Raw genomic sequence first — 103,749 nt, forward strand, 5'->3', positions numbered from 1 at the left:
CAAGTTTGACCGCTACAACAAGAAAATCCAGCTGTTTGACCTGCCCTTCCTGTTTGACGACATGGCTGCCGTGGACCGCTTCCAGTCCAGCGCCGCAGGCAAGTCGCTGTTCGAGATTGGCCGCGGTTTCCGTGGCCTGGCCTACTGGCACAACGGCATGAAGCAGATGTCCAGCAACCGCGACAAGCTCACACGTCCGGAAGACGTCAAGGGCCTGAAATTCCGCATCCAGGCGTCTGATGTCCTCGAAGCGCAGTTCCGTGCCCTGGGCGCCAGCCCGCAAAAGATGGCTTTTTCTGAGGTCTACCAAGCGCTGCAAACCGGTGTGGTGGACGGCCAGGAAAACACCTGGTCCAACACCTACTCGCAAAAATACTACGAGGTACAAAAGACCATTGGTGAAACCAACCATGGTGTGTTGGATTACATGGTTGTCACCAATGCCAAGTGGTGGGATGGCTTGCCGGCCGATATCCGCACCGGCCTGAGCGAAGCCATGGCCGAAGCCACGGTCTACGCCAACAAGCTGGCGGGAGACTTCAGCAAGGAAGATCGCCAAAAGATTGTTGATGCCGGCAAGGCCAAAATTCAGACCCTCACCAAGGACGACGTGGCCGCATGGCGCAAGGCGCTGGATCCGGTGCTGCAAAAATTTGAAGGCCCTATCGGGCGAGATCTGATCCAGGCAGCCCAGAAGTCCAACCTCTAATCACACAGGAAGGGTCTGCTAGCAGACCCTTTATTCATCATGCGCTGGTTAAATTATTTTGAGGAGTGGATGATCACCTTCCTGATGGCCGCAATGACCTTGCTGACCTTCATGCAGGTGCTCTCCCGCTATGTTTTCAATTACAGCTTTGGCTGGGTGCTGGAGGCTACAGGCGTCATGTTTGCCTGGCTGATCTTCATCGGTATGGCGTATGGCGTGCGGGTCGGCGCCCATATTGGTGTGGATGCGATGATCCGGATGCTGGGTCGCAAGTCAGCCCGGGTGGTGGCCAGCATGGCCACGCTGCTGTGCTTGGCGTATGCCCTGATCGTGGCGTATGGCAGCTTTCAGTACGTCGAAAAAATGTACACCATCGGCATTGAAATGCAGGACATCCCGATCCAGTCGTGGATCCCTCGGATCATCCTGCCCGTGGGCTTTTTGCTGCTGGCGTTGCGCTTCATGCAAGTGCTGTGGCGCCTAGCCACCGGCCAAGACGCCCGCCTGCTGGGGGACGAAGCCGAAGATGCACTGAAACTCAAAGAGGACGTATTGCCCGAAGGAGCATCCAAATGACCATCGCTGCTCTTTTCATTCTGCTGTTCGTCTTCATGGTGATAGGGATGCCAGTGGCGATTGCGCTGGGTCTGTCTTCCATCCTGACGATCCTGTTCTTTGCCCAGGACTCGCTGGCTTCGCTGACGCTCAAGCTCTACGACACCTCCGAGCACTACACGCTGCTGGCGATTCCGTTCTTCATTCTGGGCGGCTCGTTCATGACCACCGGCGGCGTGGCGCGGCGCATGATCCGCTTTGCCAATGCCTGCATTGGCCATTTGCGCGGCGGTTTGGCGATGGCCTCGGTGCTGGCGTGCATGTTGTTTGCGGCAGTGTCGGGTTCGTCGCCAGCCACCGTGGTGGCCGTCGGCGCCATCGTGATTGCCGGCATGGTACGCGCCGGTTATCCGCAGGCGTTTGCCGCCGGCGTGATCTGCAATGCCGGCACGCTGGGCATCCTGATTCCGCCGTCCATCGTCATGGTGGTGTATGGCGCGGCCACCGAAACCTCGGTGGGCAAGCTGTTCATGGCCGGTGTCATTCCCGGCATCATGCTCGGCCTGATGCTGATGGTCGCCATTTACGTGCGCGCCCGGATGCTGGACTTGCCACGCAATCCGCGTGCGTCCATGGGCGAAGTGCTGGAATCGGCGCGTGATTCGCTGTGGGGCTTGCTGCTGATCGTCATCATTCTGGGCGGTATCTACGGCGGTATCTTCACGCCGACCGAAGCGGCTGCCGTGGCTGCCGTGTACGCCTTTTTTATTGCCGTGTTCGTTTACCGCGACATTGGCATGAAGCAGGTGCCGCACGTCATGCTGGAGGCCGGCAAGGTCACCGTAATGCTGATGTTCATCGTCGCCAACGCGCTGTTGTTTGCCCACGTGCTGACCACTGAGCGCATTCCGCAGCAAATTGCTGAAGTCATCGTCGGCTGGGGCATGCCAGCGTGGCAGTTCCTGGTGGTGGTGAATATCTTGCTGCTGATTGCCGGCATGTTCATGGAGCCTACCGGCATCATCTTGATCATGGCGCCGATCCTGTTCCCGATCGCTACGCAACTGGGTATCGACCCGGTACACCTGGGCATCATCATGGTGGTGAACCTGGAGATTGGCATGGTGACGCCGCCGATTGGGCTGAATCTGTTTGTGACCTCGGGCATCACCGGCATGTCGATCATGGGCGTGGCGCGCGCGGCCTTGCCTTGGACATTAGTGCTACTGGTGTTCCTGATCATCATCACCTACGTGCCAGCCATCACGCTGTTCTTGCCGAACATGTTGTTCTAAGAACGTGAACACATTCTGAGCGTCGCAACCGCTCTTGAACCCCGCCTCGATGGTGTCCCCATCCGGCGGGGTTTTTTTATAGAGGTGTGTGGGGTGGTGCCCGCTCAGCGCTGGCGCAGGTAGCGCACGAAGCTGAATGGCAGGCCGCTGGCACTCACAAGGTCTTCGCGTGCGGCTGGCAGCCATTCCGGGCCAAGCACGGGGGCGAAAGCGTCGCCGTCAAAGTCCTGCGCAATCTCGGTCACTTCGACGCGCGCGGCCAGCGGCAGCGCCTGGGCGTAGATTTGTGCGCCACCCATCACCCACACCGTTGTGTCGTGCTCACACATTTCTAGCGCCTGGCGCAGGCTGGCTGCGCGCTGCACGCCGTTTTGATGCCAATCTGGCTGGCGCGTGATGACGATGTTGCGCCGACCCGGCAGCGGCCGAAAGCGCACCGGCAGCGAGTCCCAAGTTTTGCGCCCCATGACGACCGGACAGCCGCTGGTGAGTTGCTTGAAGTGCGCCAGGTCTTCCGGCAGGTGCCACGGCATGGCGCCGTCTTTGCCAATGGTGCCGTTGGCGGCGCGGGCGTAGATAAGAGCGATTTCCACAAGATTTATAGAAAAAAATGCTTCTAGCCCAATAGATACGTGCGCTAGCAGCTATGAAATAAAGAGCGTTTTATACCGCCACCGGCGCTTTGATGGCCGGGTGGTGTTGGTAGCCGAGCACCTCAAAGTCCTCGTACTGGTAGTCGAAGAGGCTGTCGGGCCGGCGCTTGATATGGAGCGTGGGATACGCATAGGGCGCGCGCGCCAGCTGCGTTTCGACCTGCTCAAAGTGGTTGTTGTAGAGGTGGCAGTCGCCGCCGGTCCAGATGAAGTCGCCGACCTCCAGGTCGCACTGCTGCGCCACCATGTGCGTCAGTAGCGCGTAGGACGCAATGTTGAACGGCACGCCCAAAAAGATGTCGGCGCTGCGCTGGTACAGCTGGCAGCTCAACTTGCCTTTGCCGCCCGGCGCAGTCGGCGGTGCGACGTAGAACTGAAAGAAGGCGTGGCACGGCATCAACGCCATCTTGTCTAGGTCGGCGACGTTCCAGCTGCTGACGATAATGCGGCGCGAGTCGGGGTTGGTTTTCAGCGTCTCCATCACCTGGCTGATCTGGTCGATGTGGCCGCCGTCCGGCGTTGGCCAGCTGCGCCACTGCACGCCATACACTGGCCCCAAATCGCCATCGGCGCGCGCCCATTCGTTCCAGATGGTCACGCCGCGCTCGGTCAGCCAGTGGTTGCTGCTGGAACCGGTGAGGAACCACAGCAGTTCTTGGATGATGCTGCGCAGATGCACCTTTTTGGTAGTGACCAGCGGAAAACCTTCGCGCAGATCAAAGCGCATCTGGTAGCCAAACACGCTTTTGGTGCCGGTGCCGGTGCGGTCGCCCTTGTCCACGCCGTGCGTGAACACATGGCGCATCAGGTCTTCGTATTGGGTGGGGACGGGACGGGCAGGGGGGGCGGAGACGGAGGTGGTCATGGGTGTTGCAGGAAAACAGGGCGCTTCATGCGCTGGTGTGGGCTGCTGCGTGGGCCATGCCGGTGTCGCTGTCGGGCATGTCAAATGCGCTGGTAGCTACGGCGCTGCCATCGTCAAACACCAGCGTGCGCTCGGGCCAGCGCAGTGCCGCCAGTTTGTAGCGCGTGCCGACCGGTTGGCCGGCCTTGCGTGCAGCCCAGCGGGCACCGACCGAATAGTCGATGCAAAACACGTTGTTGCGCTGGCCGTGCCAGGCAAATGGTGGTGTGTGGCCAAACAGGCCGGCTTCTTCGGCAGTGGTGGTGTGCGGATCGGGTACAAACGGGCGGCGCCAGTAGTGGCCAAACACCACTGGAATGGTGTCGCGGTAGCTGTTCCACCAGGCCATGCGCTCGACAAAGCGCCATTTGCCGCCAGCAAAAAATGGCTGGCTGCCCAAGCGTTCGACACCCGAGGTCAGTACCTTGAGCGGGTTCAGCATGGCCTTGAGCAGTTCGTTTTCCCCATGTGCCGGTAAAAAAGGCGGGATATGGGTGGGGTCTTCCAAGCTGTGCGGCCAGCCTTGGCGCTCGCTGGCCATGCGCTGCGCCAGCGTGCCGGCACGTGCTTGCTGGCGCACCATGGTTTCCCAGTGGTCGTATTCGTCCCGGGTGCTGCCCAGTGGCAGGGACCGTGCAGCAGCGATAGGGGCGTCCAGCCAGGCGGCGTGGACGATGCGCAAATCAGTGCGTTCCAGCGCCACGGGCAACGGACGCAGAAATTCGACAATCGCTGCCCGTTCGGCGGCGCTAGGACGGGCAAAGGGCGCGTATTTGGGCTGGTCGCTGGCAATGCGCTCATCAAAGTACCAGCCGGCACCGTCTTTGGCATCGCCGCGCAGCAGGTTGATTTCGTGGTTGCCCAGCACCGCCACGGCGCGGCCGGCGCGCACCAGTTGGGCGATGCGCGCCAGCACGGCCGGGCTGTTGGGGCCGCGATCGCAAAAGTCGCCAACAAACACCAGCGTGCGTCCCTGCGCGTGCTCGCCCTGCAGACCGTAACCCAGGTGGGCCAGCAGTTGCTCCAGTGCCTCGTATTCGCCATGGATGTCGCCGACGATATCGAGCGGGCCGGGGGGAAGGGCTTGTATCAGGCTCATATTGTGTATGTTTTAGGCGTCTAGACCTTATGGATCATGCGCTTATAGCTATCAATCTTGATTTTCAAGGATGCGCCCCGGATTCATCAGCTGCTGTGGGTCGATGGCGTTTTTGATGGCACGCATCAGCGACAAAGCCACCGGCGATTGGTACTGTTCCAGCGTTGCCACCTTGAGCGCGCCGACGCCATGCTCGGCCGAGAACGAGCCGCCAAAATCGGCCACCGCGCGGTAAACCACAGCGTTGACGTGTTCCTCTTGATCGCGCAAAAAGGCTTTGGCGTCGCCGCCCTCGGGCGCTTGCACGTTGAAGTGCAGATTGCCATCACCCAAATGGCCAAAATTGACCAAACGCACGCCGGGCACTTCGCTCTCCAGCAACGCCTGCGCGTACACCACAAAGGCCGGAATGCGCGAAATCGGCACCGAAATATCGTGTTTGATATTCAGCCCCTCTTCGGCCTGCGCCAGCGGAATGCTTTCGCGGATATGCCACAGGTTGTGGGCTTGGGTCAGGTTCTCGGCGACGACGGCATCGGTCACGCAACCGGCTTCAAAGGCGGTTTCTAGCAGCGCTTCAAAGCGGGCGCGGGCGTGGTCTTCGGATTCGCTGTCGGAGTTTTCCAGCAGCACGCCATACGGCACGTCGGCTTGGTCGATGAACGGCACGCGCAGTTGTGGCATGTGTTTGTTGACCAGTTGCAGCGCAAATTGGCCCATCACCTCAAACCCGGTCAGCCCCGCGCCCAAGTGCTGGTGCGCCAGCCCGAGCAGCGCCACCGCTTGCTCCATCGACGGCACCGCCGCCCACGCGGTCAGGCGCGCGGCGGGTTGCGGAAACAGCTTCAGCGTGGCGGCGGTGATGATGCCCAGCGTGCCTTCGCTGCCAATCAGCAGGTTGCGCAGGTCGTAGCCGGTGTTGTCTTTGCGCAGACCGCGCAGGCCGTCCCAAATCTCGCCTTGGGGCGTGACCACTTCCAGCCCCAAGCACAGCTCGCGCGCGTTGCCGTAGCGCACCACTTGCGTACCGCCGGCGTTGCTGGCCAAGTTGCCGCCAATGGTGCAACTGCCCTCGGCGGCCAGCGACAGCGGAAACAGCAGCCCGGCTTTGTCAGCGGTGGTTTGGACGTTTTGCAGAATGCAGCCGGCCTCGACCGTCAGCGTCAGGTTGTCTTTGTCGATGGCGCGCACAGCGTTCATGCGGCCTAAATTAAGCACCACTTCGCGGCCAGAGCCGTCGGGGGTCGAGCCGACCGACAAGCTGGTGTTGCCGCCTTGCGGCACGATAGGCGCATTGGCTTTTGCGCAGGCTTTGACGACGGCTGCCACTTCTGCGGTGGTCGCTGGGCGCACCACGGCGAGTGCTTTGCCGATGCGGCGGCGGCGCCAGTCTTGCTCGTAGGCGCTCAGGTCGCCCTCGGTGAGTACGTGGGCAGCGCCGACGATGCGGCGCAGTTGTTCAATCAGTTCAATCGAATGTGGCATGGGATGTGGCTTTATCAGGCGGGCAATTTTTGGCTGCGCAGACGCTGGCGAATGTGCACCGTGCAGGCGGTAAACAGCACTACGCACAGCACCGCTTCCAGCAGCGCCAGCCAGTTGCTGGGGGCGCGGTCGCTCCAGGCGCGCACTACGCCTTCAGTGAAGTACAGCCAAATCATCAAACTGACCCATCGGTAGGTGTACATGCGGTTTTTCAGGAAGCCGGCCAGCGGAATGCACAGCGGTAGCGCTTTGAGCGCCAGCCACGAGCCGCCGGGGCGCAGCGGCGCCAAAAATAGCTCCCAGGCCAGACACAGCGCAATCAGCGCCAGCAAAGTGGCGACAGCGACGCGGCGCGCGCCGATGACCAGGGGCGCCGCAGTCGGCAGGGGGGCAATTTGTTCAGGATGCATAGCGCTGGGATCATAGCGGCGCACCAGTGATGGGGCTGCCGTGGTGTCAGGTCGCCCTGCGCAGCAAATACGTATCCATGATCCAGCCATGCGCCGCGCGCGCGGTCTGGCGTTGTTGCACGATGTGCGGCGCTACGTCAGCCAGTGGGCCGCTGAGCAGCAGTTGCTCTGGCATGCCCAGATACGCGCCCCACCAAATGCGGACGCCCGCCGGCTTGATATGGCGAAAAGAACATTCGCCGTCCAGCATCACCGCGACGGTGTCGGCGCTGGCCGGCCAGCCGTGCTCGCGCAACCGGCGTCCGGTGGTGATGGTGACCGGGGCGTTGATGTCGTTGAGCGGGATGGCGTGGGCGCCAGTGAGAGCTTGCAGTGCGGTGATGCCGGGTACCACGGAGACTTGCAGCGCCAGCCGCAGCTTCAGGCGCTGGGCAATGCGCAGCGTGCTGTCGTACAGCGACGGGTCGCCCCAGACCAGCAAGGCCAGCTTTCCTTCATGGGGCACATGCGCGCGAATTTTGGCGTGCCAGATCTCGGCAATGGCGTCGTGCCAGCGGTTGACAGCAGCGGCGTAGTGGGCTGGGTTGGCATCGGCGCTGTCGCGCACTGGCATGTCAAAGTGGACGATACGGGTGGTGGGATTGCTGACCACGGCCGCACAAAGGGCTTCGCGCAGCTCGGCCAAGTCGGCTTTGTTGTCGCCTTTGCGCGGAATCAGGATGACGTCGGCGGCGTTCAAGGCGGCCACGCCTTGGTGGGTCAGGTGGTCAGGGTTGCCGGTGCCGATGCCGACCAAGCTCAGCTCGATCACGGTGCCACGCTTTCGGAGGTTGGAAAACGCGGATGGGTGCCGACCGGCCGGTAGCGGCGGTCGTAGTCACCGGCGTACAGGCGGCTGGTGTCGAAGTCTTCCGCGCCCAGCGTGTGGCCGACCAGAATCAGTGCGGTGCGCTCCATGCCCTCGCCGATGGCGGCTTCGATGGTGGACAAGGTGGCGCGCACGATGCGCTCGTCCGGCCAACTGGCGCGCCAGACCACGGCGACCGGGCAGTCGGGGCCGTAAAGCGGGTGCGGGCTTAACTCTTGAACGACGCGCGCCAGCACATGCACCGACAGGTGGATCGCCAGCACCGCCCCGGTGGCGGCAAAGTGCGCCAGCGATTCGCTGTCAGGCATGGCCGAGGCGCGCCCCGAGGTGCGCGTCAGCACCACCGATTGCGCTATCCCCGGCAGCGTCAGCTCTGCGCCCAGCGCGGCAGCGGCTGCGGCAAATGACGGCACGCCAGGGGTGACGGTGTAAGGAATGCCCGCTGCGCGCAGGCGTCGCAGCTGTTCGCCCATCGCCGACCAGACCGACAAATCGCCCGAATGCAGGCGCGCAATGTCGTGCCCTTGGGCGTGGGCAGTGGCGATGGCGTGGATGATTTCGTCCAGCGACAGCGGTGCGGTGTTGAGCAACTGCACGCCCGGCGGACAGTGCGCCAGCACGCCTTCGGGCACCAGCGAACCGGCGTACAGGCACACCGGGCAGGCAGCGATGAGGTCGCGCCCGCGCAGCGTCAAGAGGTCAGGGGCACCGGGGCCAGCGCCGATAAAGTGAACGGTCATGGGTAGCAAGGGTGAAAGTGGAGGATGGCTATCGCGGCCGTGGCCATTTTGTCGGTGGACACGGCGCGCGCTGCCAGCAACTGCGCGCCTTGTCCTGCTGCGGCCAGCGCGGAGGATTCGGCCACGCTGCGCGCGCCGTAGCGTTCGGGGATGCGGTTGTTGGGCGGTGCGGTGGCTGCGCTGGATGCGGTCAATTGCGCCAACGGCACGGCGATGAGGGGCAAGGCTAATTCGCGCGCCAGTGCAATCAGCGCTGGGTGATTGGCTTTGTCGGCGGCTGTCGCCAGTGCGGTGAGCGCAAAGATGTTTTCGTTGCTGGCAATGTGTAAGGCCTTGCGCAGCGACTCCAGCGTGGCAGCAGTGCGAAGACCAAAGCCGGCGACGGCACGAGCAGTCACAGCACCGCGCTCCACTGCACCACCGGCCGGGCGGGCACCCAGCCGCGCATCCGACCCAAGGGCGCAGCGTGGGCTAGTTCAATGCGCAGCAACTCGCCGCCGTGACTGGCGTGCAGAGACATCAGCAGCGCTTCGGTTTCCAGCGTGACGGCGTTGACTACCAGCCGGCAGTCGCTTGGGGCAACGGTTTTCAGCACCTCAAACAGCGCCGCATTAAAGCCGCCGCCGACAAAAATCGCAGCCGGCGGCGCCAGTCCGTCCAGCGCGTTGGGCGCCAAGCCTTCGATGACACGCAGCGACTTGCCCAGTCCAAAGCTATCCCCATTGCGGCGGATATGGGCGACGCGCTCAGCGTGCTGCTCGATGGCGCTGGCGTGTCCGCCTGCCAGACACCACTCCACGCTGACCGAGCCAGAACCCGCGCCAATGTCCCACAGGTGCAGGCCGGGGCGCGGCGCGAGTGCGGCCAAGGTCAAGGCGCGTACCGGCGATTTGGTGATTTGTCCATCGTGGGCAAAGCCCGAGTCTGGCAGGCCGGTGCTGCGCGGCAGACCGGCGGCGCCCGCCACTTGCAAGGCGACAGCGACAGGGGGGGTCACGTCGGCAAAATCAAAACCAGCGGCCGTGGTCTGGCGCAGGCGCTCGCTTGGCCCGCACAAGGCTTCCAACACCCACAAGTCCGAAGCGCCAAAGCCGTGTTCCGCCAGCCAGCGGGCAAACTCGCCCACCGCTGCACCGTCGCGCAGCAGGCAAATCAACCGCTGGCCGGGGTGCAGCGCACGGCGGGTGTGGGCAAACGGCGTGGCGTGCAGGCCCCAGCAGGCGGTGTCCTCTAAGCGCCAGCCCAAGCGCGCGGCGGCCAAGCTAAAGGTAGAGGGCGCGGGAAATACCTGCCACTCTGCCGGTGACAAGTGCGCCGACAAACTGCCGCCCACGCCAAACCAAAACGGGTCGCCCGAGGCCAACACCGCGACCCGTTGCCCGCGCAGTGCCAGCACCGGCGCGACGTCAAATGGCACCGGCCAGGCGCGGCCACGCGTGCCCACCTCTGCCAGCGCCAAGTGGCGCGGGCCACCAAAAACCATCTCGGCCGCGTTGAGCGCCAAGCGGCTAGCATCGCCCAGCCCCGCCAACCCCTCTTCACCCAGACCAATGATGGACAACCAAGGTTCAGACATAGCTCGCACCGCTCCCCGTGTTTTGCTGCTGGGCGGTACCACCGAGGCCAGCCAATTGGCCCGCGCTCTGGCAGAGGCCGAGGTGGACGCTGTTTTTTCTTACGCCGGTCGTACCGCAGCACCGGTGGCCCAGCCGTTGCCCACCCGCGTCGGCGGTTTTGGCGGTGTGGCCGGTTTGCGCGACTGGCTGCAAGTGCAGCGCATCACCCAGGTGGTGGACGCCACCCACCCGTTTGCCGCGCAAATGAGCAGCAACGCGGTACACGCCTGCGCCGCAGCCGGCGTGCCGCTGCTGGCCTTTGAGCGCCCGGCTTGGCAGCCGCAAGCGGGCGACCGCTGGCAGTGCGTCGCTGATATAGACGGTGCCGTTGCCGCCCTGGCGCCCACGCCAGCGCGGGTATTTTTGGCGATTGGCCGACAAAACCTGCTGTCGTTTGCACCGTCCGCCCAGTGCGCGTCGCACCATTATTTGCTGCGCTTGGTCGATGCGGTGGCCGATCTGCCGCTGCCCAGTGCACAGGTGGTCATCGCCCGTGGCCCGTTCACGGTGGAAGGCGACCGCGCGCTGTTGCAGCAGCACGGCATTACCCATTTGGTGGCCAAAAATGCCGGCGGCAGTGGCGCCGCTGCCAAGCTGGAGGCGGCGCGGTTGCTGGGTTTGCCGGTGATTTTGATTGATCGCCCGGCAGTGCCGGCGCGCCGCATGGCGGCCACGGTAGAACAGGTGATGGCTTGGCTGGGCCATCATGGCGGCGCGGCGGGCAACGCCGAACGCGGCGTGTAAACAAAGCGCCCCACCCGGCGGGTAGCGGCGTTGCCAACAATCACCACCGTGCGCATATCGGCCATTTCTGGCGTGGCATCGCGCAGCGCCACGGTGTGGATGGCTTCTTCGGGCGTAGAGACGGCGCGGGCAAAAATAACCAGGCGTTCCGGCCCGCACTGCTGCCGCAACACTTCCAAAATACGGCCGAAAGTTTCGGATCGGCTGGCCGAGCGCGGGTTGTAAAACGCCATGGCAAAGTCCGCACCCGCCGCCGCGCGCACGCGCGCTTCAATCAACGCGGCGGGTTTCAGGTTGTCGCTCAGGTTGATGGCGCAAAAATCATGGCCCAGTGGCGCGCCGGCCTTGGCCGCTGCGGCCAGCATGGCGGTGATGCCGGGCAGCACGCGAATGTCGAGCGCTTGCCAAGCTGGTTGGCGTTCCAAGGCTTCAAACACCGCCGCAGCCATAGCAAATACGCCGGGGTCGCCCGATGACACCACCACCACTTTGTGGCCTTCAGCCGCCATGGTCAGGGCAGCACGAGCGCGGTCCAGCTCGACCCGGTTGTCAGACGGGTGCAACGTCAGCCCGTCACGTGGCGCAATGCGGGCCACGTAGGGGATGTAGCCGACCACATCGGTGGCGGCTGCCAGCGCCGCGCTCACTTCGGGGGTGATCAAGTGCTCGTCCCCCGGCCCCAGACCGGCGATGCACAGCCAGCCGGTCATTCCATCACCTCGGGGCGGCGACCTTGGCCGTGGACCAACACGATCGCGAAGTACGGGCAGTCGCCGCCCTCCACCTCGGCCAGCGGTACCACCCGCTGCGTCGGCATGGTGCCGCGCTCGACCAGCCAAGCGGCCTCCAAGCGGCCCGCTGCCGCCAGCGCGCGGCGCACTTTCGATAGGTTGCGGCCGGTTTTCATAATCACCAGCGCGTCGGCCGATTGCATGTGGCGCACCAAATCCACTTCGGGCAGGGTGGCCATCAGCACCGTCAGGACATCGTCACCCCAGGTGATGGGGGTGCTGGTACTCCACCAGCAGCCCACCATGCCCGGAATGCCGGGAATCACTTCTAGCGCCGCGCGCCCTTGCAGGCGGGTGTAGAGGTGCATGAACGAGCCATAGAAAAACGGGTCGCCCTCGCACAGCACCAGCACGTCTTCTTGCTGTGCCAACTGGGCCAGCTGCTGTGCCCAGTCGTCGTAAAAACCGGCCAGACAGGCGATGTATTCGGGGCTGTCAAACGGCAGCTCGGTGGTGACCGGGTACTCCATCGCGTACTCGGTCACGCCGGGCTGCAACATGCCTTCGACAATGCGGCGCGCTTGTCCGGGCCGGCCTTTTTTGCGGAAATAGGCGACGTGGCGGGCGCTGCGGATGGCGCGGTCCGAGCGCACGCTCATCAAATCCGGGTCGCCCGGGCCAAGGCCGGCACATAGCACGCGGCCCATTAAATTTCTCTCCGGCAGGCTAGCGCATTGACGGCTGCTACCGTGATGGCAGAGCCGCCCAACCGGCCGCGTACCGCCATCGACGGCACCGGTGGTGCGGCCATCAGCGCGGCTTTGGATTCGGCCGCGCCGACAAAACCCACCGGGCAGCCAATGATGGCCGCCGGGCGCGGGCAGGCCGGGTCTTGCAACATGTTCAACAGGTGAAACAAGGCGGTGGGCGCATTGCCAATCGCCACCACGGCACCAGCCAGATGCGGGCGCCACAGCTCCAGCGCTGCCGCGCTGCGGGTGGTGGACAGGGCTTGCGCCATCTCGCGCACTGCGGGGTCGTTCAAGGTGCACATCACCGCGTTGTTGGCGGGTAAGCGGCTGCGGGTGATGCCTTCGCTGACCATGCGCACGTCGCACAGGATGGGCGCGCCGGCCTCTAGCGCCGCGCGCGCCGCTTCGGCCATGCCAGGGCTGAACTGGATATAGGCCTCCAGCCCGACCATGCCAACGGCGTGGATCATGCGCACGGCGGCCAGCTCTTCTATTGGGGTAAAGCGCGCCAAGTCGGCCTCGGCGCGGATGATGGCAAAGGACTGGCGGTAAATCGCCGTGCCATCGGATTCAAATGGGTGTCGCATGCAAAAGTCGTTGTAGTTCTGTGGCTACCGTGTCGGCGGATAAAGCGCAGCGGTCTGCTGTGGAGGCGGCTGTGCCGTGGCGGATGAGGTCGATGCCATCGTTGGTGCCGACCAAGGTCAGCGCCGCTTTGGGGTGCGCGCAGCCTTTGGTGCAGCCGGAGATGTGCAGCAAGCGGTCGGCGGGAAGGTAGGGTGCCAGTGCACGCGCAACCGTGCGCGTGTCAATGGTGGCGTGCTGGCACTGCGGCGCACCACTGCAGGCAACAACCTGGAGCAGGGGGTCATCGGCGCGGGTGATGAGGCCGGGGGCCTCTGGAACGTGGTGGGCCGCTTCAATCAGCACCATGCGCCAAGGGGTGATGCGCAGCGCATTGATGTCCGCACACTCCGCCAGCGCGGACAAAGTCTGCGCCGACATCTGGCCAAAGGCGATCCCCACCAGCCAGCCGTGGGCGTTTGGCCCGACCTGCCACTGCGGGACGGCCACCAGCGGTGGCAACGGTGTTTGAAAAGCATCCGGCAGTGATTGACTTCCTACCAAAGCCGCCATGCGTCCGCTGCGTGGACTGGCTGCGTACCAGCGGGCCAGCGCCATCGCCGCAGGGACAGCTTCGTCAGCGGTGACGCGCGCACCCGTCGCAAAGCCGTCGGCGCGCACGAACAGTCCGCTGGCGGTGCGTTCGATGCGGATATCGGCGGAGGTGTCTTGCAGCACCGGCTGCGCGCCCGTGTCCACCGCAAAGCCGAATTTTTTCGGTAAGTTGGGCGCGTCGGGCTGCGCCAAGGCGTTGGCCTGGGCAGCGGCGATGTCCAGCGTGCCGTCGCCCGCACGCCAAAAGGGCGTGACGACGATATTGCGCCGTGCTTCTACTTCCGCGTTTGCGTCAATTAGCCCGAAAGCGCGCAGACCGTCGATGAGTTCTGCATGGCTGGCTTCCCGCACGCCGCGCAGCTGCACATTCGCCCGGCTGGTGATGTCGATCAGCCCGTTGCCATGGCGCTCGGCCAATTGGGCGATGCCTGCGGCTTGGGCAGCGCTCAGGCGGCCAGTGGGCGGGCGAATCCGCACCACCCAACCGTCGCCGGACAGCATCGGGCGCAAAGCACCGGGGCACCAGCCCTTGACTGAGGGTTTGCCCACGGGGGATGCTGTGGTGACGAAGTTGGCTGCGGGAGGGGTTGGAGCGGTGCGCATGCCTGGGCTGCTGAAAATACGGTGCGGGAAGAAACCCGCAAGTATCACACCTCGCGCGCTTGATTTTCTGGAGTTGCGCCAGTGCGCAACATGGTGTGGTTACGGCCGCAAAAAATCCCGAATCGCCATCAGCGTTTCATCTGGCGCTTCGCTCATCTGGTTGTGGCCGACCGGCAGGTGGGCGACTTGCACGCTTTTGCCGGCAGCGCGGGCGCTGGCGATCAGCGCTTGGGCGGCCTTGGGCGGGGTCATTTGGTCTTGCGTGCCCAAAGCGAACAGCACCGGGCAGGTGATTTGCGCTATCGCCGTGAGGCCGTTGGCGTAGCTGTCGCAAGCGACAAAGCCCCGGTGCAGCACATTCACCGCTGGATTGCTGCGCAACACGCGCCGCCCCAGTGCCAGCCCGGCGCCATAGACCCACATCCCCGCGCCCGACGGCGGCGATAGCGTGCTGCGCGAGAACACTTGCACCATCTTGATCGCTTTCTCGGGCGCGTTCAGTGCAGCATCCAGCATGGCGGGCGCTACCGGCATCGGAAACGCCGTGCCGACCAGCGCCAAGTGGCTGATGCGCGTTTGCAGGCGCGCGGCGGCTTCTAGGGCAATCAGCGAGCCCCAGCTGTGGCCGATCAGCGCGGCTTGTTTTTCCCCCGTGATACCGGCAGCGTCCAGCAGCGCAGCGATGAAATCAGCCGCCGCTTCGACGCTGGCCGGCGCTTCGCCCGCGCTGCGGCAGTGGCCGGGCAAGTCAATCGCCAGCACGTTCCAGCCGTGGTAGGCCAGATAGCGGCTTTGCAGCGCCCAGACGCTGTGGTCACACAGCACGCCGTGGATCAGCACCACCGTCGGTTGTGCGGGATTGAAGGCTTTGCCGCCGGTGTAGCAATAGGTGGCATGGCCGTTGACGGTCAGGTACATGGCTCAGTCTCCTGCTTTTTCTGCGGCTTTGAGGGCGCGCTTCAAGTCGTCAATCAGGTCGTCCGCGTCTTCCAGACCAATCGACAGGCGAATCGTCCCTTGGCCGATGCCGCCAGCGGCGAGCGCTTCGTCGCTCATGCGAAAGTGCGTGGTGCTGGCCGGGTGAATCACCAAGCTGCGGCAGTCGCCGACGTTGGCCAAGTGGCTAAACACCTTCAGCGTCTCAATGAACTTTTTGCCCTGCTCGCGGCTACCGTTGAGGTCAAAGCTGAACACCGAACCCGCGCCGCGCGGCAATAAGCGCTGTGCCAGTGCGTAGCTGGAATGCGATTCCAACATCGGGTGGCCGACGCGGGCGACAAACGGCTGGCTGGCCAAAAATTCGACCACCTTTTGCGTGTTGCGCATATGGCGTTCCATGCGCAGCGGCAGGGTTTCAATGCCTTGCAGGATTAGCCAGGCGGTGTGCGGGCTCATGCAGGCGCCAAAGTCGCGCAGACCTTCGCGGCGGGCGCGCAGCAAGAAAGCGCCGACGCTGGACTCTTCGCTGAACACCATGTTATGAAAGCCGTCATAGGCCTCGGTCAGCTCGCTGAACTTGCCCTGTGCACGTGGGCCGTCCCAGTCAAAGCTGCCGCCGTCCACCACCACGCCGCCAATCACCGTGCCGTGGCCGGAGAGAAATTTGGTGGCTGAGTGGTAGACCAAGTCGGCGCCATGCTCGAATGGTTTCATCAGCCACGGCGAGGTCAGCGTCGAATCGACCAGCAGCGGCACGCCGGCCTCGTGGGCCATCGCGGCGACGGTGGGGATGTCGAGCACTTCCAGTCCCGGGTTGCCCACGGTTTCGCCAAAGAAGAGTTTGGTGTTGGGTTGGATCGCGGCTTTCCAGCCATCGATGTCACCGGGCCGGACAAAGGTGGTTTCCATGCCAAAGCGGCGCAGCGTGTAGTGCAGCAGGTTGTGCGAGCCGCCATACAGCGCGGTGCTGGCAACGATGTGGCTACCGGCGCCCATCAGCGTGGCAATCGCCAGGTGCAGCGCCGCCTGGCCGCTGGACACGGCAATCGCGCCGACGCCGCCTTCGAGGGCCGCGACGCGTTGCTCCAGCACGGCGTTGGTCGGGTTGCTGATGCGACTGTAGACGTGGCCGGGACGCTCCAGGTTGAACAGTGACGCCGCGTGGTCGCTGGACTCGAAGACGAAAGAAGTGGTGAGGTGGATCGGCACGGCGCGGGCGCCAGTGGCCGGGTCGGGGCTGGCACCGGCGTGCAGCGCCAGGGTGTCAAAGCCGGGGTCGGAGTAGCCGGGCATCTGTCTGTCTCCCATGTTGTCAATGCAGCCGGGCATTGTGGGCTATATTTGTTGACCATCAGATTGACCTGTGCCTAGCGCACACCGCCTCCGGAGCTCCACCATGAAAGTCAGCGACATCCTTCGCGTCAAGGGAAATACCCTCTACACCGTCACTCCCAGCGAGACGCTGACCTCGGCCATCGAGATCATGGCGGAAAAAGACATTGGCTCTTTGGTGGTCATGGAGCATGGCGATCTGGTTGGCATGCTGTCCTTTCGCGAGGTCATCCAGGCGATGGCGCGCCAAGGCGCTGCCGGTACCAAAATCGTGCGTTCGGTGATGGACGATGCGCCTGTCACCTGCACGCTGGAAACCGATATGGACGAAGTGCGCCGCATGATGCTGGGCTGCCACGCGCGCTACATGCCGGTGATGGACAAAAGAATGTTGATGGGCGTGATCAGCTTCTACGACGTGGCCAAAACTGTGGTCGATAGCCAGAATTTCGAGAACAAGCTGCTCAAGGCTTATATCCGTGATTGGCCCGCAGAGGGTGAAAAAACACCGGATGAAGTCGAAAAATCTTGATAAAAATGGCTTGAAATGCTTTCGCATCAAGCGGTTGTAGCTATTTTTTTAGGAGCAGCATAGATGCGCTGAGCGCCTTCCTGGCGCCAGCATCCTGCTCGGGGATAATCTTGCCCCATGAGCGGCAATACCTTTGGAACCCTTTTCGCAGTCACCAACTTTGGTGAATCCCACGGCCCGGCCATTGGCTGCGTGATTGACGGCTGTCCGCCGGGCATGGAGTTGACGGAAGCCGACATCCAGGCCGACCTTGACCGCCGCCGCCCCGGCACCAGCCGCCACGTCACCCAGCGCAACGAGGCAGACGCGGTCGAGATTTTGTCGGGCGTTTACCAAGGCCTGACCACCGGCACGCCGATTGCGTTACTGATTCGCAACCAGGACCAGCGCAGCAAAGACTATGGCGATATTGCCGAGAGCTTTCGCCCCGGCCACGCGGACTACGCCTACTTTCACAAATACGGCATCCGCGACCCGCGCGGTGGCGGTCGTTCTTCGGCACGCCTGACGGCGCCGACGGTGGCGGCGGGCGCAGTCGCCAAAAAATGGCTGGCGCAGCAATATGGCACGCAATTTCGCGCCTGCATGACGCAGTTGGGCGAGGTGGAAATTCCCTTCGAGAGCTGGGAGCACGTACCCCACAACCCATTTTTTGCCCCAGTGGCCGATGTGGCGCATTTGGAGCGTTACATGGACGCACTGCGCAAAGCTGGCGATTCCTGCGGTGCCCGCATCCGCGTGCAGGCTACGGGCGTGCCGGTGGGGTTGGGCGAGCCGATTTACGACAAGCTGGATGCCGACATCGCCTACGCTCTGATGGGTCTGAACGCCGTCAAGGGTGTGGAGATTGGTGCCGGCTTTGCCAGCGTGGCGCAGCGCGGCACGGTGCATGGCGATTCGCTGACGCCGGGCGGTTTCCGCACCAACCACGCCGGCGGTGTGCTGGGCGGCATCAGCTCGGGGCAGGACATTGAGGCCTCGATTGCCATCAAACCGACCAGCTCCATCCTGAGTCCGCGCGAATCCATTGACATCCACGGCCAGCCGGCGCAAGTCGTGACCAAGGGCCGCCACGACCCGTGTGTCGGCATCCGCGCCGCACCGATCGCCGAAGCGCTGCTGGCGCTGGTGCTGATGGAGCACGCCCTGCGCCAGCGCGCTCAGTGCGCTGATGTCGGCCAAGTGCTGGCACCGATTGCAGCGATGCTGCCATGAGCGCTCTGGGGCTCCGCGCCGGTTGGGCAGGAGCCGCAGTAGCTTTGATGCTGGCGTTGCCAGGCTGCGGCGGCACCAGCACGCCGCCCGTCATCGACATTGCCCTGATTGGTTTTAACGACTTCCACGGCACCCTAGAGCCGCCCAAACAGTCCATCCGCGTGCCCGATGCCAGCGGCACTGGCACCGTCGCTTTGCCGGCCGGCGGCGTGGCGTATATGGCCAGCGCGATTGCCGCGCTCAAAGCGCGCACGCCGCACCATGCAGTGGTGTCGGCCGGGGATTTGGTCAGTGCTTCGCCGATGGTGTCGTCGCTGTTTCTGGACGAGCCGACGGTGGAGGTCATGAACTACATCGGCATCGATTTCAACGCCGTTGGCAACCACGAGTTTGACCGCGGCTGGCGTGAACTGCTGCGCCTGCAGCACGGCGGCTGCGAGCAGTTCACCGCGCGTGCACCGTGCCAAGTCAGTCAGCCGTTTACTGGCGCGCGCTTTGGCTTTTTGGCGGCCAACGTGCAGCGCGAAGATGGAAAAAACCTGTTGCCGGCCACTGGGATCAAGCACTTCACCCAGGGCGGCACCAGCGTCACCGTCGGCTTTATTGGCATGACGTTAAAAGGCACGCCCCGCATGGTGGTTCCAGCCGGCGTGGCTGGCTTGCGTTTTACCGACGAGGCCGACACCGCTAATGCCCAAGCGGCCAAGTTGCGTGCCGAGGGTGCCGACATCATCGTACTGGCTTTGCACGAGGGCGGCAGTACCACAGCGGGCGTGTTGGAAAGCAGCTGCGCCGGCCTGAGCGGCGACATCGTGCCAATTTTGGAGCGCCTCGGCCCGGCGATTGATGTGGTGATTTCGGGCCATACGCACCAAGCCTATGTTTGTGACTACGCCACGGTAAATCCACAGCGGCCATTTTTGCTGACCAGTGCCGGCCAGTACGGCACGCTGCTGACCGACATTGCACTGCGCTTTGACACCGGCACGCGCCGTTTGGTCGAAAAGACAGCGCGCAACGTGGTGGTGCAAAACGCTGGCTATTCCAGCGGTGCCACTGCGGTGCTGCCGAATGCGCTGTATCCCTCGTTTGCGGCGGATACCCAAGTGCAGGCCTTGCTGGCACCGTACCAAGCCGCCGTTGCCCCTTTGGCGAACAAGCCCGCCGGCCAAATGAACGGCACCGCCACGCGCCGTGAAGCCGCCTCGGGTGAAAGCTCGTTGGGCAATTTGATTGCTGATGCCCAGTTGTGGGCCACGCGCTCGCCCGAGACGGGCGGGGCGCAGTTGTCGTTCATGCACGCCGGCGGTATCCGCGCTGATTTAACGCCGGACGAACAAGGCTTGCTGCGCTACGGTCAGTTGTTTGCAGTGCAGCCGTTTGGCAACAATGTGGTGGTCAAAACCTACACCGGTGCCCAAATTCGCCAGTTGCTGGAGTTGCAATTTGAGTTGCCCATCAACCCGGCAGAGCGCACGCGGGTGCTGTCGGTGTCTAGCGGTTTTAGCTATCGCTACGACCTGTCGCAGCCGGTCGGTGCGCGCGTCAGTGCTATCACCTTGCATGGTCAAGCTTTGCAGGAGGTACGTGATTACCGCGTCGCCCTCAGCAGTTTCTTGGCGACGGGGGGCAGTGGCTACCGCACGCTGGCCGCAGGGCGTGACATGCTCGGCGGCGATCAGGATATGGATGTGCTGGAAGATTACTTTCGCCGCACGAGCCCAGTGGCGGTGCCGGCGACGGAGCGCATTACTAAAGCTGTAACGCAGTAAGCCTTTAGATTGCTATTTAAATAATAGCTTTTGGCGCACGTATCTAAAGGGCTAGAGGCCTAAAACACTGATATTTTAGCTTTCAGCGCCGCACTTCATCCACCAAGGTCTTGAACTCGTCAATGTCTTGAAAGCTGCGGTAGACGCTGGCAAAGCGGATGTAGGCGATGGTGTCGAGCTTTTTCAGTTCTTGCATCACCCATTCGCCGATACGGTGGGAGGCGATTTCGCGCTGGCCGAGGTTGAGCAGCGTTTCTTCAATCCGCTCAATCGCAGCGTCGATTTGCGCGGTGCTTACCGGTCTTTTGCGTAGCGCAATGCGCAGCGAACCGAGCAATTTGGCGCGTGCGTAGTCGGTGCGGCGGCCGTCTTTTTTGACGACCACCGGAAAGTTGACTTCGGGGCGCTCGTAAGTGGTAAAGCGCTTTTCGCAGGCGCCACATTGGCGGCGCCGGCGCACAAAGGCCCCGTCTTCAGACACCCGGGTTTCAACGACTTGCGTCTCCTGGTGGCTGCAGAAGGGGCATTTCATGGGTTTGTCAGCTTCAACCGTAGACCGGGAAGCGGGCGGTCAGCGCGTTGACCTTGGCACGCACGGCGGCAATGTGGGCTTCGTCGCGTGGGTTGTCCAGTACGTCGGCCAGCAGGTTGGCGGTGATGCGCGCTTCTTCGTCCTTGAAGCCGCGCGTCGTCATGGCGGGCGTGCCAACACGGATGCCGCTGGTGACCATCGGCTTTTCGGGGTCGTTGGGGATGGCGTTCTTGTTGATGGTCATGTGGGCAGCGCCTAGTACAGCCTCAGCCTCTTTGCCAGTGATGCCCTTGGCGCGCAAATCGACCAGCATCAGGTGGCTTTCGGTGCGGCCGCTGACGATGCGCAGGCCGCGCTCGGTCAGCGTCTCGGCCATGATTTGCGCGTTTTTCAGCACCTGCTGCTGGTACAGCTTGAATTCGGGCTGCAGCGCTTCTTTGAAGGCCACCGCTTTGGCGGCGATGACGTGCATCAGTGGGCCGCCTTGCAGGCCAGGGAAGATGGCGCTGTTGATGGCTTTCTCGTGCTCGGCCTTCATCAAAATGATGCCGCCGCGCGGGCCGCGCAGGCTCTTGTGTGTGGTCGAGGTGACGATGTCGGCGTGTGGCACCGGGTTGGGGTAAATGCCCGCAGCAATCAGACCGGCGTAGTGCGCCATGTCCACCATGAAAATCGCGCCGACTTCTTTGGCAATTTTGGCAAAGCGGGCAAAGTCGATGTGCAGGCTGTAGGCCGAGGCGCCCGCGACGATCAGCTTGGGCTTGTGTTCGCGCGCTTTGGCTTCCATGGCGTCATAGTCGATTTCTTCCTTGGCGTTCAGGCCGTAAGAGACGACATTGAACCACTTGCCGCTCATGTTGAGCGCCATGCCGTGCGTCAGGTGACCGCCTTCGGCCAAACTCATGCCCATGATGGTGTCACCGGGCTTTAAGAACGCCAAAAACACCGCTTCGTTGGCCGAGGCACCGCAATGCGGTTGTACGTTGGCGCAATCAGCACCAAAAATTTGTTTAACGCGGTCGATGGCCAATTGCTCGGCCACATCGACATATTCGCAGCCGCCGTAGTAGCGGCGGCCCGGGTAGCCTTCGGCGTATTTGTTGGTCAGCTGCGAGCCTTGGGCCCACATCACGGCGGGCGAGGCGTAGTTTTCGCTGGCGATCAGCTCGATGTGGTGTTCTTGGCGCGCGTTTTCAGACTGAATAGCGGCAAAGATTTCGGGGTCGGCTTGCTCGACAAGAATATTGCGTGGGTACATAGTGATGGCAGTCCTGTGAACTGGTGTCCCTTGAAACAAGGGCTGCCCAGGCGAACGGCTGAACACTCGGGCCAGAAGCCCGGGCGGTACGCTCCCTAGTGGTTTGGTAGCAGCCCCAATGGCCGCCGGGGAGATCCACGTCAGCGCCAATCACCCTGTAGCAGGGCGTAGCGCCTATCGCCAGTCGCGTACCCGACGAGTGTAGCTGAGTGTGCTGCTTGCCTGCGCAGTGCAAGGCGATCTCCTTTCAGAGTGGCGCCAGCAGAGCCACCTTTTCATCTGCTGCGGGGGCTGAAGCAGGCGATATTTGCAAAGGGGCCGCCTGGTCCGGTGCGGGTGCGCTGTCAGTGGCCGTCTTGGCCAGCACCATGCGTGGTGTGGGGCGTGCAATGCGCCGTCCGCCCGCAACTTGGCGCAGCTGAAAATGTTCAGCCAAGACCTTGGCGGCGTAGCCACCGTCGCTGGGCAGATTAGCGGCACCGACGTAATAGCGCAGACCACCTTCGATGGAGCCGGCGCGGGCAATACATTCTTGCAGTACTTTGACGCCGACACGCAGGTTGGTGACGGGATCAAACGCCGCCAGCTTACCGCCGACGCTTTCGTATTTGTCGGTGTGCACACGCGTCATGACTTGCATGAGGCCCTGCGCACCCACCGCGCTCTGCGCAAACGGGTTGAATTTGGACTCGATGGCCATGACGGCCAAAATCAGGGTGGGGTCAAGTTTGACGCGGGCACCGGTCTCATACGCTTCGGCCACCAACAAGCCTACGGGCTCAGGGGCCACGCGGTATTTTTTGCTCAGCCAGTAAGCCACGGTGGCCTGCTCCTTGGGCAGGCTCTTGGGGTTGACCGCCATGGCGCGTTCGCTGGGCTCGGGTTCAAGCTCTGCCGGGGTAACCAGTACCGCCACCTGCTCTTGTCGCGCCTGTAGCCAGCTGATCAGCTGCTCTTCGCCGGTCTGGCGCAGGTTGGGGCGTGCCACCAGAGCGATGGCCACAAAGGCGACCGCCAGGCCTAGCAGGGCGAAGCTGCTGTGAATGATTTGAAGAAAGCCGGCGGTCACGTCGCCTGCAAAGGTGCGTAAACCGGATTTCATTTTTTCAGGGGCTGTCATAGCTTCCTTTAAGTGGCGAGAGTCTGAGCGGGGAGCGCCTCCAAAGGGAGAGCGATCTACTCAAAACATGTCGTCTGGATGGGTACCCCTCAAATTCGTGTAGAGCGCGCGGCGCTTGCAAACATCGAATTGACTGAGCCGGGTTGGCAGCGCTTAGGGGTTTGTACTAGCCCATTTTGGGGGGCTGGCGAATTCTAAAAGCTCATTAAATAGCAAGTCAAGACTAAAGAATTTAATTTTTATACATTAAATGTATTTGTATACTGTATTTAAAAACAGGTAAAAGCTTATTGGCTCTGCTGGTCTGATGATGTGAGTGTCTTTTCGGGCAAGTGTTTGCCAACCTGCTGGCGTCTATGCTTTTTATCAAAATATTGCCATTTATTTCATTTTTTAGGCCTTGTACAGCAGGCTTTGTTGTGGCCATTCAGCAATCGATTGTGGCTTTAGGGCTGGTTTTTTCTGGTGCAATCAGGGGTTGGGCATGCATATGCCTTGGCTTTCTGGAATCAGGCAATGCAGCTCCCCTTCTTTCATTACCATCCTTGGGCCCGGCGTGCGGCCGGGGGGGTCGCCGGCATTTTGTTGTTGTGGGCGCTGGGCTGGCTGCTGTTGCCACCGCTGCTGCGCAGTCAGGGCGAAAAAATAGCCACGGAAAAATGGGGACGTCTAGTTTCGATTGGCCGGGTTGATTTCAGGCCTTGGACACTGGAATTGATCGTGCACGATCTGGCCATTGCCAGCAGCGATGGCGGTGGACCCCAGCTGTACATCCAACGTATCTATATAGATGCTGCCCTGCAGTCGGTACTGCGCTTGGCACCTGTGATCGATGCGATTGAAATCGACAATCCGACCGTGCGCTTGACACAGCTTGCGCCTAGCCACTATGACATCGACGATGTGCTGGAGCGCCTGCGGACAGCGGCGCATGAGGAGGAGGCAAGTTCGCCGCTGTACTTTGCGCTCTACAACTTGGTGGTGCGTGGTGGCGCAGTAGATTTCAAGGATGAGACCGTGGGCCGCACGCACACAGTACGCGCTCTGGAACTGAAAGTGCCTTTTTTGAGCAATCTGCCATCCCAGCGTGACATCAAAGTGGCGCCACACTTGTCGTTTCTGTTGAACGACAGTCCTTTTGACGCTCTGGCAGAGGCGGTACCGTTCACTGAAAGTCGCAAGGCCGAGGCCTCGATCCACGTGTCCGGCGTGGATATCGCGCCTTACCTGGGCTATTTGCCCGCCAGTGTGCCGGTGCGATTGCAGGCGGGTCTGCTGGATGCGCATTTACGCTTGGCGTTTGAGCACACGCCGACCACAGCGGTCCGGCTCAGCGGCAACCTGCAATTGCGCAAAGTCCAGGTGGCGCAAGCCTCTCAGAGTCCCTTGCTCTCATTTGATGAGCTGACGGTACAGGTTGAAGACTTTCAGCCGCTAGCCCGCCGGTTGCACATCGGCAGCGTGGTGCTGGAGGCGCCCCACTTGTCTGTGCAGCGCAGCCGTTCCGGACAGATCAATCTGGACTTGGCATCTGCATCCACCGCTACATCCACGTCCCCCAAGGTGCCGCCGGCCAGGCAGCAATCGGTCAAAGCCAAGATGGCTGTGCCTTTGATGGGTACGCCTGACCAGGGGGCCGACTGGTCACTGGCAGTGGATCGCTTGGCAGTGCGCGGTGCGCAGGTGGACTGGCTGGATGAGAGTGTGGTGCCAGTCAGCGCCCAGCTGGGTTTGCGCCATCTGGTGCTGGATGCCTCTGCCATGGCCTGGCCGCTGAGTCAGCCACTGTTGTTTTCTGGCGGTGCCGACATCGTTGGCACCGCATCCGCCGCAATGCAAAAAAAGACGCTGATGCCAGCGCCGGCGCGGCTGCTGTTTAGCGGCAAGGCCACAGAGCAAAAGGGCCAGATCGCCACTTCTATGCAGGATTTTTCACTGGCGCTGGTGGCGCCCTATCTGGGGCAATGGCTGACGCCCCGATTGACCGGCGCGCTGAATGCGGACCTGGGTCTGGCCTGGCAAGGCGCAGCGGTGGTGGCGCAGGTGTCGCGTTTGACCGTCGATGGGCTGGAACTCGCTTGTGAGGTGCGTACCGACTGCGTGCCACCCGCAGCCACCGGTTTAGCCATGCACAGTGCAGCGTCACTGGCCGAGTTGAAAAAATTTCAGGTCGATGATGCCCAGGTGAACTTGGCCCGGCGCAGCATCACTGTCGGCAAAATGGCGTTGACACAACCGCGTGGCTGGGTTGAGCGGGATGCAAAGGGCCGCTGGATGTTTGAGCGCTGGCAGGTCGCGCGCCCACAACCGATGCGCCCGGAGCCTTTACTGTCGGCCCCAGCCAAACGCCTGGGGGAGCCTGAAATTCCTTGGTCGGTGCAGTGGGCCGAGTTGACGCTGGACGCTGGATCGGCGGCCTTGAGCGATTTTTCCAAAGCTGCACCGGTGTCGTTGCTGGTCTCGGCCTTGCGGGTACGGCTGACGGACTTTGCTCCGCTGGCACAGGTGGCCAAACCGTCGCCCCTGGTGATTTCTGCGCGTATCGGTGCAGGGCGCGCCGATCCTGGGCGCCTTGAATACGACGGTACGTTGGGCCTGGCGCCGCTGTCGGCACAGGGCCGGTTACTGGCGGCTCAGGTACCGCTCCATGCATTTGAGCCGTATGTTGCCGATGTGCTCCAAGTGCGCATTCGCCGCGCGGATGGCAGTTTTCAAGGACAGGTGAATTACGCCCAGGGGCCTGTCGGGCCACAACTGCAGGTGAAGGGCGATGCCGCCCTGGACGATGTGCGGGTACGTATGGTGCAGGCCGAGGCTCAACCGCCAGGCGATGTCGGTACGCCTTGGTCCACGCCACGGCAGCAGGCGCCGAGTGACGACCTGCTCAACTGGAAGTCACTCCAGTTGCGCGGGGTCGAGGTGGCGCTCGCACCGGGCAAGCCGCTGTCAGTGGATGTGCGTGAAACAGTGCTGAGTGATTTTTTTGCACGTGTCATTTTGCAAAGCACGGGTCGCCTCAATCTGCAGGATCTGCTGAAAGCGCCCCCTGCAGCAGCGGATGTCCCCGCCGTTGTGGTGACATCCAGCGCTGCTCGCACTTCCAGTGAGCCCAGCCCAGTGCCCCCCATCATCCATATTGGCCCGGTACTGCTCACGGGAGGAAATGTCCATTTCAGTGATTACTTTATTAAGCCCAACTATTCGGCCCAGCTGAGTGGGCTGACTGGGAGACTGAGTGCGTTTTCGTCTGTTGCAGTAGCGCCAGGGGGGACTCCTGAGATGGCCGATTTGGAACTGCGTGGCCGGGTTGAGGGCACGGCATCGCTGGAAGTCGTGGGCCAGCTCAACCCTTTGACACAGCCCTTGGCGCTGGATATCCAGGGCCATATGCGCGATCTGGAACTGCCGCCGCTGTCGCCCTACACCGTCAAATATGCTGGCCACGGCATCGAGCGCGGCAAGCTCAGCATGGATATCACTTATCAAGTGCAGCCCAATGGCCAGCTCACGGCCAGCAACAAGCTGGTTTTGAATCAGTTGGTGTTTGGTGACCCGGTGGAAGGGGCGCCAGCCAGCCTGCCGGTGCGCTTGGCGGTAGCGTTGTTGGCGGATCGCAATGGGGTGATCGACGTTGAGTTACCGATCAAGGGCTCGCTCAATGACCCGGAATTTCGCTTGGGTCCGGTGATTTTCAGGATTTTGGGCAACCTCATCATGAAGGCCATTACTTCGCCGTTTTCCCTGCTGTCCAGCGCTCTGGGCGGTGGCGATGAGTTGGGTCAGGTGGAGTTTGCGCTGGGCAGTGCTGCGCTGGATGCGCCGGCGCGCCAGCAGCTGGACAAGGTGGCCCGTGCGCTGCTGGACAGGCCGGCACTCAAAATGACTGTCGTCGGCGAGGCTAGTAGTGATGCCGAGCGCAGCGCTTGGAAGCGCGAGCGCCTGCAAGACATGCTACTGGCGCAAAAACGTCGCGCCACGCTGCGCGCTGGCCAGTCCGCTGACGTGATCACGGCGGTGACTACCGATGACTATCCGGTGCTGCTCAAAGAGCTTTACCGCCGCACCGATATGGCCAAACCGCGCAACGTGGTGGGTATGGCCAAGGAGTTGCCGCAGAGCGAAATGGAAGCCTTGCTGCTGGTCAGCATCACGCTGCCTGACGATGCCATGCGCGAATTGGCGCTGGCGCGGGGTGTGGCCGTACGCGACTACTTGGCGCAGCAGCCGTTGCCGCTGGAGCGATTATTCCTGGGCGCAGTCAAAACGGTGCCGTCAGTGCCGGCGTGGACACCCCATGCTGAACTCACTCTCGGGACGCGCTGATGGATGTCTTAGCACCTCACTAGCACCTCAACATACTGCTCATAAAGAGTTGCATTGCAAATACCGGCGAAAATAGTCGTTTGGTCTACCATCCGGGCACTGATTGATTGCCCAGAAGGTGGCCGCGCCCGGGGTTGTTCCCGCGTGTTCGTCTTCTACTGAATCCATGTTTCCTTTTTTTTCTCGCAACAAAATGTCCGACGCACCCGAAATGACCCCGGTTCCAGCCAAAACTCCCGAAGCGCATCCCATGGATGGGATCACCGGTGGCGCTTTCTCGGCGGCCACCTCGGGTGAGCGCGCTGCGCGCATCCGCGAATGGCTCACCACCCAGCCTAGCCCTGATCAATTGCAGGAAGTGTTCAAGGAACTCAGTGGCCGCGATAAGGGCGCCGCCCGCGCCGTGCGCGAGCGCCTGGATGAACTGCGCCGCGCCAAGAACCAAGAGGCCATCGCCGCCGAATGGGCCGACAAGGCGACGGCGCTGCTGGGCGCCGCCAAACTCAATATTGCTGATGCTTTGGCGTGGCAACGCGATGCCGCCAAAGCCGGCGCGCCGCTGTCGCGCGAGCCGCTGTCACTGCTCAAGGTACAGCTGGCCGATCGCATCAAGGTGATTGAAGACCTGCAGCACCGCGTACAGGTGCAGCGCGAGGCTGCCGTCTTGCTGGCCCAGCGCATTGAAGTGCTGTCCACCAAGTCCTGGCGCGATGCGCAAGCGGCGCTGGAAGTGCTGCGGGTGGACGTGCAGCACTGGCAAGACCAGGCACAAGAGTTGGCAGGCGACGCTAGCTGGGCCAGCGTGGAAGCGCGCTTCCCGCCGCTGCTTGAATCTTCCCGTACCCAATTATTGGTAGTGTGGGATGCTTTCCAGCCGGCCGTGGCGCAAGCCGTCGCCGCTGCTGAAGATGCCAGCCTGCCCTTGCCTCCAGTGCCCGTGTGGGCCGACGAGCTGCGCGTGGCGCGCGGTGGTGTGCCGGTTGCTGAGGCGGCTGCTGTCGAACGCTCAGCGCGCCAGCCCAAACCCAAGGCACCGCCCGAGGCCATCGCCAAAGCTGCACAAATCGTCGGTGAAGCACTGGCCAAATTGGAGCAGGAAACCTCTGAAGGCCACGGCAAAGCCAGTGCCGGCGCTGCCGCAGAACTACGCGCTGTGCTCAAAGTCCACGGTAAACACATTGATGTTGCGCTGGAACAAAAAGTGCACGCTGCCCTGGTGGCGGCGGGCGAGCTGGAAGGCTGGCAGCGCTGGAGTGCCGACCAAGTACGTGAAGAACTGCTGGCCAAAGCCGAAGGGCTGCTGCAGCGCCCTGAAGGCCAGTCGCTGGGCGGACGCAAGATGCAGGAAACCTTGCGCCATCTGCGCGAGCAATGGAAGCAGGCTGACCAAGGCGGTGCGCCCAACCATGGTCTCTGGAAGAAATTTGACGAAGCCTGCAATGCGGCGCACAAAGTGGTGGAAGCCTGGCTGGACAAGATTCGCACCGAAGCGACCCAGCACAAGGCGGAGCGCCTGGCGTTGATTGAAGAAGTCAAAGCCTGGGCACAAGAGCACGCCGCCTCCGGCGACTGGAAGGCCATCCACCGTGCGCTGTACCAGTTTGGTGATCGCTGGCGCGCTGGCGGCCATGTCGGCGAAAAAATATTTACCGAATTGCAGCCTCTGTGGAAGCAGGCCATCGCACAAGCAGCCGCACCTTTTGAGGCAGCGCAAAAAGAAAGTTTGGCGCGTCGCCACGCCATGATCGAAGAAGCCACTTTGCTGGGCGCCGCGCCGGTGTTGCGTATTGACGCCGTCAAGACGCTGCAGCAGCGCTGGCAGGCCGAGGCGCAAAGCGTGCTGCTGGAGCGCAAGCACGAGCAAAAGCTTTGGGACGCTTTCCGTCAACCGATTGATGAGGCGTTCAACCGAAAAACCGCTGAACGTGAACGTGGCGTGGCTGAAGTCAGCGCCCATGACCGCGCTGTCATCGATGCGGCTAAAGCCCTGGATGCTGCCAACGCCAGCGGTGATGTCCAGCAAATTCGCAGTGCCATGGCGGCGCTGGACGCGGCTTTGCGCGGCCAAGCCCAAGCACAGGCAAGGGACCAAGCCAGTGCAGCTGAAAATAAACAGTCAAATCAGCCTCAAGCGCCCGAGCAGAAAGCGCCTCAAGCTATAGAAAAAGAAGCTGATGCCTCTGTCACAGCGAACGAAGAAGACAGCGCTGCGCCGGCAACAGACGCGGATACAGAGGCAGGCGCTGCTGCGGTAGAGGCCGCGCCTGTAGCTCCGCCTAAACCTGCGGCACGTCCGGTGGTGGCGGTGCGCGGTGACGATCGCCCCGGCATGAAGAAAGATGCGCCTGCACCGATGGGTCGAGGTGGCCGTCCCGGCGGGCGTGACGAGCGCCCCGGTCAAGGTCGCGATGCCGGTCGCCCCGGTATGCCGCGCGGCCCCCGCGACGATGCGCGCGGTGGTGGCCGTTTTGGTGACCGCCCAGTCTATGAAGACCGTGGTCCCCGCTTGGGTGATGCGGCTTTCCGCGCACAGCGCGAAGCCATGGAGCACGCACAGCAAACACTCAAAAAATTGGCAGCACAAGCCCATGGCGAGGCCTTGACGCAATTGCTGACGGCCTGGGAAAAACGTGATGCAGCCTTGCTGCCCTCGACCCAAGAGCTGGGCGCTGGTGTTACGGCATCGGTGCGCAGTGCTTGGACGCAAGCGCTCGAAAAACCACCGGCAGGCGATGCGGCACAGGCTTTGCTGCGGTTGGAAATGGCCTCGGAGACGCCGACGCCGGCCGATCATCTGCCGGAGCGCCGCATGTTGCAACTGCAGTTGCTGACGCGACGCAATGACCCCGCTCCAGCGCAAACCTGGGGGCAGGACACAGCCACGGTGCTGGCCAGCGCCAATGATGCCGCTAGCGCGCGGCGTTTGCAGAATGCTTTGAAGGCTTTGCTGCGCAAGCAGTGATGCATGGCTTTGCGGGTCAGGGCATGTGGATGCCCAGCCCGCAGAGTACACAGAGCCAGTGGAAATTTGCCAAGAAGCAAAAATACCGCTCAGAATGCTACTGGAAATGCAAAAAGCCGTTGCAAATGCAACGGCTTTTATTATTTTGGTGCAGAAGAGGACTCGAATTTTCCTCTGTAGATGTCGCATCCCGGACGATCATATGGTCGTTTATGGAACAAATGTGGGTGCTCGTGATACCAGTTTTTCATCGCCTGCATGGGTGTCTTGCTCTTGAGCGCTAACTCGTCTCTGTGAAACTTTGCTAATGCAATATCTTGAGAAGGCTTGCCGGATATAGCGCTGCTCTGCATTGACATACAAAGCAGCGCTTCTGGAGGTTGAACTCCCGGGTAATTTTCAATTGCCAAGGAAAATCCTTGTTCTACCCGCAGATGGATCGAATAGATTCTTCGCCAGTTATCTCCGTCGCCTACTGCTGTTGGGTCTATGCCAGCAATCAATGCTTCTGCTTCGCTATAGCCAAATTTATCTAAAAAATCCCAATGTGAAAAATTCGCCATCCCGTCCCCTATCTCGCCACCTGAAAAAGTAGCCAGCGCCGTCAAGTCAGGGTGTCCCGGTTGTCGCCTCGGGCAATTACTTCGGGGCTAGGCGTGGCTGCAAACTGTGCTGGCGTTGGTTGTCAGGCGTGCTCGGTCGCTCTGCGTGGAGCGCGCTTTGCGGATGCTGCCTTGGGCAGCGTTACTTGGATGGTGGGTGCCATGCCCGCCGTGGCGGCCATGTCCATCAGCGTGTCCAGTGAAAACAAACTCACCTTCCCACGCATCAGGTCAGACACGCGCGGCTGGGTCACGCCCAACAAAGCGGCCGCCTCCGCTTGGGTGATGCCTTGCTGGCGGATGACTTCGCTCAAACCCATCATCAGCGCGGCGCGCGCCTTCATGCTGGCTGCTTCTTGGGGCGTGTTTTCGATGGCATCCCACACGCTGGTGAATCGCTGTGCTGCGGTCATGGTGCAAGCTCCTTCATTAAATCCTTGAGCCGTTTCTGGGTCAGCTCAATATCCCGTTGGGCGGTTTGCTGCTTCTTTTTCTGAAAGCAGTGCAGCACGTAAATGGCATCGGCCAGCTTGGCCACATACATCACGCGGAACGTGCCCGCACCATCCCACACCCGCAGCTCAAGCACCCCTGCTCCCACGCTCGGCATGGCCTTGGCATCGTCGGGCGGCAGGCCGTTTTGCACCCGGTCGAGCTGGTAGCCCGCATCACGCATAGCGGCTTGGGGAAAGCTGCGCAGGTCGTCCAGTGCAGTGCCGCAAAACTCGATAGGCTTCATGGTCGAATTATATTGATTTTTGTATGGGATAGTCGGCGCACTGCCATCGTCTGAGTTACTGACTGCACGGTCAGCAGCGCCAGAGAGTGCTATATAAACATGAGCTATAACCGCACGCATCTAAAGGGCTAGATGACGATTTGACTGACATTTACACCAGTGGATTGAGCCTTTGCTGCAACGTCCTGCAACGGCTCAAAAATAATGACGTTGCAGGCCCAAACCCGCATGGTTAAAGGCTTGAACGTCTGCAACGTATGAAACGTCTATAAATATAAGTCGCGTGCGAATGTTTTTAAATCGGCGCTCATGCCATCTTTACGGCCAGTGGGATGACCTCCGCGCCAACACGTAGGCGGTCGAGGTAGTCGGCCCAGCGCTGCATCATCTGTTGGCGTGCGGGTAGGTGGGCGGTGCGGTTGTAGGCGCGGCCATTGGCATCTTTGACGGTGTGCGCCAACTGGTGCTCTATCAAGTCCACGCGCTCGCTCAGTACCTCGTCCATGATGGTTCTGGCAGTGGCGCGGAACCCGTGGGCGGTCTGCACTTCCTTGGTGTAGCCCATACCGCGCAGCGCAGCATTCACCGTGTTCTCGCTCATGGGCCGGGCGCCCGTGCGCAAGCTGCTGAAAACATACTGCCCCGCACCGGTCAACGGTTGCAGACTGCGCAGCAGCTCTATGGTCTGGGTCGATAGCGGGACGATGTGGTCAGCGCGCATCTTCATCTTCTCGCCGGGTATGCGCCACTCTGCGCTGTCGAAGTCCAGCTCCGTCCATTCCATGTGTCGCAACTCGCCGGGGCGCACCAACAGCATTGGCGACAACTTCAACGCCGCCACGGTGCAGGGGCTGCCGTTGTAGTCGTGCATGGCGCGCAGCAAGGCACCCAGCGCCAGCGGCTCGGTGATGGCGGCGTGGTGCTTTTTCTTGGTCTTGGGTAAGGTGTCGCGCAATCCAACGGTGGCATCTTTTTCTGTCAGGCCACGGCTCACGGCGTAGCGGAACACCAGCTCACAAGCGTTGGCTACCCGTTGGGCGGTATCAGCCACGCCACGGGCCGCTACCTTGTCCATCATGGCGCGCATGGTGGGTGGCTTGATGTTGGCAATGGGCAAGCGGCCTATCTCTGGGAAGACATCAATCTGTAGGCGGCGCTCTATCCTTGCGGCTGTGGCTTCGCTTCGCTTGTGAGCGGTTGCTTTGAGCCACGCTAGCGCCACAGCCTCGAAGGTGCTTTGCGCAGCGCTGGTGCTGGCCTGCTTGTCCTCACGCTTGGCGGTGCTGGGGTCGATACCTTGGGCGAGTTGCTCTTTGGCGCGCTTGCGGACTTCGCGTGCCTGCGCCAGCGAGACTGCCGGGTACACGCCGATATAGAGCGTCTTTTGCTTGCCGTGCATCCGGTAGGCCATGCGCCAGTATTTGCCTTCTGCCTTGACGTGCAGGTACATCGCGCCGCCGTCGGTGTGCTTGTCGCCAGCAGGTTTGCCGCTGTGCTTTGCTTTCTTGATGAAGGTGTCGGTCAGTGCCACGGTGCGCCCCTAGGTGGATGTGTTGGCTCCTGTTGGTGCGTCTGGCGTTAGGAACCAACAAAAGAACCAACAAAGTGATGGGCTTCCATGATGCCCTTTGACACTGTGTGACACAACAAAAAAGCCCCGCTCCTATGAAAGAGGGGGGCTTTGGCATGGCGTGACGTGCCATGAAACAGTGATTTGGTGCCCAGAAGAGGACTCGAACCTCCACGATGTTACTCGCTAGTACCTGAAACTAGTGCGTCTACCAATTCCGCCATCTGGGCATCTCAGGAAAGATTTGAATTGTATAGCAAGAAAATGATCGTTAAAGCCAATTGCAGCAAAACAGACAATAAAAAAGCCGCTGGAGTACAGCGGCTTCTCGTTAAACTTGGTGCCCAGGAGAGGACTCGAACCTCCACGATGTTACTCGCTAGTACCTGAAACTAGTGCGTCTACCAATTCCGCCACCTGGGCATCTCAGGAAAGAACAAGATTGTATATTAAAAAAATGAACTCCAGCACACACTCAGCCCATCCTGCCGACGAAATTGAAGGCGTCGTGCAAGGACACCGCGATGGCCATGGCTACGTGATCCGTAACGATGGTCAGTCAGATGTTTTTCTGCCTCCTAACGAAATGCGTGCTGTCTTGCACAAGGACCGTGTTCTGGTGCGTATCGTGCGTCAGGATCGACGTGGCCGGCCTGAGGGCCGCGTGGTCGAGATCATCGAGCGCCCACCTCAACCCTTGATCGGCCGGCTATTGCAAGAAAGCGGCGTCTGGCTGGTGGCGCCCGAAGACAAGCGCTATGGTCAGGATGTGTTGATTCCGACCGGCGCTCTGGCCATTGCCAAACCCGGCCAAGTGGTGGTGGTCGAGCTGACCGAGCCGCCGGCGCTGTTTGGTCAGCCGGTCGGCCGCATCACGGAAGTGCTTGGCGAAGTTGACGACCCCGGCATGGAAATTGAAATCGCCGTGCGCAAATATGGCGTGCCGCATGAATTTTCATCGGCCTGTCTGGAGCAGGCCAAAGGGCTGCCGGACCAAGTGCGCGCGCAAGACAAAAAACAGCGTGTTGACTTGACGGACGTGCCGCTGGTCACCATCGATGGCGAGGATGCACGCGACTTTGACGACGCCGTGTACTGCGAGCCGGCCAAAGTGGGGCGCGGCAAGGGTTGGCGCCTGTTGGTGGCGATTGCCGATGTCAGCCACTATGTGCAGACCGGCAGCGCCATCGATATCGATGCCTACGACCGTGCCACCAGCGTGTATTTTCCACGTCGCGTCATTCCGATGCTGCCGGAAAAGCTCAGCAACGGCCTGTGCTCGCTCAACCCCGAGGTCGAGCGCCTGTGTATGGTGTGCGACATGCTGGTCACCAGTACCGGTGAGGTGCATGCTTACCAGTTCTACCCGGCGGTCATGTTCAGCCATGCGCGCATGACGTACACCGAGGTGGCGGCCATCCTGGGCAACACGCGTGGCCCGGAAGCCGCCAAACGCCAAGAACGCATCCCTGATTTATTGAATTTGCACGACGTGTTTCGTGCCCTCCTAATTGCGCGGCGCGCACGTGGGGCGGTAGATTTTGAAACCACCGAAACGCAAATCGTTTGCGACGACAGTGGCCGTATCGAGAAAATTGTGGCGCGTACGCGCAATGATGCCCACCGCCTGATCGAAGAGGCCATGCTGGCAGCCAATGTCTGCAGTGCCGATTTCATTGCCCAGGGCAAGCAGCATGGCCTGTACCGCGTGCACGAAGGCCCAACGGCAGAAAAACAGGACATCCTGCGTACCTACCTCAAGGCCATGGCCGTGGGCCTGACGATCAGCGATAACCCGCGCCCGGCCGAATACCAGGCCATTGCCGACGCCACCAAAGACCGCCCCGACGCCCAGCAGATCCACACCATGCTGCTGCGCTCGATGCAACAGGCCATTTACACGCCGGAAAACAACGGCCATTTTGGTCTGGCGTTCGACGCTTACACGCATTTCACCAGCCCGATCCGGCGCTACCCAGACTTGTTGGTACACCGCGTCATCAAGGCCATTTTGGGGAATACCAAATACCGTTTGCCCGCCTTGCCGCTGCCCGGTGAAGCCCACGCCAAACTGGCCAAACGCCTTGCGGGTCGTGTGGCGCCGCCACTGGCACCCGGCGAAAAACCACGCAAAAAAGAAACTGGTGCGGCGTTGGTCGAAACCCAGTCGTGGGCGGCCGCTGGCCTGCATTGCAGCGCCAACGAGCGCCGTGCAGATGAGGCCAGCCGCGACGTCGAGGCTTGGCTCAAGTGCAAGTACATGCACCAGCACCTGGGCGAAGAGTTCAATGGCCTGGTCAGTTCCATCACCAGCTTTGGCATCTTTGTCACGCTCGACGAGATGTACGTCGAAGGGTTGGTACACATCACCGAGCTGGGCGGCGAATATTTCAAGTTCGACGAAACGCGCCAAGAACTGCGCGGCGAACGCAGCGGTATGCGCTTTGCCCTGGGTACGCCGGTGCGGGTGCAGGTCAGTCGCGTGGATTTGGATGGCCGGCGCATTGACTTTCGACTCATTACCGAGGGTGATACCGCGCTGCCCCGTGGCGCCAAAGAGCGCGGTGGCGCGCGCTCAGCCGGTAAATCTGTCGGAAAGGGCCGGGACAAGGAGCAGCGCCAGGAGCGTCAAGACCGGTCCGCGCGTCCGGTGCGCCCAGAGCAGCATTCTGACCGCCAGGACAGCAAGCGCCCGGCGCCGGTGTTGGCTGATGCAGTAGCAGCGGCACCCCTGCCACCAGCGCAGCAGCACGCCCGCCAGGCCCAGGAGTCTGCGCAGGACTACCCCAGCACCAGCAAGCCATCGACGCAAAAGGCGGCCTTGTTGAGCAAAGCAGTCCCTAAAAATTCGCCGCAGGCTAGCGCGTTGCCGACCGCTGAGTCCAGCAGCAAGCCCAGTAAGGGCGATAAGGGCGATCAGGGCAACAAAGTTGGCAAGACCGACCAAGCTGACAAAGCCCCGCCAGCGAAGAAAGCCAAAGAGCGTAAAAAGCGCGACTGACGTTAGCTGTCAAAATTTAACTATCAAAAAGATAGCTGTAACCGCTTGCTCAGCAAGCGTTTGCGGCTATTTTCATTAAAAATTCACAATTCCTGCGCGTTCCGCCAGCAGGCTGGCTGTCAAAGGCAGGTCTGCCGGCCACTGGTCGGCGGCCAAGCCGTGCGCAAAGACAGCGCTGGTGGCAGCCTCGAAGGGCGTGGCTGGGCTGGCGTTGGCAGCCCAGCGAGCGCCGATCATCCCCGCCAGTACGTCGCCTGTGCCGGCAGTGGCCAGGCGGGCGTTCCCGGTCGGGTTGATGTGCGGGGCCAGACCCGGCGCTGCTATCGCTGTGCCCGAACCCTTGAGAACGGTGGTGCAGCCAAAGCGCGCTGCCAGTTGCTGCGCCGCTTGCAGGCGGTGCGCCTGTACGCTGGCGGTGTCGATGCCGAGCAGGCGTGCCGCTTCCAGCGGGTGGGGTGTCAGCACGGTGGGCTGGTGCCGCTGTGCTCGGACTTGCAGGGCGGTTTGCAGACCTTCATGGGCGGCGATGGCGTTCAGCGCATCGGCATCCAGCACCAGCCGCGCCGCGCGCAACAGCACCGGCGCCAGCACGGCGCGTACAGCATCGCCCCCACCGCAGCCGCAGACCACAGTGAGATCTTCCAACTGCAAGGCGTCAAAGCGGCGAAACATCAGTTCGGGCTGCTGTGCGTCCAACTCCAACCCAGTGCTGTCCAGCGGCGCTACCAGCACCCGGCCAGCGCCGCTGTGCAAGGCCGCGCTGGCCGCCAGCAAAGCTGCGCCGACCATGCCCATGCCGCGCGCCTGCAGGCCTTCACCACCCACGATGGCTACGTCGCCATAGCTGCCCTTGTGGCTGGCATGGCAGCGCGTGACCGTTGGCCCGGGGCCGCTGAGCCAGGCGCTGGGTGCCTCGGTGCTTGGGGGGCACAGCAGATCGTCAAACCAGACCGTACCGGCGGCGTCGCGTCCGGCGCCGGTAAACAGGCCCGGCTTGAGGGTCAGCAGGCTCAGGGTGTGGCGGGCAGCAGGGACTGCGCCCCGGCTGTTGCTATCGCTGTCTGGCGCCAAGTCGGCTGTGTACTGGCCGGTATCTGCCTGCAGGCCGGTGGGCATATCGACCGCCAGCAAGGTGGCCGGACTGCAGCGCAGTTGCTGCAGCAGCTGGTGCAGTGGGCTGTCGGGCGCTGGAGCAAGGCGACTGTCGCTGGCTCCCAGGCCGATGCCTAGCAAGGCATCGATGCATAGATCAGCGGGACCCAAGTCTGACGGCGCTCGGTTGGCAAACCGCACGCCGGCGTTGCGGGCGCGCAGCCATGACTGGTGTGCATCTGGGGGAGCGTGTTCTGGCTGGCCCAGCCAAGTCACCACCACGTGCACACCGCAGCGCTGCAGGTGCAGTGCTGCTTCCAGACCGTCGCCCCCGTTGTTGCCGGGGCCGCAGGCGATCCAGATGGTGCGGGCGTGCGGTGCGAGTGCCCGTGCCAATTGGGCTATGGCCAGGCCGGCGCGTTGCATCAGGGTGTGCGCTGGTAGCTGGGCTGCGGCGTGGTGTTCGAGGCGCTGCGTAGCCACACTGCCAAACAGCGCATAAGACTGGGTAGGCTGTATGCGTCGCATGGCAGTGCTGTTGGCCAGGAGAGGGCGCGCTTAAAGCTTGTGCGTTACGAGTTTGAAGTCTGGATCTTCTGCGTAGGACTTGATGGCGAAGCCGAGGCGGCGCATGAGTTTGAGCATGTCCGGATTGTTTGCCAGCACCAGACCATCGATCTCGCTCAGGCCCTTGTCACGCGCCACGTTCATGATGCTGAGCATGAGCCGCGAGCCCAGACCCTTGCCGTTGAAGTCGTCGGCCACCACCAGGGCGAATTCGCAGCTGGAGCTGTCCGGATTGGTGACGTAGCGGGAGACGCCGACCATGCGTTCGGTTTCCACGATCTGGCCATCCGGGGTGGCGCTGCGCTGCTTGAAAATGGCGACCAGTGCCATCTCGCGGTCGTAGTCGATCAGCGTGAAGCGCGCCAGCATCGACGGTGGCAGCTCGGCCATGGACGAGACAAAACGGTAATAGCGGCTTTGCGATGAGAGGCTTTGCACCAGCATCTGCAGCATCTGGGCGTCGCCAGGATGGATCGGTCGAACGGTGTATTCGCCGCCGCCGCTCAGGGGCCAGGTTTGTTCGTAGCGTGCCGGGTAGGGCAGGATGGCCAAGTGGCCATAGCGGTGGCTGCCACGGCCACCGGCGGTTTGTGGAGCGTGCTTGATGGCGATGCGGGCGTCCACGGCGACGGCACCGAATTCGTCCACGATGATCGGATTGATGTCCATTTCGCGCAGCTGGGGCAACTCGCACGCCATTTCCGAGACGCGCAACAAAATCTGTTCCAGCGCTTCGATGTTGGTGGCGTTGGCACCGCGCCAGGCGCCCAAGGTGGTTGCGACGCGGGAACGATTGATCAGGCTGCGCGCCAGAAATGTGTTCAGCGGTGGCAGCTCCATCGACTTGTCGTCAATCAGCTCGATCATGGTGCCGCCGGCGCCAAAAGAGATCACCGGGCCAAACGGATCATCGGCTACCAAGCCAATACAGATCTCGCGTCCGCGGCGCACGCGGGCCATGACTTGCACCGTGACGCCGTTGATGCGTGCGTTGGGTTGCAGCCGGGTTACGCGCTGCACCATGTCGGTATAGGTGTCGCGTGCAGCGGCGCCATTCATGATATTGAGGGCCACGCCGCCGACATCGGATTTGTGCGTGACATCAGGCGAATCGATCTTCAGCGCCACCGGAAAGCCCAACTGCGTGGCGATCATCATGGCTTCGTGGGCACTGCGCGCCAAGATGGTCTGGGTGACTGGAATATGGAACGCCGCCAGCAGCGTTTTGGACTCCATCTCGGTCAGGATGTTGCGCCGTTCGGCGAGTGCGCTTTCAATCACCAGGCGAGCGCCTTCGATGTCGGGTTTGGCCAGGGTCGAAAGGGGCGGCGGGGTCTGCTGCAGCAGCTGCTGGTTTTGATAGAACGAAGCGATATTGCCAAAGGCGCCGACGGCCGCTTCCGGGGTGCGAAAAGTGGGGATGTTGGCCGCTTTCAGGGTGCTGCGTCCGGTGGCCACCGTAGCATCGCCCATCCAGCAGGTCAGCAGGGGCTTGCCCATGCGCTGCTTGGCGTTGGCCAATGCCTGTGCTATAGCGTCCGGGTCGGTGCCCGGGCGAGGCGAGTAGATGGCCAGTACGCCGTCGATCTGGCGGTCCTTGTCGGCGGCTTCAATGGCCGCTTTGTAATCGTCCGGGCCGGCATGTTCCGACAGATCGATGAGGTCGGTCAGTGAGGCCAGGGGCGGCAGCAGGGGCTGCAGGGCGGTGATCGATTCAGAAGACAGGCGACCCAGTTCGAGCGAGATTTCATTAACCCAATCGGCGGCCAGCACGCCAGGGCCGCCGCCGTTGGCAATGATGCCCAGGCGCCGGCCGACCGGGCGGTAGCGTGAGGCCAGGCATTTGGCCGCCGAGAACAGTTCGACGAACGAGTTCACCCGCACTGCACCGGCGCGGCGCAAAGCGGCATCAAACACATCATCGCTGCCGACAATGGTGCCGCTGTGCGTCTGCGCGGCTTCGTTGCCGGCCGGTTTGCGGCCGGCCTTCAGAACCACTACCGGCTTGGCATTGGCTGCCGAGCGCAGCGCACTCATGAAGTTGCGCACATTGCTGATGCCCTCCATGTAGACCACGATGCTTTGGGTCTGCCGGTCGTGCGCCAGAAAGTCCAGCACTTGGGCAATATCGAGGGCCGTGTTGGGCCCCAGTGAGACGACGGAGGAGAAGCCTACGCCGTTGCTGCTGGCCCAATCGAGGATGGCCGATGTCAGTGCGCCGGACTGTGATACCAGCGCCAGTGGGCCGGGGTGGGCCAGGGGGCCGGCAATACTGGCATTGAGTTGCAACAACGGGCGCTGCAGGCCCAGACAGTTGGGGCCGAGCAGGTGGATGTTTTCGCGCTGGGCGATTTTTTTCAGTTCGGCTGCTTCGTCCGGGGTGGTGCCGTTGGAAATGATCAAAGCCGAGCGGCAATTCATGCGGGCCGCCAATTCCAGGGTGCCGGCGATGTCGGCCGGCGGCTGTGCAATGATGGCTAGGTCGGCCCGGGTTTGCGCCAGATCGGCCAGCGTACCACTGGCTTTGGTGCTCAGGAATTGCAAAGTGCCTTTGAACTGCTGGGCGCGCAAAGTCTCGTGCAGCATGGCTGCCTGGGGCGTTTGCGTGGATGGGTCATCGTGCTCACCGGCAAATACGACGATGGATTCCGGGGTGAAAAGCGATGTGAGGTAGTGTTTGTCCATGGTGTTTCCAGCGTGATTCGATCCGGGCTGCGCGCAGGCCCTCAAGCAGCCCGTGAGCAGCGCCCCATGTGCCGTCCCTTGGCAAAAATGGGGTGCTTTGGTGTATTCGCATGTCGCACTGTAGCCAGTCTTGGTGTGCACGAACCAACTTGCCGCTACTTTTTGTGACGCAGCTCGCTGTAGCTGGTGGACAGGTTATCGAAAGCGCTGCGCGTCCAGTCCTTCGAGGCTGATGTCGGGCGTCCGTCCGGCCAGCGTGTCGGTCAGTGCGCGAGCGCTGCCGCAGGCCAGGGCCCAACCGCTGGCGCCGTGGCCCAGATTCAGCCACACACCGGGTAGGCCACTGGCGCCGATGATGGGAGGGCCGTCCGGCAGGGCAGGGCGGGCGCCGCGCCACTCCTGCACGCTGCCCGAGAGTTGGGCACCGCCCGGAAACCAGTCGTTCAACACTTGGTAGAGCGTGCGCAAGATGCTCGGGTGCGCGGCTGGGCCAGTGCGGCCCAGTTCGGCGCCGCCCGAGACGCGTATGCGTTGCCCCAGGCGTGTGATGCTGACCTGGTGGCGTGCATCAATGACCGCGCTGCACGGGGCGTACAGCGCTTCGCGCAGCGGTGCACTGATCGCGCAGCCGTGCAGGGCCACCAGCGGCAGGCGCAGGCCCAGCGGTTGCAGCAAGGCGGCCGAGGCGACCCCGGCGCACAGCACCACGGCATCAAAACGCCGCGCCTGTGCTTCGCCACTCAGCTGCACGCTGGCCGGGGTATGGCCTAGACGGGTAACGGTGGTGTTGAACTGAAACTGTGCTCCTAGGTGCTGTGCCTCCTGACGCAGCAACAGCGCAAACTGGCGGCAGTTGCCGACTTCACCACTGGGCACATGCAGGGCGCCGACCAAGGGTGTTGCGGCGCACAGTCCGGGTTCGATATGGCGCGCTGTGTTGGCGTCTACCTCGTTGGCCGCGGTGCCCGCGTCGCGCAGCGCCTGCACCATGGGACGCAGTGCGATGGCATCGGCAGGGCTGCGCAGCAGCAACAAGGCGCCGGCACTGCGCTCAAATTGCAAGTCCAGCTCGTTGGCCAAGGTGTGCAGGTGCTGGTGGCTGTAGCGCGCCAGGCGCTCCAGTGCGACCAAGGGCGGCTGCGGCGCGTGGCTGCGGGTGTAGGCGCGCGCGGCCCGACGCCAGCGATGCAACCAAGCCAGATCGGTAGTGGTGATGCTGCGCCCGATGCGCAACGTCGCTTGGCGACCCCACACCGAGAAGGCTTGCGATGCGCCCGGTGCTGACCAGGGGACGAGAGGGCCAGGAGCGAGCAGGCCGCCGGTGGCAAAACTGGCTTCTTCGGCGATGGCGCTGCGTTGTTCAAAGACGGTCACGCTGTGACCATCACGGGCCAGCTCATAGGCAGTGGTGACCCCGACAATGCCGGCGCCCACAATGGCAATATTCATTAATAAGAGTATTTTTGGCTTCTAGCGCACTGTTTATCTGCGCTATCAGCTATTGTTTTTATAGTGATCGGTCGGTTTTCAGGCCGACATTCCGCACGCCATCATCGTGCAGTGCGGCATGTCAGGCCATGCGACCGATGGGAAAATCGTCGCTGGCGTGGCAAGGCAGCGACAGTACGCAGCTGGGCGAAGGCGATGCAACGCTTCTTTTTGGCGTTGGTGCTGCTGTTTGCGGCCTGTCGCCTGCGCTGAGTGGTGTACCGCTGGTCGCGCATGGGTGTGCTAAAATCTTTCGGCTTTGTTGGCCTGAAGTGTCGTTTGCGCAGTGCGCTGCGGTTCAGGTGGAAGTGAAGTAAATAGCAAACCAGCCCTATCAAGGTGTTGCTGGCCCTTGGTGGGCTGCAATGAACGGGCTGGATTTTAGACCCAACCTTTGGAGAATTTTCATGTCCGTTACCATGCGCGAAATGCTTGAAGCCGGTGTCCACTTTGGCCACCAGACCCGTTTCTGGGACCCCAAGATGGCTCCGTACATCTTCGGTCACCGCAACAAGATTCACATCATCAACCTGGAAAAGTCGCTGCCACTGCTCCAGGAAGCCACCAAGTTCATCCAGCAATTGACTGCCAACGGCGGCACCGTCATGATGGTCGGCACCAAGCGCCAAGCCCGTGACACCATCGCCGCTGAAGCCGCACGCGCTGGTGTGCCGTTTGTCAACCAGCGTTGGTTGGGCGGCATGATGACCAACTTCAAGACGGTCAAGACCTCGATCAAGCGCCTCAAGGATATGAAGACCCAGCAAGAAGGCGGTCTGGAAGCCCTGAGCAAAAAAGAACAGCTGATGTTCACCCGCGAAATCGAAAAACTCGAAAAAGACATCGGTGGCATCCAAGACATGGTTGCATTGCCTGATGCCATCTTCGTCATCGACGTCGGCTTCCACAAGATTGCCGTGGCTGAAGCCAAGAAGCTGGGTATCCCGTTGATCGGTGTGGTCGATACCAACCATTCGCCCATCGGCATCAACTACGTCATCCCTGGTAACGATGACTCGGCCAAGGCAGTTGAGCTGTATGCCCGTGCCATCGCTGACGCGATCATCGAAGGCCGTAAAAACGCCGGTAACGAAGTGGTTGCTGCTGCTCCTGCCGCCGAAGGCACGGATGAGTTTGTGGAAGTGCAAGAGTCCGCCGCCTAAACACAGGCCGCGCGACCCATCGCGAGAAAAAGCGGGGCTCTTTTGGCCCCCTTTTTTTATCTTGAATCGATTGAATTGAATACGGAGAAATACACATGGCTGCAATTACCGCAAGCATGGTCGCCGAACTGCGCGCCAAGACCGATGCCCCGATGATGGAGTGCAAAAAGGCTTTGACTGAAGCCGAAGGCAATATGGACAAGGCAGAAGAGTTGCTGCGCGTCAAGCTCGGCAGCAAAGCCGGCAAGGCCGCTTCGCGCATCACCGCCGAAGGCGTGGTCGCTAGCCAGCTCATCAGCGGCACGAGCGGTTCGCTGATCGAAGTGAACTGCGAAACCGACTTCGTCACCAAAAACGACAGCTTCCTGGCGCTGGTGCAAGCCGCTGCCGACCTGATCGCTGCGCACAACCCGGCCGACATCGCCGCCCTGGGCGCACTGCCCTATGAGCAAGACAGCTTCGGTCCGACGCTGGAAGACGTGCGCAAGGGTCTGATAGGCAAGATCGGCGAGAACATGTCGTTCCGTCGCTTTCAGTATTTCGGTGGCTCCAGCAAACTGGCTTCTTACCTGCACGGCACGCGCATTGGCGTGGTGGTCGAGTACGAAGGTGACGAAGTCGCCGCCAAGGACGTGGCCATGCACATCGCTGCCATGAAGCCCGTCGCTCTGACCAGTGCCGACGTGCCCGCCGAGTTGATCGAAAAAGAGCGTTCGGTGGCGGCTGCCAAGGCCGCAGAAGACAAGGCCAAGGCCGTGGCTGAAGGCAAGCCGGTGCAGTCCGACGAAATTGTTGCCAAGCGCATCGATGGCGGCGTGCAGAAGTACCTGAAAGAAGTGTCGCTGTTCAACCAGTCTTTCGTGAAGAATGACAAGCAGACCGTCGAGCAGATGCTCAAGGCTGCGGGCACCACCGTCAAGGGCTTCACGCTCTACGTGGTCGGTGAAGGCATCGAGAAGAAGGTGGACGACTTCGCTGCTGAAGTGGCTGCCCAGGTCGCTGCCGCCAAGGCCGGCGCCTGATCGCTGATCCCGTTTGCCATCCAGTCAACCACCCCCCCCTTCATTCCGGAGAATTCCCCATGCCCATTGCAACACCAGCCTACAAGCGCATCCTGCTCAAGCTGTCTGGTGAGGCGTTGATGGGCGAGGATTCCTTCGGTATCAACCGCACCACCATCGTGCGCATGGTGGAAGAAGTCGCCGAAGTCACCCGCATGGGTGTCGAGGTGGCGGTGGTGATTGGTGGCGGAAATATTTTTCGCGGTGTGGCGGGCGGTGCGGTCGGTATGGACCGCGCTACGGCCGACTACATGGGCATGTTGGCCACGGTCATGAATGCCTTGGCGCTGGCCGATGCCATGAACAAGCAGGGCCTGACAGCGCGCGTGATGTCGGCCATTTCGATTGACCAGGTGGTCGAGCCGTATGTGCGTCCCAAAGCCTTGCAGTACCTCGAAGAGGGTAAGGTGGTGGTGTTTGCGGCGGGTACCGGTAATCCGTTTTTCACCACCGATACGGCCGCTGCGCTGCGCGGTGCTGAAATTGGTGCCGAGTTGGTGCTCAAGGCCACCAAAGTGGACGGTGTGTACACCGCTGATCCGTTCAAAGACCCCACTGCCACGCGCTACACCAAGCTCAGTTTCGACGAGGCCATGGCGGGTAACCTGGGCATTATGGATGCCACAGCCTTTGCCCTGTGCCGCGATCAGAAACTGCCTGTCAAGGTGTTCTCCATCATCAAGCCCGGCGCGCTCAAGCGCGTGGTCATGGGTGAAGATGAAGGTACGCTGGTTTACGCTTGAGGGAAAAACATGACTGCTGATATCAAAACCCATATGGAAGCCAAGATGGACCAATCCATCACGGCGTTCAAGAACAACCTGCTGAGGATTCGTACCGGTCGGCCTAGTCCGGCGCTACTGGACTCGATCCATGTGGATTACTACGGTTCCATGGTGCCGCTCAGCCAAGTGGCCAATGTGCAACTGCTCGACGCCCGTACCCTGAGCGTGCAACCCTGGGAAAAAAACATGGGCGCGAAGATTGAAAAGGCCATCCGCGAGAGCGATCTGGGCCTGAACCCGGCCTCGATGGGTGACCTGATCCGCGTGCCGATGCCTTCCATGAGTGAAGAGCGTCGCAAGGAAATGACCAAGCTGGCACGCAACGAAGGCGAGTCGGCCAAAATCGCTGTGCGCAACCTGCGCCGCGATGCCAACGAGGCCGTGAAAAAACTCGTCAAGGACAAGTTGGCCTCGGAAGATGACCAGAAGCGCGCCGAAGCCGAGATTCAGAAGGTCACCGATAAGCACATTTTGACTATTGATGCGCTGGTGATCGGCAAAGAGCAAGACATCATGGCCGTGTGAGGCCAAGCGATGTGTTGAACTTCCCTGCTGGCGTGCCGCGCCACATCGCCATCGTCATGGACGGTAACGGCCGCTGGGCCAAGCGCCGCTTCCTGCCGCGTCTGGCCGGCCACAAACAAGGCGTGACCGCGCTGCGCCACTGCACGCAGGCCTGCGCCGAACGCGGTGTGGCGGTGCTCACCGTATTCGCTTTCTCCTCTGAAAACTGGAATCGGCCCAACGACGAGGTTTCAGGCCTGATGGATCTTTTGGCACTGGCGCTGTCGCGCGAGGTGCCGCAGTTGTGCAAAGACGGCGTACGCGTGCACTTTGTCGGCAACCGCCAAGCGCTGTCTGACAAAGTGCGTACTGGCTTGGAGCAGGCCGAAGCTGCCACCGCGCACAACACGCGCTTGGTGCTTAATGTGTGCTTTAACTATGGGGGCCGCTGGGATATTGCTCAGGCTGCTGCCGCCTTGGCCGCACGGGGCGAAGCCATCACTGAAGCCAGTCTGAGCGCCGCCATGGCGCTGGCCCATGTGCCCGATCCCGATTTGCTGATCCGCACTGGCGGTGAAATGCGCCTGAGCAACTTTTTGCTGTGGCAGGCCGCCTATAGCGAGTTGGTGTTCAGTGACCGCCTCTGGCCCGAATTTGATGCGGCGGCGCTGGACGAGGCGATTGCCGCCTACCATGCACGCGAACGCCGTTTTGGTAAAACCTCCGAGCAAATTGCCCCTGCGCAACCAGATGCGGCGCATGCCTGAAAGGTTTTTATGCTGAAACAGCGTGTCATTACGGCTTTGGTGCTACTGGCCATTTTGTTGCCTGCCTTGTTTTATCCGTCGCCCTGGCCGTTTGCCATCGTCGTGCTGGTGATGATGGCCGCTGCTGCCTGGGAGTGGGGACGTTTGAATGGCTGGGGGCAAATGGGCTCACTGGTGCTGGGCGCGGTCTGCGTGTCGCTGTGTGGTGTCAGCGCTTGGCTGGGGTGGCTGCAGCGCCCGTTGACCACCGTCTGGGTAGTGGGCGGTGCACTGTGGGTACTCGGCGGCGCGGCCTTGCTGCGCGCGGGCGTGCCCGGCTGGCCGCGTATTCCGGCGGGGCTGCGGTTGCTGGCTGGTGTGCTGGCGCTGTGGCTGGCGTGGTTGGCGGTGGTGCAGGCGCGCATGATCGGCATCAATTTTTTACTGTCGGTGCTGGCGCTGGTCTGGATGGCGGACATCAGCGCTTACTTTGCCGGCCGCGCATTCGGCCTGCGCTTTACCAAAAACAAGCTGGCACCGGCCATCAGCCCTGGCAAAAGCTGGGAAGGTGTGTGGGGCGGCGCTCTGGGTGTCGTTGTGCTGGCGCTGGTGTGGGTGGCGGCAGACGCTGCTTGGCAAGCCAGTGTGGCGAGTTTTTATAGCGTGCTGGCACGCCGGGGCTGGTGGCTGCTGCTTTTGGCCGCCTTGTTCATGACGGCGATGAGCGTGGCTGGTGATTTGATTGAGTCGCTCATCAAGCGCAGTGCCGGTGTCAAAGACAGCAGCCAGTTGCTGCCAGGCCATGGCGGTGTGCTGGACCGTGTCGATGCGCTGCTGCCCACGCTGCCGCTGGCCCTGATGCTTCATTCCTTGGTGCAACCATGACGCGCATGAAACAACGACTGACGGTTTTAGGTTCCACGGGTTCGGTGGGTGTCAGCACGCTGGATGTGGTAGCGCGCCACCCCGAGCGTTTTGAGGTATTTGCTCTCAGCGCCGCCACCCAAGTCGAGGCTTTGCTGGCGCAATGCGCGCAGTTTCAGCCGCGCTATGCCGTCATGGCCAGTGCGCCCCATGCGCAGTTGTTAGCGGAGAAAATAAAGTCAAATGGCCTTGTAACGCAGGTGCTGCAAGCGGTAGACGCTCTTGAAATAATAGCATCTCATGCCGATGTGGATGCAGTGATGGGTGCGATTGTCGGTGCTGCTGGTCTGGCGCCCTGTCTGGCGGCGGCACGGGCTGGCAAGCGTTTGCTGCTAGCCAATAAAGAAGCGCTAGTGGTCGGCGGTGAGTTGTTCATGCAGGCGGTGCGCGACGGGGGCGCCACGCTGCTGCCGATCGATAGCGAGCATTCGGCCATTTTTCAGTCGCTGCCCGAGGACCCCAACACCTGGGCGCAGCGGGTCGATAAAATTATTCTGACCGCTTCCGGTGGCCCGTTTCGCCAGCGTGCGCCCGACACCCTGCGCCATGTCACGCCCAGCGAGGCTTGCGCGCATCCGACTTGGGTGATGGGGCGCAAGATATCCATCGATTCGGCGACCATGATGAACAAGGCGCTGGAAGTGATCGAAGCGCGCTATCTTTTTGGGCTGGCTCCTGCGCAGCTGGACGTGGTGATCCACCCGCAAAGCACGATCCATTCGATGGTGCAGTACCGCGATACCTCGGTGGTGGCGCAACTGGGTACGCCCGATATGCGGGTGCCGATTGCCTACGGTCTGGCTTGGCCTGAGCGGGTGGCTTCTGGCGCCGCAGCACTGGATTTTCATGCCCTCAGTGCCATGACTTTTGAAGCTATCGACGACCATGGCCACCCTGAGCGCTTCCCTGGTCTGCGTCTGGCGTGGGACGTACTGGCCGCACCTACCGGTACTACGGCGGTATTGAATGCAGCCAATGAGATCGCCGTGGCTGCATTTCTGGAGCAACGCATTCGCTTTGACCAGATCCATGCAGTGAATCTTGCAACTTTGGCTGCTGTACTGCCCTCCAATCCCGATTCTCTTGAAGCCTTGCTGGCGCTGGACGCGAGTGCGCGTGATTGCGCCGAGCGCAGTGCCGCTCGCATGGCGGCCTGAGTGCTTTTGTTGTTTCTGGAGTAACCCCCTACCATGCTGTTGACCCTCGTTGCTTTTATCGTGGCGCTGGGCGTTCTGATTGCCGTACACGAATACGGCCACTACCGCGTGGCGGTGGCGTGCGGCGTCAAGGTGTTGCGCTTCTCCGTTGGCTTTGGTAAACCACTGCTGCGTTGGCAGCCTAAAGGGTCGCCGACCGAATTTGTCTTAGGTGCCTTTCCTTTGGGTGGTTATGTGCGCATGCTTGATGAGCGCGAGGCGCTGGTGCCCGAGCACGAGCGCCACCTGGCTTTCAATACCCAGCCGCTGCGTGCGCGCGCCGCCATCGTGGCGGCAGGGCCGATAGCCAACTTGCTGCTGGCGATCCTGCTCTACGCCACCGTCAACTGGATCGGTATGCAGGAGCCCATGGCCTACCTGGCGCACCCGGTACAGGGATCGATTGCAGAAGCCGCTGGTCTGCAAGGCGGCGAGTTGGTGCGCAACGCTGCTTTAGGAGACGAAGAAATTCGCCCAGTGCGCTCGTTTGACGATCTGCGCTGGATGCTGACACGCGGCGCGTTGGATGCCACGCCGGTGCGGTTGGAGTTGGAGGCTACGCCCGGTGCATCGCTGCGCACGGTGGTGTTGCCGCTGGATCAAATCGATGCCAGTCAGGCCGATGCGCAGCTTCTGCATAAAATTGGTTTAGTCGGACCGTGGACACGTCCGGTGATTGGCGAATTGATGGAAGGCGGCGCCGGCCAGCGCGCGGGTCTGCACAACGGGGATGTGGTGTTGAAGGTGGGAGCTGCCGATGTGCGCGATGGGCAGCAACTGCGCGCACTTATCCGCGCCTCGGTGCGCGCTCCACAAAACAATGCCAAGCCTGCCTCCACTACTACCCAGCCTTGGCGCATTGAACGCGATGGCCGCCTCCTGACGCTGGACGTGACCCCCGATGTGCACACCGATGACAGCGGTACCTTCGGTCGGATCAGCGCTTATGTTGGCGCGCCACCGCAATTCACCACGGTGCAATACGGCCCGGTAGAAGGCTTGTGGAATGGCGTCACGCGCACTTGGGAAGTGTCGCTGCTGTCGCTGCGCATGATGGGGCGCATGGTGATTGGCGAGGCCTCGCTGAAAAATCTGAGTGGCCCGCTGACCATTGCCGACTATGCTGGGCGTTCTGCCAGCATGGGGCTGACGCAGTATCTGGTGTTTTTAGCGCTTATCAGCGTGAGCCTAGGCGTGCTCAACCTGCTGCCGCTGCCCGTTTTGGATGGCGGACACCTGATGTATTATCTTTGGGAGGGTATTACTGGCAAAAGCCCCTCTGACGTCTGGATGGAACGCTTGCAGCGCGGCGGCATTGCAGTGCTGCTGCTCATGATGTCCATCGCCATGTTCAACGATATCACCCGGCTTTTTGGCTAACCTTTTGTCCACTGTGCTTGCAACGGTGGCACCGGCTTCATTCATGAAAAAAAACCTCCATCGCTTTGGCGTACGTACCGCGTGTGCCGTGGCCGCCATGATTTTTGCTGCTCAGGCGGCGTGGGCACTGGAACCTTTCAAGGTGCAGGATATTCGGGTCGAGGGTCTGCAGCGCGTTGAGCCTGGCACCATCTTTGCCTCGATGCCGATGCGCGTCGGTGACGACTACAACGACGAAAAAGGTGCCGCTGCCATTCGCGCCTTGTTTGCTTTGGGCCTGTTCAAGGATGTGCGCCTGGAAGCCAATGGCAATGTGCTGGTGGTAGTGGTGCAGGAGCGCCCCACCATTGCCGATGTCGAGTTTTCCGGCGCGCGTGAATTTGACAAGGAAGCGCTCAAGAAAAGCATGCGCGACATCGGCCTGACCGACGGCCGCCCTTTTGACAAGGCGCTGGCCGACCGGGCTGAGCAGGAACTCAAGCGCCAGTATCTCAACAAGAGCTTTTATGCCGTCGATGTGGTCACGACCGTGACGCCCATCGAGCGCAACCGTGTCAATCTGACCTTTACCGTGATCGAAGGCGAGCCGGCACGCATCAAGGATATTCGCGTCATTGGCAATAAGGCGTTCAGCGAATCGACCCTCAAGGATTTGTTTGAGCAAAACACCGGTGGCTGGCTGAGCTGGTACACCAAGTCAGACCGCTACGCGCGCTCCAAACTCAACGCCGACCTGGAAGCCTTGCGTTCGTACTATCTGCAGCGCGGCTACCTGGAATTTCGCATCGATTCGACGCAGGTCGCCATTTCTCCTGACAAGGAAAGCATCTCCGTCACCGTGAATGTGACGGAAGGCGAGCGTTATGTTGTCTCGGGCGTCAAGCTGGAAGGCAATTATCTGGACCGTGAAAACGAGTTCAAGTCGCTGGTCAAGATTGTGCCCGGCGAACCCTACAACGCCGATCAAGTGACAGAAACCACTAAGGCTTTCTCAGACCATTTCAGTAATTTTGGTTTTGCTTTTGCCCGTGTCGAAGCCGTGCCTGAGATCGACCGCGAAAAAAATCGCGTGGAACTGGTGTTGCAGGCAGAGCCGAGTCGGCGTGCTTATGTGCGCCGCATCAATGTGGTGGGCAACAACCGCACCCGCGACCAAGTGGTGCGGCGCGAATTTCGCCAGTTTGAAGCCTCTTGGTACGACGGCGACAAAATCAAACTCTCGCGCGACCGTGTCGACCGGCTGGGTTACTTTACGGACGTCAACGTGGAGACCCAGGAAGTGCCGGGGGCGCCGGATCAGGTGGATCTGATCGTCACCGTGGCCGAGAAGCCCACCGGTTCATTGCAGCTGGGCGCAGGCTTTTCCAGTGCGGAAAAAGTGTCCCTGTCGTTTGCCATCAAACAGGAAAATGCCTTTGGCTCGGGCAACTACCTAGGGGTGGAAGTCAACACCAGCAAATACCACCGCACCTTGGTGTTCAGCACCACCAACCCGTATTTCACCGCCGATGGTGTCTCGCGCACCCTGGATGTGTACTATCGCACCGACAAACCCTATCAAGACCAAGGCGGCAATTACGAACTGGTCACCAAGGGCGCCAGCATCCGCTTTGGTGTGCCGTTCAGTGAAACTGATACCGTGTTCTTTGGTGGCGGTTTGGAGCAGACCTCGATCAAGCCGGGCACCAATATTCCGGCCGCGTATCTCGACTATGCCGAGCGTTTTGGCTACAACAGCACGTCGGTGCCGCTCACCATTGGCTGGTCGCGCGACGACCGTGACAGCGCTTTGGCGCCCAATTCAGGACGTTACCAGCGGCTCAATTCGGAATGGTCAGTAGCCGGTGATGCGCGCTATGTCCGCGCCAATTACCAGTATCAGCAGTACGTGCCGCTGAACAAGAAATTCACCCTGGCCTTCAACGGCGAGCTGGGACTGGGGCAGGGCATGAATGGCCGGCCTTTCCCGGTATTCAAGAACTTCTATTCGGGTGGCCTGGGTTCGGTGCGTGGCTTTGACCAAGGCACCCTGGGGCCGCGCGATGTGACGGGAGCGTCGCTGGGGGGGCCGAAAAAAGTCACCCTCAATGCCGAGTTGATAGCGCCTTTTCCGGGTGCTGGCAACGACCGTACGTTGCGAATCTTTACCTTTGTGGACGTTGGCAATGTGTATGGGGATAACGAAAAAATTAACTTCAATGACATGCGCGCTTCTGCGGGCGTCGGCCTGAGCTGGATTTCCCCACTTGGCCCCCTGCGCATTGCGTTTGCCCAACCAGTACGTAAGTTCGCCGGCGATAGAATCCAGAAACTGCAATTCCAGATCGGAACATCTTTCTAATGAAATCCCTTTCACGCCATTTTCCCCTGGCCCTCCTGTTGGGTTCCCTGGTTGCCGCAGTGCCGGCATATGCGCAGGAATTCAAGGCAGGGTTCGTCAATACCGACCGTATTTTCCGTGAAGCCAACACGGCCAAAGCGGCACAAGCCAAGCTGGAGCAAGAATTTTCACGCCGCGAAAAAGAGCTGGTTGAAATGGGCAATACGCTCAAGACAGCCACCGAAAAATTTGAGCGCGATGCCCCGACCATGGCTGAAAGCCAGCGTTCGACGCGTCAGCGCCAGCTGGTGGATCAAGACCGCGACTTTCAGCGCAAGCGCCGTGAATTTCAGGAAGACCTGAACGCGCGCAAGAACGAAGAGCTGGGCCAAGTGCTGGAGCGCGCCAATAAGGTGGTCAAGCAGGTCGCTGAAGCTGAAAAATACGACGTGATCCTGCAAGAGGCGGTCTACATCAACCCTAAGCACGACATCACCGACAAGGTGCTCAAGGCCTTGAATGCTGCACCCTCCAAATAAACGCTGGCAAGGCGGGGTAGATCATCGGGTGGATCCGGGGTGAGCTTACGTCTTGCGCAGTTCATTGAAGCGCTGGGCGGGACTCTTGAAGGCGATGCGGCACAGTCCATTGAGGGGCTGGCGTCGCTGGAAACCGCAGGTCCCCACAACCTGAGTTTTTTGAGCAATCCGCGCTACCAGCAGCAACTGGCCGCCTCGCAGGCGGCCTGTGTCATTGTGGCACCGGCCTTGCGGGAAGCGGCGCGCGCGCGCGGTGCGTGTATCGTCGCCGATGATCCATATGTCTATTTTGCCCGGGCCACCCAGCTTTGGAAAAAGCACCACAGCCCACCTGTGCATCGTGGTGTGCATCCGAGTGCTGTGGTCGATACTGCTGCCGTGGTACATCCCAGTGCCTCGATTGGCCCGCTGTGCGTGGTGGAGCGCGGCGCGCGGATTGGTGCCGACACCGTGCTCAAGTCGCGTGTCACCGTCGGTGAAGATTGCCACATCGGCGCGCGCTGCATCGTGCACGCCGGCGTGGTGATTGGTGCCGACGGTTTTGGCTTTGCCCAGCAAAAAGGCGCGTGGATCAAGATTGAGCAATTGGGCGCAGTGCGCATTGGCGATGACGTCGAAATTGGTGCCAACACTTGTATTGATCGCGGCGCATTGCAAGACACGGTGATTGAAGACGGCGTCAAACTCGACAATTTGGTGCAAATTGGCCACAACGTGCGCGTTGGCCGTCACAGCGCCATGGCCGGTTGTGTCGGCGTCGCCGGCAGTGCCCAGATTGGCGCGCACTGCACGCTGGGCGGTGGCGCGATTGTGCTGGGCCACTTGGCACTGGCCGACAACGTCCATATTTCAGCGGCGACGGTGGTGACGCGATCGCTGCACCGGCCGGGGCATTACACCGGAATGTTTCCCATCGACGACAATGCGCGCTGGGAAAAAAACGCTGCCACCCTCAAACAACTGCACAGTTTGCGTGAGCGCATCAAGGCGCTGGAACAGTCTCTTAAAGCTAAAGCAGCATGAACGGAAAAACAATTCGATGATGGATATCCACGCAATCCTTAAGCAGCTACCGCACCGCTATCCATTTTTGCTAGTGGACAAGGTCATTGAGCTGGAGCGCAACACCCGTATCAAGGCGATCAAAAACGTCACCTTCAACGAACCCTATTTCATGGGGCACTTTCCAGGCCATCCGGTGATGCCGGGCGTATTGATTTTGGAAGCTTTGGCGCAAGCGGCTGGCTTGCTGGCGTTTGACGCCATGGGCAAAGTGCCTGATGAAAACAATATTTACTACTTTGTTGGCATTGACGGTGCACGCTTTAAGCGCCCGGTCGAGCCCGGTGATCAGCTGATTTTGTCCGTCACCATCGACCGCGTGCGCGGTGGCATTTGGAAGTTCAAGGGCGTCGCCAGCGTGGTGGACGAAGTCGCCTGCGAAGCTGAGCTGATGTGCACCATGCGCAACGTGAGCGGATCGAAATCTGACTGACATCCCTGACGGGCCTCTTTGACTGACATTTTCTTGCTGTGAGCCTTTTTCACCCTACCGCCCTGATTGCAGAGGGCGCCTGCCTTGATCCTTCGGTCAGCGTGGGGCCTTATGCCGTGATTGGCCCTGATGTAGTGATCGGGCCAAACACCACCGTCGGTGCGCACTGCGTGATCGAAGGCCACACCCGCATTGGTCAGGACAACCGTATTTTTCAGTTTGCCTCGCTCGGAGCGGCGCCACAAGACAAAAAATACGCGGGTGAGCCGACCCGCTTGGTCATTGGCGACCGCAACACCATCCGGGAGTTCTGCACCTTTAACACCGGTACCGCGCAAGACCGGGGTGTGACCACCATCGGCCACGACAACTGGATCATGGCCTACGTGCACATTGCGCACGATTGCGTGGTGGGTGATCAGACTATCCTGGCGAACAATGCCACTCTGGCTGGCCATGTACAGGTGGGTGACTACGCCATCATTGGCGGGTTGACTGGCATCCACCAGTTCACTCAGGTTGGCGCGCATGTGATGGCCGGCTTTGCCAGCCACATCTCGCAAGACGTGCCGCCCTTCATGATGGTGGACGGCAATCCGCTGGCGGTGCGTGGACTGAATTTGGAAGGTCTGCGCCGGCGCGGCTTCTCGCCCGAGCGCATGGCTGCCACCAAGCAGATGCACCGTCTGTTGTACCGCCAAGGCTTGACCTTGGATGCGGCCCGCAGTGCGATTGCCGTGCTGCCAGCGCAGTACCCGCAAGCCGCTGCCGATATAGTCGCCATGCTTGAATTCTTGAACACTTCTGCGCGCGGCATCGCGCGCTGACACCATGATCCATTCCACCCCCCGCGTCGCGATGGTGGCGGGCGAGACGTCGGGCGATCTGCTGGCCGGCCTGCTGCTGGATGGGCTGAAAAATCTGTGGCCGGACTTGTCGGCGCATGGCATTGGTGGCCCACAGATGGCGCAGCGCGGCTTTGACGCCTGGTGGCCGAGTGAAAAATTGGCCGTGCACGGCTACAGCTTTGAAGTGCTGCGCCGCCTGCGCGAGATTCTCGGCATCCGCAAACAGCTGCGCGCGCGTCTGCTGGCGGACAAACCGGATATCTTCATTGGCGTCGATGCACCGGATTTCAACCTGGGCCTCGAAGCCGACTTGCGCGCTGCCGGCGTCAAGACCGTGCATTTCGTCTGCCCCTCGATTTGGGCGTGGCGTGCTGATCGCATCGAGAAAATCCGCTGCAGCGTCGACCATGTGCTGTGCATTTTTCCGTTCGAGCCCGAATTGCTGGCGCGCCACGGCATTGCTGCCACCTACGTCGGACACCCGCTGGCCGGTGTGATTCCAATGGTGCCCGACCGGGCTGGCGCACGGGCACAGCTGGGGTTGGGGCTGGCAGATGAGGTGCTGGCGATTCTGCCGGGCAGCCGCCGCGCCGAGGTGCAATACATTACTTCAGGCTTCTTTCAGGCTGCAGTGCTTATCCAGAAAGCGCTGCCAGCTATAAAAATGATAGTTCCGGCAGTGCCGGCACTGAAAGAACGCATTGAACAGATGGCACAGCAGTGCGGCTTGGGTGATGCGCTCCAGGTGGTGGCGGGCCAATCGCATACGGTGCTGGCGGCGTGTGATGTGACGCTGATTGCCAGCGGTACCGCCACGCTGGAGGCCGCGCTGTTCAAGCGCCCGATGGTGATTGGCTATCGGATGCACGCCCTGAGCTGGCGCCTGATGCGGCGCAAGCAGTTGCAGCCGTGGGTCGGGCTGCCGAATATTTTGTGCGGCGATTTTGTCGTGCCCGAACTGATTCAGGACGCTGCCACACCCCGGGCGCTGGCCGCAGCGGTGCTGCAATGGTTTGACGCACGCCAGAGCGATCCGCAGCGCATGGTGGCGCTGGAGCAGCGTTTCACTGCGCTGCACCACAGCCTGTTGCGCAACACCCCCCAATGCGCTGCCGATGCGATCCGCAAAGTTATTTATGACTGAGCAACACTGTCTGCAATGGCACCCGCCCGGCCTGATGGCCGGGGTGGACGAGGCCGGGCGGGGGCCACTGGCCGGGCCGGTGGTGGCGGCAGCGGTCATCCTCGATGATTTGCGCCCGATTGCCGGTTTGGCCGACTCCAAGAAGCTGACGGCAACGCGGCGCGAGGCGCTGTTTGACGAGATCCGCGCCAAGGCGCTGTGCTGTAGCATTGCCGAGGCCAGCGTCGAAGAAATCGACCGTTTGAATATCTTGCAGGCCACGCTTCTGGCCATGCGCCGTGCCGTGCTCGGTTTGCGTCTCAAACCTGTCATGGTGCTGGTCGATGGCAACCGCCTGCCGGTACTCGATGTGCCGGCCGAGGCCATCATCAAGGGCGATGCGCTGGTGCCCGCCATTTCGGCGGCGTCGATCCTGGCCAAGGTGTACCGCGACCGCTGGTGTGCGCAGGTCGATCACGACTATCCCGAATACGGCTTTGCCGGCCACAAAGGCTACGGCACGGCAGCGCATCTGGCGGCGCTGCGCGCGCACGGCGCCAGCCCGCTGCACCGCAGTTCGTTTGCGCCCGTGGCGGCGCAGCTTTTGCTTCGCCCCAGAAATACTGAATGACCTCTTCTTCCATCACCCACATCCAGTCGCGCGACAACGCTTTTGTCAAGGATCTGCGCCGTCTGGCGCAAGACAGCACGGCGTATCGCAAACAGGGCCGTGTCTGGCTGGAGGGCGACCACCTGTGCCGCGCTGCGCTGGCCCGGGGGGTGGTGCCTGCGATAGCGGTATTTTCAGCGTCTTTTTGGCCTCTAGTGCCCGCACAATATGCGCAATCAGCTATCAAAATAATAGTTTTAGCAGACGCGCTGTTTGCTGACATCAGTGGCTTGGAGTCGCCGGCGCACATGGGCTACCTGATGGATTTGCCCGCCGCTCCGGCGCTGGCGCCATTGACCGCCGCCGTGGTGCTCGATCGCGTGCAGGACGCCGGCAATGTTGGCTCCATCCTGCGCAGCGCCGCTGCCTTTGGTTTTGGGCAGGTGTTGGCGCTCAAGGGCACGGCAGCGCTGTGGGCACCAAAAGTGCTGCGCGCCGGTATGGGAGCACATTTGGGCTTGCGACTGGTCGAGGGGCTGGAGCCCGAAGCGCTGGCCGCGCTGCAGATGCCGCTGATCATCACCAGCTCGCACCAAGGCGCGCTGGTGCAGCACCAGCGCCTGCCTTGGCCGTGCGCCTGGGCGCTGGGCCATGAAGGGCAGGGCGTGGGCGAAGCTGTCGCGGCGCGTGCGGCGCTGTCGGTGCGTATTGGCCAGCCGGGCGGTGAAGAGTCGCTCAACGTCGCCGCCGCCGCCGCCATTTGCCTGCATGCCAGCGCCGTGGGCGCCACGGCGGCGCCCACACAAGCCCATTGAAGACCCGGGTTTTCCCGAAGTTGGGCGAATGCAGGTAAATCGCTGCTGGCTATAATGGGCGGCTTTTCCGCACCCTCATACGCCTAGCGCAGCTCCCAAGCCGACCCCCACAAAAGCTTTTGCAAGAGACTTGTTGTCTTTTGCTCCGCTGGGCGTAACCGTAACCAAACCGGAGTACCCAGTGCTTTTGTCTCTCCAGGGAATCTTCCCGCCCGCCATCCTGGCGCTCGCAGACGGCACGGTCTTTATCGGCAATTCGATTGGTGCCCCTGGCACCACCGTCGGCGAGGTGGTGTTCAACACCTCCATGACCGGCTACCAGGAAGTCCTCACCGACCCCAGCTATTGCCAGCAGATCGTGACGCTCACGTATCCGCACATTGGCAACTACGGGATCAATACCGAGGACGTCGAATCCCATAAAGTCCAAGCCGCAGGCCTCGTCATCAAAGACCTGCCCTTGCTGGTCAGCAACTTCCGCTCCACCGAATCCTTGCCCGCCTATCTGGTGCGCGAGGGCACGGTGGCGATTGCCAATATCGACACGCGCCAACTCACCCGTCTGCTGCGCAGCCAGGGTGCGCAAAACGGCGCCATCGTCGGTTTGGCCGCTGGTGAAGCCGTCACGCCAGAGCGCATCGATCGGGCCATTGCCGCTGCGCAGGCAGCGCCCAGCATGGCTGGTCTCGATCTGGCCAAGGTGGTCACCACCGCCAAATCCTACGACTGGACCGAATCGCAATGGACGCTGGGTCAGGGTTATGGCCAGCAGACTGCGCCGCGCTTTCATGTCGTGGCCTACGACTTTGGCGTCAAGTACAACATCCTGCGCATGCTGGCCGAGCGCGGCTGCCAAGTGACGGTGGTGCCGGCGCAAACGCCTGCCGCCGACGTGCTGGCGCTGAAGCCCGACGGCGTGTTTTTGTCCAATGGCCCGGGTGACCCGGAGCCATGCACCTATGCCATTGAGGCGGTGCGCACCCTGGTGGACAGCAATGTTCCGACTTTCGGCATCTGCCTGGGCCACCAGATCATGGCCCTGGCCGCAGGCGCCAAGACCTTCAAGATGGCCAATAGCCACCACGGTGCCAACCACCCGGTGAAAGAGCTCAGCACCGGCCGCGTCAGCATCACCAGCCAGAACCACGGTTTTGCGGTGGCGCTGGATTCGCTGCCGGCCCATTTGCGCGCCACACACTTGAGTTTGTTTGATGGCACCTTGCAAGGTCTTGAGTACACCAACCACCCGGCATTCAGCTTCCAGGGGCACCCCGAGGCGTCGCCTGGCCCGATGGATATCGACATCCTGTTTGACCGCTTCACGGACCTGATGGAGAGCAACAAAAATGCCTAAGCGCACCGACATCAAAAGCGTCCTGATCATTGGCGCCGGCCCCATCATCATTGGCCAAGCCTGTGAGTTTGACTACTCCGGCGTGCAGGCCTGCAAGGCACTGCGCGAAGAGGGTTACAAGGTCATCCTGATCAACAGCAACCCGGCGACGATCATGACCGACCCGGCCACCGCCGACGTCACCTACATCGAGCCGATTACCTGGCAGACGGTCGAGAAGATCATCGCCAAGGAGCGCCCTGACGCCATCTTGCCGACCATGGGCGGTCAGACAGCGCTGAACTGCGCGCTCGATCTGTGGCACAACGGTGTGCTCGACAAATACAAGGTCGAGCTGATTGGCGCCAAGCCTGAAGCCATCGACAAGGCCGAGGACCGCCTCAAGTTCAAGGACGCCATGACCAAAATTGGTCTGGGCTCGGCGCGCTCGGGCATTGCTCATACCATGGACGAAGCGTGGGCCGTGCAAAAGGAGATGGGCTTTCCAACGGTGATCCGTCCGAGCTTTACGCTGGGTGGCACCGGGGGGGGCATTGCCTACAACCCGGAAGAATTTGAGACCATCTGCAAGCGAGGCCTCGAAGCCTCGCCGACCAACGAGCTGCTGATCGAAGAGTCGCTGCTGGGCTGGAAAGAGTACGAGATGGAAGTGGTGCGTGACACCGCCGACAATTGCATCATCGTCTGCTCGATTGAAAACCTGGATCCGATGGGTGTGCACACCGGTGACTCGATCACCGTGGCACCGGCGCAGACGCTCACCGACAAGGAGTACCAGATTTTGCGCAACGCCAGTTTGGCCGTGCTGCGTGAAATTGGCGTGGATACGGGCGGCTCGAATGTGCAGTTCGCCATCAACCCAGACGACGGTCGCATGGTGGTGATTGAGATGAACCCGCGTGTGTCGCGCTCCTCGGCACTGGCCTCCAAGGCTACGGGTTTTCCGATTGCCAAGGTCGCCGCCAAACTGGCTGTGGGCTACACGCTCGATGAGCTGCGCAACGACATCACCGGCGGTGCCACGCCGGCCTCGTTTGAGCCGTCGATCGACTACGTGGTCACGAAGATTCCGCGTTTTGCCTTCGAAAAATTCCCTACGGCGGACAGCCATCTGACCACGCAAATGAAGAGCGTGGGTGAGGTCATGGCCATGGGTCGTACCTTCCAGGAATCCTTCCAGAAAGCCTTGCGCGGCTTGGAAGTCGGCGTGGATGGCATGAACGAGATGACGCAGGACCGCGAAGTGCTGGAGCGCGAGCTGGGCAATCCTGGCCCCGAGCGCATCTGGTACGTGGGCGATGCCTTTGCCATGGGCCTGTCGGTGGACGAGGTGTTTGAACTCACCAAGATCGATCGCTGGTTCTTGGTGCAGATCGAGCAGATCGTGAAAATCGAACTGGACATTGACCAACTGGCGGCTGAAAAAGGCGAGGGCGCTTTGGCCGCGCTCGATGTGGCCACGTTGCGCACGCTCAAACAAAAGGGTTTTTCGGATCGCCGTCTGGCCAAGCTGCTCAAGACCACTGAAAAAGCCGTGCGCCAAGCCCGCCGCAGTCTGAATGTGCGTCCGGTCTACAAGCGCGTGGACACCTGCGCGGCTGAGTTTGCCACCAACACCGCCTACCTGTATTCGACCTACGAAGGCCACGGCAGCGACAACGGTGAATGCGAGGCCGAGCCGACCAACAAGAAAAAAATCATGGTGCTGGGTGGTGGCCCGAACCGTATCGGCCAGGGTATCGAGTTCGATTACTGCTGCGTGCACGCAGCGCTCGCCATGCGCGAGGACGGCTACGAGACCATCATGGTCAACTGCAACCCTGAGACGGTGTCCACTGACTACGACACGTCCGACCGCCTGTATTTCGAGCCGGTGACGCTCGAAGACGTGCTGGAAATCGTTGATAAAGAAAAACCGTACGGTGTCATCGTGCAATACGGGGGCCAGACGCCTTTGAAGCTGGCGCTGGACCTCGAAGCCGCTGGCGTGCCCATCATTGGCACCAGCCCGGACATGATCGACGCCGCCGAAGACCGCGAGCGCTTCCAAGCGTTGCTGCACAAGCTGAACCTGCGCCAGCCCGCCAACGCCACCGCCCGCACTGAGCCAGAAGCACTGGAAAAGGCGGCTGCCCTGGGTTACCCGCTGGTGGTGCGCCCCAGCTACGTGCTGGGTGGCCGTGCCATGGAAATCGTGCACGAGCAGCGTGATCTGGAGCGCTATATGCGCGAAGCGGTCAAGGTCAGCCATGATTCGCCGGTGTTGCTGGACCGCTTTTTGAGCAACGCCATTGAGTGCGACGTGGACTGCGTACGCGATTCGGCAGGCGTTACCTTCATCGGTGGTGTGATGGAGCACATTGAGCAGGCGGGCGTACACAGCGGTGACTCAGCCTGCTCGCTACCGCCGTACTACCTGTCGGCTGCGACGGTGGCGGAAGTCAAGCGCCAGACCGCTGCCATGGCCGAAGGCTTGAATGTGGTGGGCCTGATGAACGTGCAGTTTGCTATCCAGGAAGTCGAAGAAGACGGCGTCAAGCAGGATGTGATCTACGTGTTGGAAGTGAATCCACGCGCCTCGCGCACGGTGCCGTTTGTCAGCAAGGCCACCGGCATTCAACTGGCTAAGGTGGCAGCGCGCTGCATGGTTGGCCAGACGCTGGCTTCGCAAGGCATCACCAAGGAAGTGACGCCGCCGTACTTCAGCGTCAAGGAAGCCGTGTTCCCGTTCGTCAAGTTCCCGGGCGTCGACACTATCCTCGGTCCAGAAATGAAATCGACCGGTGAAGTCATGGGCGTGGGCAAGACTTTTGGCGAGGCTTTCGTCAAGAGCCAACTCGGCGCCGGCACCAAGTTGCCGACCTCGGGCAAGGTGTTCTTGACCGTGAAGAACGCCGACAAGGCGCGCGCGGTGGACATTGCGCGCCAACTGGTCACGCTGGGCTTTGAATTGGTCGCCACCAAGGGTACAGCGGCGGCCATCGAGGCGGCCGGTGTGCCGGTGAAGCTGGTCAACAAAGTGACCGAAGGGCGTCCACACATCGTTGACATGATCAAGAACAATGAAATTGTCATGGTCATCAATACGGTGGAAGAGCGCCGCAACGCCATCGCCGATTCGCGCGCGATCCGCACCAGTTCGCTATTGGCGCGTGTTACTACTTTCACCACCATTTTTGGTGCGGAAGCGGCGGTGGAGGGGATGCAGCACATGGAGCAATTGGGAGTGATTTCGATCCAGGAAATGCACGCCCAGCTGTCGGCCTGAGAGATAGCAAAAGCGGCATAATTGCTGCTGAATCAAAACCGCCGCGCGGCAACGTGCGGCGGTTTGCTTTTGGAGCGTCGCAAATCCTGTTTTTCAAGGTGCGGCGCGGCATACACCATTTGAGGGAGATTGAGTCCATGGTCACCATTCCAATTACCAAGCGCGGTGCAGAGAAACTGAAAACCGAATTGCACCGTTTGAAGACGGTGGAGCGCCCCGGCGTGATTGCTGCCATTGCCGAGGCGCGCGCGCAAGGCGACCTGAGCGAAAACGCCGAATACGACGCAGCCAAAGATCGCCAAGGCTTTGTTGAGGGCCGTATTCAGGAAGTCGAAGGCAAGCTCTCGGTAGCCCAAATCATCGACCCGACCACGCTGGATGCCGGTGGCCGTGTGGTGTTTGGCGCTACGGTGGAGCTGGAAGACGAAGAATCTGGCGACACAGTGAAGTACCAAATCGTCGGCGAAGACGAAGCCGACCTGAAGTTGGGTCTGGTCAACATTTCCAGCCCGATTGCGCGCGCGCTGATCGGCAAGGAACAAGGTGACACGGCAGAAGTGAAAGCTCCAGGTGGTCTGCGCCGCTATGAAGTCATGTCTGTCAGCTACACCTGATGGCCTCTGCTGCCGCCCAGTCGTCACGTCTGCCGGCACTGGTGGCGGCACTGTGGTGGGGCAGCCTGAGTACGGTCGGCTTTCTGGTCGTGCCCTTGTTATTTGCCTATTTGCCCACGCCCACGCTGGCCGGTGGCATGGCGGCGCGCCTGTTTGCGGCGCAAACCTGGGTTTCGGTGGTGTGCGCGCTGCTATTGCTGCTGATTTCAAGACCAAAAGGCTCGGTAAACCAATACTCATGGGCGCAAGCAGCTATCATTTTTATATTGGGTGGCATGCTGCTGGCGCTGTTGTCGCAGTTTGGCGTCGCCCCGCGCATTGTTGCGCGTGACAACTTGCGCCTGTGGCACAGCGTGGGCAGTGTGTTGTATGTGGCGCAGTGGGGCTGCGCGTTGGCGGTGTTGTGGCAAACGCAGCGCAGTGCGCCGCTGTCACCACTGGATTGAACTGCCGACGTAGTACGGCGCCGGGCAGGCCTCTCGTGCCTATTCGTGCCAGTGCTCGGCCACCCAGGTGGCGGGCTTGATAAAGCGAAAACGGCGATTGCGCCGTCCCGCCAGTGCATCGGGAGGGTTGCACTCACCATGAAAAATCACGATGCGTGCGCCCGGGGGCACGAACGGTGCCGTCCAATAATTGCTCGGCCACGGCGGGATGCCGTCGTATTTGAAGCTCGGGCACCACGCTTTGGGCCAGTAGGTCAGCTTGCCTTGCTGATGCAAAAAATCCGACAAGTACGCCTGTTCGTTGCGAAATTTATGCCGGATTTCTTCGAAATGGCCGCGAAAATACGCCAGTACATCCGGATGGGCTCCCAGCTCAAAGCGGTACACCGACGAGTTGCCGGTGATGCGCCAGGGCCGTTTGTAGTCGTGGATGATTAAGAATTCGCCCGGCTGGGTGAAGAAATCATCCAGGCTGCCGGTGATAACCACGTCTACATCCAGGAATAGGGCCGTGCCGCGCAGGCCATACAAGTCGCCGCTGAAGCTGGCCAGCTTGTTCCAGCCGCGCTCTGGAATGCCGGGTGGCAAATCCAATGGCGGAATCGGCAGGCATCGCACTTCGCTGCGGATGCCAGTGCTGTCGTCGGTGAGGCAAACGAGGTTGAAGTCGCCGCTGAGGTGGCGGCGCACCATTGCATAAAGGCGGTTGACGTATTCAGGGCCGTATTTGCGGCCCCATTTCATGCAGATCACGTGGCGCTGGTGCGCCACGGTAGCTGTTGCACCCATGGCCTTAATCGGACTGGCGTTTTTTGATGGATTTCTGCTTGGGTTTGGCACGCTTGATCTGGCCACCCGAGGTGAGGCGCTGGTTACCCAGTACGCGCAAGGTTTTGATTTCAGGGCGCTGACCACCGCGCTTGCTGTATTTCATCACCTTGACGTCTTTGGGGCCGGCCATGCGGTCTTCGTTGGCGGAGCGTTCTTTTTCTTTTTCAAGTGGCGGGCGCCACAGCACCAGCAGCTTTCCGATGTGCTGGATAGGCGCAGCATTCAGCTCTGCAGCCAGTTGCTGGTACATCAACTCACGTGCGGCGCGGTCATCATTGAAGACGCGCACCTTGATGAGGCCGTGGGAATTCAGCGCGGAATCAATTTCCTTGCGCACGTTAGGAGTAATGCCGTCGCTGCCGACCATGACGACAGGGTCAAGGTGGTGGGCTTGGGCGCGTTGTTCCCGGCGCTCGGCCGGAGTAAGTTCAATTTGGGGCATAGCCGTATTATCGAGGCAGGAAGAAAGAAATATGAAAGTCAAAACCCAAAGCAAAAAGGTCAACAAGGCATGGCTCAACGACCATGTCAACGACACCTACGTCAAATTAGCTGCCAAAGAGGGTTTTCGTGCCCGCGCCGCTTACAAATTGAAAGAAATTGATGAACAATTTGGCTTGATTCGCCCTGGTCAACTGGTGGTGGACTTGGGCTGTACGCCAGGCGCCTGGAGCCAGTACCTGCGCCGCAAAATGTCGCCTGCGGGCGCTGCAGCAGGCGCCCTGAACGGCTGTATTATTGGTCTTGACCTGTTGCCGATGGTGCCAATCGAGGGTGTGCTGTTCTTGCAAGGCGATTTTAGTGAGCCTGAAACATTGCAGCAACTGGAGTTGGCCATGCAGGGCCGCCAAGCCGACTGTGTGGTGTCGGACATGGCGCCCAACTTGTCTGGCAATGGAGCCACTGACGCTGCGCGCATTGAAAATCTGGTGGATCTGGCGGTCGATTTCGCCTGTCATCACATGAAACCTGAAGGCGCGTTGGTGGTCAAATTGTTCCATGGCGGCGCCTATACCCCGCTGGTACAGTTATTCAAAAATACCTTTCGTGTGGTCAAAGCCGTCAAGCCCAAGGCATCACGCGATAAATCTTCTGAAACTTTTTTGGTCGGTATCGGGCTCAAGGTGACCGTGTAAAGTTGGCGCCACGACAAAAACAGGCCGAGCTGACGCAAAGCCCGCGTGCAGTCCATGGCTGCCAGGGGACATTTTCGAATCCCATGGGTTGAAAAGCCTAAAATCAATCGTATATAAATCGTACCCTTTTCGCTACTGTCTCTGGAGTCCCGCTTGAATAATCAGTGGTTTTCAAAAATAGCCGTGTGGCTGGTCATTGCCATGGTGCTGTTCACCGTGTTCAAACAATTTGACACACGTACTGGCGCGGCTGCAGGCCATGTCGGTTACTCAGAATTTCTTGATGACGTGCGCAGCAATCGCATCAAGAGCGCCGTCATTCAAGAAGGCCAGGGTGGCAGTGAAATTCTGGCCGTCACCAACGATGATCGCCGTATTCGCACCACTGCCACCTATCTTGACCGGGGGCTGGTGGGCGATCTCATCAACAACAACGTCAAGTTCGACGTCAAGCCGCGTGAAGAGGGCTCGCTGCTCATGACGCTGCTGGTCAGTTGGGGGCCGATGCTGTTGTTGATTGGCGTGTGGGTGTATTTCATGCGCCAAATGCAGGGTGGCGGTAAAGGCGGTGCCTTCAGCTTTGGCAAGAGCAAGGCGCGCATGATGGATGAGAATAACAACACCGTGACCTTTGCCGATGTCGCCGGTTGCGATGAGGCCAAGGAAGAGGTCAAGGAGGTTGTGGACTTCCTGAAAGATCCGAACAAGTTCCAGAAGCTCGGTGGCCGTATTCCCCGTGGCCTGCTACTGGTCGGGCCTCCCGGTACCGGTAAGACGCTGCTGGCCAAGTCGATTGCTGGCGAAGCCAAGGTGCCGTTTTTCTCCATCTCGGGTTCTGATTTTGTCGAAATGTTCGTTGGCGTGGGCGCGGCTCGCGTGCGCGACATGTTCGAGAACGCCAAAAAGAATGCCCCTTGCATCATTTTTATCGACGAAATCGATGCCGTCGGTCGCCAGCGTGGTGCCGGTGTCGGCGGTGGCAATGATGAGCGCGAGCAAACGCTCAATCAGATGCTGGTCGAGATGGACGGTTTTGAAACCAATCTCGGTGTCATTGTGGTCGCTGCGACCAATCGGCCGGACATTTTGGATGCCGCCTTGCTGCGCCCCGGTCGCTTTGACCGCCAGGTATATGTCACGCTGCCCGACATCCGTGGCCGCGAGCAGATTTTAGGCGTGCACATGCGCAAAATCCCGGTCAACCAAGACGTCAACCCCGGCGTGATTGCACGCGGCACGCCTGGTATGTCGGGTGCTGACTTGGCCAACTTGTGCAACGAGGCGGCTTTGATGGCTGCACGCCGCAATGCGCGCACCGTCGAAATGCAGGATTTTGAAAAGGCCAAGGACAAGATCCTTATGGGCCCTGAGCGCAAAAGCATGGTCATGCCCGAAGAGGAACGCCGTAACACCGCGTACCACGAGTCTGGGCACGCGCTGATTGGCAAGCTATTGCCCAAGTGCGATCCGGTACACAAGGTCACCATCATTCCACGCGGCCGCGCGCTGGGGGTGACGATGAGCTTGCCCTCGCAAGACCGTTACAGCTACGACAAAGAGTTCATGCTGAATCAGATCAGCATGCTGTTTGGTGGCCGCATTGCCGAAGAAGTGTTCATGCACCAGATGACCACCGGTGCCAGCAACGACTTTGAGCGCGCCACCTCGATTGCCCGTGACATGGTGACGCGCTATGGCATGACCGATGCGCTGGGCCCGATGGTCTATGCCGAAAACGAAGGCGAAGTCTTTCTGGGCCGCTCGGTGACCAAGACCACTACCATGAGTGAGTCAACCATGCAAAAAGTGGACGATGAAGTGCGCAAGATCATCGACATGCAATACGCTTTGGCACGCAAGCTGATTGAAGAAAACAGCGATAAGATGCACGTCATGGCCAAGTCGCTGCTGGAGTGGGAGACCATTGACTCCGATCAACTCGACGACATCATGGCCGGGCGTCCACCGCGTCCGCCAAAAGACTGGACGCCGCGCACGCCTCCGTCGGGCGGCGATCATCCGAGTGGTGGCACGCCGGCAGTGAGCGCTGTTGAGCCGGTTTCTGAGTCCGTGGTCAAACCTGCACCAACCGGCGCCTGACAGCGCGCTCAGGTCCAGCCAAGCCGCCATATCACCACCAAACGGGGCTTCGGCCCCGTTTTTACGTTCAGCGATATTTTTCAGTGATCCTTCCTCAGTGAGTGCGCCCATGCTTTGGCAAACCAGCCGCTTTGTGCTTGATCTACAGCGCCCGCACACCATGGGCATCGTCAACGCCACACCAGATTCGTTTTCTGATGGCGGCAGCCATTTTTCTGTTACAGCGGCCCTGCGCCATTGCGAGCGGTTGTTGCAAGAGGGGGCTGATATTTTGGACATCGGCGGTGAATCCACCCGCCCCGGTAGTCCCAGCGTGCCGTTGCAAGAGGAATTGGCGCGTGTCCTGCCCATCGTGCGTGGTGCCGTGCGTCTGGGGGTGCCGGTTTCGGTCGATACCTATAAGCCTGAGGTGATGCAGGCGGTGCTGGACGAGGGTGTTGATATCGTCAACGATGTCTGGGCCTTACGCCAGCTAGGCGCTGCGCAGGTGGTGGCGCAGCATCCGCGCTGTGGTGTGTGTTTGATGCACATGCACGGTGATCCGCAGACCATGCAGGCGGTCCCGATGGTGGGTGATGTGCTAGCGCAGGTACTCTCATTTCTAGAGCTACAAGCGCAGATTGTGTATGGGTTTGGGGTGGAAAAGACCCGAATTGTGCTGGACCCGGGCATTGGTTTTGGCAAGACGGTCGAACAGAACTTTGCTTTGCTGGCTCGCCAGCGCGAACTGCTCAGTCTGGGTTATCCGCTGCTGGCGGGATGGTCGCGTAAGTCTTCGTTGGGTGCGGTGACTGGGCTGGAGGTCGGTGAGCGTCTGCAGCCCAGTGTGGCTGCGGCTTTGCTGGCCGTGGAGCGCGGCGCGCGCGTGCTGCGCGTCCATGATGTACGTGCCACGGTGCAGGCGGTGGCAGTGTGGCGCGCGATGGCCGCAGCAGAGGTCAGCGCAAGCTGTATCGCTGCCGTGCCAAGTGTCCCTGAGCAGGGTGTCGGAAGTAACGGCACCTCTGGGTTGCAGGCGCGTACGTAGTGGGAGCGCAACCCTGGCCTGGTTGCCGCAGGCACTGCGATAAACTGGAAAATTCATAGCAACCCAGCCCCAGGTACACCCATGAACCGTAAATATTTTGGTACAGATGGCATTCGTGGCACGGTCGGTCAGGCCCCGATTACGCCCGATTTTGTCCTGCGTCTGGCCCATGCCGTTGGGCGCGTGCTCAAGCAGACCGAAGAACGCCCGTTAGTGCTGATTGGCAAAGACACGCGCATTTCAGGCTACATGCTGGAAAGCGCGTTGGAATCGGGCTTTAATTCTGCCGGTGTTGATGTGTTGCTGCTGGGGCCGTTACCAACACCAGGGGTGGCCTATCTGACCCGGGCGCAGCGTGCCAGCCTGGGCGTGGTTATCAGCGCCAGCCACAACCCCTATCCCGACAATGGCATCAAATTCTTCAGTGCCCAAGGTGCCAAGCTGCCGGACGCTTGGGAGTTTGCCGTGGAAGCCGCTCTGGATGAGCCGCCCATCTGGGCCGACTCTGCCTCGCTCGGTAAAACCCGCCGCCTCGAAGATGCGGCTGGGCGCTATATCGAGTTTTGCAAAAGCACTTTCGACCATGACCTGACACTCAAGGGCATCAAGATCGTTGTCGATGCTGCCCATGGCGCGGCCTACCATATTGCGCCGATGGTATTCCATGAGTTGGGGGCTGAAGTGATTGCCATCGGCTGCGCGCCTGACGGCCTGAACATCAACCACGAAGTGGGTGCCACCCATCCCGAGGCGCTGGTGGCTGCAGTGCTCCAGCACCAGGCCGATTTCGGCATTGCCCTGGACGGCGACGCCGATCGTGTGCAAATGGTGGACGGCGCGGGGCGTCTGTACAACGGCGACGAACTTTTGTACTTGATGGTGTGCGACCGTATGGGGCGCGATGAGCCTGTGCCAGGGGTGGTCGGCACCTTGATGACCAATATGGCGGTGGAGTTGGCTTTGCAGGCGCGTGGTGTCAAATTTGTGCGCAGCAAAGTGGGTGACCGCTATGTGTTGGAAGAGTTGACGCGTCAGCGCTGGGTGCTGGGCGGCGAGGGTTCGGGACACCTGCTGGTGCTGGACAAGCACACCACGGGTGACGGCTTGATCAGCGCATTGCAGGTGTTGCAGTGCTGCATACGCCAGCGACAGCGCATGGGGCAGGCGATGGCGGATCTGGTGTTGTTTCCCCAAGTGCTGGTGAATGTGCGCCTGCAACCTGGCCAGGACTGGAAAAGCAATGCCCTTTTAGCCGAGGAAACCTTGCAGGTGGAGCGTGATTTGGGACAGAACGGCCGTGTGCTGGTGCGCGCCAGTGGCACCGAGCCTTTGTTGCGCGTGATGGTCGAAGCGCGCGATAACATCCAGGCACACGCCTGTGCCGAACGCTTGGCGAGCGCCGCACAGCGTGGTTGATCAATTCAATATAGATAGCTGCAGGCGCTTTACCTGTATGGTTTTGCGGCTGATTTAATCAAAATCACCAAGTGCCCGGCAGCGCCTCGGCCAGCCTGCCTGCAGGCTACGTAAAGAGGGTGCTTTCAGTTCTCTGATGCATCAGCAAGCTATGCATTTGCTCTGCGGGTATCGGGCGGCCGCAGAGGTAGCCCTGCACATCAGAGCAGCCTTGCTCGTGCAAAAAATTCATTTGCTCCTGCGTTTCCACCCCTTCTGCCGTGGTGTGCAAACCCATCGCCTGTGCCATACGGATGATGGCGCTGACGATGGCCCGGTCATCGGCGTCTTCGCCCAGGTCACGCACAAAGGACTGGTCGATCTTGAGTTTGTAGATTGGAAAACGCTTGAGTTGGCTCAAGGAGGAATAGCCCGTCCCAAAATCATCTATGGCCAAGCGTACGCCGCAGGCATGCAGTTGATCCATGGTGGCAATGGCTGCGCGGGGATCTTCCACAGCCACGCCTTCGGTCAGTTCCAACTCCAGCGAGTCTGGTGCCAGTCCGATGTCAGTGAGTATTTGCGTGATCAGCTCGGGCAACTGGGGCTGGCGAAATTGCACTGCCGACAGATTGACCGCCATGGTTTCCAGCACCATGCCTTGGGCGCGCCAGCTTTTCAGTTGCGCCAATGCCGTGCGCAGCACCCATTCACCAATTGGCAGAATTTGGCCACAATCTTCAGCAATCGGGATGAATTCAGCCGGCGAGATGTTGCCCAACTCTGGATGGCTCCAGCGCAGCAAGGCTTCGACACTGCGGATTTCGCCGCTGGCAATGCAGAACTGCGGTTGGTAGACCAAAGAGAATTGCCCGCGCTCCAGGGCGCGGCGCAGGGCGTTTTCAAGCAGCAGCGCACGCAGCGACTGCGCCTGCATTTGCGGCGTGAAAAACCGGTAGGTGTTGCGCCCATCCAGCTTGGAGCGGTACATGGCTACGTCGGCGCATTGGCTCAAAGTGTCAAAGTCGACGCCATCGTCTGGAAACAGTGCGATGCCCATGGAAGGCGCCATGGTCAACTCATGCGTATCGATCTGGTAGGCGCGGCGCGAGGCCTCCAGCAACTTGTTGGCGACGCGCGCTGCTCCGTTGGCATTGGCTCCGGGGAGCAGCAAAATGAATTCGTCTCCGCCAAGCCGGCAGACGGTGTCGTTTTCACGCACCAGCGCACGCAGGCGATTGGCGATGGCCACCAGCAAGGCGTCGCCCACGCGGTGCCCCAGGGAGTCGTTGATGTGCTTGAAGTGGTCCAGATCCAGAAAGATGACCGCCAACGGGGTGTGGCTGCGCTGTGCTGCTGCAATGGCGTCGCGACTGCGCTCGGCCAGCAAGGTGCGGTTGGGCAGGCCGGTCAACGGATCGTAGTGGGCCAGCCAGTAGATGCGCTCCTGATCCTGGCGCCGATTGTGGATTTCCTGGTGCAGGTTTTCGACGGTTTCGCTCAGTTCATGGGTGCGCTGTTGCACCACTCTTTCGAGCTCGTGGTGCATGTGCTGCAGCGCTGCTTGCGCTTGCTGGCGTTCGGTGATGTCCATGGTGATCCAGACGCTGCCGTTGTTTGGCTGCGACGGGTCAATGGCCTTGCTGCGCACTTCACACACTACGATGGAACCGTCTTTTTTGCAGAGCTTTAATTCGGCGGCAAAGGCCAGTCCCTGCGACAGCGGCCCTTGGCTGCGCTGGCCAACGTCTTCCCAGTCGGCATCATTGGTGTACCAGCGCCGTGACAGGCAGCCTTGCAGTTCACCCGGCTCGTAGCCGAGCATCAGCTCGAAATGGTTGTTGCACCGCGTCAGGCGCCGGTCACGCAAGAAAACAATGCCCACCATGGCATGGTCAAACAACACCTGTTTTTCCCACACCGCTGCATCGAGCTGTTCTTGCGCCTGTCGTTGGTCATCGATGTCATCGATGATCCAGATGGAGCCTTCGGCGGTGTCTTCCGGGTTGAGCAGGCTGCCTGTGAGACGCGCCCAAAAAAGAGTGCCACAGCGCCGGCGCATCAGCCGCTCGACACGGTAGGGCTGGCCGGCAGCCAGCACCGGATAAGCAGCGCGTCCCAGTGCACGAAAGGCGGCGCGGTCAGGGTGAAAAGCGTCGCTTTTTTCACCGACCAGGCTTTGGTGCGTCTCGTAGCCAAAAATCTCGGCGTAGCGCTGGTTGCAGCGCACCACCATGCGTTGGCGCAGGAAAACGATGCCTACACCCGCATTGTCCAGCAGCGCCTGTTGCTCGCGCAACGTGCGTTCCAAGGAGGTGTCGGGCGATGGAATGGATTTCAACAATCCAAGAGTGTCTGGCAAAGGGGGCATGTCACCGGTAAAAGGTGGGCAATCAGAGAGGTACCGTGAGAGGTCTGACGCATTGTGCCAAAGTGTATCAGCAGGAGGCAAGACCAAATTAGCAGCAGCCAAAGTCAATACAAAGGCTATAGGCTTTTAGTAGACAGTGCAACTGTCACGAAAATGTCATGGCAGCCATCAATACTAAAGAAGTTTTGTACTTTTTCTGGAATGTGTCCATGCCTTCTTTTAGCTCCTCCCATGCCGTGATGCAGCCGCTTGGGGAGCCGCCGGCAGTGCTTGCTGATGCCCCCCTTGCGCTGCGCGCAGCTTTGTCGGTGGCGCTGCTGAATCGTGACCACAGCATCTTGGCATTCAACGAGCGCGTATTTGACTGGGCTGTGCGCGCAGATGTGCCTTTGCTTGAGCGCCTGCGCTACCTGTGTATCGTGTCGTCCAACCTCGATGAATTTTTTGAAGTGCGCACCGCTCCGTACGTGGCTGCCGCGCGCAATGGGGAGGCTAAAGGGGTCTATACCACTGCGTCGTTCGAGGCCTTGTCGGCCAAGGCGCATGCCCTGGTGGAGCGTCAGTACGCGCTGTATAACGACGAGCTGGTACCGGCGTTTGCCGCCCACGGCATCCGCATTGTTTCGCAGGGGGCGCGCAACGCGGCGCAACGCCGCTGGGTGCAGGGCTACTTTCAGCGCGAAGTTCGCCCTTTGCTGGTACCCCTGGGGCTGGACCCCGCGCATCCGTTTCCGCAGGTGGCCAACAAATCGCTGAACTTCATCGTGCGTCTCAAGGGCTGCGACGCTTTTGGGCGTGAGAACGAGATTGCCATCGTGCGTGTGCCGCGCGTGCTGCCGCGCCTGATCCGCATGCCCGCCAGCGTTGCGCCCCAAGGGGCGCAGTTTGTCAGCCTGTCGAGCGTAGTGCGTGCGCACTTGGCCGAGTTGTTCACCGGACGTCAGGTGACGGAATTTTCGCAGTTTCGTGTCACGCGCCATTCCGACCTGGCTGTGGACGAGGAGGACGTGCGCAGTCTGCGCACCGTACTGCGCCAGGGCCTGCACCAGCGCAACTATGGTGCGGCGGTGCGACTGGAGGTTTCAGCCGGTTGTTCGCGCTTTCTGTCGGATTTCCTGCTGCACCAGTTTGATCTGCCGGTCGGAGCGCTGTTTCGGGTCCATGGGCCGGTGAACTTGGTGCGCCTGGCGCAACTCGTGGACTTGGTGGACCAGCCTGCGCTGCTGTTTGCGCCTTGGCAGGCCTCTGTGCCGCAGCAGATGCAGGGCCGCGGCAGCCTGATGGCGCAGATGCGCCAGGGTGACCTGCTGATCCACCAGCCGTTCGAGAGCTTCGATGGTGTGCTGGCCTTTTTGCGCGAGGCGGTGTACGACCCGCAGGTGGTGGCCATCAAGCAGACCATCTACCGCACTGGCTCGGACCCGCAAATGATGGAGTTGTTGCATGAGGCCGTGCGCCGCGGCAAGGAAGTGATGGCTGTGGTTGAACTCAAGGCGCGCTTCGATGAAGAAGCCAACATCAATTGGGCTGAGGCGCTGGAGTCGGTGGGTGCGCAGGTGGTGTATGGCGTGGTGGGGCTCAAAACCCACGCCAAGATGCTGCTGGCGACGCGGCGCGAAGGCCGCAATCTGCGCCGCTATGGCCATTTGTCCACCGGCAACTACAACCCGCGCACGGCGCGCCTGTACACCGACCTCGGCTATTTCACGGCCGACGAGGACACCACAGCCGATATGGACAGCGTGTTCAACCATCTGGCCAGCCAAAACCGCCTGCCCCGCATGCACCGCCTGCTGGTGGCACCGTTTCATCTGCACCGGCGCACGCTGGAAAAAATTGAAGAAGTGGGGCTGGCGGCCAGTGAGGGGCGGGGCGGGCGCATCGTGGCCAAAATGAACTCCCTGACGGACGAAGCCCTGGTGCGGGCTCTGGTGCTGGCGGGCCAGCGCGGCGCGCAGATCGATCTGATCGTGCGCGGCGCCTGCATCTTGCCGGCCCAAGTGGCGGGATGGACTGACAACATCCGCGTGCGCTCCATCATTGGCCGCTTTCTGGAACACTCGCGCGTGTTTTATTACCGCTGCGGCGAGCGCGAAGAGCTTTACCTGTCGAGCGCCGACTGGATGAACCGCAATATGCTGCGCCGCGTGGAAGTGGCGTGGCCGGTGACGGATCCGGTGCTCAGGCAGCGCATCATCGATGAATGCCTGGTGGCCTACTTGCACGATGACCGCGACGCCTGGGACCTGCAGGCCGATGGTACCTATGCCCGGGCCAACGCGCCGGGGGTCGGTACTGGTGTGCAGGATGCACTGATGCAGCGCTATGGCGCAGTGCCGTGCGGCTGATTGTCTATAGCGCTGGCGCTTCTTGCAGCACTAGCTCCCAGGGAGTTTTTTGCCATGCTGCCACCTCTTCGCGCAGCAGATGGGCCGACTGGGGGTAGTGGGCCGACCAGCCGGCGTACGCGGTCAGCAAGAAGCGCTGTCCCTGGCGTGTCAGGCGAAGGCTTTGCACTTCGGGATCGCGGCGCGCGTGGCACAAAGCCACGGCCAGGCGCAGGCACAGCAGTTGCATCGCGGTGCTGGCATCGTCCAGTTCGGCTTCGATCTTGCGCAGCTTGCCCCGGTGGCCCAACACCAGGCGGCCCAGTCGGTGCATTTCCGGCATGGCGAACCCAGCGGCATCGGTGTGGTCCAGGATATAGGCGCCGTGGCGGTGGTAGTCGCTGTGGGAGATGCGACAGCCCACTTCGTGCAGTTGACCAGCCCAGGCAAGCTGGCGCTGCGCCGGCCCGTCGCTGGGTTCTGCCACCTGCGCAAACAGGGTGCACGCCGTTTGTGCCACCCGATGGGCTTGCGCGCCATCGACGGCAAAGCGCTGCATCAGTCCTTGCACTGTGGTGCTGCGCAAGTCGGTCTCGGGCTGTTCGCGATCCAGCAGGTCGTACAGGGCGCCCTGGCGCAGCGCGCCCTGGGCTACCTGCAGGGTGTCGATGCCCAGCAGATCAAACACGGCGCGCAGCACGCTGATGCCGCCGCCAATGACGGGACGGCGGTCTTCCTTGAGTCCATCCAACCGCACGTTGCTGGCACTTTGGGCGCGCAGCAGGCGCTGTTGCAGCCAGTCCAGGTCGGCGCGGGTGATGCGTCCCGGGGGATGGCCGGCAGCGGTCAGTATTTCGCCCACCGCCCCGACAGTGCCTGACGAACCGTAGGCCACCTCCCAGGCACTGCGGGGGTAAGCGTTCAGCGCTTCGTCCAGCACGGCCTTGGCGGCAATTTCCGCACTGGTGAAGGCTTGTGCGGTGAAGAGGCCGTCGGCAAAGTAGCGTGACGACCAAGCCACGCTGCCCACTTCGAACGAGGCCATGGCGTGTGCGCTGAACTGCTGGCCCAGGATCAGCTCGGTCGAGCGCCCGCCAATGTCCACCACCAGACGCCGCTCGTTCGACTGCGGTAGCAGCCGTGCTACGCCCTGGTAGATCAGGCGCGCTTCTTCGGTGCCCGATACCACCTCGATGGGAAAGCCCAGGATGCTGTTGCCGCGCTGCAAGAAAACCTCGCGGTTGCGCGCTTCGCGCAGAGTTTGCGTGGCCACTGCGCGCACTTGGGTCGGGGCAAAGCCGGCCAAGCGCTCGGCAAAGCGGGCCAGGCAGTCCCAGCCACGCTGCATGGCCTGGATGCTGAGGTGGTGTTGCTCATCCAGTCCGCTGCCCTGGCGTACCGTCTCCTTGAGGTATTCAACGCGCTGGATGTGACCGTGCTCGAAGCGGCCAATTTCAAGGCGAAAGCTGTTCGATCCCAGATCGATAGCTGCGAGCAGTGTTCCGTGGTGCATGGGAGAGCGTAGGGGGCTGGTGGGAGGCGGCGCAGCATAGCACCGCCTTGCGGGTTCGCCGCAGTTTTAGCCAATGATCCGCCCGTCCGGCGTGAGCATGGTTTGCGTGACGTGGCTGCTGATGCGTTTTTTGTTCTGGAAGGTGAGCATGAAGCCGCCAATATTGGCGTCGCTGCGCCGGCGCAGGGCCGTCAGCACGCTGGCGCGGGTGATGGCGCCGTTGATGCTGGCCAGAGCGATCCCGGTGTAGCGCGCCGCAATGAATCCGGCCAGGCCCAGGGGCGAGGCAGGTTCGTCGTACAGGCGTGCCAGCGCTGTGCGGTAGGCGCGTACTACCGGCAGGCTGGACGTGAGCAGCGGCACGGCCTGCGTGGCAATCACCGAGGTATTGCGCGGCAGGCCGCCCAATTGCGCCAGTACTTGCAGGTTCACGTCGGCCAGCGCCACCACATAGCATTGGCGGCCTGCGGGCAGCACCAACTGGCGCATGAAAACATGTAGCTCCGGCGTGCCGCCGATGAACAGAATCAGCGGGTGCGGTGGCGCGGAGCGACTGGCAGCTGACAGGGCTTGTGTACGCAGGCCCATGGTCTGGGCCACCTGGGCGATGTCGGCTTGCGACGCCTGCTGCAGGCGGGCGCTGCCATAGACCACTCCGATGTCGTGTGCGCCCAGGGTGGCCAGCGTCTTGAGTGCATGGGTTATCTGCGCTTGGTCGCCAGCAAAGATGTCAAACACCGTGTTGTCTGCTGTGTGTGCTGCGCTGCTGTGCAGCCAGGGCGCTATCTGGGCCAGAGGCGAACTGGTAGCGGCATGGGCCTGGAGTGTGGCCAGACCCGCAGCGGCGGCGTGACCAACACAGCCCGACAGGGCCACGCAGTCCGGCGTGGCATGGGCTTTTTGCCAGGCGGCTTGCAGGCTGGCGGCGCTGCCATCGGTCTCCAGCACCAAGTGTTTTACGGGCCTGCCCAGCAGACCACCGCGTGCGTTCAGGTCTTGCCAGGCGGCGCGCGAGCCCATCAGAAAATCGCGGCTGACATCTTGCTGGGTGGCCGACATGTCTGCCATTTGGGCGATGGTCAGGGCACGGCCAGCCTCTGCTGTGCGGGCCGTGGCCGTTTCTTGGGCCTGCAGGGTAGTGGCGCCGGCCAGGGTCGCCATGGCCGTGCACTGCAGCCAGTGCCGGCGGCTCAGGCGGGGAGGAGAGGAGCGGTCATGGTGCATGGCAAGGAGGGTGTGGAGTGCGGGGGATGAAACGTGTTGGCGGCTTGGTTGTCGCCTGCATGGCAGTGCAGACATATTTAAAAAAGTGAGCTACTTGCGCTTATCTATGCTTGCTTTCGAATACTTTTATATCTGTAAGCCACGTTTAACAAGCGCTAGCAGCTATTTTTTTAATAGTGCATTTGGTGCGCCAAGGCGTAGCACCAGAGGCCAACCTGGCGTTCAGTTGAGCAGCTTATGCAAGTGCCATGTCAATGGCGTGACAGCGCTGCCAGGGAAATAGGGTGTTGCATGACAAAAATTTCTGCTGTCACGACAATGTCACAAACGCCTTTTAAAGTGACCTCAGTTCCACTTTTTCAACCCAAAGGCTTCTTCATGAAAATGTCTGCAATTCGAGTTCTGGTGGCGGGTGTGCTGTCTGCGGGAGCCGTCTCTGGCGCCTGGGCGCAGCAGGAGGCCACCGGTGCCGGTGCCAGCTTTCCGGCGCCGCTGTACGCTAAGTGGGCGTCCGACTACTACAAGGCCACGGGCGTGAAAATCAATTACCAGTCGGTCGGCTCGGGCGCCGGCCTGCGCCAGATCGAAGCCAAGACGGTGGACTTTGGCGCCTCCGATGCGCCGCTCAAGGACGAAGACCTGGCCAAAAAGGGCCTGGTGCAGTTCCCCACCGTGATCGGTGGTGTGGTGCCGGTGGTCAACATCAAAGGCATTGCGCCCGGCCAGATCAAGATGAGCGGCCAGGTGTTGGGCGACATCTACCTGGGCAAGATCACGCGCTGGAACGATGCGGCGCTGACGGCGCTCAACCCCGGCGTGCCGCTGCCCGACGCCGCCATTGCGCCGGTGCGCCGCGCCGATGGCTCGGGCACCAGCTTTATCTTCACCAACTACCTGAGCAAGGTGAACGCCGAGTGGCAAGCCAAGGTCGGTGAAGGCACGGCCGTGAACTGGCCCACCGGCGCTGGCGGCAAGGGCAACGAAGGCGTGGCCGCCTTTGTCGGCCGCCTGCCCAATTCGATCGGCTATGTCGAATACGCCTACGTCAAGCAGAACAAGATGACTTATGTGCAGCTGCAAAACGCCGCCGGCAGCTTTGTCTCGCCCGATGATGCCGCCTTCAAGGCCGCTGCGGCTGGCGCCGACTGGAGCAAGAGCTTCCACCAGATCCTGACCCATCAGCCCGGCAAGGAGGCCTGGCCCCTGACTGGCGCCACCTTCATCCTGATGCACAAGGTGCAGGACAAGCCGGCGCAGGCGGCGGCGGCGCTCAAGTTCTTTGAATGGGCCTATCAGTCGGGCGACAAGACCGCCGGTGATCTCGATTACGTGCCTATGCCCGACAGTGTCAAGAGCGTGATCCTGAAGTCCTGGGCGGATATCAAGGACACTTCTGGCAAAGCCATTGCTTTGAAGTAACTCCTGTCAGGGTCCGCTGCGATGCGGGCCCGGCTTTATTTTTCTGATCCAAGGCGCCCACCGTGTCCATACCCTTGACCGTGCACTCGACCCTGTCCAGCAGCAGCGGCGGCGCAGCAGGCGCTAGCGCCCGCAAGCATCTCCCACCCGCCCGCCGTCCGCTGCTGTCGGGGACCATGGCCGATCGGCTTTTTGGCTGGTTGGCGCGCGCCGCCGCGCTGCTAACGCTGGCACTGCTGATAGGCATCCTGACGTCGCTGGTCATTGGGGCCTGGCCAGCACTGGAGCGCTATGGCCTGGGGTTTTTGACCAGCAGCGTTTGGGACCCGGTGCAGAACGAGTACGGCGGCCTAGTGATGATCTATGGCACCTTGGCCACTTCGTTCATTGCCCTGCTGATTGCCGTACCGGTCAGTTTTGGCATTGCGCTGTTTTTGACCGAACTCTCGCCGGCCTGGCTCAAGCGCCCCTTGGGCACGGCCATCGAGTTGCTGGCGGCGGTGCCGTCGATCGTCTACGGCATGTGGGGGCTGATGGTGTTTGGCCCCATCTTGGCGCAATACGTGCAGCAGCCGCTGCAGTCGTGGTTCAGCGGCATTCCCTATCTGGGCGCGTTTGTCTCGGGCCCGCCCGTGGGCATCGGTCTGCTGGCGGCGGGCATCATCCTAGCCATCATGATCATTCCGTTCATCGCTGCCGTGATGCGCGATGTGTTTGAGGTCACGCCCGCCCTGCTCAAGGAGTCGGCCTATGGCCTGGGCGCCACCACTTGGGAAGTGATGTGGAAAGTGGTGTTGCCGTACACCAAGACAGGGGTGCTGGGCGGCATCATGCTCGGGCTGGGGCGCGCGCTGGGCGAGACGATGGCGGTGACGTTTGTCATCGGCAACATGAATCAGCTCAACTCGCTGTCGATTTTTGAAGCCGCCAATAGCATCACTTCGGCGCTGGCCAATGAATTTGCCGAAGCCGGCGAGGGCCTGCACCAGGCCTCGTTGATCTACCTGGGTCTGGTGTTGTTCTTCATCACCTTCGTGGTGCTGACGCTGTCCAAGATTTTGCTCAACCGCCTGCAAAAGGGCGAGGGAAGCCGCGCATGACCGCCACCACATCGCAGCAACTGCTGCACGCTGCCGAGCAAACCCGGGCACGCCAAGCCATGTATGCGCGGCGCAAACGCACCAACCGCATGGCGCTGGCACTGTCGCTGGCGGCGATGGCGTTTGGTGTGTTCTGGCTGGTCTGGATTCTGTGGGAGACGGTTCGCTTGGGGCTAGGGGGCCTGAGTCTGGCGCTGCTGACCGAAATGACCCCGCCACCGAACGAGGACGGTGGCTTGGCCAACGCCATTTTTGGCTCGCTGGTGATGGTAATGTTGGCCACGTTTGTCGGCACGCCGATTGGCATCATGGCCGGGGTGTACTTGGCCGAATACGACGTGCGCGGCTGGCTGGCGTCGGTGACGCGCTTTGTCAACGACATCTTGCTGTCGGCGCCCAGCATCGTCATCGGCTTGTTTGTCTATGCCGTGGTGGTGGCGCGCTTTCGCAGCTTCTCGGGCTACGCCGGCATTCTGGCGCTGGCGCTGATCGTCATTCCGGTGGTCATCCGCACGACAGAGAACATGCTGGTGCTGGTGCCGGCCAGCCTGCGCGAGGCGGCCTATGCATTGGGCACGCCCAAGTGGAGAGTCATCACCCTGGTGACGCTGCGTGCGGCGCGCTCGGGTGTCATCACCGGCGTGTTGCTGGCGGTGGCGCGCATTGCCGGTGAGACGGCGCCGCTGCTGTTTACCGCGCTGAACAACCAGTTCTGGAATGGCGACCTGTCCAAGCCCATGGCTAGCCTGCCGGTGACTATTTTCAAATTTGCCATGAGTCCCTATGAGAACTGGCAGCAACTGGCATGGGCAGGCGTGTTTCTGATCACCGTGACGGTGCTGGGGCTCAACATCCTGGCGCGCGTTTTGACCCGCCAGAAATAAAGAATAAGAGAAGGAAACCTTCATGTCCACCCGTCCGCAGACGACCAACGACGCCAAGATCACGGTGCGTGATCTCAATTTCTACTACGGCAAATTTCATGCCTTGAAGGGCATCAACCTCGATATTCCCGAGAACAAGGTAACCGCCTTTATTGGCCCTTCGGGCTGTGGCAAGTCCACGCTCTTGCGCACTTTCAATCGCATGTTTGAGCTGTATCCCGAGCAGCGCGCCGAGGGCCAGATCGTGCTCGATGGCGAAAATCTGCTGACCAGCAAGCAGGATGTGGCGCTGATCCGCGCCAAGATCGGCATGGTGTTCCAGAAACCGACACCGTTTCCGATGTCGATCTACGACAACATCGCCTTTGGCGTCAAGCTGTTTGACAGGCTGAGTGCCACCGACATGGACGAACGGGTCGAATGGGCGCTGCGCAAGGCGGCTTTGTGGAACGAGGTCAAGGACAAGCTGGGGCAGAGTGGATCGGGCTTGTCGGGCGGGCAACAGCAGCGCCTGTGCATTGCGCGCGGCATTGCCATTAAGCCTGAAGTGCTGCTGCTGGACGAGCCGTGTTCGGCGCTGGACCCGATTTCGACGGCCAAGGTGGAGGAGCTGATTGCCGAGCTCAAGAGCGACTACACCGTGGTCATCGTCACGCACAACATGCAGCAGGCAGCGCGCTGCAGCGATTTCACGGCGTATATGTACCTGGGCGACCTGATTGAGTTTGGCTGCACCGAAGAGCTGTTTTTCCAGCCCCAGCGCAAGGAAACCGAAGACTACATTACCGGCCGTTTTGGCTGAAGGAGACTGACATGGCCGAAAAACATCTTTCATCGCAGTTCGACAGTGAACTCAACAGCGTCACCGCCCGTGTCATGGAGTTGGGCGGCTTGGTGGAGACGCAGATCCAGCACGCGATTTATGCACTGTCGCATTTCAGCCTGGAGGCCGTGGCCAAGGTGCAGGTGATCGAGCAGCGCGTCAACACCATGGAGGTGGAGATTGACCACGAGCTCTCGACCATCATTGCCCGGCGCCAGCCCACGGCGCGTGACCTGCGCCTGTTGATTGCGTTTTCCAAGGCCACGGCCAATTTGGAGCGGATGGGCGACGAGGCCAGCAAAATGGCGCGCATGGTGCAGTCCATCATTCAGACGGGCGCACCGCGCTCTTTGCCGACCATGGATCTGCGTGTGGCGGCCGACCTGGCATCGGGCCTGCTGCGCAAGGCGCTGGATGCCTTTGCGCGGCTGGATGTGCAGGCAGCGGTGGCGATTTTGAAAGAGGACGATCTGATCGACGAAGAGTTTGATGGCTTTGTACGCAAGCTCATCACCTACATGATGGAAGACCCGCGCACCATTTCAGCCAGTCTAGATCTGCTGTTTCTGGCCAAGGCCATTGAACGCATCGGCGACCATTCCAAAAATGTGGCCGAGCTGATCATTTATCTGGTCAAGGGGATGGACGTGCGCCATACCTCGCTGGACCAGATCGAATCGGCCCTGCTGTAAGCGCAGGCCCACCGCCATGAAAAATCTACCCCGCGTCTTGATCGTCGAAGATGAACCGGCGATTGCTGAACTGATTGCCGTCAACCTGCGCCACAACGGCTTTGCGCCGATCTGGTCAGAAGATGGCGAATCGGCCCAGCGCGAGCTGGATGCCGTGCTGCCGGACGTGATCCTGCTGGACTGGATGCTGCCCGGCCAGAGCGGTCTGCAACTGGCGCGAAAATGGCGTGCCGACAGCCGCACCAAAACCGTCCCCATCCTGATGTTGACCGCGCGCGGCGACGAACCCGACAAGGTGGCCGGCCTGGACGCTGGTGCTGATGACTACATTACCAAGCCGTTTTCTACACAGGAGCTGCTGGCGCGCATCCGTGCCGTGCTGCGTCGGCGCGCACCGGAGCAGGTGGCAGACAGCGTGGCTATCGGCGCCCTGGCGTTGGACGCCGCCACGCACCGCGTCACCTGGCAGGAGCAGCTGCTCAAGGTAGGGCCGACCGAATTCAAACTGTTGCATTACCTGATGAAGCACGCTGAGCGCGTACACAGCCGGGCGCAGTTACTCGACAAGGTGTGGGGCGACCATGTGTTCATTGAAGAGCGCACGGTGGATGTGCATGTCAAGCGCCTGCGCGAGTCGCTCGGTGCGGGCGGGGTGATGGTCGAGACCGTGCGCGGCGCCGGTTACCGCTTTACAGCCCAGCCGCAGGCGTTGGCTCCAACGAGGGCCTGAGCGCTATGTTTTTTCGCGTCATGGTTTTTCTCTGCTGCCAATTAGCGGGCGGGTTGCTGGGTTGGTGGCAGATGGGGCCGTGGGGCGCGGCTGTTGGTGCCGCGGTAGCGATTTGGGTTTGGTTTACCTGGGACATGCTGCGCGGCACGCGGGTGGTGCGTTGGCTGCGCCAAGGTGAATTGGCCCAGGCGCCGCGCCTGCACGGTCTGTGGGGTGAAGTCAGCGACCGCGCACGCCGCCTGCTGCGCCAGATGCAAGGCCAGGTGCAAGAGAGCGAGCAGCGTTTGCAAGAGGTGCTATCGGCGCTGCAGGCCTCGCCCAATGGCGTGATTTTTCTGAATGCCGCAGGCTGCATCGAATGGAGTAACCAGATTGCAGCTGCGCATTTCGGCATCGATTTGGAGCGTGATTTGCTGCAGTCGATTGGCAACCTAGTGCGCCACCCGGACTTCAGTGCCTATTACGCGGCGCGTGATTTCTCCAGCGCGGTGGTGATGGCAGGCCGCTACAGTACGCCCGCGTGCCCGGTACGCCTGTCGGTACAACTGCATCCCTATGGTCAGGGCCGCTGTCTGCTGCTGTCGCGCGATGTGACGGCGCTGGAGCAGGCCGAGGTCATGCGACGTGATTTTGTCGCCAATGTGTCGCACGAAATCCGCACCCCGCTGACGGTGCTCAGCGGTTTTGTCGAAACGCTGCAGACCCTGTCCCTGGCGCCCGAAGAGGAGAAGCGCTATCTGGCACTGATGGCGCAGCAGGCGGCGCGGATGCAAAGCGTGGTCCAGGGATTGCTGACGCTGTCCCGTCTGGAGGGCAGTCCGTTGCCCGGTCTGACCGAGTGGACACCAGTAGGGCAACTGCTGCGCGCCTGCGAGGATGAGGCGCGCGCGCTGTCGGCCCTGCTGGCGCCAGCATCGCAGCGGGTGCATGTGCTGCAATTTCCATCGCTGCAGGCGTTGCAGGGGATGGGCGAGATCGCCGGTGCGCAGACGGAATTGCAAAGCGCACTGTCCAACTTGGTCGGCAATGCGGTGCGCTACACGCCCGCTAGCGGCAGCATCACGGTGACGTGGACTCGGGACGCACAGGGTGGCGCGGTGTTTGCGGTGGCGGACACCGGGCCAGGCATCGATCCGGTGCACATTGCACGCCTGACCGAGCGCTTTTACCGCGTCGATCGCAGCCGATCACGGGAGACGGGGGGCACCGGGCTGGGGCTGGCCATCGTCAAGCATGTGCTGCAGCGCCATGGCGCGGTGCTGCAAATCGACAGCGTACCAGGCAAGGGATCGGTGTTTTCAGTGTGCTTTCCAGCTTCTCGGCTGCGCCCGACAGGTTGGAAGGCAGACGGTGTTGTGCCCACGCTCACGGCGCTGTAACCGGACTGCTGCGGCGGTACAGCGCTATGAAGTCGGTTTTGTCCGTTGGTCGTGCCAGTTGCGTCTGCAATGTCCAGTCTTGTCCTTGCAGGTGTCGCACCGCAACTGGCATGGGCGTGTTGCCGGGTGTCAGAAGCCAAGAACACTCGGCATTGCCGGGAGTGGTTTGCAGGTGCAGTGCCCCGTGGTATTGCAGGGCCGCGATCTGGCTGCGGTTCAAGCCATCGACGAGGACGCAGGGGGGGTGCCCGATGACCGCTGTGATGCTGCGCACCTGCGGGGCATCGCTGCGTGCGTAGTCGAGCATCGGTAGCCACAGCGTCATCAGTAAAAACCAGCCCAGGGTGGCGCCTGCGGCAGGCAACACCAGACTTTTCCAGATGGCGGCGCGGTGGCGGCCGGTGCGCCAGGCGACCAGTGCACACCAGGCGATGCTGGCGGCCAGGGCCAGCGCCAGAGTGAAACCTGAAAAAGATGCCATAAATCCGGGCGCCAGCTTGGCTACGTTGGCTGCTGGTTTGGCCGGGATGCCGGTTTGTGTGGCGAGCCAGATCACCCAAATGGCAATCGCCGAGACCGAGAAAAAAAGCAGCGTAAACCAGTCGATCAGTGCTGCCACGCTGCGGCTGAGCGTCGGTAACGCAAACGCGGCCAAAGTGGCCAAGGCCGGCAGGCCCAGCAGCAAGGCGCGGTCTGACGGCTGGGTGCTGAGTGCGGCACCGATGGCCACTAAGGTGAACCATAGGGGCAGCAACAGGTGACGGTGCACTTGCCGACTGGTGATGTGCTTGCGCCAGCGCCACAGCGTCCACAAGGCCAAGGGCCATGCCGGCCAGGTAAACCACAGCAGCAGACGGCCGAAATTGACCCCATCGTGCGCGCTGGCGTAGTGCCACACGATGCGCCAGCGCCACAGGTCGAGTTGCCAGGCCAGCAGCGCTGCCGCTGCACCTGCCAGCACCAAGCCGAGGCCGGCATGGCGCATATGCAAGGGGGAAAATGTATCGGAGGTTTGAGTTTGAGTGCCCCACCAGCAAAACACGGCGCCGCCCAGGCTGTAGAGCAGCGCCAAGGCGGGCGCACCGCTCAAGACCAAGCCGAGCAAGCCCACGAAGAGTGCCATCCAAGGCACCACCGCACGATAGGGCAGGGCTGCCAAGGCAAAAAATACCAGGGTGGTGCAGGACAGCTGTGTCAGGTACGAGGTGGCTTCGTGCGAGGGTTGGGCCAGTCCCAGGCATGCCAGCAGGGCTAGCAAACCACCGTCGGCCATGGCCCGGGCGTAGTCGTGGGGCTGTGCCTCACCGCCAAAAGCAAACGCCACTGGCTGTGCACGGGGGCTCAGGGCCAGGTAATACACGCCATACCAGGTGGCCCACAGCGTCAGCACCAGGAGGGCAATAAAAGGCATGCGCGCCGCCAGTTCAGGCGCCATGGCGGCGGGCGCCATCTGCAAGGCCCAGGCGCCCATCCAGTAGGGCAGCAAGCCGTCGGTGTCAGGGGCAAGGTTGCCTAGGACGGGGGCCAGCCAGGGGGTATGGCCTTGTGCCAATTCCAGCATGTAGCCAAAGGCCGTCATGTCATCGCCCCGCCAGGGCCCACGCCCGATAAAGCCCGGCACGATGTAGGCAAGGCACAGCAACAGCAGTGCCCAGCGCGGTAGCCGGCGCACGGCACTTTGGGGAACGATGGCGGGGGTGGGTAGGTTCACGCGTTCAGGAGAGTAGCAGGGTCGTCAGGAACAAGAGCGGGCCAAGGCAAACAAAAAGGCAGCACGGTTGCCCGAGCTGCCTTTGGAGGCGAAAGACGCAGCAGGATTATTCTGCTGTCGGTGCTGTTGCCGTTGCCGTGGTCTTGCCAAAGCGGTTGCGGAAGCGCTCGACGCGGCCACCCATGTTGTCCACCGACTTTTGTGTGCCGGTGTAGAAGGGATGCGACTCGCTCGACGTATCGAGTTTGTACATGGGCAACTCGCGACCGTCTTCAGTCTGGCCCATTTCTTTGGTGTTCACGCACGAACGCGTAACAAACTTGAAACCGTTGGACAGGTCAACGAAGAGAACTTCGCGGTAGTTGGGGTGAATGCCTTTTTTCATGGCGAATCCTTTGATGGGTGGGTCAACTGCGTCAGCCACTGCAGCACGTATTTGCCGCAGCACTTCTCGCGAAAAGCTTTCAATTATTGCACGAATTGGAGCATCAGCCGCCGCGGCGCATCATATCGAAGAACTCGACATTGCTCTTGGTGGCCTTCATGTTCTTGATCATCAGTTCCATTGACTCGATTTCGTCCATGTTGTACATGAACTGGCGCAGGATGCGTGTTTTTTGCAGGATTTCGGGTGCCAGCAGCAATTCTTCACGGCGCGTGCCGCTCTTGTTCAACTCGATGGCCGGGAATACGCGCTTTTCGTACAGGCGGCGGTTCAGGTGAATTTCGCAATTGCCGGTGCCCTTGAATTCTTCAAAGATCACTTCGTCCATGCGGCTGCCGGTATCGACCAAAGCGGTGGCAATGATGGTCAGCGAGCCGCCTTCTTCCACCTTGCGTGCAGCGCCAAAAAAGCGCTTGGGGCGTTGCAGCGCGGCTGCATCGACACCGCCCGAAAGTACCTTGCCGCTGGAGGGTACAACGTTGTTGTAGGCACGGGCCAAACGGGTGATGGAGTCGAGCAAGATCACTACGTCTTTTTTCAGTTCGACCAAGCGCTTGGCGCGCTCGATCACCATTTCAGCCACGTGGACGTGGCGGGCAGCGGGTTCGTCAAAGGTCGAGGCAATGATCTCGCCCTTCACGGTGCGCTGCATTTCCGTCACTTCTTCCGGGCGCTCGTCCACTAGCAGCACCATCAGGTGCACGTCGGGGTTGTTGGCCGTGATAGCGTGGGCAATGTGCTGCATCATCACCGTCTTGCCGCTCTTGGGCGGCGCAACGATCAGGGCACGTTGACCACGCCCCAGGGGCGCAATGATGTCGATGATGCGGCCAGTGATGTTCTCTTCGCTCTTGACGTCGCGCTCCAGCCGCATCTGTTCCTTGGGGAACAGGGGCGTGAGGTTTTCAAACATCACCTTGTGTTTGTTCTGCTCGGGCGGGCCGTCGTTGACCTTGTCGAGTTTGGTCAGGGCAAAGTAGCGCTCACCATCTTTGGGCGTGCGCACTTCGCCTTCGATCATGTCGCCCGTATGCAGGTTAAAGCGGCGCACCTGGCTGGGCGAGATATAGATGTCGTCGGTGCTGGCGGTGTAGCTGGTGTCGGGGCTGCGCAGAAAGCCGAAGCCATCGGGCAGGATTTCGAGCACGCCGTCGGCAAAAATTTGTTCGCCTGTCTTGGCCCGCTTCTTGATGATGGCAAACATCAACTCCTGCTTGCGCATACGGCCGACGTTTTCAATATCAAGCTCTTCGGCCTGCTTGAGGACTTCAGACACATGCAGTGCCTTGAGTTCGTTGAGGTGCATGGGGTGACTCCTTGGCGGAGTGGGTATGAATCAGGGAGAGAAGGCGGTGCGTCGAGAGGGCTGCTGTTGGCAGTTCTGGCTTGCCTGGGGGCTCGAACTGGCCAATGCGTGTGGGCCAGCGATCAAATGGGATTATGCAGGAAAATTTTTAAAGACCCGCTTGCGCGCAAGCAGGGGGGCAGAAAAACAGGTTCACACTGCAGGTACTGCGTGGCCGCGGTGCAACAAGGTTGCGCAGCGGCCAAGGAATGTCAGGCCAGTTGTTCGTCGATGAAAGCGACGAGTTGCGATTTGCTCATGGCGCCGACCTTGGTGGCAGCCAGCTGACCATCCTTGAACAACATGAGTGTGGGAATGCCGCGGATACCAAATTTGGCGGGAATTTCCCGATTTTCATCGACGTTCATTTTGGCAATTTGCAGCTTGCCCTGGTAGGCGCCCGCCACTTCATCGAGGATGGGGGCAATCATTTTGCAGGGACCACACCACTCAGCCCAGTAGTCAACCAGCACGGGAACGCTGGCTTGCAGTACGTTCGCTTCAAAATCGGTGTCAGAAATATGTTTGATGAGTTCGCTTGCCATTGCGCTTTCCTTAGAGAGGGCCGATCGGGATAAAGTGCGTCCATTGTGACAGAAACCAGTGTTTGCCCCGCGCCAAGTCTAGGCTTGAGTGCTATGACCGTGATAGCAAAATAAGTGTGCTGCAAGCACGATCGAAAAATTTATGAATTCAATATCTTCCTCTCCTGTTTCTTCCTCTGTTTCTTCCCTTGTTTGTGAGGCGGTCGTGATCGGTGCGGGACCGGCGGGCCTGATGGCTGCGCAAATCCTGGCCCAGGCGGGCGTATCAGTGCACGTGTTTGACGCCATGCCCAGCGTGGGACGCAAATTTCTGCTGGCCGGCAAGGGCGGCTTGAATCTGACCCACTCCGAGTCGATGGAGCCGTTTGTCAGCCGCTATGGCGCGCGGCAAGCGCAGATGGCGCCGCTGTTGGAGCAGTTTGGTGCGCCGCAAGTGCGCGGCTGGGCACAGGATTTAGGCGTCGAGACGTTTGTCGGCACTTCCGGACGGGTGTTTCCGGCCGACCTCAAGGCGGCGCCACTGCTGCGCGCTTGGTTACAGCGTTTACGCAGCCAGGGCGTGCAGTTTCATATGCGCCATCGTTTTGGCGGCTGGGACAGTGCCGGGGCGCTGCAATTTCACACGTCCGGTGGTGACATCAGTGTTCAGGGCCGCGCCGTGGTGCTGGCGCTGGGGGGGGGCAGCTGGGCGCGTCTGGGCTCGGATGGCGCATGGCTGCCCTGGCTGGCCGCACGTGGTGTGGCGACGGTGCCGCTGCAGCCGAGCAATTGCGGCTTTGACGTGCCGCGCCAAGGCGGTGCAGTCGAGACACGCCGCGAATTTCTGCAGGAGCTGATCGGCCAGACGCCGACTCCAGCCGTTGGCTGGACGGCGCACTTTGCCGAGCGATTTGCCGGCCAGCCGTTCAAGACCGTGGCACTGGCGTTCACCGACAGCGCAGGCCGGCATTTCAGCCGCCGGGGTGAGTTTGTCGCCACAGCGACCGGCGTCGAAGGCAGCTTGGTCTACGCCGTCTCGGCGCTGCTGCGCGATGAAATCGTTGCCCACGGCCATGCCACCTTCACGCTGGATTTGTTGCCTGACCACACGCCCGAGCGCGTGCTGGCTGAGGTACGCCACCCGCGTGGCACGCGTTCGTTGTCGAGCCACCTCAAAAGCCGGTTGGGGTTGGACGGTATCAAGATGGGCATCCTGTACGAGCAATTGGGCAAGGAGCGCGTGGCCGACCCGTACCTGCTGGCGGCTGCCATCAAGGCGCTGCCGATCACGGTGGTGGCGATGCGGCCCCTGGACGAGGCGATCAGCACGGCGGGGGGGGGGACTTTTGAGGCGCTGGATGACCAGCTGATGGCGCAGGCTTTGCCGGGGGTGTTTTGCGCTGGTGAAATGCTCGATTGGGAGGCGCCCACCGGCGGCTATCTGCTCACCGCCTGCATGGCCAGTGGCGTGCGCGCCGGCCAAGGCGCTGCGCAGTGGCTGGCGCAGCAAGCCCGCGATTGATAGCGGGTTTTCCAGTCCATTCGCAAAGGATCGTGCATGTCGTCCATTGTTTGGAATGCCCATCCTGGGCACCGTGCCTGGTACCGCGTGTGGATGTGGGTCGCGTCATACCTTGTGATGCTGGGGTTGACGGCCTGCACTGCCAGCTTGCCCATTCTGGTGCCCGATTTGAAGCTGCGCCATGCCCGACCGGTGCAGCTAGAAGGCGCGCGCGGCCCTTTGACCAAGGCGCAGAGCAAGGCGGTGCTTGATCGCCTGCGCAGCCGCAGTTCCGATACCGATATCTTTACGCGCCACTTGGCGCTGGAAGAGGCCATCACCGGCAGTCCCTTGACGGTGGGCAACCGCGTACAACTGCTGCGCGACGGGCCGGCGACCTATGCCGCCATGCTGGCTGCCATCGCTGCGGCTACCGACCATATCCACATGGAAACCTACATCATTGAAGACGATGAAATGGGTCGGCTTTTTTCCGCTGCACTGATCGCCAAACAGCGCCAGGGCGTGCAGGTGAATCTGATGCATGACAGCGTCGGCACCATTGGCACGCCGGCGGTCTTTTTCAAGCCACTGACCGATGCCGGTATCCGCGTGCTGGAATTCAATCCGATCAACCCGCTGCTGGCACGCAAGGAGTGGGAGCTGAACCAGCGCGACCACCGCAAGCTGCTGATCGTCGATGGCAAGATCGCTTTTCTGGGTGGCATCAACATCAGCAGTGTGTATTCGGGCGGCTCGTCCACCGGCTTGGGCTCGCACTCGGGCTCAGGTGCACGCTCAAGCAAGGCCCGCGCGCCGGATGCTGGCACGTCCTGGCGCGATACCGATATGCAGCTGCAAGGACCGGTGGTGGCCGAGTTGCAAAAACTGTTTCTGGACGCCTGGGCATCGCAAAAAGGCGAGTCGCTGGAAGTGCGCAACTGGTTTCCTGCGCCGCGCAGTGTGGGCAAGGACGTCGTGCGTGCCATTGGTAGCTCCCCCGAGGAGCCGTTCAGCCTGATCTACGCCACGCTGCTATCGGCCATTGAAAGTGCCGAAACCAGCGTACTCCTGACCAATGCCTACTTTGCCCCTGACCCGCAATTGATGGCCGCCCTCAAAGCCGCAGTGGCGCGCGGCGTGCAGGTGCATTTGATCTTGCCCCAACACACAGATTCGCAACTGGTGTTCCATGCCGGGCGCAGCCACTACGATGAATTGCTGAGCGCCGGTGTGCAGATTTACGAGCGGCGCGGACGCGTGCTGCACTCCAAAACCGCGCTGATCGATGGCGTCTGGGCCACGGTCGGCTCTACCAATCTGGACTGGCGCAGTTTTTTGCACAACTACGAAATCAATGCGGTGGTGTTGGGGCGCGAATTTGGCCAGCAGTTGGCAGACATGTTTGCCCATGATCTGGCGCTGTCAGACCAGATCACGCTGGAGCAGTGGCGCCGCAGACCTCTCGGTCAACGTTTGCAAGAGGGATTTGCGCGACTCTGGGAGTACTGGTTGTAAACCTGCCTGCCGCATCTGTTTTTAGATAAAACAGGCTGAAGCGCTTATGGGATAAGCGCTTATAGCTATCAAAAATAAATTAACTTGGCCTTCAATTGTCGATGGCTGCAATGCGCAGCAAAGCTGCACGGTCGCGCACTACCAGGCCGGCTGGCTCGATGCGGATGGCGTCTTCGCGCTCCATCGCCTTGAGCTCCTGGTTGACGCGCTGGCGCGAGGCGCCCAGCAACTGGGCCAGTTCTTCTTGCGCCAGTTGCAGGCCAATGCGCACTTCGTCGGCATTGGAAAGGCTGGAAATGCCGTAGCTGCGCACCAGATGCAGCAATTGTTTGGCCAGGCGCGCGCGCAGCGGCAGGGTGTTGAGGTCTTCCACCAGGCCGTAGAGCTGGCGAATACGCCGTGCGTTCAGGCGCAGCATGGCGTCGGATAGTTCGGTATGGGCCGTGAGGATTTTTTTGAAATCGGCCCTGGCCACGCACAGTGTCGTGGTGTCGCCATGGGCATAGGCGTCGTGCGTGCGCCGATCGCCATCGAAGATCGACACATCACCAAACCAGATGCCCGGCTCGACATAGGTCAGCGTGATCTGCTTGCCAGAAAGCGAAGTGGAACTGACGCGCACCGCGCCCTTGGCGCAGGCACCCCATTCTTCTGGGGGGTCGCCACGGGCGGCGATGAGGCTGCCGTCCTTGAAGCGCCTGACATAGGCGCAGCGCAGTATGTCGTGGCGCAGCGAGGGAGAGAGGGTGGAGAACCAGCGGCCGGAGTTGATCGCTTCACGTTCTTCGATGGTCAGAATGGGTTCGTCCATGGGGGTGTCTGGTAGGTGGCGGGAGCGCGCTGATTGTCGCCCGTGCAGTGGCTGTGGTGCCATCTCCCCCTTTTCACAATGCCGCAGTGACGCTGTCTCTTATATGACAAGGTGTGCCAAAATTCATGCTAAATATCAGATACAAAAGTGAAATTTACTAACACATTGTTGGGCCTTGGAGTAGGCCTTTTTGCTGGGAGCGCAGCCGCCCTGTCTTTGGGCGAGGCGCACGGCCATGTGGTTCTGGGCCGGCCTATCGACCTGGTCTTTGATATTCACACCGATCCTGGCATGGAGCTGGAGGTCGCGTGCATCAATGCCTCTGCGATCGCCGGCGAGACCCCTATCGACAGCTCGCGTTTTCGTATTGCTGCGCTGCCTGTGGTCGCTGGCCGTCCGCCGTCGGTGCGCATTCGCTCCTCCTTGGCGGTGGTGGAACCGATCCTGACAGTGCGCTTGGTAGTGGGATGCTCGGGTGTGGTCGCGCGTACCTATGATTTTTTTGTCGATACGCCGATAGATGCTTCTTCTGTCACCTTGCCACTGGTGGTTGCAGCTTTGCCAGCGCCGCTAGCGGCTGCCAATGGCATGGCAGTGCGCCAGGATGTACGTGCACCGGTTGTCGCTGCACCCACTGCATCTGTAGCTGCAGCTGCCATGGAGCGCCGTTCTGCACCTCTGGCCGCCACGCGCCCAAAAGCCCTGCCGAAACCACCCAAATCAACCACACCACCTCAGACGTCCAAGCCACCAAAGTCTTCCAAACCAGCCAAAGAGCCAGTACCGCGCAAAACCGTTGTGGCGGGTGCTCCTGTGGTTTCCGCTCCTGCAGCGGCCGACGCGCAGCCGCGCTCGCGGCTGACGGTGGAGCCGGTGGGTGATTGGCTGGCTGGCCCTGCGTCTGCGCCGGGTGAGCAGCGCGCCCAAGCCACAGCGCTTTCGCAGGCGCTCACGACGGCTGCTGAAGATCTGCAGAAAGCCCAGGCGCGTTTGCAGCAGCAGCAAGCTGAAATCAATGCGGCGCGCGCCAGCCGCGAAAAGATGCAGGGGATGGTGACGGATTTGCAACAGCGCATGGAGCGCCTCGATAGCGAGCGCTTTTCCGCCACGCTGGTGTATGGCTTGCTAGCCCTGCTGGTGGCGGCATTTGCGCTGCTGGGTTGGCTGTGGCAGCGTCTGCGTGGGCAAATGACAGTGCAACGCACCGAGCCGGACTGGAATTACCCGGCAGCCTTGAATACCAAAGGTTTTGCCGCCGCTGCGGACGAAGCGACTGAATCGGCTTTGATGCCCTCGGTGCCGGCATTTTCTCCCCGGCTGGACAAAGCAGAAGGTCTGGTGCCCACAGTAGTACCGCAAGCGGCTGCTGCGTCACAGCCAGTACCGCTGGAACTGGCGACGTCCATGACCGCAGCTGCACCCCTAGCCCCGTTCCCCCCTCTGATGCCGCCCCCGATCACCATCCCGGCAGTGCGCGTGCTGCATCCTGAGGATTTGTTTGATTTGCAGCAGCAGGCAGAATTTTTTGTCTCAGTGGGGGAGCATGACCAAGCCATCGAGGTGATGCACCAGCACATTGACGAGAATGAAACCGCCTCGCCATTGATGTACCTGGAGCTGCTGCGCCTTTACCGCTCGCTTAGTCGTAGCGAGGATTTCAAACAGTTGCGGGCGCGGTTTCAGCAGCATTTCAATGCTCTAGTGCCTGAATTTGTCGCCTTTCAAGAGGGCGGGCGCACTTTGCTGGGCTACCCCGAAATCGTGGCCAACATCGAGGCGGTGTGGAGTGATGTCGCCGTGTTGCCGCTGCTGGAAAACTGTATCTTTCGTCGCAATGGCAGCCACAGCAGCGCAGTCGAGCCGTTTGAGCTGCCTGCCTACGACGATTTGTTATTGCTCTACGCCATTGCCAGCACCACCCCCGCCAGCGCACGTGGTGCACCGCCGCCGCGCCAGCGCACCACGCCCTCTGCAAACCCAGTGCCATTGCCGCCGCTGGTGCAGGAGCGGCCAGAGCAAGCGCTCTTGTCGCCAGAGCCGCTGACCGTGGCAAGCGACGATATGGGCATGGATCTGGAGTTTGATTTGGGGCCATTTTTGGATGCGAACATGTCCGTGGAGGCTGGTCCGGGGCTGGATCTGGATGCCGTGCAGCTGCCGGCCAATAGCAACCTGATCGACTACGACGACTTCCTGTTGTCAGAAAAAGCAGCGCCCAAGCCTGGCACCGTGCCGCCGCCGTTAGACGCTGTTGCGCCCGTGTTGACGCTGGATCTCGACCTGTCCGACCCCCTCTTTTTTGAGGTCACCGACCTGCCGCCCTTGACTCAAAACGACTTGCCGGCGCTGGACGCCACGCCGGCACCTGCGGCCGGTCAACCGATTGGGTTTGGGGCCGTCAGTGACCGCTTTGAGGCCCGGTTTGAGCTCGACGAGGACGAGGTGAAACCGCTGAAATAAGGTATCAGATAGCCATTGCCTGTAGTAGCTGTGTTGCTGCAGCTTCCGGGTCTGGGGCATTCACCAGCGCCCGCACCACGGCAATTGAGCCAACGCCCGTGGCCAAAATTTCTGCAAAATGTTCAGCGCCAATGCCGCCAATCGCTACCAACGGGTACTGTTGCATCAACCGGGCATAGGTCGCCAGCCGCGCTACGCCTTGCGGGGCGGTAGCCATGCGTTTGAGCGTGGTTGGAAAAACAGCGCCCATGGCGATGTAGCTCGGCCCCACGGCTGCCGCGCGCAGCATTTCAGCGTAGCCATGCGTGCTCACCCCCAGCCGCACACCCGAGGCACGCAGCGTGGCTACTTCGTGTGCTTGCAGTGCGTCAAGATCCTCTTGGCCCAGATGTACGCCATAGGCGCCGGCAGCCAGTGCCGCGTGCCAGTGGTCGTTGATGAACAGCAATGCATCCGTGCCTTGTACCGCTTGCACGGCATCGCGTATTTCGCGGGCAATGGCATCGACATCGTCGGACTTGAAGCGCAGCTGCACCGTCGGCACACCCGCACGCGCCATGCGGCCGACCCAGGTGGCGTCGGGCAGCACGGCGTACAGACCGAGTTGGCGCGGGCAGGCGGCGAAGGCATTGGCTTGCGGTGTGGACGGCAGACCAAAGTCAGCGGGTAAGTCAGGCCAGTGCGCCACATCCACAGCGCCCGTGCGTTCAAAGCGCGCCTGCCAAGCGCGTGCCAGGCAGTCGGCATCGATAGCAATAAAGCCCAAAACGCTGCAGGCTTGCAAGGCGGCGTTGTAGGCCGGCGCGGTTTCGCTGCTGTTCGGGGGGGGCTGTGGTGTGCAAGGAGCAAAGGTGGCCGTGTGGTGGCGCACGATGTCTTGGGCCAGGGTGGCGATGTCCATCGGCGGCTCCGTCAGGCAGGCTGGTCGTGGTGCCAGAACGGCGTGCCCAGCACCGGCGTGCTGGGTTGTGCGGCGTGCTGTGGCTGCATGGCGCCGGCGTGGCGGGCGCTGCGACCGGCGTGCACGGCATCGGCAAAAGCGCCGGCCATGGCAACCGGGTCTTGCGCCAGTGCCACGGCAGTGTTGAGCAGCACGCCGTCAAAACCCCACTCCATGACTTGGCAGGCGTGTGAAGGCAGACCCAAGCCTGCATCCACCAGCATGGGGACTGACAGCCGCTCGCGCAGCACTTGCAGCGCATACGGATTGACCGGGCCGCGCCCGGTGCCAATCGGCGCTGCCCACGGCATCACCACCTGGCAGCCGACATCGACCAAACGCTGGCACAGCACCAAGTCTTCGGTGCAGTAGGGCAATACGTAAAAACCATCGCGGATCAGTTTTTCAGCGGCGGCGACCAGGTTCAGCGTGTCGGGCTGCAAGGTGTAGTCGTCGCCGATCACTTCGAGTTTGATCCACGGCGTGTTGAAGACCTCGCGCGCCATGTGCGCGGTGGTGATGGCTTCCTGTGCGCTGTGACAGCCGGCGGTGTTGGGCAGCACCGGCACATTCAGGCTGCGCAGCAAGTCCCAGAAACCGTGGCCGCTTTCCGCCGGGTTGCTACCTTGGCGGCGCAGCGAGGCCGTGACCATGGCCGGCTTGGCGCGCTGTACCGCCGCTTGAAGCACGGTGGGTGAGGGATAACGGGCGGTGCCCAGCAGCAAGCGGCTAGAGAAAGACTGGCCGTACATGACCAGTGCGTCGTCGGTAGAGGATGTGTTCATGGCAAAAATCCAGAAGAAAGGGAGTCAGCGTGCGCGCTGAATTCAGCCGCCGGTGACAGGAGAGATGACTTCCACCCGGTCGCCGGCCTTGAGCGGGTGGCGTGGGTGCTCAGGCGCCGGCACAAAGACGGTATTGACGGCCACGGCATAAGGCGGCTTGGCTTGCATCGTCGCCAGCGCGTCGGTCACGGTGGCGCCTTCGGGCAACTCGCACGGTTTGCTATTGATGGTGATGTGCATCGACATACGCTAACCGGTTCAGTGCTGTTCGAGCAGGTGCAGCGACAGATCAAAACTGCTGGCCAGGGCCGATTGGCCGCTGTCCAGCACCTCCAGCACCACGTCAAGCATGGCCGGCGCAATCATGTAGCCGTGGCGGTACAGGCCATTGATTTCCAGCGTGCGCGGCGCCGTCTGGCGGATGGCGGGCAGGTTGTCGGGCAGGGTGGGGCGGCATTGCGCGGCGATTTCAAGGATGCGGGCTTCGGCAAAACCGGGGTGCACGGCATAGGCGGCGCTGAGCAGTTCCAGCGCCGAGCGCACGCTGGGGGCGGAGAGGTCTTCGGACTCGATCTCGGTGGCGCCGATGACAAACACATGGTCTTGCTTGGGTGCGATGTAGATCGGATAGCGCGGGTGCACCAGGCGCGTCGGGCGCTGCAGCGTGACGTCGGGCGCGTGGATACGCACCACCTCACCGCGCACGCCGCGCAGCGCCGACCATTGCGGGCGTGCGCCCAAGCCACGGCAGTCAAGCAGCCAGCCATTGGCATCGACGCTGACTTCGTCTGGATTTTTCGGGCAATTCCAGTGCGCCGTGACGCCCAGTGTCGCCATCTCTTGCGCCAGTGCTGCCAGCAATTGGCGGTTGTCCAGCTGGCCTTCGCCGGGCAGGTACATGCCTTGCGAGAAGCGCTGTGCCAGCGCCGGCTCGACCTGACCCATGCTGGCGCTGTCGAGCACCTGCATCGCGGGCAGCTCGGTTACGGTGGCGCGGGTTTTTTCTAGCTGCAGGCGCAAGCGGTCGGCCTCGTTGGCATCTTGGCGGTGCCAGACGATGAGCGTGCCTTCTTGTTGAAAGAATACCGGTGTGCTCAGCGGCGCCAGTAGCTCGGGCCAGCGCGTGAGCGAATGCCGGCCCATGCGCACCACACCGTGCTCGGTGATTGCTGACTCAGCCAATGGCGCCAGCATCCCTCCCGCCACACGCGCAGCGGAGTGCTCACCCAGCGGGCCACCGCTGTCGTAAATGGTGACGCCATGGCCTTGGCGTGCCAGAGAAACAGCCAGCAGTCGGCCCATGAGGCCAGCGCCGAGAATGGTGTGGGTGTGTGAGGAGGTGTGCAATGTCATCGTCGTCCGCCTGTGAAGTTACAGAGACAAAACGGGCAGGTGCCTGCACTGGAAACTCCCCACGCCAGCATGATCTGGATCGGGTAACGGGGCGAGAAACCGTACGGTTTCCATGGTGGTGCCCCAGGGTGTTTCTCAGTCCGCGCCACGATGGCGGGACACCCCTGTTTCGTCCTGGCGGAATTACAGCACATCCCGATAGCCACAAACTTGATGTGGCACATGCATAATTTTCACCATGACGCTCACCGATATTTCTTCTGCGCAGGCGCCCTTGCAGATGCCCCGTTCGCCTGATTTGCCTCATTACGCCCGAGTGCTGTCCATTGCCGGCTCCGACAGCGGTGGCGGCGCCGGCATTCAGGCCGACCTGAAAACCTTCAGTGCCCTGGGTTGCTACGGTATGACGGCGATCACCGCCATCACGGCGCAAAACACCCAGGGCGTGCGCGCCATCCATGGCATTCCGGTCGATACGTTGCGTACGCAGATCGATGCGGTGCTGGAAGACATCGGCGCCGATGCCGTAAAAATTGGCATGTTGCACGACCCCGAGGTGGTACGCGTAGTCGTCAAAGCCATTGCGCGCCATCGCCTGCAGCAGGTGGTGCTGGACCCGGTCATGGTGGCTACCAGTGGCGACCGCCTGATGGCGCTGGAAACTGTCAACGTGCTGGTGCAAGAGCTGTTTCCACTGACCACCATCATCACGCCGAATCTGGATGAAGCCGCCTTGCTGCTGGGGCGCAGCATTGACGGTGCCGATGCGCTGGACGATGCCGCCACTGCCTTGCTGGCGCTGGGCGCGCCAGCGGTGTTACTCAAGGGCGGACACCTGCCCGGCGATACCGTGGTGGACGTATTGGCACTGGCTGATGGTGGGCGCTTGCGCCTGCAGTCGCCGCGCATTGCCACGCACAACGGCCATGGCACCGGCTGCACGCTGTCTTCGGCCATTGCGGCGCATCTGGCGCTGCGCCTGCCGCTGCCGCAGGCAGTAGAGCAGGCGCGGGCCTACATTCTGGGTGCGATTGCCGCCGGCGCCCACGTCCACACCGGCCATGGCCACGGGCCGCTGAACCATGGCTATGCGCCGGTGGTGCAGCGGGTGTTGCAAGGGGGCGGGGATTGACACACCAATCGATGCGCATCACACCAACCCGAGTCGCTCCATCATCGTGCGCGCATTGCGCTGTCCCTGGTCTTCGTGGTTGTTGTTGAAAATAATCTGCAGTACCTGCACGTTTTTCGCCAGCTCCACAATGGCAGGTGTCAGCCCCTGCAGTTCCGCGTCGCTGTAGTCGTAGTTGAAGCGGTCTGATGCCGCGCTCACGCCCTTGCGGTTCCAGGCCTCTTGGTTGCGCCCGTGCAGGCGCAAGATGGCTAGTTGTGGATTGGTGTGTGCCCATACCGCTGGCACGCTGTTGCTGAAACCGCGCGGGCCATCCACGACGACGTGGGCCACGCCCAGCTCCCGTTCAAAATCCAGTGTGGACTGCACCGCATCTTCTGTAAACCAGGATGCGTGGCGGAATTCCACGGCCAGTGGATGCCCCGCCATCCGTTCGACACATTCGCGCACATGCGCATGGCCGGCGCGGTTGCGCACCACCCAGGGTGCGAACTGGAAGTGCACGGCCGTGAGCTTGTGGGCCTGTTGCAGCGGCGCCAGGGCCTCAATGAAGCGGCGCCACAGTTCGTCGATCAGTTCACGCGGCAGGTTGCGGTAATAGAAGACGCTGCGCGACAGCGGCGGCAAGGCGTCCTGCAAGTCCTTGTGCAGCACGCTGGGTGAGGTCTGGTGGCCAGTGAACAGCCGGAATGCCTTGACGTTGAACGTGAAGTCGGCCGGCGTTCGCTCGGCCCACAACTGGCTGTTGGCCGAACTCGGTATGGCGTAGTAGCTGGAATCCACCTCCACCATCGGAAAGCGCGAAGCATAAAAACGCAGCCGTGCTTCGGCTGTCTTGGCGTCGGGTGGATAGAACCTTTTGCAGGCGATCAGCGATTTGTCCGTCCAGGACGCGGTACCGACCAAGATCGTCATGTGGTACTCCGGGAGAGGGCTGCCCGTCATAGGGCACGGGGTGGCGGCCACCATATTGCCCTGTAGCGGGTGCTGCCAATGAAAGAAGGCGCCGCACCCTCTTGCGAGAAATAGCCTACTTGGCCGCCAGTGGTGCTCCCGTCCCGCTCAGACCGTGCGGCCAGCCCGGTGGCCGTCGTGCATCGCGCCTTCGATGTAGTTGACGCCAGCGCAGTCGCCAATGCGCTGCACCGGCACGCCCGACGCCGCTAGTGCCGTCGCTACGCGGTCGTCGGCTTCGGCGCCTATTGCCAGCACCACCGAATCGACCGGCGTGCGCTGCGCAGCGCCGTCAGCATTGGTCCACAGCACCGCGTCGCGGGTGATTTCCTGCACCGTCGCCTTGAGGTGCAGCGTGCCGTGCGAAGTGACAGCGTCCAGCACGCGCCAGCGGCGCACGATGGACAGCTCGCGCCCGGCGCGGTTGCCCGGTTCCAGCACCGTGACCTGGCGGCCGCGCGCCAGCAAAAATTCGGCCAGCTCCAGCCCGACCAGGCCGCCGCCGACGATGACCACCTTCTTGCCCAGCGGCATCCACAGCTTGGACAGGCTTTGCAATGCCTGCGTGCTGTCGGTCACGCGCAACATGCCGCCGGCTTTGAACATCGCGCGCTCGGCCAGTCCCAGCTTGGCCTTGGCAATCTCGTCGGCGCGGTCGCCGGTCATCAGGCGGCGCAGTTCGTCGCCGCTCCAGACATGCTTTTGCTCGGCGCCCTTGATGGCTGGCGCGGCGCGGCGAGCGCCGGTGGCTACCACGATGCTGTTGGGCTTGAGCCGCGCCACCAGCGCCGCGTCGGCCTCGGTGGACAGCTGCACGTCAATCGGCAACTGCTGCATCTGCTCGACCAGGTAGTCCAGCAGCTTGCCGTTTTCCGGGTAGGCCAGCGCGGCAAAGAACAAAGTGCCGCCGAGTCGGTCGCTGCGCTCGACCAGTGTCACGCGGTGGCCGCGCAGCGCCGCCACGCGCGCTGCCTCCATGCCGCCGGGGCCGCCGCCGACCACCAGCACATGGCCGGGGGTGGCAGCAGGCTCGATCGGCGCCTCGAACTCATGGCCAGTCTGCGCGTTGACGGCGCACTTGACGCGCCGGTTGACAAAAATCTCGCTGACGCAGGCGTAGCAGTAAATGCACGGCCGGATGTCTTGTGGGCGGTTGCGTTCCAGCTTGATCGGAATGTCGGGGTCGGCCAGCATCTTGCGCGCCATGGCGACAAAGTCGAACTGGCCGTCGGCAATCGCTTGGGCCGCCACCTCTGGCTCGATACGGCCGGCGGTGATGATGGGAATCTTCACCGCCTGCTTGATAGCGGCAGCGTTGGAGACATAGGCGGCCGGTTTTTGCGGAATCGGTGCGTCGGTAAAGGCTATGCCGCTGGTCATGTTGGCGTAGGCCGAGACACTGATGGCGTCGGCCCCGGCCGCTTCGCACAGCTTGGCGGTGGCGATGGCGTCCGCCAGCGTGATGCCGCCGGGCGTGTGCAGCTCTTCACTGTCCAGGCGCACCCAGACCGGAAAATCAGCACCGACGCGCGCTTTGACTGCGCGCAGCACTTCCAGCAGCAAGCGGGCCCGGTTTTCCAGCGGGCCGCCGTATTCGTCGTCGCGCTGGTTGTAATAGGCTGAAAGAAAGCCAGCCAGGATGTAGGTGTGAGCGCCGTGGATTTCTATGCCATCAAAACCGGCCTGCTTGGCGCGCTGCGCGGCAGCGGCAAACCATTCAACCATCTGTGCAATGTCAGCCTGGTCCATCACGCGCATCCGCACTGGGTGCGGGCCAATGCCGATGAAGGTGGACAGCTCTTCCGGCGTGATGGCCGACATGATGTCGTTCTTCACCATCTTCGGAATCGACGGTACCCAGATCTCGCGGCCCTGCGCCCGATCCAGCGCCGCGGTTTTGCCACCGTGGTGCAGTTGCAGCGCAATTTTGGCGCCGTGGCGGTGCACGCGTTCGGTCAGCGCGGCCAGGCCGGGAATGAAATCGTCTCGTGAAATGCCCACTTGGTACGGCTCGCCGGTGCCATGCGGAAACGCTACCGAGCACACGCCCATGGTCAGCAAGCCGGCGCCGCCCTTGGCACGCGCTTCGTAGTAGGCCTGGATGCGTTCACCACAAGTGCCGTCGGTTTCAGCAAAGTTCGAGCCCATCGGGGCCATGACGATGCGGTTGCGCAGTTCCAGGGTGCCAATGCGTCCGGGCTGAAGCAGCGGGTAGAAAGGGTTGCTCATGGGGTGTAGGGGTGTGCAGTGGAAACTGCAGCCATTGTGAGAGCCCTGCGCGCTCCAACATCGTCCATTTGGACGCTGACGGGTGCGCTGCGGTGCGCCACAGTAGCGAGGATTGAATCGAGCCTTGTCGATTTTTTGTCTTTCACACAAACCCCTCCTGCTGGAATCCCGCCCATGAAAATCCTTGTCCCGGTCAAACGCGTGGTCGACTACAACGTGAAAGTTCGAGTGAAGTCGGACGGCACGGGTATGGACATCGCCAACGTCAAGATGAGCATGAACCCCTTTGACGAAATCGCTGTCGAAGAGGCCGTGCGCTTGAAAGAAAAAGGCGTGGTCACCGAAGTGATTGCCGTCTCCTGCGGCGATGCCAAGTGCCAGGAAACGCTGCGCACTGCCATGGCCATTGGCGCCGACCGCGCCATCCTGGTGCAGACCGATGCCGAACTCCAGCCGCTGGCCGTGGCCAAGCTCTTGAAAGCGCTGGTCGATAAAGAGCAGCCCGGCTTGATCATCCTGGGCAAGCAAGCCATTGACGACGACGCCAACCAGACCGGCCAGATGCTGGCGGCGCTGGCGGATCTGCCCCAGGGCACCTTTGCCAGCAAGGTGGAAGTGTTGGGCGAGAGCGTGCAAGTGACGCGCGAAGTCGATGGCGGCCTGGAAACGCTCTCGCTGAGCCTGCCGGCGGTGATCACCACCGACCTGCGCCTGAACGAGCCGCGCTACGTGACGCTGCCCAACATCATGAAGGCGAAAAAGAAACCGCTCGACACCTTCACCCCGCAAGACTTGGGTGTGGACGTGAGCGCGCGCCTCAAAACCCTCAAAGTATCCGAGCCGCCCCAGCGCGGCGCTGGCATCAAGGTGCCCGACGTGGCCACGCTGGTCGAGAAACTCAAGAACGTGGCCAAGGTCCTGTAAAGCGCCAGCGCACGCACCCCCTGTCCATGACTGAACAAGCTATTTGGAAACCCACACCATGACCGCACTGGTTATTGCCGAACACGACAACAGCGCCATCAAGGGCGCCACGCTCAACACCGTCACCGCCGCCCTGGCCTGCGCTGGCGAAGTGCACGTGCTGGTGGCCGGCCACAACGCCGCCGCTGCTGCGCAGGCCGCAGCGCAAATCGCTGGCGTGGCCAAAGTGATCCATGCCGACAGCGCTGAGCTGGCCGACGCCCTAGCGGAAAACGTCGCTGCGCAAGTGCTGGCGCTGGCCGCCAACTACAGCCACCTGCTGTTTGCCGCCACGGCAGCCGGCAAGAACGTCGCCCCGCGCGTCGCGGCCAAGCTGGACGTGGCGCAGGTGAGCGAAATCACCAAAGTGATCAGCGCTGACACCTTCGAGCGCCCGATCTACGCTGGCAACGCCATTGCCACGGTGCAAAGCCTGGACGCTACCAAAGTCCTCACCGTGCGCAGCACCGGCTTTGACGCCGCAGTGGCGACGGGTGGCAGCGCCGCGGTCGAAACCGTAGCTGCGGCGGCGGGCGCTGGCCAAAGCCGCTTCCTTGGCCGCGAAGTGACGAAAAACGACCGCCCCGAGCTGACGGCGGCCAAGATCGTGGTCTCGGGCGGGCGCGCGCTGGGCAGCAAAGAGCAGTTTGACGCGGTGATGGAGCCGCTGGCCGACAAGCTGGGCGCCGCGCTGGGCGCCAGCCGCGCGGCGGTGGACGCGGGCTACGCACCCAACGACCTGCAAGTGGGCCAGACGGGCAAGATTGTGGCGCCGCAGCTGTATGTGGCCGTCGGCATTTCGGGTGCGATCCAGCACCTGGCGGGCATGAAGGATTCGAAGGTGATCGTAGCGATCAACAAAGA

Annotated in this window: 89 protein-coding genes, 2 tRNA genes and 1 riboswitch (1 of these 92 cut by a window edge); of the genes, 48 read left to right on the top strand and 43 right to left on the bottom strand. The window is 61.5% G+C overall.

All coding sequences use genetic code 11. From position 1 onward, the window contains the following. The 3 genes in view from Q390_RS0110755 to Q390_RS0110765 are tightly spaced (at most 39 nt apart) and all read left to right on the top strand, a layout consistent with a single transcriptional unit that may run on beyond the window. A protein-coding gene (locus Q390_RS0110755; RefSeq protein WP_027996063.1) for a TRAP transporter substrate-binding protein crosses the window boundary here: on the top strand, positions 1-709 show its 3' portion. It extends 299 nt beyond the left edge of the window; the window shows 709 of its 1,008 coding nt (coding positions 300-1,008); its start codon lies beyond the left edge, outside the window; its stop codon occupies positions 707-709. A 39-nt stretch (positions 710-748) separates the two neighbouring features. After that, the gene (locus Q390_RS18220; protein ID WP_037472753.1) at positions 749-1,285 is read left to right on the top strand and encodes a TRAP transporter small permease; all 537 of its coding nucleotides are present in this window, start codon (positions 749-751) and stop codon (positions 1,283-1,285) included. Next, positions 1,282-2,559, top strand: coding sequence for a TRAP transporter large permease (locus Q390_RS0110765; RefSeq protein ID WP_027996064.1), 1,278 nt, complete (start codon positions 1,282-1,284; stop codon positions 2,557-2,559). The genes Q390_RS18220 and Q390_RS0110765 overlap by 4 nt, the downstream gene beginning before the upstream one ends. Positions 2,560-2,663: 104 nt before the next feature. Here Q390_RS0110765 and Q390_RS0110770 read toward each other — a convergent pair whose 3' ends face one another. The 9 genes from Q390_RS0110770 to Q390_RS0110810 all read right to left on the bottom strand — a co-directional run bounded on the left by Q390_RS0110770 (position 2,664) and on the right by Q390_RS0110810 (position 10,294). Further along, on the bottom strand, positions 2,664-3,152 hold the full coding sequence (locus Q390_RS0110770; protein WP_027996065.1) for a dihydrofolate reductase: 489 nt from the start codon (positions 3,150-3,152) through the stop codon (positions 2,664-2,666). Positions 3,153-3,222: 70 nt separating this feature from the next. After that, a complete protein-coding gene (locus tag Q390_RS0110775; RefSeq protein ID WP_027996066.1) occupies positions 3,223-4,077 on the bottom strand; it encodes a thymidylate synthase in 855 nt (284 codons plus the stop codon). A 25-nt stretch (positions 4,078-4,102) separates the two neighbouring features. Beyond that, entirely contained in the window at positions 4,103-5,215 is a 1,113-nt protein-coding gene (locus Q390_RS18225) for a metallophosphoesterase (RefSeq protein WP_051603181.1), read from the bottom strand. A 51-nt stretch (positions 5,216-5,266) separates the two neighbouring features. Then, positions 5,267-6,700: an FAD-binding oxidoreductase gene (locus tag Q390_RS0110785; protein ID WP_037472756.1), complete on the bottom strand. Its 1,434-nt coding sequence runs from the start codon at positions 6,698-6,700 to the stop codon at positions 5,267-5,269. Between the two features lie 14 nt (positions 6,701-6,714). Continuing rightward, complete coding sequence (locus Q390_RS0110790) at positions 6,715-7,110, bottom strand: DUF2069 domain-containing protein (protein WP_027996068.1); 396 nt, start codon at positions 7,108-7,110, stop codon at positions 6,715-6,717. 46 nt (positions 7,111-7,156) lie between these two features. Then, positions 7,157-7,921: a precorrin-6A synthase (deacetylating) gene (cobF, locus tag Q390_RS0110795; RefSeq protein ID WP_027996069.1), complete on the bottom strand. Its 765-nt coding sequence runs from the start codon at positions 7,919-7,921 to the stop codon at positions 7,157-7,159. After that, entirely contained in the window at positions 7,918-8,718 is an 801-nt protein-coding gene (gene cobM / locus Q390_RS0110800; RefSeq protein ID WP_027996070.1) for a precorrin-4 C(11)-methyltransferase, read from the bottom strand. Before cobM ends, cobF begins: the two co-directional genes overlap by 4 nt. Beyond that, positions 8,715-9,116: a cobalamin biosynthesis protein gene (locus Q390_RS0110805; protein ID WP_051603187.1), complete on the bottom strand. Its 402-nt coding sequence runs from the start codon at positions 9,114-9,116 to the stop codon at positions 8,715-8,717. The genes cobM and Q390_RS0110805 overlap by 4 nt, the downstream gene beginning before the upstream one ends. Next, positions 9,113-10,294, bottom strand: coding sequence for a bifunctional cobalt-precorrin-7 (C(5))-methyltransferase/cobalt-precorrin-6B (C(15))-methyltransferase (locus Q390_RS0110810; RefSeq protein WP_027996072.1), 1,182 nt, complete (start codon positions 10,292-10,294; stop codon positions 9,113-9,115). Before Q390_RS0110810 ends, Q390_RS0110805 begins: the two co-directional genes overlap by 4 nt. On the opposite strand from Q390_RS0110810, the gene Q390_RS0110815 reads away from it, so the two are divergent. Continuing rightward, positions 10,269-11,078 (top strand): cobalt-precorrin-6A reductase, encoded by an 810-nt coding sequence (locus Q390_RS0110815; protein ID WP_084153878.1) that lies wholly within the window; start codon positions 10,269-10,271, stop codon positions 11,076-11,078. The two genes, Q390_RS0110810 and Q390_RS0110815, sit on opposite strands and share 26 nt — an antisense overlap. Here the strand turns inward: Q390_RS0110815 and cobJ are convergent. The 6 genes from cobJ to Q390_RS0110845 form a co-directional block, all read right to left on the bottom strand. Further along, the gene (cobJ, locus tag Q390_RS0110820) at positions 11,039-11,788 is read right to left on the bottom strand and encodes a precorrin-3B C(17)-methyltransferase (RefSeq protein ID WP_027996074.1); all 750 of its coding nucleotides are present in this window, start codon (positions 11,786-11,788) and stop codon (positions 11,039-11,041) included. The genes Q390_RS0110815 and cobJ overlap by 40 nt on opposite strands. Then, a complete protein-coding gene (gene cobI / locus Q390_RS0110825; protein ID WP_027996075.1) occupies positions 11,785-12,516 on the bottom strand; it encodes a precorrin-2 C(20)-methyltransferase in 732 nt (243 codons plus the stop codon). Before cobI ends, cobJ begins: the two co-directional genes overlap by 4 nt. Then, complete coding sequence (locus Q390_RS0110830; RefSeq protein WP_027996076.1) at positions 12,516-13,148, bottom strand: precorrin-8X methylmutase; 633 nt, start codon at positions 13,146-13,148, stop codon at positions 12,516-12,518. The genes cobI and Q390_RS0110830 overlap by 1 nt, the downstream gene beginning before the upstream one ends. Next, positions 13,132-14,343 (bottom strand): precorrin-3B synthase, encoded by a 1,212-nt coding sequence (gene cobG / locus Q390_RS18230; RefSeq protein ID WP_084153874.1) that lies wholly within the window; start codon positions 14,341-14,343, stop codon positions 13,132-13,134. The genes Q390_RS0110830 and cobG overlap by 17 nt, the downstream gene beginning before the upstream one ends. 99 nt (positions 14,344-14,442) lie before the next feature. Continuing rightward, positions 14,443-15,261 (bottom strand): alpha/beta fold hydrolase, encoded by an 819-nt coding sequence (locus Q390_RS0110840; protein WP_027996077.1) that lies wholly within the window; start codon positions 15,259-15,261, stop codon positions 14,443-14,445. A gap of 3 nt (positions 15,262-15,264) precedes the next feature. Next, positions 15,265-16,575 (bottom strand): O-acetylhomoserine aminocarboxypropyltransferase, encoded by a 1,311-nt coding sequence (locus tag Q390_RS0110845; RefSeq protein ID WP_027996078.1) that lies wholly within the window; start codon positions 16,573-16,575, stop codon positions 15,265-15,267. A gap of 103 nt (positions 16,576-16,678) precedes the next feature. Between Q390_RS0110845 and Q390_RS0110850 the strand changes: the two genes are divergently transcribed. The 3 genes from Q390_RS0110850 (at position 16,679) to Q390_RS0110860 (ending at position 20,133) form a co-directional block, all read left to right on the top strand. Next, positions 16,679-17,146 (top strand): CBS domain-containing protein, encoded by a 468-nt coding sequence (locus Q390_RS0110850; protein ID WP_027996079.1) that lies wholly within the window; start codon positions 16,679-16,681, stop codon positions 17,144-17,146. Positions 17,147-17,263: 117 nt separating this feature from the next. Next, entirely contained in the window at positions 17,264-18,361 is a 1,098-nt protein-coding gene (gene aroC / locus Q390_RS0110855) for a chorismate synthase (RefSeq protein ID WP_027996080.1), read from the top strand. Further along, a complete protein-coding gene (locus Q390_RS0110860) occupies positions 18,358-20,133 on the top strand; it encodes a bifunctional metallophosphatase/5'-nucleotidase (protein WP_027996081.1) in 1,776 nt (591 codons plus the stop codon). Before aroC ends, Q390_RS0110860 begins: the two co-directional genes overlap by 4 nt. 82 nt (positions 20,134-20,215) lie before the next feature. Here Q390_RS0110860 and nrdR read toward each other — a convergent pair whose 3' ends face one another. The 3 genes from nrdR to Q390_RS0110875 form a co-directional block, all read right to left on the bottom strand. Continuing rightward, positions 20,216-20,665 carry a transcriptional regulator NrdR gene (gene nrdR, locus Q390_RS0110865; protein ID WP_027996082.1) on the bottom strand — a complete coding sequence of 150 codons (450 nt, stop codon included), beginning with the start codon at positions 20,663-20,665 and terminating at the stop codon, positions 20,216-20,218. 13 nt (positions 20,666-20,678) lie between these two features. Next, a complete protein-coding gene (glyA, locus tag Q390_RS0110870; protein WP_027996083.1) occupies positions 20,679-21,923 on the bottom strand; it encodes a serine hydroxymethyltransferase in 1,245 nt (414 codons plus the stop codon). 37 nt (positions 21,924-21,960) lie between these two features. Further along, positions 21,961-22,121, bottom strand: a riboswitch (ZMP/ZTP riboswitch). A 49-nt stretch (positions 22,122-22,170) separates the two neighbouring features. After that, the gene (locus Q390_RS0110875) at positions 22,171-23,043 is read right to left on the bottom strand and encodes a lytic transglycosylase domain-containing protein (RefSeq protein WP_027996084.1); all 873 of its coding nucleotides are present in this window, start codon (positions 23,041-23,043) and stop codon (positions 22,171-22,173) included. A gap of 516 nt (positions 23,044-23,559) precedes the next feature. Here Q390_RS0110875 and Q390_RS0110880 point away from each other — a divergent pair. Both Q390_RS0110880 and Q390_RS0110885 read left to right on the top strand, forming a co-directional pair. Continuing rightward, entirely contained in the window at positions 23,560-27,366 is a 3,807-nt protein-coding gene (locus tag Q390_RS0110880) for a DUF748 domain-containing protein (protein ID WP_027996085.1), read from the top strand. Positions 27,367-27,559: 193 nt separating this feature from the next. Then, entirely contained in the window at positions 27,560-30,328 is a 2,769-nt protein-coding gene (locus Q390_RS0110885; RefSeq protein WP_245606901.1) for a DUF349 domain-containing protein, read from the top strand. 140 nt (positions 30,329-30,468) lie between these two features. On the opposite strand, the gene Q390_RS19945 is transcribed toward Q390_RS0110885, so the two are convergent. The 6 genes from Q390_RS19945 to Q390_RS0110910 all read right to left on the bottom strand — a co-directional run bounded on the left by Q390_RS19945 (position 30,469) and on the right by Q390_RS0110910 (position 33,662). Continuing rightward, entirely contained in the window at positions 30,469-30,936 is a 468-nt protein-coding gene (locus tag Q390_RS19945) for a hypothetical protein (protein WP_156949887.1), read from the bottom strand. Positions 30,937-31,013: 77 nt separating this feature from the next. Then, on the bottom strand, positions 31,014-31,343 hold the full coding sequence (locus tag Q390_RS18240; RefSeq protein ID WP_051603183.1) for a helix-turn-helix domain-containing protein: 330 nt from the start codon (positions 31,341-31,343) through the stop codon (positions 31,014-31,016). Beyond that, positions 31,340-31,669, bottom strand: a complete 330-nt coding sequence (locus Q390_RS0110895) for a type II toxin-antitoxin system RelE/ParE family toxin (protein WP_037472762.1) — start codon at positions 31,667-31,669, stop codon at positions 31,340-31,342. Before Q390_RS0110895 ends, Q390_RS18240 begins: the two co-directional genes overlap by 4 nt. 307 nt (positions 31,670-31,976) lie before the next feature. Then, positions 31,977-33,200: a tyrosine-type recombinase/integrase gene (locus Q390_RS0110900; protein ID WP_027996088.1), complete on the bottom strand. Its 1,224-nt coding sequence runs from the start codon at positions 33,198-33,200 to the stop codon at positions 31,977-31,979. Between the two features lie 184 nt (positions 33,201-33,384). Beyond that, positions 33,385-33,469: transfer RNA gene (locus tag Q390_RS0110905), tRNA-Leu, on the bottom strand. A gap of 108 nt (positions 33,470-33,577) precedes the next feature. After that, positions 33,578-33,662 (bottom strand) — tRNA-Leu (locus Q390_RS0110910). A 34-nt stretch (positions 33,663-33,696) separates the two neighbouring features. Between Q390_RS0110910 and rnr the strand changes: the two genes are divergently transcribed. Continuing rightward, complete coding sequence (gene rnr, locus Q390_RS18245; protein ID WP_084153875.1) at positions 33,697-36,240, top strand: ribonuclease R; 2,544 nt, start codon at positions 33,697-33,699, stop codon at positions 36,238-36,240. A gap of 75 nt (positions 36,241-36,315) precedes the next feature. Here the strand turns inward: rnr and Q390_RS0110920 are convergent, their stop codons facing one another. The 3 genes from Q390_RS0110920 to Q390_RS0110930 all read right to left on the bottom strand — a co-directional run bounded on the left by Q390_RS0110920 (position 36,316) and on the right by Q390_RS0110930 (position 42,033). Further along, positions 36,316-37,860 (bottom strand): NAD(P)H-hydrate dehydratase, encoded by a 1,545-nt coding sequence (locus tag Q390_RS0110920; protein WP_027996089.1) that lies wholly within the window; start codon positions 37,858-37,860, stop codon positions 36,316-36,318. A 30-nt stretch (positions 37,861-37,890) separates the two neighbouring features. Beyond that, on the bottom strand, positions 37,891-40,584 hold the full coding sequence (locus tag Q390_RS0110925) for a bifunctional acetate--CoA ligase family protein/GNAT family N-acetyltransferase (RefSeq protein WP_027996090.1): 2,694 nt from the start codon (positions 40,582-40,584) through the stop codon (positions 37,891-37,893). 195 nt (positions 40,585-40,779) lie between these two features. Further along, a complete protein-coding gene (locus Q390_RS0110930; protein WP_027996091.1) occupies positions 40,780-42,033 on the bottom strand; it encodes an FAD-dependent oxidoreductase in 1,254 nt (417 codons plus the stop codon). 446 nt (positions 42,034-42,479) lie between these two features. Between Q390_RS0110930 and rpsB the strand changes: the two genes are divergently transcribed. The 20 genes from rpsB to Q390_RS0111035 all read left to right on the top strand — a co-directional run bounded on the left by rpsB (position 42,480) and on the right by Q390_RS0111035 (position 63,263). After that, positions 42,480-43,235, top strand: a complete 756-nt coding sequence (rpsB, locus tag Q390_RS0110940; protein WP_027996093.1) for a 30S ribosomal protein S2 — start codon at positions 42,480-42,482, stop codon at positions 43,233-43,235. Between the two features lie 95 nt (positions 43,236-43,330). Beyond that, positions 43,331-44,257 (top strand): translation elongation factor Ts, encoded by a 927-nt coding sequence (gene tsf, locus Q390_RS0110945; RefSeq protein WP_027996094.1) that lies wholly within the window; start codon positions 43,331-43,333, stop codon positions 44,255-44,257. Between the two features lie 59 nt (positions 44,258-44,316). Next, positions 44,317-45,039 carry a UMP kinase gene (gene pyrH, locus Q390_RS0110950; RefSeq protein ID WP_027996095.1) on the top strand — a complete coding sequence of 241 codons (723 nt, stop codon included), beginning with the start codon at positions 44,317-44,319 and terminating at the stop codon, positions 45,037-45,039. Positions 45,040-45,048: 9 nt separating this feature from the next. Beyond that, positions 45,049-45,606 (top strand): ribosome recycling factor, encoded by a 558-nt coding sequence (gene frr / locus Q390_RS0110955; protein ID WP_027996096.1) that lies wholly within the window; start codon positions 45,049-45,051, stop codon positions 45,604-45,606. Positions 45,607-45,620: 14 nt separating this feature from the next. Further along, on the top strand, positions 45,621-46,352 hold the full coding sequence (uppS, locus tag Q390_RS0110960) for a polyprenyl diphosphate synthase (protein ID WP_027996097.1): 732 nt from the start codon (positions 45,621-45,623) through the stop codon (positions 46,350-46,352). 9 nt (positions 46,353-46,361) lie between these two features. Beyond that, positions 46,362-47,216, top strand: coding sequence for a phosphatidate cytidylyltransferase (locus Q390_RS0110965; protein ID WP_027996098.1), 855 nt, complete (start codon positions 46,362-46,364; stop codon positions 47,214-47,216). 5 nt (positions 47,217-47,221) lie between these two features. Beyond that, positions 47,222-48,412: a 1-deoxy-D-xylulose-5-phosphate reductoisomerase gene (locus Q390_RS0110970; RefSeq protein ID WP_037472783.1), complete on the top strand. Its 1,191-nt coding sequence runs from the start codon at positions 47,222-47,224 to the stop codon at positions 48,410-48,412. Positions 48,413-48,445: 33 nt separating this feature from the next. Continuing rightward, a complete protein-coding gene (gene rseP / locus Q390_RS0110975; RefSeq protein WP_027996100.1) occupies positions 48,446-49,831 on the top strand; it encodes an RIP metalloprotease RseP in 1,386 nt (461 codons plus the stop codon). 43 nt (positions 49,832-49,874) lie between these two features. Then, positions 49,875-52,172 carry an outer membrane protein assembly factor BamA gene (gene bamA / locus Q390_RS0110980; RefSeq protein ID WP_027996101.1) on the top strand — a complete coding sequence of 766 codons (2,298 nt, stop codon included), beginning with the start codon at positions 49,875-49,877 and terminating at the stop codon, positions 52,170-52,172. Then, the gene (locus Q390_RS0110985; protein ID WP_027996102.1) at positions 52,172-52,690 is read left to right on the top strand and encodes an OmpH/Skp family outer membrane protein; all 519 of its coding nucleotides are present in this window, start codon (positions 52,172-52,174) and stop codon (positions 52,688-52,690) included. The genes bamA and Q390_RS0110985 overlap by 1 nt, the downstream gene beginning before the upstream one ends. 39 nt (positions 52,691-52,729) lie before the next feature. Next, the gene (lpxD, locus tag Q390_RS0110990; protein ID WP_027996103.1) at positions 52,730-53,713 is read left to right on the top strand and encodes a UDP-3-O-(3-hydroxymyristoyl)glucosamine N-acyltransferase; all 984 of its coding nucleotides are present in this window, start codon (positions 52,730-52,732) and stop codon (positions 53,711-53,713) included. 16 nt (positions 53,714-53,729) lie between these two features. Continuing rightward, the gene (gene fabZ / locus Q390_RS0110995; protein ID WP_027996104.1) at positions 53,730-54,185 is read left to right on the top strand and encodes a 3-hydroxyacyl-ACP dehydratase FabZ; all 456 of its coding nucleotides are present in this window, start codon (positions 53,730-53,732) and stop codon (positions 54,183-54,185) included. Between the two features lie 38 nt (positions 54,186-54,223). Beyond that, positions 54,224-55,012 (top strand): acyl-ACP--UDP-N-acetylglucosamine O-acyltransferase, encoded by a 789-nt coding sequence (lpxA, locus tag Q390_RS0111000; protein WP_027996105.1) that lies wholly within the window; start codon positions 54,224-54,226, stop codon positions 55,010-55,012. A gap of 4 nt (positions 55,013-55,016) precedes the next feature. Beyond that, the gene (lpxB, locus tag Q390_RS0111005) at positions 55,017-56,177 is read left to right on the top strand and encodes a lipid-A-disaccharide synthase (RefSeq protein WP_027996106.1); all 1,161 of its coding nucleotides are present in this window, start codon (positions 55,017-55,019) and stop codon (positions 56,175-56,177) included. Beyond that, positions 56,149-56,787, top strand: a complete 639-nt coding sequence (rnhB, locus tag Q390_RS0111010) for a ribonuclease HII (protein WP_027996107.1) — start codon at positions 56,149-56,151, stop codon at positions 56,785-56,787. Before lpxB ends, rnhB begins: the two co-directional genes overlap by 29 nt. Continuing rightward, complete coding sequence (locus Q390_RS0111015; RefSeq protein ID WP_027996108.1) at positions 56,784-57,581, top strand: TrmH family RNA methyltransferase; 798 nt, start codon at positions 56,784-56,786, stop codon at positions 57,579-57,581. Before rnhB ends, Q390_RS0111015 begins: the two co-directional genes overlap by 4 nt. A 181-nt stretch (positions 57,582-57,762) precedes the next feature. Beyond that, a complete protein-coding gene (gene carA / locus Q390_RS0111020; RefSeq protein ID WP_027996109.1) occupies positions 57,763-58,935 on the top strand; it encodes a glutamine-hydrolyzing carbamoyl-phosphate synthase small subunit in 1,173 nt (390 codons plus the stop codon). Further along, a complete protein-coding gene (gene carB, locus Q390_RS0111025; protein ID WP_027996110.1) occupies positions 58,928-62,203 on the top strand; it encodes a carbamoyl-phosphate synthase large subunit in 3,276 nt (1,091 codons plus the stop codon). The genes carA and carB overlap by 8 nt, the downstream gene beginning before the upstream one ends. Before the next feature lie 137 nt (positions 62,204-62,340). Next, positions 62,341-62,817 carry a transcription elongation factor GreA gene (greA, locus tag Q390_RS0111030; protein ID WP_027996111.1) on the top strand — a complete coding sequence of 159 codons (477 nt, stop codon included), beginning with the start codon at positions 62,341-62,343 and terminating at the stop codon, positions 62,815-62,817. Beyond that, positions 62,817-63,263 (top strand): DUF4149 domain-containing protein, encoded by a 447-nt coding sequence (locus Q390_RS0111035; RefSeq protein ID WP_027996112.1) that lies wholly within the window; start codon positions 62,817-62,819, stop codon positions 63,261-63,263. The genes greA and Q390_RS0111035 overlap by 1 nt, the downstream gene beginning before the upstream one ends. Before the next feature lie 39 nt (positions 63,264-63,302). Here Q390_RS0111035 and Q390_RS0111040 read toward each other — a convergent pair whose 3' ends face one another. Then, positions 63,303-64,052: a hypothetical protein gene (locus Q390_RS0111040; protein WP_027996113.1), complete on the bottom strand. Its 750-nt coding sequence runs from the start codon at positions 64,050-64,052 to the stop codon at positions 63,303-63,305. A 4-nt stretch (positions 64,053-64,056) separates the two neighbouring features. Next, entirely contained in the window at positions 64,057-64,536 is a 480-nt protein-coding gene (locus tag Q390_RS0111045) for a YhbY family RNA-binding protein (RefSeq protein ID WP_027996114.1), read from the bottom strand. 31 nt (positions 64,537-64,567) lie between these two features. Between Q390_RS0111045 and Q390_RS0111050 the strand changes: the two genes are divergently transcribed. The 4 genes from Q390_RS0111050 (at position 64,568) to glmM (ending at position 69,773) form a co-directional block, all read left to right on the top strand. Beyond that, positions 64,568-65,230: an RlmE family RNA methyltransferase gene (locus Q390_RS0111050; protein ID WP_027996115.1), complete on the top strand. Its 663-nt coding sequence runs from the start codon at positions 64,568-64,570 to the stop codon at positions 65,228-65,230. 153 nt (positions 65,231-65,383) lie between these two features. Then, positions 65,384-67,330: an ATP-dependent zinc metalloprotease FtsH gene (gene ftsH, locus Q390_RS0111055; protein WP_027996116.1), complete on the top strand. Its 1,947-nt coding sequence runs from the start codon at positions 65,384-65,386 to the stop codon at positions 67,328-67,330. A 109-nt stretch (positions 67,331-67,439) separates the two neighbouring features. Next, positions 67,440-68,357, top strand: coding sequence for a dihydropteroate synthase (gene folP, locus Q390_RS0111060; protein WP_027996117.1), 918 nt, complete (start codon positions 67,440-67,442; stop codon positions 68,355-68,357). Between the two features lie 81 nt (positions 68,358-68,438). Continuing rightward, positions 68,439-69,773: a phosphoglucosamine mutase gene (glmM, locus tag Q390_RS0111065; protein WP_027996118.1), complete on the top strand. Its 1,335-nt coding sequence runs from the start codon at positions 68,439-68,441 to the stop codon at positions 69,771-69,773. 106 nt (positions 69,774-69,879) lie between these two features. Here the strand turns inward: glmM and Q390_RS0111070 are convergent, their stop codons facing one another. Beyond that, a complete protein-coding gene (locus Q390_RS0111070) occupies positions 69,880-72,123 on the bottom strand; it encodes an EAL domain-containing protein (protein ID WP_156949888.1) in 2,244 nt (747 codons plus the stop codon). Between the two features lie 209 nt (positions 72,124-72,332). Between Q390_RS0111070 and ppk1 the strand changes: the two genes are divergently transcribed. After that, positions 72,333-74,471 (top strand): polyphosphate kinase 1, encoded by a 2,139-nt coding sequence (gene ppk1, locus Q390_RS0111075; protein ID WP_084153879.1) that lies wholly within the window; start codon positions 72,333-72,335, stop codon positions 74,469-74,471. Positions 74,472-74,475: 4 nt separating this feature from the next. On the opposite strand, the gene Q390_RS0111080 is transcribed toward ppk1, so the two are convergent. Beyond that, entirely contained in the window at positions 74,476-75,963 is a 1,488-nt protein-coding gene (locus Q390_RS0111080) for a Ppx/GppA phosphatase family protein (protein ID WP_027996121.1), read from the bottom strand. A 66-nt stretch (positions 75,964-76,029) separates the two neighbouring features. Continuing rightward, a complete protein-coding gene (locus tag Q390_RS0111085) occupies positions 76,030-77,187 on the bottom strand; it encodes an ABC transporter substrate-binding protein (protein ID WP_027996122.1) in 1,158 nt (385 codons plus the stop codon). A gap of 378 nt (positions 77,188-77,565) precedes the next feature. On the opposite strand from Q390_RS0111085, the gene pstS reads away from it, so the two are divergent. The 7 genes from pstS to phoR all read left to right on the top strand — a co-directional run bounded on the left by pstS (position 77,566) and on the right by phoR (position 84,214). Continuing rightward, on the top strand, positions 77,566-78,606 hold the full coding sequence (pstS, locus tag Q390_RS0111090; RefSeq protein ID WP_027996123.1) for a phosphate ABC transporter substrate-binding protein PstS: 1,041 nt from the start codon (positions 77,566-77,568) through the stop codon (positions 78,604-78,606). A 176-nt stretch (positions 78,607-78,782) separates the two neighbouring features. Further along, complete coding sequence (gene pstC / locus Q390_RS0111095) at positions 78,783-79,706, top strand: phosphate ABC transporter permease subunit PstC (protein ID WP_037472789.1); 924 nt, start codon at positions 78,783-78,785, stop codon at positions 79,704-79,706. Beyond that, complete coding sequence (gene pstA / locus Q390_RS0111100) at positions 79,703-80,590, top strand: phosphate ABC transporter permease PstA (protein WP_051603184.1); 888 nt, start codon at positions 79,703-79,705, stop codon at positions 80,588-80,590. The genes pstC and pstA overlap by 4 nt, the downstream gene beginning before the upstream one ends. A gap of 22 nt (positions 80,591-80,612) precedes the next feature. Then, positions 80,613-81,392, top strand: a complete 780-nt coding sequence (gene pstB / locus Q390_RS0111105) for a phosphate ABC transporter ATP-binding protein PstB (RefSeq protein ID WP_027996126.1) — start codon at positions 80,613-80,615, stop codon at positions 81,390-81,392. Positions 81,393-81,403: 11 nt separating this feature from the next. Continuing rightward, the gene (phoU, locus tag Q390_RS0111110; RefSeq protein ID WP_027996127.1) at positions 81,404-82,105 is read left to right on the top strand and encodes a phosphate signaling complex protein PhoU; all 702 of its coding nucleotides are present in this window, start codon (positions 81,404-81,406) and stop codon (positions 82,103-82,105) included. Positions 82,106-82,121: 16 nt separating this feature from the next. Next, the gene (gene phoB, locus Q390_RS0111115) at positions 82,122-82,835 is read left to right on the top strand and encodes a phosphate regulon transcriptional regulator PhoB (protein ID WP_027996128.1); all 714 of its coding nucleotides are present in this window, start codon (positions 82,122-82,124) and stop codon (positions 82,833-82,835) included. Between the two features lie 5 nt (positions 82,836-82,840). Then, the gene (gene phoR, locus Q390_RS18250; RefSeq protein WP_051603185.1) at positions 82,841-84,214 is read left to right on the top strand and encodes a phosphate regulon sensor histidine kinase PhoR; all 1,374 of its coding nucleotides are present in this window, start codon (positions 82,841-82,843) and stop codon (positions 84,212-84,214) included. Here the strand turns inward: phoR and Q390_RS0111125 are convergent. The 4 genes from Q390_RS0111125 to trxA all read right to left on the bottom strand — a co-directional run bounded on the left by Q390_RS0111125 (position 84,201) and on the right by trxA (position 88,260). After that, positions 84,201-85,925 carry a hypothetical protein gene (locus Q390_RS0111125; RefSeq protein WP_027996129.1) on the bottom strand — a complete coding sequence of 575 codons (1,725 nt, stop codon included), beginning with the start codon at positions 85,923-85,925 and terminating at the stop codon, positions 84,201-84,203. The two genes, phoR and Q390_RS0111125, sit on opposite strands and share 14 nt — an antisense overlap. Before the next feature lie 106 nt (positions 85,926-86,031). Further along, the gene (locus tag Q390_RS0111130; protein ID WP_027996130.1) at positions 86,032-86,310 is read right to left on the bottom strand and encodes a type B 50S ribosomal protein L31; all 279 of its coding nucleotides are present in this window, start codon (positions 86,308-86,310) and stop codon (positions 86,032-86,034) included. A gap of 103 nt (positions 86,311-86,413) precedes the next feature. Beyond that, positions 86,414-87,676, bottom strand: a complete 1,263-nt coding sequence (rho, locus tag Q390_RS0111135) for a transcription termination factor Rho (RefSeq protein ID WP_027996131.1) — start codon at positions 87,674-87,676, stop codon at positions 86,414-86,416. 251 nt (positions 87,677-87,927) lie between these two features. Beyond that, positions 87,928-88,260, bottom strand: a complete 333-nt coding sequence (gene trxA, locus Q390_RS0111140) for a thioredoxin TrxA (protein ID WP_027996132.1) — start codon at positions 88,258-88,260, stop codon at positions 87,928-87,930. 142 nt (positions 88,261-88,402) lie between these two features. Between trxA and Q390_RS0111145 the strand changes: the two genes are divergently transcribed. Together Q390_RS0111145 and cls are read left to right on the top strand one after the other, a co-directional pair. After that, on the top strand, positions 88,403-89,761 hold the full coding sequence (locus Q390_RS0111145) for a TIGR03862 family flavoprotein (RefSeq protein ID WP_027996133.1): 1,359 nt from the start codon (positions 88,403-88,405) through the stop codon (positions 89,759-89,761). A 36-nt stretch (positions 89,762-89,797) separates the two neighbouring features. After that, entirely contained in the window at positions 89,798-91,258 is a 1,461-nt protein-coding gene (gene cls, locus Q390_RS0111150) for a cardiolipin synthase (protein ID WP_084153877.1), read from the top strand. Between the two features lie 91 nt (positions 91,259-91,349). On the opposite strand, the gene Q390_RS0111155 is transcribed toward cls, so the two are convergent. Beyond that, complete coding sequence (locus Q390_RS0111155) at positions 91,350-92,069, bottom strand: Crp/Fnr family transcriptional regulator (RefSeq protein ID WP_027996135.1); 720 nt, start codon at positions 92,067-92,069, stop codon at positions 91,350-91,352. A gap of 147 nt (positions 92,070-92,216) precedes the next feature. Here Q390_RS0111155 and Q390_RS0111160 point away from each other — a divergent pair, with 147 nt between their 5' ends. Next, positions 92,217-94,529: a type IV pilus assembly protein FimV gene (locus Q390_RS0111160; protein WP_156949889.1), complete on the top strand. Its 2,313-nt coding sequence runs from the start codon at positions 92,217-92,219 to the stop codon at positions 94,527-94,529. A 4-nt stretch (positions 94,530-94,533) separates the two neighbouring features. On the opposite strand, the gene thiE is transcribed toward Q390_RS0111160, so the two are convergent. From thiE to thiO, 4 genes are read right to left on the bottom strand one after another with little or no spacing between them, the layout of a single operon-like run. After that, on the bottom strand, positions 94,534-95,430 hold the full coding sequence (gene thiE / locus Q390_RS0111165) for a thiamine phosphate synthase (protein WP_027996137.1): 897 nt from the start codon (positions 95,428-95,430) through the stop codon (positions 94,534-94,536). A gap of 11 nt (positions 95,431-95,441) precedes the next feature. Further along, on the bottom strand, positions 95,442-96,254 hold the full coding sequence (locus tag Q390_RS0111170; RefSeq protein WP_027996138.1) for a thiazole synthase: 813 nt from the start codon (positions 96,252-96,254) through the stop codon (positions 95,442-95,444). Positions 96,255-96,296: 42 nt separating this feature from the next. Then, positions 96,297-96,494 (bottom strand): sulfur carrier protein ThiS, encoded by a 198-nt coding sequence (gene thiS / locus Q390_RS0111175; RefSeq protein WP_027996139.1) that lies wholly within the window; start codon positions 96,492-96,494, stop codon positions 96,297-96,299. A gap of 18 nt (positions 96,495-96,512) precedes the next feature. Further along, positions 96,513-97,607 carry a glycine oxidase ThiO gene (thiO, locus tag Q390_RS0111180; RefSeq protein WP_027996140.1) on the bottom strand — a complete coding sequence of 365 codons (1,095 nt, stop codon included), beginning with the start codon at positions 97,605-97,607 and terminating at the stop codon, positions 96,513-96,515. Between the two features lie 280 nt (positions 97,608-97,887). Between thiO and thiD the strand changes: the two genes are divergently transcribed. Beyond that, positions 97,888-98,739 carry a bifunctional hydroxymethylpyrimidine kinase/phosphomethylpyrimidine kinase gene (thiD, locus tag Q390_RS0111185; protein WP_051603191.1) on the top strand — a complete coding sequence of 284 codons (852 nt, stop codon included), beginning with the start codon at positions 97,888-97,890 and terminating at the stop codon, positions 98,737-98,739. Positions 98,740-98,757: 18 nt separating this feature from the next. On the opposite strand, the gene Q390_RS0111190 is transcribed toward thiD, so the two are convergent. Further along, positions 98,758-99,654: a DUF72 domain-containing protein gene (locus tag Q390_RS0111190; protein ID WP_027996142.1), complete on the bottom strand. Its 897-nt coding sequence runs from the start codon at positions 99,652-99,654 to the stop codon at positions 98,758-98,760. 147 nt (positions 99,655-99,801) lie between these two features. After that, positions 99,802-101,922, bottom strand: coding sequence for an oxidoreductase (locus tag Q390_RS0111195; protein ID WP_027996143.1), 2,121 nt, complete (start codon positions 101,920-101,922; stop codon positions 99,802-99,804). A 174-nt stretch (positions 101,923-102,096) separates the two neighbouring features. On the opposite strand from Q390_RS0111195, the gene Q390_RS0111200 reads away from it, so the two are divergent. Continuing rightward, a complete protein-coding gene (locus Q390_RS0111200; protein WP_027996144.1) occupies positions 102,097-102,846 on the top strand; it encodes an electron transfer flavoprotein subunit beta/FixA family protein in 750 nt (249 codons plus the stop codon). Between the two features lie 58 nt (positions 102,847-102,904). Further along, positions 102,905-103,749 (top strand): electron transfer flavoprotein subunit alpha/FixB family protein (locus tag Q390_RS0111205; RefSeq protein ID WP_027996145.1); only part of this gene is annotated, 845 nt, incomplete at its 3' end.

Source organism: Simplicispira psychrophila DSM 11588 (assembly GCF_000688255.1).
GTDB classification, from domain to species: domain Bacteria; phylum Pseudomonadota; class Gammaproteobacteria; order Burkholderiales; family Burkholderiaceae_C; genus Simplicispira; species Simplicispira psychrophila.

Excerpts from the sequence above, each read along its gene's own strand:
- Q390_RS18220 (WP_037472753.1), top strand. The coding sequence starts at position 749 with ATGCGCTGGTTAAATTATTTTGAGGAGTGGATGATCACCTTCCTGATG.
- Q390_RS0110765 (WP_027996064.1), top strand. The coding sequence starts at position 1,282 with ATGACCATCGCTGCTCTTTTCATTCTGCTGTTCGTCTTCATGGTGATA.
- Q390_RS0110775 (WP_027996066.1), bottom strand. The coding sequence starts at position 4,077 with ATGACCACCTCCGTCTCCGCCCCCCCTGCCCGTCCCGTCCCCACCCAA.
- Q390_RS18225 (WP_051603181.1), bottom strand. The coding sequence starts at position 5,215 with ATGAGCCTGATACAAGCCCTTCCCCCCGGCCCGCTCGATATCGTCGGC.
- Q390_RS0110785 (WP_037472756.1), bottom strand. The coding sequence starts at position 6,700 with ATGCCACATTCGATTGAACTGATTGAACAACTGCGCCGCATCGTCGGC.
- Q390_RS0110790 (WP_027996068.1), bottom strand. The coding sequence starts at position 7,110 with ATGCATCCTGAACAAATTGCCCCCCTGCCGACTGCGGCGCCCCTGGTC.
- cobM (WP_027996070.1), bottom strand. The coding sequence starts at position 8,718 with ATGACCGTTCACTTTATCGGCGCTGGCCCCGGTGCCCCTGACCTCTTG.
- Q390_RS0110815 (WP_084153878.1), top strand. The coding sequence starts at position 10,269 with ATGATGGACAACCAAGGTTCAGACATAGCTCGCACCGCTCCCCGTGTT.
- Q390_RS0110810 (WP_027996072.1), bottom strand. The coding sequence starts at position 10,294 with ATGTCTGAACCTTGGTTGTCCATCATTGGTCTGGGTGAAGAGGGGTTG.
- cobJ (WP_027996074.1), bottom strand. The coding sequence starts at position 11,788 with ATGACCGGCTGGCTGTGCATCGCCGGTCTGGGGCCGGGGGACGAGCAC.
- cobI (WP_027996075.1), bottom strand. The coding sequence starts at position 12,516 with ATGGGCCGCGTGCTATGTGCCGGCCTTGGCCCGGGCGACCCGGATTTG.
- Q390_RS0110830 (WP_027996076.1), bottom strand. The coding sequence starts at position 13,148 with ATGCGACACCCATTTGAATCCGATGGCACGGCGATTTACCGCCAGTCC.
- cobG (WP_084153874.1), bottom strand. The coding sequence starts at position 14,343 with ATGCGCACCGCTCCAACCCCTCCCGCAGCCAACTTCGTCACCACAGCA.
- Q390_RS0110840 (WP_027996077.1), bottom strand. The coding sequence starts at position 15,261 with ATGTACCTGACCGTCAACGGCCATGCCACCTATTGCTACACCGGCGGC.
- Q390_RS0110845 (WP_027996078.1), bottom strand. The coding sequence starts at position 16,575 with ATGCCCGGCTACTCCGACCCCGGCTTTGACACCCTGGCGCTGCACGCC.
- Q390_RS0110850 (WP_027996079.1), top strand. The coding sequence starts at position 16,679 with ATGAAAGTCAGCGACATCCTTCGCGTCAAGGGAAATACCCTCTACACC.
- aroC (WP_027996080.1), top strand. The coding sequence starts at position 17,264 with ATGAGCGGCAATACCTTTGGAACCCTTTTCGCAGTCACCAACTTTGGT.
- Q390_RS0110860 (WP_027996081.1), top strand. The coding sequence starts at position 18,358 with ATGAGCGCTCTGGGGCTCCGCGCCGGTTGGGCAGGAGCCGCAGTAGCT.
- nrdR (WP_027996082.1), bottom strand. The coding sequence starts at position 20,665 with ATGAAATGCCCCTTCTGCAGCCACCAGGAGACGCAAGTCGTTGAAACC.
- glyA (WP_027996083.1), bottom strand. The coding sequence starts at position 21,923 with ATGTACCCACGCAATATTCTTGTCGAGCAAGCCGACCCCGAAATCTTT.
- Q390_RS0110875 (WP_027996084.1), bottom strand. The coding sequence starts at position 23,043 with ATGACAGCCCCTGAAAAAATGAAATCCGGTTTACGCACCTTTGCAGGC.
- Q390_RS0110880 (WP_027996085.1), top strand. The coding sequence starts at position 23,560 with ATGCAGCTCCCCTTCTTTCATTACCATCCTTGGGCCCGGCGTGCGGCC.
- Q390_RS0110885 (WP_245606901.1), top strand. The coding sequence starts at position 27,560 with ATGTCCGACGCACCCGAAATGACCCCGGTTCCAGCCAAAACTCCCGAA.
- Q390_RS18240 (WP_051603183.1), bottom strand. The coding sequence starts at position 31,343 with ATGACCGCAGCACAGCGATTCACCAGCGTGTGGGATGCCATCGAAAAC.
- Q390_RS0110895 (WP_037472762.1), bottom strand. The coding sequence starts at position 31,669 with ATGAAGCCTATCGAGTTTTGCGGCACTGCACTGGACGACCTGCGCAGC.
- rnr (WP_084153875.1), top strand. The coding sequence starts at position 33,697 with ATGAACTCCAGCACACACTCAGCCCATCCTGCCGACGAAATTGAAGGC.
- Q390_RS0110920 (WP_027996089.1), bottom strand. The coding sequence starts at position 37,860 with ATGCGACGCATACAGCCTACCCAGTCTTATGCGCTGTTTGGCAGTGTG.
- Q390_RS0110925 (WP_027996090.1), bottom strand. The coding sequence starts at position 40,584 with ATGGACAAACACTACCTCACATCGCTTTTCACCCCGGAATCCATCGTC.
- Q390_RS0110930 (WP_027996091.1), bottom strand. The coding sequence starts at position 42,033 with ATGAATATTGCCATTGTGGGCGCCGGCATTGTCGGGGTCACCACTGCC.
- rpsB (WP_027996093.1), top strand. The coding sequence starts at position 42,480 with ATGTCCGTTACCATGCGCGAAATGCTTGAAGCCGGTGTCCACTTTGGC.
- tsf (WP_027996094.1), top strand. The coding sequence starts at position 43,331 with ATGGCTGCAATTACCGCAAGCATGGTCGCCGAACTGCGCGCCAAGACC.
- pyrH (WP_027996095.1), top strand. The coding sequence starts at position 44,317 with ATGCCCATTGCAACACCAGCCTACAAGCGCATCCTGCTCAAGCTGTCT.
- frr (WP_027996096.1), top strand. The coding sequence starts at position 45,049 with ATGACTGCTGATATCAAAACCCATATGGAAGCCAAGATGGACCAATCC.
- Q390_RS0110965 (WP_027996098.1), top strand. The coding sequence starts at position 46,362 with ATGCTGAAACAGCGTGTCATTACGGCTTTGGTGCTACTGGCCATTTTG.
- Q390_RS0110970 (WP_037472783.1), top strand. The coding sequence starts at position 47,222 with ATGAAACAACGACTGACGGTTTTAGGTTCCACGGGTTCGGTGGGTGTC.
- rseP (WP_027996100.1), top strand. The coding sequence starts at position 48,446 with ATGCTGTTGACCCTCGTTGCTTTTATCGTGGCGCTGGGCGTTCTGATT.
- bamA (WP_027996101.1), top strand. The coding sequence starts at position 49,875 with ATGAAAAAAAACCTCCATCGCTTTGGCGTACGTACCGCGTGTGCCGTG.
- Q390_RS0110985 (WP_027996102.1), top strand. The coding sequence starts at position 52,172 with ATGAAATCCCTTTCACGCCATTTTCCCCTGGCCCTCCTGTTGGGTTCC.
- fabZ (WP_027996104.1), top strand. The coding sequence starts at position 53,730 with ATGATGGATATCCACGCAATCCTTAAGCAGCTACCGCACCGCTATCCA.
- lpxB (WP_027996106.1), top strand. The coding sequence starts at position 55,017 with ATGATCCATTCCACCCCCCGCGTCGCGATGGTGGCGGGCGAGACGTCG.
- rnhB (WP_027996107.1), top strand. The coding sequence starts at position 56,149 with ATGCGATCCGCAAAGTTATTTATGACTGAGCAACACTGTCTGCAATGG.
- Q390_RS0111015 (WP_027996108.1), top strand. The coding sequence starts at position 56,784 with ATGACCTCTTCTTCCATCACCCACATCCAGTCGCGCGACAACGCTTTT.
- carB (WP_027996110.1), top strand. The coding sequence starts at position 58,928 with ATGCCTAAGCGCACCGACATCAAAAGCGTCCTGATCATTGGCGCCGGC.
- greA (WP_027996111.1), top strand. The coding sequence starts at position 62,341 with ATGGTCACCATTCCAATTACCAAGCGCGGTGCAGAGAAACTGAAAACC.
- Q390_RS0111035 (WP_027996112.1), top strand. The coding sequence starts at position 62,817 with ATGGCCTCTGCTGCCGCCCAGTCGTCACGTCTGCCGGCACTGGTGGCG.
- Q390_RS0111040 (WP_027996113.1), bottom strand. The coding sequence starts at position 64,052 with ATGGGTGCAACAGCTACCGTGGCGCACCAGCGCCACGTGATCTGCATG.
- Q390_RS0111045 (WP_027996114.1), bottom strand. The coding sequence starts at position 64,536 with ATGCCCCAAATTGAACTTACTCCGGCCGAGCGCCGGGAACAACGCGCC.
- Q390_RS0111050 (WP_027996115.1), top strand. The coding sequence starts at position 64,568 with ATGAAAGTCAAAACCCAAAGCAAAAAGGTCAACAAGGCATGGCTCAAC.
- folP (WP_027996117.1), top strand. The coding sequence starts at position 67,440 with ATGCTTTGGCAAACCAGCCGCTTTGTGCTTGATCTACAGCGCCCGCAC.
- glmM (WP_027996118.1), top strand. The coding sequence starts at position 68,439 with ATGAACCGTAAATATTTTGGTACAGATGGCATTCGTGGCACGGTCGGT.
- Q390_RS0111070 (WP_156949888.1), bottom strand. The coding sequence starts at position 72,123 with ATGCCCCCTTTGCCAGACACTCTTGGATTGTTGAAATCCATTCCATCG.
- ppk1 (WP_084153879.1), top strand. The coding sequence starts at position 72,333 with ATGCCTTCTTTTAGCTCCTCCCATGCCGTGATGCAGCCGCTTGGGGAG.
- Q390_RS0111080 (WP_027996121.1), bottom strand. The coding sequence starts at position 75,963 with ATGCACCACGGAACACTGCTCGCAGCTATCGATCTGGGATCGAACAGC.
- Q390_RS0111085 (WP_027996122.1), bottom strand. The coding sequence starts at position 77,187 with ATGCACCATGACCGCTCCTCTCCTCCCCGCCTGAGCCGCCGGCACTGG.
- pstS (WP_027996123.1), top strand. The coding sequence starts at position 77,566 with ATGAAAATGTCTGCAATTCGAGTTCTGGTGGCGGGTGTGCTGTCTGCG.
- pstC (WP_037472789.1), top strand. The coding sequence starts at position 78,783 with ATGGCCGATCGGCTTTTTGGCTGGTTGGCGCGCGCCGCCGCGCTGCTA.
- pstA (WP_051603184.1), top strand. The coding sequence starts at position 79,703 with ATGACCGCCACCACATCGCAGCAACTGCTGCACGCTGCCGAGCAAACC.
- pstB (WP_027996126.1), top strand. The coding sequence starts at position 80,613 with ATGTCCACCCGTCCGCAGACGACCAACGACGCCAAGATCACGGTGCGT.
- phoU (WP_027996127.1), top strand. The coding sequence starts at position 81,404 with ATGGCCGAAAAACATCTTTCATCGCAGTTCGACAGTGAACTCAACAGC.
- phoB (WP_027996128.1), top strand. The coding sequence starts at position 82,122 with ATGAAAAATCTACCCCGCGTCTTGATCGTCGAAGATGAACCGGCGATT.
- phoR (WP_051603185.1), top strand. The coding sequence starts at position 82,841 with ATGTTTTTTCGCGTCATGGTTTTTCTCTGCTGCCAATTAGCGGGCGGG.
- Q390_RS0111130 (WP_027996130.1), bottom strand. The coding sequence starts at position 86,310 with ATGAAAAAAGGCATTCACCCCAACTACCGCGAAGTTCTCTTCGTTGAC.
- rho (WP_027996131.1), bottom strand. The coding sequence starts at position 87,676 with ATGCACCTCAACGAACTCAAGGCACTGCATGTGTCTGAAGTCCTCAAG.
- trxA (WP_027996132.1), bottom strand. The coding sequence starts at position 88,260 with ATGGCAAGCGAACTCATCAAACATATTTCTGACACCGATTTTGAAGCG.
- Q390_RS0111145 (WP_027996133.1), top strand. The coding sequence starts at position 88,403 with ATGAATTCAATATCTTCCTCTCCTGTTTCTTCCTCTGTTTCTTCCCTT.
- cls (WP_084153877.1), top strand. The coding sequence starts at position 89,798 with ATGTCGTCCATTGTTTGGAATGCCCATCCTGGGCACCGTGCCTGGTAC.
- Q390_RS0111155 (WP_027996135.1), bottom strand. The coding sequence starts at position 92,069 with ATGGACGAACCCATTCTGACCATCGAAGAACGTGAAGCGATCAACTCC.
- thiE (WP_027996137.1), bottom strand. The coding sequence starts at position 95,430 with ATGGACATCGCCACCCTGGCCCAAGACATCGTGCGCCACCACACGGCC.
- Q390_RS0111170 (WP_027996138.1), bottom strand. The coding sequence starts at position 96,254 with ATGAACACATCCTCTACCGACGACGCACTGGTCATGTACGGCCAGTCT.
- thiS (WP_027996139.1), bottom strand. The coding sequence starts at position 96,494 with ATGCACATCACCATCAATAGCAAACCGTGCGAGTTGCCCGAAGGCGCC.
- thiO (WP_027996140.1), bottom strand. The coding sequence starts at position 97,607 with ATGACATTGCACACCTCCTCACACACCCACACCATTCTCGGCGCTGGC.
- thiD (WP_051603191.1), top strand. The coding sequence starts at position 97,888 with ATGCCCCGTTCGCCTGATTTGCCTCATTACGCCCGAGTGCTGTCCATT.
- Q390_RS0111190 (WP_027996142.1), bottom strand. The coding sequence starts at position 99,654 with ATGACGATCTTGGTCGGTACCGCGTCCTGGACGGACAAATCGCTGATC.
- Q390_RS0111195 (WP_027996143.1), bottom strand. The coding sequence starts at position 101,922 with ATGAGCAACCCTTTCTACCCGCTGCTTCAGCCCGGACGCATTGGCACC.
- Q390_RS0111200 (WP_027996144.1), top strand. The coding sequence starts at position 102,097 with ATGAAAATCCTTGTCCCGGTCAAACGCGTGGTCGACTACAACGTGAAA.